The sequence below is a fragment of the Sulfurivermis sp. genome, assembly GCF_059410345.1.
The window spans coordinates 1-110,666 of record NZ_JBLJDO010000004.1; the positions used below are offsets into that span (position 1 = coordinate 1).

117 protein-coding genes, 1 tRNA gene and 1 pseudogene (1 of these 119 running past the window's edge) are annotated in these 110,666 nt (G+C 64.1%); 37 read left to right on the forward strand and 82 right to left on the reverse strand.

The features are described from left to right. Window positions 1-233 precede the first annotated feature (233 nt). Both ACMV8A_RS04465 and ACMV8A_RS04470 read right to left on the reverse strand, forming a co-directional pair. Window positions 234-1,091 carry a DUF6920 family protein gene (locus ACMV8A_RS04465; protein ID WP_495324548.1) on the reverse strand — a complete coding sequence of 286 codons (858 nt, stop codon included), beginning with the start codon at window positions 1,089-1,091 and terminating at the stop codon, window positions 234-236. Window positions 1,092-1,260: 169 nt separating this feature from the next. Next, window positions 1,261-1,665: a c-type cytochrome gene (locus ACMV8A_RS04470; protein ID WP_495324767.1), complete on the reverse strand. Its 405-nt coding sequence runs from the start codon at window positions 1,663-1,665 to the stop codon at window positions 1,261-1,263. Between the two features lie 261 nt (window positions 1,666-1,926). Here ACMV8A_RS04470 and ACMV8A_RS04475 point away from each other — a divergent pair. After that, window positions 1,927-2,003: transfer RNA gene (locus ACMV8A_RS04475), tRNA-Arg, on the forward strand. 43 nt (window positions 2,004-2,046) lie between these two features. Here the strand turns inward: ACMV8A_RS04475 and ACMV8A_RS04480 are convergent. Beyond that, window positions 2,047-2,934 carry a dienelactone hydrolase family protein gene (locus ACMV8A_RS04480; RefSeq protein ID WP_495324549.1) on the reverse strand — a complete coding sequence of 296 codons (888 nt, stop codon included), beginning with the start codon at window positions 2,932-2,934 and terminating at the stop codon, window positions 2,047-2,049. 167 nt (window positions 2,935-3,101) lie between these two features. Here ACMV8A_RS04480 and ACMV8A_RS04485 point away from each other — a divergent pair, with 167 nt between their 5' ends. Further along, window positions 3,102-4,724 carry a mucoidy inhibitor MuiA family protein gene (locus tag ACMV8A_RS04485; RefSeq protein ID WP_495324550.1) on the forward strand — a complete coding sequence of 541 codons (1,623 nt, stop codon included), beginning with the start codon at window positions 3,102-3,104 and terminating at the stop codon, window positions 4,722-4,724. A gap of 68 nt (window positions 4,725-4,792) precedes the next feature. On the opposite strand, the gene ACMV8A_RS04490 is transcribed toward ACMV8A_RS04485, so the two are convergent. Beyond that, a complete protein-coding gene (locus ACMV8A_RS04490) occupies window positions 4,793-5,092 on the reverse strand; it encodes a DUF4156 domain-containing protein (RefSeq protein WP_495324551.1) in 300 nt (99 codons plus the stop codon). A gap of 88 nt (window positions 5,093-5,180) precedes the next feature. Between ACMV8A_RS04490 and ACMV8A_RS04495 the strand changes: the two genes are divergently transcribed. After that, window positions 5,181-5,621 carry a VOC family protein gene (locus ACMV8A_RS04495; protein ID WP_495324552.1) on the forward strand — a complete coding sequence of 147 codons (441 nt, stop codon included), beginning with the start codon at window positions 5,181-5,183 and terminating at the stop codon, window positions 5,619-5,621. A 51-nt stretch (window positions 5,622-5,672) separates the two neighbouring features. On the opposite strand, the gene ACMV8A_RS04500 is transcribed toward ACMV8A_RS04495, so the two are convergent. Next, the gene (locus ACMV8A_RS04500) at window positions 5,673-5,981 is read right to left on the reverse strand and encodes a hypothetical protein (RefSeq protein WP_495324553.1); all 309 of its coding nucleotides are present in this window, start codon (window positions 5,979-5,981) and stop codon (window positions 5,673-5,675) included. A gap of 24 nt (window positions 5,982-6,005) precedes the next feature. Beyond that, complete coding sequence (locus tag ACMV8A_RS04505) at window positions 6,006-6,320, reverse strand: DUF2288 domain-containing protein (RefSeq protein ID WP_495324554.1); 315 nt, start codon at window positions 6,318-6,320, stop codon at window positions 6,006-6,008. Window positions 6,321-6,463: 143 nt separating this feature from the next. Between ACMV8A_RS04505 and ACMV8A_RS04510 the strand changes: the two genes are divergently transcribed. After that, the gene (locus ACMV8A_RS04510; RefSeq protein WP_495324555.1) at window positions 6,464-6,844 is read left to right on the forward strand and encodes a YkgJ family cysteine cluster protein; all 381 of its coding nucleotides are present in this window, start codon (window positions 6,464-6,466) and stop codon (window positions 6,842-6,844) included. 73 nt (window positions 6,845-6,917) lie between these two features. Then, window positions 6,918-8,117, forward strand: a complete 1,200-nt coding sequence (locus tag ACMV8A_RS04515) for an SUMF1/EgtB/PvdO family nonheme iron enzyme (RefSeq protein WP_495324556.1) — start codon at window positions 6,918-6,920, stop codon at window positions 8,115-8,117. A gap of 39 nt (window positions 8,118-8,156) precedes the next feature. Here ACMV8A_RS04515 and ACMV8A_RS04520 read toward each other — a convergent pair whose 3' ends face one another. After that, window positions 8,157-9,320 (reverse strand): hypothetical protein, encoded by a 1,164-nt coding sequence (locus tag ACMV8A_RS04520; protein ID WP_495324557.1) that lies wholly within the window; start codon window positions 9,318-9,320, stop codon window positions 8,157-8,159. Window positions 9,321-9,455: 135 nt separating this feature from the next. On the opposite strand from ACMV8A_RS04520, the gene ACMV8A_RS04525 reads away from it, so the two are divergent. After that, the gene (locus ACMV8A_RS04525) at window positions 9,456-10,337 is read left to right on the forward strand and encodes a radical SAM protein (protein WP_495324768.1); all 882 of its coding nucleotides are present in this window, start codon (window positions 9,456-9,458) and stop codon (window positions 10,335-10,337) included. 1 nt (window position 10,338) lies between these two features. On the opposite strand, the gene ACMV8A_RS04530 is transcribed toward ACMV8A_RS04525, so the two are convergent. Next, window positions 10,339-10,758 carry a hypothetical protein gene (locus ACMV8A_RS04530; protein ID WP_495324558.1) on the reverse strand — a complete coding sequence of 140 codons (420 nt, stop codon included), beginning with the start codon at window positions 10,756-10,758 and terminating at the stop codon, window positions 10,339-10,341. A gap of 202 nt (window positions 10,759-10,960) precedes the next feature. Between ACMV8A_RS04530 and ACMV8A_RS04535 the strand changes: the two genes are divergently transcribed. Further along, complete coding sequence (locus tag ACMV8A_RS04535) at window positions 10,961-12,472, forward strand: B12-binding domain-containing radical SAM protein (RefSeq protein WP_495324559.1); 1,512 nt, start codon at window positions 10,961-10,963, stop codon at window positions 12,470-12,472. A 65-nt stretch (window positions 12,473-12,537) separates the two neighbouring features. On the opposite strand, the gene ACMV8A_RS04540 is transcribed toward ACMV8A_RS04535, so the two are convergent. The 7 genes from ACMV8A_RS04540 to ACMV8A_RS04570 form a co-directional block, all read right to left on the reverse strand. Then, the gene (locus tag ACMV8A_RS04540; protein ID WP_495324560.1) at window positions 12,538-12,831 is read right to left on the reverse strand and encodes a TusE/DsrC/DsvC family sulfur relay protein; all 294 of its coding nucleotides are present in this window, start codon (window positions 12,829-12,831) and stop codon (window positions 12,538-12,540) included. 125 nt (window positions 12,832-12,956) lie between these two features. Continuing rightward, complete coding sequence (locus ACMV8A_RS04545; RefSeq protein ID WP_495324561.1) at window positions 12,957-13,862, reverse strand: aldo/keto reductase; 906 nt, start codon at window positions 13,860-13,862, stop codon at window positions 12,957-12,959. Window positions 13,863-13,868: 6 nt separating this feature from the next. Continuing rightward, a complete protein-coding gene (locus ACMV8A_RS04550; protein WP_495324562.1) occupies window positions 13,869-14,657 on the reverse strand; it encodes a dienelactone hydrolase family protein in 789 nt (262 codons plus the stop codon). Window positions 14,658-14,866: 209 nt separating this feature from the next. Beyond that, the gene (locus ACMV8A_RS04555; RefSeq protein ID WP_495324563.1) at window positions 14,867-16,705 is read right to left on the reverse strand and encodes a diguanylate cyclase; all 1,839 of its coding nucleotides are present in this window, start codon (window positions 16,703-16,705) and stop codon (window positions 14,867-14,869) included. 49 nt (window positions 16,706-16,754) lie between these two features. Further along, window positions 16,755-17,552, reverse strand: a complete 798-nt coding sequence (locus tag ACMV8A_RS04560) for an endonuclease/exonuclease/phosphatase family protein (protein ID WP_495324564.1) — start codon at window positions 17,550-17,552, stop codon at window positions 16,755-16,757. Window positions 17,553-17,559: 7 nt separating this feature from the next. Next, window positions 17,560-19,194, reverse strand: a complete 1,635-nt coding sequence (locus tag ACMV8A_RS04565; RefSeq protein WP_495324565.1) for an acetolactate synthase large subunit — start codon at window positions 19,192-19,194, stop codon at window positions 17,560-17,562. A 5-nt stretch (window positions 19,195-19,199) separates the two neighbouring features. Further along, entirely contained in the window at window positions 19,200-19,865 is a 666-nt protein-coding gene (locus tag ACMV8A_RS04570) for a thiol:disulfide interchange protein DsbA/DsbL (protein WP_495324566.1), read from the reverse strand. A gap of 148 nt (window positions 19,866-20,013) precedes the next feature. On the opposite strand from ACMV8A_RS04570, the gene ACMV8A_RS04575 reads away from it, so the two are divergent. Beyond that, entirely contained in the window at window positions 20,014-20,502 is a 489-nt protein-coding gene (locus ACMV8A_RS04575) for a Crp/Fnr family transcriptional regulator (protein WP_495324567.1), read from the forward strand. A gap of 81 nt (window positions 20,503-20,583) precedes the next feature. On the opposite strand, the gene ccsB is transcribed toward ACMV8A_RS04575, so the two are convergent. From ccsB to ACMV8A_RS04595, 4 genes are all read right to left on the reverse strand, one after another. Further along, complete coding sequence (ccsB, locus tag ACMV8A_RS04580; RefSeq protein ID WP_495324568.1) at window positions 20,584-21,750, reverse strand: c-type cytochrome biogenesis protein CcsB; 1,167 nt, start codon at window positions 21,748-21,750, stop codon at window positions 20,584-20,586. A 17-nt stretch (window positions 21,751-21,767) separates the two neighbouring features. Further along, complete coding sequence (locus tag ACMV8A_RS04585; RefSeq protein ID WP_495324569.1) at window positions 21,768-23,786, reverse strand: cytochrome c biogenesis protein ResB; 2,019 nt, start codon at window positions 23,784-23,786, stop codon at window positions 21,768-21,770. A gap of 158 nt (window positions 23,787-23,944) precedes the next feature. Next, window positions 23,945-24,544 carry a c-type cytochrome gene (locus ACMV8A_RS04590; RefSeq protein WP_495324570.1) on the reverse strand — a complete coding sequence of 200 codons (600 nt, stop codon included), beginning with the start codon at window positions 24,542-24,544 and terminating at the stop codon, window positions 23,945-23,947. A 23-nt stretch (window positions 24,545-24,567) separates the two neighbouring features. Next, window positions 24,568-24,876, reverse strand: a complete 309-nt coding sequence (locus ACMV8A_RS04595; RefSeq protein ID WP_495324571.1) for a c-type cytochrome — start codon at window positions 24,874-24,876, stop codon at window positions 24,568-24,570. A gap of 200 nt (window positions 24,877-25,076) precedes the next feature. Between ACMV8A_RS04595 and yihA the strand changes: the two genes are divergently transcribed. Beyond that, entirely contained in the window at window positions 25,077-25,715 is a 639-nt protein-coding gene (gene yihA, locus ACMV8A_RS04600; RefSeq protein ID WP_495324572.1) for a ribosome biogenesis GTP-binding protein YihA/YsxC, read from the forward strand. Window positions 25,716-25,970: 255 nt separating this feature from the next. On the opposite strand, the gene polA is transcribed toward yihA, so the two are convergent. Further along, a complete protein-coding gene (polA, locus tag ACMV8A_RS04605) occupies window positions 25,971-28,688 on the reverse strand; it encodes a DNA polymerase I (protein WP_495324573.1) in 2,718 nt (905 codons plus the stop codon). Between the two features lie 75 nt (window positions 28,689-28,763). Here polA and ACMV8A_RS04610 point away from each other — a divergent pair, with 75 nt between their 5' ends. The 6 genes from ACMV8A_RS04610 (at window position 28,764) to ACMV8A_RS04635 (ending at window position 33,015) form a co-directional block, all read left to right on the forward strand. Next, the gene (locus tag ACMV8A_RS04610; RefSeq protein ID WP_495324574.1) at window positions 28,764-29,489 is read left to right on the forward strand and encodes an LOG family protein; all 726 of its coding nucleotides are present in this window, start codon (window positions 28,764-28,766) and stop codon (window positions 29,487-29,489) included. 8 nt (window positions 29,490-29,497) lie between these two features. Beyond that, on the forward strand, window positions 29,498-29,827 hold the full coding sequence (locus ACMV8A_RS04615) for a DUF2782 domain-containing protein (protein ID WP_495324575.1): 330 nt from the start codon (window positions 29,498-29,500) through the stop codon (window positions 29,825-29,827). 426 nt (window positions 29,828-30,253) lie between these two features. Then, window positions 30,254-30,799 carry a TRAP transporter small permease subunit gene (locus ACMV8A_RS04620; RefSeq protein WP_495324576.1) on the forward strand — a complete coding sequence of 182 codons (546 nt, stop codon included), beginning with the start codon at window positions 30,254-30,256 and terminating at the stop codon, window positions 30,797-30,799. Between the two features lie 2 nt (window positions 30,800-30,801). After that, on the forward strand, window positions 30,802-32,184 hold the full coding sequence (locus tag ACMV8A_RS04625; protein ID WP_495324577.1) for a TRAP transporter large permease: 1,383 nt from the start codon (window positions 30,802-30,804) through the stop codon (window positions 32,182-32,184). A 1-nt stretch (window position 32,185) separates the two neighbouring features. After that, window positions 32,186-32,683 carry a transcription elongation factor GreB gene (gene greB / locus ACMV8A_RS04630; RefSeq protein ID WP_495324578.1) on the forward strand — a complete coding sequence of 166 codons (498 nt, stop codon included), beginning with the start codon at window positions 32,186-32,188 and terminating at the stop codon, window positions 32,681-32,683. Then, a complete protein-coding gene (locus tag ACMV8A_RS04635; protein ID WP_495324579.1) occupies window positions 32,680-33,015 on the forward strand; it encodes a YqcC family protein in 336 nt (111 codons plus the stop codon). Before greB ends, ACMV8A_RS04635 begins: the two co-directional genes overlap by 4 nt. Before the next feature lie 40 nt (window positions 33,016-33,055). On the opposite strand, the gene ACMV8A_RS04640 is transcribed toward ACMV8A_RS04635, so the two are convergent. The 4 genes from ACMV8A_RS04640 to ACMV8A_RS04655 all read right to left on the reverse strand — a co-directional run bounded on the left by ACMV8A_RS04640 (window position 33,056) and on the right by ACMV8A_RS04655 (window position 39,464). Continuing rightward, window positions 33,056-33,556 carry a DsrE family protein gene (locus tag ACMV8A_RS04640; protein ID WP_495324580.1) on the reverse strand — a complete coding sequence of 167 codons (501 nt, stop codon included), beginning with the start codon at window positions 33,554-33,556 and terminating at the stop codon, window positions 33,056-33,058. Between the two features lie 159 nt (window positions 33,557-33,715). Then, window positions 33,716-34,795, reverse strand: coding sequence for a TRAP transporter substrate-binding protein (locus ACMV8A_RS04645; protein WP_495324581.1), 1,080 nt, complete (start codon window positions 34,793-34,795; stop codon window positions 33,716-33,718). A gap of 20 nt (window positions 34,796-34,815) precedes the next feature. Further along, entirely contained in the window at window positions 34,816-36,975 is a 2,160-nt protein-coding gene (gene uvrD / locus ACMV8A_RS04650) for a DNA helicase II (protein WP_495324582.1), read from the reverse strand. Window positions 36,976-37,010: 35 nt separating this feature from the next. Then, a complete protein-coding gene (locus ACMV8A_RS04655) occupies window positions 37,011-39,464 on the reverse strand; it encodes a sensor domain-containing protein (RefSeq protein ID WP_495324583.1) in 2,454 nt (817 codons plus the stop codon). Between the two features lie 194 nt (window positions 39,465-39,658). Between ACMV8A_RS04655 and ACMV8A_RS04660 the strand changes: the two genes are divergently transcribed. Next, complete coding sequence (locus ACMV8A_RS04660) at window positions 39,659-40,039, forward strand: group II truncated hemoglobin (RefSeq protein WP_495324584.1); 381 nt, start codon at window positions 39,659-39,661, stop codon at window positions 40,037-40,039. Between the two features lie 53 nt (window positions 40,040-40,092). Here ACMV8A_RS04660 and hemF read toward each other — a convergent pair whose 3' ends face one another. Then, window positions 40,093-41,004, reverse strand: a complete 912-nt coding sequence (gene hemF, locus ACMV8A_RS04665; RefSeq protein WP_495324585.1) for an oxygen-dependent coproporphyrinogen oxidase — start codon at window positions 41,002-41,004, stop codon at window positions 40,093-40,095. A 127-nt stretch (window positions 41,005-41,131) separates the two neighbouring features. Between hemF and purE the strand changes: the two genes are divergently transcribed. Beyond that, a complete protein-coding gene (purE, locus tag ACMV8A_RS04670; protein ID WP_495324586.1) occupies window positions 41,132-41,626 on the forward strand; it encodes a 5-(carboxyamino)imidazole ribonucleotide mutase in 495 nt (164 codons plus the stop codon). After that, the gene (locus tag ACMV8A_RS04675) at window positions 41,623-42,708 is read left to right on the forward strand and encodes a 5-(carboxyamino)imidazole ribonucleotide synthase (protein WP_495324587.1); all 1,086 of its coding nucleotides are present in this window, start codon (window positions 41,623-41,625) and stop codon (window positions 42,706-42,708) included. The genes purE and ACMV8A_RS04675 overlap by 4 nt, the downstream gene beginning before the upstream one ends. A gap of 8 nt (window positions 42,709-42,716) precedes the next feature. On the opposite strand, the gene tsaC is transcribed toward ACMV8A_RS04675, so the two are convergent. From tsaC to ACMV8A_RS04700, 5 genes are all read right to left on the reverse strand, one after another. Next, window positions 42,717-43,277 (reverse strand): L-threonylcarbamoyladenylate synthase type 1 TsaC, encoded by a 561-nt coding sequence (tsaC, locus tag ACMV8A_RS04680; protein WP_495324588.1) that lies wholly within the window; start codon window positions 43,275-43,277, stop codon window positions 42,717-42,719. 46 nt (window positions 43,278-43,323) lie between these two features. After that, the gene (gene topA / locus ACMV8A_RS04685) at window positions 43,324-45,639 is read right to left on the reverse strand and encodes a type I DNA topoisomerase (protein WP_495324589.1); all 2,316 of its coding nucleotides are present in this window, start codon (window positions 45,637-45,639) and stop codon (window positions 43,324-43,326) included. Window positions 45,640-45,707: 68 nt separating this feature from the next. Next, complete coding sequence (locus tag ACMV8A_RS04690) at window positions 45,708-46,184, reverse strand: DUF494 family protein (RefSeq protein ID WP_495324590.1); 477 nt, start codon at window positions 46,182-46,184, stop codon at window positions 45,708-45,710. Beyond that, window positions 46,185-47,288, reverse strand: coding sequence for a DNA-processing protein DprA (dprA, locus tag ACMV8A_RS04695; RefSeq protein ID WP_495324591.1), 1,104 nt, complete (start codon window positions 47,286-47,288; stop codon window positions 46,185-46,187). 108 nt (window positions 47,289-47,396) lie between these two features. Then, window positions 47,397-48,542 (reverse strand): LysM peptidoglycan-binding domain-containing protein, encoded by a 1,146-nt coding sequence (locus ACMV8A_RS04700; RefSeq protein ID WP_495324592.1) that lies wholly within the window; start codon window positions 48,540-48,542, stop codon window positions 47,397-47,399. 181 nt (window positions 48,543-48,723) lie between these two features. Here ACMV8A_RS04700 and def point away from each other — a divergent pair, with 181 nt between their 5' ends. The 10 genes from def (at window position 48,724) to ACMV8A_RS04750 (ending at window position 59,570) form a co-directional block, all read left to right on the forward strand. Beyond that, entirely contained in the window at window positions 48,724-49,227 is a 504-nt protein-coding gene (def, locus tag ACMV8A_RS04705) for a peptide deformylase (protein ID WP_495324593.1), read from the forward strand. A 48-nt stretch (window positions 49,228-49,275) separates the two neighbouring features. Next, the gene (gene fmt, locus ACMV8A_RS04710; protein ID WP_495324594.1) at window positions 49,276-50,217 is read left to right on the forward strand and encodes a methionyl-tRNA formyltransferase; all 942 of its coding nucleotides are present in this window, start codon (window positions 49,276-49,278) and stop codon (window positions 50,215-50,217) included. Further along, a complete protein-coding gene (gene rsmB / locus ACMV8A_RS04715) occupies window positions 50,210-51,520 on the forward strand; it encodes a 16S rRNA (cytosine(967)-C(5))-methyltransferase RsmB (RefSeq protein ID WP_495324595.1) in 1,311 nt (436 codons plus the stop codon). Before fmt ends, rsmB begins: the two co-directional genes overlap by 8 nt. A gap of 4 nt (window positions 51,521-51,524) precedes the next feature. Next, the gene (locus ACMV8A_RS04720; RefSeq protein WP_495324596.1) at window positions 51,525-52,082 is read left to right on the forward strand and encodes a DUF4390 domain-containing protein; all 558 of its coding nucleotides are present in this window, start codon (window positions 51,525-51,527) and stop codon (window positions 52,080-52,082) included. Beyond that, the gene (locus ACMV8A_RS04725) at window positions 52,064-54,247 is read left to right on the forward strand and encodes a sensor histidine kinase (RefSeq protein WP_495324597.1); all 2,184 of its coding nucleotides are present in this window, start codon (window positions 52,064-52,066) and stop codon (window positions 54,245-54,247) included. Before ACMV8A_RS04720 ends, ACMV8A_RS04725 begins: the two co-directional genes overlap by 19 nt. 23 nt (window positions 54,248-54,270) lie before the next feature. Continuing rightward, window positions 54,271-55,635 (forward strand): sigma-54-dependent transcriptional regulator, encoded by a 1,365-nt coding sequence (locus tag ACMV8A_RS04730; RefSeq protein WP_495324598.1) that lies wholly within the window; start codon window positions 54,271-54,273, stop codon window positions 55,633-55,635. 138 nt (window positions 55,636-55,773) lie between these two features. After that, window positions 55,774-57,156, forward strand: coding sequence for a Trk system potassium transporter TrkA (gene trkA / locus ACMV8A_RS04735; RefSeq protein ID WP_495324769.1), 1,383 nt, complete (start codon window positions 55,774-55,776; stop codon window positions 57,154-57,156). A 5-nt stretch (window positions 57,157-57,161) separates the two neighbouring features. Further along, window positions 57,162-58,616 (forward strand): TrkH family potassium uptake protein, encoded by a 1,455-nt coding sequence (locus ACMV8A_RS04740; protein ID WP_495324599.1) that lies wholly within the window; start codon window positions 57,162-57,164, stop codon window positions 58,614-58,616. A gap of 2 nt (window positions 58,617-58,618) precedes the next feature. Further along, window positions 58,619-59,194: a class I SAM-dependent methyltransferase gene (locus ACMV8A_RS04745; RefSeq protein ID WP_495324600.1), complete on the forward strand. Its 576-nt coding sequence runs from the start codon at window positions 58,619-58,621 to the stop codon at window positions 59,192-59,194. Window positions 59,195-59,231: 37 nt separating this feature from the next. Next, window positions 59,232-59,570 carry a tetratricopeptide repeat protein gene (locus tag ACMV8A_RS04750; RefSeq protein WP_495324601.1) on the forward strand — a complete coding sequence of 113 codons (339 nt, stop codon included), beginning with the start codon at window positions 59,232-59,234 and terminating at the stop codon, window positions 59,568-59,570. Window positions 59,571-59,588: 18 nt separating this feature from the next. Here the strand turns inward: ACMV8A_RS04750 and ACMV8A_RS04755 are convergent, their stop codons facing one another. Beyond that, window positions 59,589-60,269 (reverse strand): zinc metallopeptidase, encoded by a 681-nt coding sequence (locus ACMV8A_RS04755; protein ID WP_495324602.1) that lies wholly within the window; start codon window positions 60,267-60,269, stop codon window positions 59,589-59,591. 125 nt (window positions 60,270-60,394) lie between these two features. On the opposite strand from ACMV8A_RS04755, the gene ACMV8A_RS04760 reads away from it, so the two are divergent. Then, window positions 60,395-61,609, forward strand: a complete 1,215-nt coding sequence (locus tag ACMV8A_RS04760; protein ID WP_495324603.1) for a TraB/GumN family protein — start codon at window positions 60,395-60,397, stop codon at window positions 61,607-61,609. A gap of 2 nt (window positions 61,610-61,611) precedes the next feature. Here the strand turns inward: ACMV8A_RS04760 and ACMV8A_RS04765 are convergent, their stop codons facing one another. Then, window positions 61,612-62,118 carry a 3'-5' exonuclease gene (locus tag ACMV8A_RS04765; RefSeq protein WP_495324604.1) on the reverse strand — a complete coding sequence of 169 codons (507 nt, stop codon included), beginning with the start codon at window positions 62,116-62,118 and terminating at the stop codon, window positions 61,612-61,614. Then, a complete protein-coding gene (locus tag ACMV8A_RS04770) occupies window positions 62,115-62,657 on the reverse strand; it encodes a YaeQ family protein (protein ID WP_495324605.1) in 543 nt (180 codons plus the stop codon). The genes ACMV8A_RS04765 and ACMV8A_RS04770 overlap by 4 nt, the downstream gene beginning before the upstream one ends. 145 nt (window positions 62,658-62,802) lie before the next feature. On the opposite strand from ACMV8A_RS04770, the gene ACMV8A_RS04775 reads away from it, so the two are divergent. Both ACMV8A_RS04775 and ACMV8A_RS04780 read left to right on the forward strand, forming a co-directional pair. Then, window positions 62,803-64,110 (forward strand): NAD(P)/FAD-dependent oxidoreductase, encoded by a 1,308-nt coding sequence (locus tag ACMV8A_RS04775; protein ID WP_495324606.1) that lies wholly within the window; start codon window positions 62,803-62,805, stop codon window positions 64,108-64,110. A gap of 282 nt (window positions 64,111-64,392) precedes the next feature. Further along, entirely contained in the window at window positions 64,393-65,361 is a 969-nt protein-coding gene (locus ACMV8A_RS04780) for a phosphatase domain-containing protein (RefSeq protein ID WP_495324607.1), read from the forward strand. Between the two features lie 4 nt (window positions 65,362-65,365). Here the strand turns inward: ACMV8A_RS04780 and ACMV8A_RS04785 are convergent, their stop codons facing one another. The 34 genes and pseudogenes from ACMV8A_RS04785 to ACMV8A_RS04950 all read right to left on the reverse strand — a co-directional run bounded on the left by ACMV8A_RS04785 (window position 65,366) and on the right by ACMV8A_RS04950 (window position 95,507). Beyond that, entirely contained in the window at window positions 65,366-66,304 is a 939-nt protein-coding gene (locus ACMV8A_RS04785; protein WP_495324608.1) for a hypothetical protein, read from the reverse strand. Between the two features lie 4 nt (window positions 66,305-66,308). Continuing rightward, window positions 66,309-67,226, reverse strand: a complete 918-nt coding sequence (locus ACMV8A_RS04790) for a hypothetical protein (RefSeq protein WP_495324609.1) — start codon at window positions 67,224-67,226, stop codon at window positions 66,309-66,311. A gap of 163 nt (window positions 67,227-67,389) precedes the next feature. Then, window positions 67,390-68,727, reverse strand: a complete 1,338-nt coding sequence (locus tag ACMV8A_RS04795) for an ArsB/NhaD family transporter (protein ID WP_495324610.1) — start codon at window positions 68,725-68,727, stop codon at window positions 67,390-67,392. Beyond that, on the reverse strand, window positions 68,727-69,227 hold the full coding sequence (locus ACMV8A_RS04800) for a CBS domain-containing protein (RefSeq protein ID WP_495324611.1): 501 nt from the start codon (window positions 69,225-69,227) through the stop codon (window positions 68,727-68,729). The genes ACMV8A_RS04795 and ACMV8A_RS04800 overlap by 1 nt, the downstream gene beginning before the upstream one ends. Before the next feature lie 104 nt (window positions 69,228-69,331). Beyond that, window positions 69,332-69,589, reverse strand: coding sequence for a type II toxin-antitoxin system HicA family toxin (locus tag ACMV8A_RS04805; RefSeq protein WP_495324612.1), 258 nt, complete (start codon window positions 69,587-69,589; stop codon window positions 69,332-69,334). Window positions 69,590-69,654: 65 nt separating this feature from the next. Continuing rightward, entirely contained in the window at window positions 69,655-70,797 is a 1,143-nt protein-coding gene (gene rlmC, locus ACMV8A_RS04810) for a 23S rRNA (uracil(747)-C(5))-methyltransferase RlmC (protein WP_495324613.1), read from the reverse strand. Between the two features lie 229 nt (window positions 70,798-71,026). Next, window positions 71,027-71,584 (reverse strand): hypothetical protein, encoded by a 558-nt coding sequence (locus ACMV8A_RS04815; protein ID WP_495324614.1) that lies wholly within the window; start codon window positions 71,582-71,584, stop codon window positions 71,027-71,029. A gap of 101 nt (window positions 71,585-71,685) precedes the next feature. Continuing rightward, window positions 71,686-72,222: a hypothetical protein gene (locus tag ACMV8A_RS04820; protein WP_495324615.1), complete on the reverse strand. Its 537-nt coding sequence runs from the start codon at window positions 72,220-72,222 to the stop codon at window positions 71,686-71,688. 129 nt (window positions 72,223-72,351) lie between these two features. Further along, entirely contained in the window at window positions 72,352-73,992 is a 1,641-nt protein-coding gene (locus ACMV8A_RS04825) for a DEAD/DEAH box helicase (protein WP_495324616.1), read from the reverse strand. 241 nt (window positions 73,993-74,233) lie between these two features. Further along, window positions 74,234-74,938 (reverse strand): UPF0149 family protein, encoded by a 705-nt coding sequence (locus ACMV8A_RS04830; RefSeq protein WP_495324617.1) that lies wholly within the window; start codon window positions 74,936-74,938, stop codon window positions 74,234-74,236. 138 nt (window positions 74,939-75,076) lie between these two features. Further along, window positions 75,077-75,418, reverse strand: coding sequence for a hypothetical protein (locus ACMV8A_RS04835; RefSeq protein ID WP_495324618.1), 342 nt, complete (start codon window positions 75,416-75,418; stop codon window positions 75,077-75,079). 104 nt (window positions 75,419-75,522) lie between these two features. Further along, window positions 75,523-75,915 (reverse strand): annotated as a pseudogene (locus tag ACMV8A_RS04840) (N-6 DNA methylase); the annotation flags it as partial. Window positions 75,916-76,213: 298 nt separating this feature from the next. Beyond that, window positions 76,214-76,966 (reverse strand): RES family NAD+ phosphorylase, encoded by a 753-nt coding sequence (locus ACMV8A_RS04845; protein ID WP_495324619.1) that lies wholly within the window; start codon window positions 76,964-76,966, stop codon window positions 76,214-76,216. A gap of 178 nt (window positions 76,967-77,144) precedes the next feature. Further along, window positions 77,145-77,504: an MbcA/ParS/Xre antitoxin family protein gene (locus ACMV8A_RS04850; RefSeq protein WP_495324620.1), complete on the reverse strand. Its 360-nt coding sequence runs from the start codon at window positions 77,502-77,504 to the stop codon at window positions 77,145-77,147. A 190-nt stretch (window positions 77,505-77,694) separates the two neighbouring features. After that, entirely contained in the window at window positions 77,695-79,527 is a 1,833-nt protein-coding gene (gene glmS, locus ACMV8A_RS04855) for a glutamine--fructose-6-phosphate transaminase (isomerizing) (protein WP_495324621.1), read from the reverse strand. Between the two features lie 10 nt (window positions 79,528-79,537). Continuing rightward, window positions 79,538-80,893, reverse strand: a complete 1,356-nt coding sequence (gene glmU, locus ACMV8A_RS04860) for a bifunctional UDP-N-acetylglucosamine diphosphorylase/glucosamine-1-phosphate N-acetyltransferase GlmU (RefSeq protein ID WP_495324770.1) — start codon at window positions 80,891-80,893, stop codon at window positions 79,538-79,540. A gap of 38 nt (window positions 80,894-80,931) precedes the next feature. After that, entirely contained in the window at window positions 80,932-81,420 is a 489-nt protein-coding gene (locus ACMV8A_RS04865; RefSeq protein ID WP_495324622.1) for an FKBP-type peptidyl-prolyl cis-trans isomerase, read from the reverse strand. 70 nt (window positions 81,421-81,490) lie between these two features. Continuing rightward, the gene (locus tag ACMV8A_RS04870) at window positions 81,491-81,916 is read right to left on the reverse strand and encodes a F0F1 ATP synthase subunit epsilon (protein ID WP_495324623.1); all 426 of its coding nucleotides are present in this window, start codon (window positions 81,914-81,916) and stop codon (window positions 81,491-81,493) included. Window positions 81,917-81,941: 25 nt separating this feature from the next. Next, window positions 81,942-83,318, reverse strand: coding sequence for a F0F1 ATP synthase subunit beta (gene atpD, locus ACMV8A_RS04875; RefSeq protein ID WP_495324624.1), 1,377 nt, complete (start codon window positions 83,316-83,318; stop codon window positions 81,942-81,944). A 37-nt stretch (window positions 83,319-83,355) separates the two neighbouring features. Next, on the reverse strand, window positions 83,356-84,219 hold the full coding sequence (atpG, locus tag ACMV8A_RS04880) for a F0F1 ATP synthase subunit gamma (RefSeq protein ID WP_495324625.1): 864 nt from the start codon (window positions 84,217-84,219) through the stop codon (window positions 83,356-83,358). Between the two features lie 14 nt (window positions 84,220-84,233). After that, the gene (gene atpA / locus ACMV8A_RS04885; protein WP_495324626.1) at window positions 84,234-85,778 is read right to left on the reverse strand and encodes a F0F1 ATP synthase subunit alpha; all 1,545 of its coding nucleotides are present in this window, start codon (window positions 85,776-85,778) and stop codon (window positions 84,234-84,236) included. 24 nt (window positions 85,779-85,802) lie between these two features. Continuing rightward, window positions 85,803-86,339, reverse strand: a complete 537-nt coding sequence (locus ACMV8A_RS04890) for a F0F1 ATP synthase subunit delta (RefSeq protein ID WP_495324628.1) — start codon at window positions 86,337-86,339, stop codon at window positions 85,803-85,805. A 12-nt stretch (window positions 86,340-86,351) separates the two neighbouring features. Next, window positions 86,352-86,822 carry a F0F1 ATP synthase subunit B gene (locus ACMV8A_RS04895; RefSeq protein WP_495324629.1) on the reverse strand — a complete coding sequence of 157 codons (471 nt, stop codon included), beginning with the start codon at window positions 86,820-86,822 and terminating at the stop codon, window positions 86,352-86,354. Between the two features lie 61 nt (window positions 86,823-86,883). Next, complete coding sequence (atpE, locus tag ACMV8A_RS04900; protein WP_127478752.1) at window positions 86,884-87,126, reverse strand: F0F1 ATP synthase subunit C; 243 nt, start codon at window positions 87,124-87,126, stop codon at window positions 86,884-86,886. A 52-nt stretch (window positions 87,127-87,178) separates the two neighbouring features. Continuing rightward, window positions 87,179-88,042 carry a F0F1 ATP synthase subunit A gene (gene atpB, locus ACMV8A_RS04905; RefSeq protein WP_495324630.1) on the reverse strand — a complete coding sequence of 288 codons (864 nt, stop codon included), beginning with the start codon at window positions 88,040-88,042 and terminating at the stop codon, window positions 87,179-87,181. Beyond that, on the reverse strand, window positions 88,024-88,428 hold the full coding sequence (locus ACMV8A_RS04910; protein WP_495324631.1) for an ATP synthase subunit I: 405 nt from the start codon (window positions 88,426-88,428) through the stop codon (window positions 88,024-88,026). Before ACMV8A_RS04910 ends, atpB begins: the two co-directional genes overlap by 19 nt. Window positions 88,429-88,671: 243 nt before the next feature. Then, window positions 88,672-89,562 (reverse strand): ParB/RepB/Spo0J family partition protein, encoded by an 891-nt coding sequence (locus tag ACMV8A_RS04915; protein WP_495324632.1) that lies wholly within the window; start codon window positions 89,560-89,562, stop codon window positions 88,672-88,674. Between the two features lie 44 nt (window positions 89,563-89,606). Further along, entirely contained in the window at window positions 89,607-90,407 is an 801-nt protein-coding gene (locus ACMV8A_RS04920) for a ParA family protein (RefSeq protein WP_495324633.1), read from the reverse strand. Between the two features lie 19 nt (window positions 90,408-90,426). Then, on the reverse strand, window positions 90,427-91,068 hold the full coding sequence (rsmG, locus tag ACMV8A_RS04925; RefSeq protein ID WP_495324634.1) for a 16S rRNA (guanine(527)-N(7))-methyltransferase RsmG: 642 nt from the start codon (window positions 91,066-91,068) through the stop codon (window positions 90,427-90,429). 1 nt (window position 91,069) lies between these two features. Continuing rightward, complete coding sequence (locus ACMV8A_RS04930) at window positions 91,070-92,323, reverse strand: OmpP1/FadL family transporter (protein ID WP_495324635.1); 1,254 nt, start codon at window positions 92,321-92,323, stop codon at window positions 91,070-91,072. Next, a complete protein-coding gene (gene mnmG, locus ACMV8A_RS04935) occupies window positions 92,320-94,209 on the reverse strand; it encodes a tRNA uridine-5-carboxymethylaminomethyl(34) synthesis enzyme MnmG (RefSeq protein ID WP_495324636.1) in 1,890 nt (629 codons plus the stop codon). Before mnmG ends, ACMV8A_RS04930 begins: the two co-directional genes overlap by 4 nt. 95 nt (window positions 94,210-94,304) lie before the next feature. After that, window positions 94,305-94,661, reverse strand: a complete 357-nt coding sequence (locus tag ACMV8A_RS04940) for a hypothetical protein (protein ID WP_495324637.1) — start codon at window positions 94,659-94,661, stop codon at window positions 94,305-94,307. 90 nt (window positions 94,662-94,751) lie between these two features. Next, window positions 94,752-95,090, reverse strand: a complete 339-nt coding sequence (locus ACMV8A_RS04945) for a hypothetical protein (RefSeq protein WP_495324638.1) — start codon at window positions 95,088-95,090, stop codon at window positions 94,752-94,754. A gap of 69 nt (window positions 95,091-95,159) precedes the next feature. Beyond that, window positions 95,160-95,507, reverse strand: coding sequence for a PilZ domain-containing protein (locus ACMV8A_RS04950; protein WP_495324639.1), 348 nt, complete (start codon window positions 95,505-95,507; stop codon window positions 95,160-95,162). A gap of 109 nt (window positions 95,508-95,616) precedes the next feature. Here ACMV8A_RS04950 and ACMV8A_RS04955 point away from each other — a divergent pair, with 109 nt between their 5' ends. Beyond that, a complete protein-coding gene (locus ACMV8A_RS04955) occupies window positions 95,617-96,027 on the forward strand; it encodes a type II toxin-antitoxin system VapC family toxin (RefSeq protein ID WP_495324640.1) in 411 nt (136 codons plus the stop codon). Window positions 96,028-96,032: 5 nt separating this feature from the next. Here ACMV8A_RS04955 and ACMV8A_RS04960 read toward each other — a convergent pair whose 3' ends face one another. From ACMV8A_RS04960 to ACMV8A_RS04970, 3 genes are all read right to left on the reverse strand, one after another. After that, window positions 96,033-96,365: a conjugal transfer protein TraG N-terminal domain-containing protein gene (locus tag ACMV8A_RS04960; RefSeq protein ID WP_495324771.1), complete on the reverse strand. Its 333-nt coding sequence runs from the start codon at window positions 96,363-96,365 to the stop codon at window positions 96,033-96,035. 205 nt (window positions 96,366-96,570) lie between these two features. Continuing rightward, window positions 96,571-97,095: a putative outer membrane beta-barrel protein gene (locus tag ACMV8A_RS04965; RefSeq protein WP_495324641.1), complete on the reverse strand. Its 525-nt coding sequence runs from the start codon at window positions 97,093-97,095 to the stop codon at window positions 96,571-96,573. A gap of 60 nt (window positions 97,096-97,155) precedes the next feature. Then, window positions 97,156-97,584: a type II toxin-antitoxin system RatA family toxin gene (locus ACMV8A_RS04970; protein WP_495324642.1), complete on the reverse strand. Its 429-nt coding sequence runs from the start codon at window positions 97,582-97,584 to the stop codon at window positions 97,156-97,158. A 112-nt stretch (window positions 97,585-97,696) separates the two neighbouring features. Between ACMV8A_RS04970 and ACMV8A_RS04975 the strand changes: the two genes are divergently transcribed. Then, window positions 97,697-97,948, forward strand: a complete 252-nt coding sequence (locus tag ACMV8A_RS04975; RefSeq protein ID WP_495324643.1) for a DUF504 domain-containing protein — start codon at window positions 97,697-97,699, stop codon at window positions 97,946-97,948. A gap of 21 nt (window positions 97,949-97,969) precedes the next feature. Here the strand turns inward: ACMV8A_RS04975 and ACMV8A_RS04980 are convergent, their stop codons facing one another. Then, on the reverse strand, window positions 97,970-99,178 hold the full coding sequence (locus tag ACMV8A_RS04980) for a type III PLP-dependent enzyme (protein ID WP_495324772.1): 1,209 nt from the start codon (window positions 99,176-99,178) through the stop codon (window positions 97,970-97,972). A gap of 314 nt (window positions 99,179-99,492) precedes the next feature. After that, window positions 99,493-100,452, reverse strand: a complete 960-nt coding sequence (locus ACMV8A_RS04985) for a phosphoribulokinase (RefSeq protein WP_495324644.1) — start codon at window positions 100,450-100,452, stop codon at window positions 99,493-99,495. Between the two features lie 108 nt (window positions 100,453-100,560). Here ACMV8A_RS04985 and ACMV8A_RS04990 point away from each other — a divergent pair, with 108 nt between their 5' ends. After that, window positions 100,561-101,388 carry an ion transporter gene (locus ACMV8A_RS04990; RefSeq protein WP_495324645.1) on the forward strand — a complete coding sequence of 276 codons (828 nt, stop codon included), beginning with the start codon at window positions 100,561-100,563 and terminating at the stop codon, window positions 101,386-101,388. A gap of 7 nt (window positions 101,389-101,395) precedes the next feature. Here ACMV8A_RS04990 and ACMV8A_RS04995 read toward each other — a convergent pair whose 3' ends face one another. After that, the gene (locus ACMV8A_RS04995; protein WP_495324646.1) at window positions 101,396-101,671 is read right to left on the reverse strand and encodes a hypothetical protein; all 276 of its coding nucleotides are present in this window, start codon (window positions 101,669-101,671) and stop codon (window positions 101,396-101,398) included. A gap of 281 nt (window positions 101,672-101,952) precedes the next feature. Here ACMV8A_RS04995 and ACMV8A_RS05000 point away from each other — a divergent pair, with 281 nt between their 5' ends. The 3 genes from ACMV8A_RS05000 to ACMV8A_RS05010 are packed head-to-tail and all read left to right on the forward strand — an operon-like array spanning window position 101,953 to window position 105,810. After that, window positions 101,953-102,867 carry an AAA family ATPase gene (locus ACMV8A_RS05000; protein ID WP_495324647.1) on the forward strand — a complete coding sequence of 305 codons (915 nt, stop codon included), beginning with the start codon at window positions 101,953-101,955 and terminating at the stop codon, window positions 102,865-102,867. 4 nt (window positions 102,868-102,871) lie between these two features. Further along, window positions 102,872-103,834, forward strand: a complete 963-nt coding sequence (locus ACMV8A_RS05005) for a DUF58 domain-containing protein (protein ID WP_495324648.1) — start codon at window positions 102,872-102,874, stop codon at window positions 103,832-103,834. Beyond that, the gene (locus tag ACMV8A_RS05010) at window positions 103,831-105,810 is read left to right on the forward strand and encodes a transglutaminase TgpA family protein (protein WP_495324649.1); all 1,980 of its coding nucleotides are present in this window, start codon (window positions 103,831-103,833) and stop codon (window positions 105,808-105,810) included. The genes ACMV8A_RS05005 and ACMV8A_RS05010 overlap by 4 nt, the downstream gene beginning before the upstream one ends. An 816-nt stretch (window positions 105,811-106,626) precedes the next feature. On the opposite strand, the gene ACMV8A_RS05015 is transcribed toward ACMV8A_RS05010, so the two are convergent. The 9 genes from ACMV8A_RS05015 to ACMV8A_RS05055 form a co-directional block, all read right to left on the reverse strand. Then, window positions 106,627-107,457 carry an FkbM family methyltransferase gene (locus tag ACMV8A_RS05015; protein ID WP_495324650.1) on the reverse strand — a complete coding sequence of 277 codons (831 nt, stop codon included), beginning with the start codon at window positions 107,455-107,457 and terminating at the stop codon, window positions 106,627-106,629. Between the two features lie 165 nt (window positions 107,458-107,622). Beyond that, the gene (locus tag ACMV8A_RS05020) at window positions 107,623-107,979 is read right to left on the reverse strand and encodes a hypothetical protein (RefSeq protein ID WP_495324651.1); all 357 of its coding nucleotides are present in this window, start codon (window positions 107,977-107,979) and stop codon (window positions 107,623-107,625) included. A 70-nt stretch (window positions 107,980-108,049) separates the two neighbouring features. Continuing rightward, window positions 108,050-108,376, reverse strand: coding sequence for a hypothetical protein (locus ACMV8A_RS05025; protein WP_495324652.1), 327 nt, complete (start codon window positions 108,374-108,376; stop codon window positions 108,050-108,052). After that, the gene (locus tag ACMV8A_RS05030) at window positions 108,363-108,785 is read right to left on the reverse strand and encodes a DUF5681 domain-containing protein (protein ID WP_495324654.1); all 423 of its coding nucleotides are present in this window, start codon (window positions 108,783-108,785) and stop codon (window positions 108,363-108,365) included. Before ACMV8A_RS05030 ends, ACMV8A_RS05025 begins: the two co-directional genes overlap by 14 nt. A gap of 20 nt (window positions 108,786-108,805) precedes the next feature. Further along, the gene (locus ACMV8A_RS05035; protein ID WP_495324655.1) at window positions 108,806-109,522 is read right to left on the reverse strand and encodes a helix-turn-helix domain-containing protein; all 717 of its coding nucleotides are present in this window, start codon (window positions 109,520-109,522) and stop codon (window positions 108,806-108,808) included. Continuing rightward, a complete protein-coding gene (locus tag ACMV8A_RS05040; protein WP_495324656.1) occupies window positions 109,519-109,821 on the reverse strand; it encodes a helix-turn-helix domain-containing protein in 303 nt (100 codons plus the stop codon). Before ACMV8A_RS05040 ends, ACMV8A_RS05035 begins: the two co-directional genes overlap by 4 nt. Before the next feature lie 18 nt (window positions 109,822-109,839). Next, complete coding sequence (locus tag ACMV8A_RS05045; RefSeq protein ID WP_495324657.1) at window positions 109,840-110,049, reverse strand: helix-turn-helix transcriptional regulator; 210 nt, start codon at window positions 110,047-110,049, stop codon at window positions 109,840-109,842. 80 nt (window positions 110,050-110,129) lie between these two features. Further along, window positions 110,130-110,621: a hypothetical protein gene (locus tag ACMV8A_RS05050; protein ID WP_495324659.1), complete on the reverse strand. Its 492-nt coding sequence runs from the start codon at window positions 110,619-110,621 to the stop codon at window positions 110,130-110,132. Beyond that, window positions 110,618-110,666, reverse strand: partial view of a tyrosine-type recombinase/integrase gene (locus ACMV8A_RS05055; protein ID WP_495324660.1) — the end only. Its footprint extends 1,271 nt past the window's final position; 49 of the gene's 1,320 nt are visible here — the last part of the coding sequence; the start codon falls outside the window, past its right edge; its stop codon occupies window positions 110,618-110,620. Before ACMV8A_RS05055 ends, ACMV8A_RS05050 begins: the two co-directional genes overlap by 4 nt.

A 110,666-nucleotide genomic window follows, 5' to 3' on the forward strand; every position in this document is an offset into this window, starting at 1 on the left:
ACGCCCACAGGCGGTATGCGTCCTCACCTGGGAGCAGGCCTTCGACAAGACCGAGGAAGAGGCGCGCAAGCTGTGCGCCGGCCGCGGCGCCTCGACGGCACACGCCGGCATCGACCTGGCTGCGCTGGAGCGCACCTTGCAGTAACGGCTTGTCGCCCGCACACGGAGGAGGCCACCATGCAACGATTGTGGGGCGCCCGTCCCACGGAAAGCAGGCTAGCCGTTTCGGTTATTTAGCGGGCCGGTACCTGCTCGTAGGCTAGCCCCACCACCCGCCCGCGCCAGTACAACTGTGGCCCCTGCGGCAGCAGCCACGCCACCTCGCCCTGCAACGGCACCCGCATACCATCGCGCTCCGCATAGTCCCACCAGCGTCCCTGCCACGGTGTCGGTATCACCGCGCCGCCCACGCTACGGCCACGCGCCTCGGCACGCACCGTGTCTATCAGACCGTCTTCGCCGAAACGGAACAGCAGGGTCACCACCGTCTCACCGTCCGTCAAGGTCGCCCGCGCCGCCCCCTCGTCCACCGCCTCCCAGCGCACGCCCTGGCTGGGCAACAGCGCCGTGGGATACCACGCCGCCTCGGCTAGGAAACGCATCAACTCCCCCTGCGCCAGCTCCGGCGTGCCGCGCATCTTCGCCAAAGGGATGCAACCGAACAGCGCCGCGTGCAGCATCCCCTCGCCCGCCACATAGGCATCGTGCACATGCACCGGCAGGCCGGGCAGCATGTGGATGCGCGCATCCCACACAAACCCCGGCCGCTGCATAACCGCGCGCTGCCGCGATGTGAATGGTTTCCACGCGGCGCCACTCTCACTCATATTGAAGCTGCCGGCATGCTGCAGCGTAACCGCCGTCACCAGCGGCTGACCCGGTGTCAGCGCGGCGCGGAAGTAACGCTGTACGGGGGCGGGCAAGGAGTCCAGCTCCTGCATGTGAAACGAGCGGGGATTGCGAGGGAGGGCCGCGGCGTCCAGCCGCTTGAATAAAGCCTCTGTGCGGGTACGCCAGCGCGCGCCGCCGCGGAACACCAGCACCACCCCAATCATCACCAGCAGGAAAATCAGCAGCAAGGGTATCCACATCACCAGCCTCCCTGCACAAGGGGTCAATCAGAACGTCTCGCGGCGTCTGCGCGCATTCTCCCACCGCATCGGCTCAGCGTGTAGGGGCGTGATAGAGCGTCTGCCGTAAAGCCCAATAAAAAAGGCCGGGTTGCCCCGGCCTTTTTCACTCCATGAGTGCACAGTCCGCTTACTTGGACTTGGACACCATGTATTCGACAGCGGCCTTCAGCTCGCTGTCGGAGCAGGTGCCACAGGTGCCGCGCGGCGGCATCACGCCGGTCTTGCCCTGAAAGCCGGCGATGGCGTGCTTGACCATGGTGTCCATGCCCTGACCGATGCGATCAGCCCAGGCGGCCTTGTCGCCCAGCTTGGGGGCGCCGGCCGCGCCGGTGCCGTGGCAGGCCACGCAGGAGGCGTTGTATACGGCGTCGCCGGAACGGGCAGCCGCGGCAGGAGCGGCGGCCGGGGCCGGGGCAGCGGCCACGGCGATGGGGGCGCCGGTGTTCAGCTTGCCCACCGGGGCGAGACGGGCCTCCACGGCGGCCGGGCTCATGTCGGCCGCGGCCGTGCCGCCGCCGAGCACGGAGTTCATGATGTTCAGGATCAGGGCCACCAGGCCACCGACCACCACTAGAGTCACCACGGAAGTACCGAAATAGGTATTGGTTTTCTGGCTCACGCCTGTTCCCTCGCTCTCTTGAAGTATTAACGCCGCCTGGGCGCCTGATTACTGAATAATTGGTTATTCCGGCCACTGGCCGTAGATTGGCCGCGTAGTATAGCCGCAAGGGGCCGGGGCCGAAACCCCGCCATGGACGCGCCCGGGCCTGCCATGTAAGCTATGCCGTCCCGCGCGCCCGTAGCTCAGCTGGATAGAGCGCTGCCCTCCGGAGGCAGAGGTCAGGGGTTCGAATCCCTTCGGGCGCGCCATCATTCCCAACCCGCCGACCGGCGGGTTTTTCGTTTCTGTTCCCTATTTTTTGACCGGCGCCAGGTGGTGATTGATGAACGTCGCCGCACGTTGCAAGGCGTCCTTGCTGGCGAGGTCGTCGGCGAAGGTGCGTACATTGGGCGGGCGGAAGTCGAAGCCGCGGCCGACGCCGGGATAGACGATGAGGCGGGCCGGGCGGCCGGTCTTTTCCATGTTGGCCACCGCAGTCTCGATGCCGCGCCGGCGCTGGTACTGCTCCTCCTCGCCGATGAAGATCAGCGTCGGGATGCGCAGCTCGTCGGCCTCGCGGCCATAGCCGTAGACCTGCAGGGCCTCGGGCGCGTTGGGGTCCTGCATATGGGGATACCAGGCCACGTAGCAGGCGAGATCCCTGTCCTGGCGCTGGAAGCTGACGGCCAGCTTGAGGGCGAAATAGCCGCCGCGGGTATGCGAGGCGATGCAGGCTTGTTTGCTGCTGACATCGGGCAGGGCCAGCAGGGCGTCGATGCCTTTGTCCGCGTCGGCCTCCAGGGCGTAATCGTGCTCCACCGGCATGGGCGGGATGAAATGGGCGCGGTAGATATCCGGCGCCAGCACCACGAAACCGCGCGCCGCCAGACGCTTGACCTGTAGCTGGATGAAGTCATCGAGGCCGCGGCGACCGTGGATGTAGAGCACGGCGGGATATTTGCCCTTGCCCGCCGGCCGTGCCACCAGGGCGGGGATACTGCCGCTGGCGCCGGCATAGTCTATCCAGCGGGTGTCCACGGCGTGGTTTGCCGGCGCCGCGATCTGACCGCGCGACCAGAAATCGTCGTCCCACCACCAGGACTGGCCGCCGACGGGCATGGGATTCTTTTCCGCCGCCAGTACGGGGGCGAGGAACAGGGTGGCCACGAGCAGCAGCAGGGGGCGCAGGGCATCAGGCATGGATGAGTCTCCGGGCAGACGGTAACAAGGGACCAGTGTAACGTGCGGGCGCGCTGCGCTGATGTAGTAGTGTGTACAGTACCACGCAGTATTCCCCCGCCCGGCGCATTGACCATACCGGGCCGGGGCGCTAGCTTGAACCCTTCCCTCTCATTCAGGAGCCTGTCATGGCAAGGACACCGCTGTTGCTCATTCCCCTGTTGGCCCTGTCGCTGCCGCTCGCCGCACGCGACATCACCCCTGCCGGCGGTACCATTGCGGCGGTGACGGTGTTTCCCGATCGGGCGCAGGTGACGCGGCTGGTGAAGGTGGAGCTACCAGCAGGCAGCCATACCGTACTGATTGCCAATCTGCCACCGCGCCTCATCGAGCAGTCCTTGCAGGTGCGCGGCCAGGGCAGCGGCAGGCTGCTCATCGGCGCGGTGGAGGCGCGGCGCGTATTCAGCACCCAGCTGACGCAGGAGCGTGAACAGAAACTGGCCGACACCCTGCGCGGCTTGCAGGACGACAAGGCCGTGCTGGACGGGCGCCGGCAGGCACTGGACACCCAGGCGGCCTTCATCGAGAAACTGGCGCAGCTGCCCGCCACGCCGGGCAAGGACCACAGCAGCACCTTCGCGCCGGACACGTGGCCGGCGGCCTGGCAGGCCATCGGCAACGGCATGACCGAGACCAACAAGGCGCGCGTCGCGCTGCAACGGGAACAGCGGCTGCTCGACGAACAGATCAAGAAGGTGGAGCAGGAGCTGAACCAGATGCGCAGCGGGCGCAAGGACAGCATCACCGCCGCCATCCATGTGGAGGCCAGCCAGGCCGGCAGCGCCAGCTTCGAGCTGAGTTATCAGGTGCCGGGGGCGTCGTGGACACCGGTGTACGACGCGCGACTGAGCACCGAGTCACGGGCGCTGCAACTGACCCAGGCCGCCTGGGTGCGTCAGGCCAGCGGCGAGGACTGGAATGAGGTCGTGCTCACCCTGTCCACCGCACGCCCCGCCGCCGGCGCGGCGATACCGGAGTTGCAGCCCTGGTGGATTGATTTTCCGCGCCCCATGCCGACGGCGCCGCGCGCCATGCGCGAAATGAAGTCCGATGAAATGCTGGCCGGGGTGATGTCCGCTGCGCCGGCGCTGGAGGCGCAGGAGCAGGTGGCCGAGGCGGCGGTGGGCGACTTCGCCGTCAGCTACCGCGTGCCGGGCAAGGTGTCGGTCTCCGCCGACAACGCACGCCAGCGCTTCGTGCTGGACAAGCAGGATGTGTCCGTGCAACTGGCGGCGCGCAGCGTGCCGCGCCTGGATGCGCGCGCCTTCCTCTATGCGGAGTTCGATTACGCCGGCGCGGCGCCGCTGCTGCCCGGCGCCTGGCGCCTGACACGCGACGACACCTACGTCGGCGAGGTGATGCAGCCCATGCTGCGCCCCGGCGCCCGCCTCGCCCTCGCCTTCGGCAGCGACGATGCGGTGGAGGTGAAGTATCTGGTGGTGAAGGACGAGCGCGGCGAGAAGGGCGTGTTTAGCAAGGACAACCGCGTGGAGCGGCGCTATCGCATCGAGCTGCACAATCGCCACCGCATCGCGCTGCCGGTGAGCATTTACGATCAAATCCCGGTGCCGCGTGATCAGCAGATCAAGGTCGCCCTCAGCGACGACACCACTCCACCCAGCGAGCGCGACGTGGACGGCCGCGTCGGCGTGCTGCTGTGGAAACAGGAACTGAAACCGCAGGCCAAACAGGTGATCCAGTTCGGCTACGGCGTGAGCTTCCCACAGGGGCGCGAAGTGCCGGGATTCTGAGTTGCGTCGAGCAATGTAGGTTGGGTTAGGCACGGGGGTTTGCGCCGTAACCCAACCTACATGGGAGTTTAACGCGGCACGCAGCGATAGACGGCGAAGGTCTGCTTGCCGTCTTCCACCGGCGAGATCGGTACCACGGTGTCGCCGTCCAGTTCCACCGCGCTGTTGCGCGCCAGGATGTTCAGCTCCTCCTGCACCTTCTGCGCATTGCGTTCGATGCCGGCCAGCTTGGCGAGCAGCGACACGGTGGTCTGCCCCACCTTCTTGCACTTGGTCACTTCCTCGGCGCTCAGCACGCGCACCTTCTCGCCCTGCGCCGTCGGCTCCACCCAGGTACAGGCCGACAACACCAGAACCACGGCCGCCATCAACCCTGCTCGTCTTGCCACATTCATTGCCTTGTCTCCCACGCTGCGAACTACACTGTGAATACTCTAGCTGCAAAGGCCCGCCGCCATGACTGAACTCGGTCACATCGTGCTCTACGTGCGCAATCTCGCACAGTCGCTCAACTTTTACCGCGACGCCGTCGGCCTGCAACAGGTCGGCAGCGTGTTCAACGGCCGCGCCGCCGTGCTCAGCGGCGGACGCAGCCACCATGAACTGCTGCTCATCGAACTGGGCGATGCCCCCGGGCCGCTGGCCGGCCGCCGTCTCGGCCTGTATCACGTCGGCTGGAAGGTGGGCAATTCGCTGGACGAACTGCGCGCCGTCCTGGCGCGGCTGGCGGCATTGGACATCGAAATCGAGGGAATGTCCGATCACACCGTCAGCCAGAGCCTCTATCTCAGCGACCCCGACGGCAACGAGGTGGAGCTGTTCGTGGATGATCCGGCCGTGGACTGGCGCCACGATGCCTCCTGGCTGGAGGCGCCGGTAAAGCCGTTGGACATTTGATCTGTAGACGCCGCATTTGCCCACGGCGTGGACTCCTGCAACAGCACTTTTTTACGCCCGGCCCACATTGCTGTCCGTGGGCGAGTGAAAGTACTCGCTGCCGGCAGCCAGTTCTTCCGTCAGTTGCAACAACTCCGCCAGCCTTGCCTCGGCGGTGCTGAGCGGGGCACAGTCCTCGCAGCGCGGGTCGCCGCAGGGCTGGCGCGAGAACAACCAATACTGGATGGCGCCGGCCAGCAGGCCGTCGGCCACATCCCACAGATCGGCCTCGGCATCGTCGTTGGCGATACGGTTACCCAGTTCCACCGCCTCACGCGCCGCCTCGTCGTAAGCCGTACCCTCACCTTGCATGGAATCCATCGTCGCCTCCCGTGTTGCCTACTGTCAGGAATCCAGCCGCGGCTGCGCTTCCTGGATCACCACCCAGGGCGCCACTACCACCGCCCAGAACACCGCCTGGCGCGCATGCCAGTCGCGCGCCTGCTCCGCCTCGGCACGCGCCACCTGGCCGGACTGCATCCACGCCGCCAGCGCCGCGCTGTCGTCGCGCGCCATGGCGTGGGCCACTTCGATCAGGTCCATCCCCGGCATCACCACCACCACTACGCCGCGGGCGAAATGGCGCTCCAGCTCCGGCCAGGCAATCTTGGCCGTCTCGCTGTTGAGTTTGGCCCGCAAATCCGGTTCCTGCTCAGTCATGGCACCTTACCGATACAAATAGGGGTGTGCATTCTAGCGCATAAATTTGCCCGTTCCGCCCCTGCCACCCCTCGCCGCCACCATCGCCGCCCGCTATAATCCGCGCGCCCTACCCACCGGGTCTTCTTTTCAGGAGGCTAGCCGTGGACAATCCCTGTCTGCGGTGCGGCGCATGTTGCGCCCATTATCGCGTGTCGTTCTACTGGACCGAGGCGGATCCCTTCCTCGGCGGCAGCGTGCCACCTGAGCTCACCGTCCCGCTCAACCACACCCGCGCCGCCATGCAGGGCACGCTGCACAGCCCGGTACGCTGCATCGCCCTGGAAGGCCACATCGGCGATACGGTGAGCTGTACCATCTATGCGCGCCGCTCCTCACCCTGCCGCGAGCTGGAACCCTGGGAGGAAGATGGCACACCCAACGAGCGCTGCAATCGCGCCCGCGCCGCCCACGGCCTGCCGCCGCTCGACCCGCGCACCGATCAGCCAGGACCGGGACATACGCCGCTGCCACTCAGTGCGTAAAATGGCAATTTCCTGATTCGGACGATTTTTCGGCTACCATGGCGCCTTTGTTGATTGCCGTGGAAACCGCCGCATGAATAACCACGAATTGCTGGGCCAACTGAGCGTGCTGCACCAGATGATGAGCCATCTCATCGAAGCGGTGCCCGAAACTGATTGCTACACACGCCACCACCCCGATCTGCCGCCGCTCGCCTGGCTGTTGGGCCGCGCCGTCTATCTGGAGACCTACTGGCTGCGCGAGGTGGTACAGCAGGATGCCGATCTGACGGCACGCGTGCGGCCGCTGTTCGGTGCCGGCGTACAGCCCAGCGCAGCGCTGGTGCAGCAATTACCGCCGCGCGAGCACCTGCTCAACTGGACGCTGGAGGCGCAGGATCACAACACCATGCTGCTGGCCAATCCGGCCCTGCTGCCGCCCCACTCACTGGTGCAGCAGCAGCACCTGCTGCCCTTGCTGCTGCAACAGCAGGCGCAGTTGTGCGAACAGATGCTGGCGCAACTGGCGGAGCGGCGCCTGCAACAAGGGGAACAGTATCGCGTCGCGCAGCCGCTGCGCGCCGCGGCACCCTCCACGGCACACGCCGACGTGCAACAGGGCCATTACCGCGTCGGCGCCAAGGACGACCCGGCGGCGCTGGACAACGAATTGCCGCCGCAGATGGTGCATCTGCATGCCTTCCGCATCGACACCCACCCGGTGAGCAACGGCGCCTGGCTGTCCTTCATCGAGGCCGGCGGCTATGACGCACAGGAGCTGTGGAGCGCCGCGGGCTGGCAGTGGCGCCAGCAGCATGCGCCGCACCCCCATCACTGGCGCCGCGACACGCAGGGACAGTGGTATGGCGTCGGTCTCAATGGCCCGTTCGATCTGCTGGCGGAGGATGCAGTGAACGGCATCAGCCTGCACGAGGCCGAGGCCTACGCGCAGTGGGTGTCATCGCTGGGCGGCACACTGGCCGGCGCCGTGGTGCAGCACGAATATCAATGGGAGGTGGCCGCGCGCACCCAGGCGATCAGCGACTACGGCCGGGTGTGGGAATGGTGCGCCAACCCGTTTCACCGCTATACCGGCTATCAGGCACCGGGCGATGCGGAAGAGGCAACGCAGGACTTCGATGCCGGCCATCACAGCCTGCGCGGCGGCTGTCTGCACAGTCAGCGCATCCAGCGCCGGCGCAGCTACCGCCATCACGCCGCACCGGCGCAGCGCCACCTGTTCAGCGGCACGCGCCTGGTGTTCCCGCCGTCGAAGATGCCGTGGCATAAATAGCCAGCCGCCTCAACGCGAAAAATATTTCCATTGGCTGATTCACGCCGGCCAATACTCCGTGGCGATGCCCTCGCCCAGGTCCGCCTCGATGAGACGGCGACGCACCTCCAGCAATCGTGCGATCAACTGCGGCTCGCGCTGTTCGTAGGCCGCCGCGTCGGGCACGCGGCTGACCACCACGCCGAGCAGTTCGGTGATGGCGTTGCCGATGGAATTCTGCGAGATGGTGACGATCAGCTTGCCCTGCTCATTACGGTAGACGAGCTGCTTGAAGGCCGGCTGCCAGCGGATGGCGTTGGCGTAGGCCGGGTCCTTGATGCAGCGGTCGCGCACCATCTTCGCGGTCTTGAGGAAGTCGTTGTCGAACAGCAGCACGCTCTCCACCTGCGCCGGGAAGTACAGATCGGGCAGCATGGGCGCGTTGCGGCTGGACACCTGGGAGAAGAAGGTGCGGTAGAAATCCAGGAAGCCCTTCAGCACCAGATCGTACTCATGCCAGAAGCGTACGTCCTGTAGTGCGGCAGCACCGCCCGGCACCTCCCAGCTGGGCAGGCCCTGCGGATAACCGGTGAGGTCGATGCGCGCCGAGTCATCGCTCACCGGGCGCAACACCTCCAGATGCAGCGCCTTGCAGATGAATTCGCGGTACACGCCGTGCATGTGTTTCTCGAACAGCGAGTGCTGACCGCCGTCGGTGAGATTGGGGTTGTTGGGATCGGCCAGTTTGGCGTTACGCAACTCGTCCATGGGGAACACGATGAAGTGATTGTGCAACATGCGGATGCTGGGTACGCCGGGCGAGGTGAGCGGCCAGGTGGCATCGAGACTGGCCTCGCCCGCCAGCACCAGATGCTTGCCGGGGTCCGGATACTGCTCCAGCATGTAGTCGATGATGATCTGGTTCATGCGGTTCCACACATGGCGCACGTTCTCCGGCACCTGGGTGCGGCGCACCGGACGGCCAAGGGGATTCAGGATGGTCTGCGAGGTGTTGTAGATGATGGAGGTGTCGAACTCGGTGCTGTGGCCCAGCGCCTTGCGATACAGCAGCAGGTTTTCCGGATTGAGCAGCAGGCCGTTGTTGTGCACCAGGTCGTTGAGATTTTCGGTGCTGTTGAAAAACTCATTGGGCTTCATCCCCGCCGGCACCTCCAGCGGAATGGGACGAAACGGAGTGACGATCTCGCGCGGGCCGCACTGCATGACTACACCTCAGACATTCTTTATGGGCGCATAAGCCGTTGAAATGGTGTGATAATCGGGGGCTGCGCGCACCATAGCACCTTGCACGCCGCAACGGTATACGCCGCAAGGGCAACAACACGCTACGCTAGGATGATGTTTACGGATTACCACCTGCCCCTGTACCGCCCGCCGGGCGAGCGCGACAACCTGATCATCCAGGCGACGCTAGGCTGCAGCTACAACCAGTGCAGCTTCTGCGCCATGTATCGCAGCAAACGCTATCAGGCGCGGGCGCTGGATCAGGTGTATGCGGACACCGACGCGGCGGCACGCGACTGGCCGGATGCGCGCCGGGTGTTTCTCGCCGACGGCGATGCCCTCGCGCTGCCCACACCCCACCTGCTGCAACTACTGGATTATCTGGCGGCGCGGCTGCCGCGCCTGACGCGGGTCTCCTGCTATGCCACACCGGCCAACATCCGTCGCAAGACCGCAGACGAGCTAGCGCAGTTGCGCGCGCACAAGCTCAGCCTGTTGTATGTGGGCATCGAATCCGGCTCGGCGCTGCTCCTGAAGAAGATCACCAAGGGCGCCACGCCACACGGCATCGGCGCTGCGCTGCACCTGGCACGGGCAGCCGGCATCAAGGTCTCGGCCACGGTGATCCTCGGCCTCGGCGGCGTACACTACAGTCAGGAACACATCGCCGGCACGGTCGCGCTGCTGAATAGCGCGCCGGTGACACAACTATCCACGCTGCAACTGTATCTGGACGACAGCATTCGGACGGAGTTCGAACGCAAATACGCTACGCCATTCGAATTGGCGGATGATCATGCCCTGCTGGAAGAACAGCGCCAACTCATTGCCAGCCTGACACCACCACGGCCCATCATCTTCCGCTCCGATCACGCCTCCAATGCGCTGGCATTGGAAGGCACCCTGCCTAAAGACCGTGGCCGTTTGCTCACGCAGATCGATCAGGCCCTGGCCGGGCAGCGGCCCTTGCGGCCGCTGCACCTGCGCGGTCTTTAGCTCAGGCCATCCACAGACCGCAGTCGCAGTCGGCCCGGGTGGCGTCGGGGATGGCGCGTTGCAGCCCGGCCTCCAGGCCGCTCTTCCAGTCGGCGACAAACTGCTGCAGGGATTCGACGAAATCGGCCTCATGCATGGGCCGGTTGCTGGTGCAATGCACGGTGACGCCGCCGTTGCCTTCGGCGGTAATGGTCCACTGCACGGCGTTGAGGCAGGCCGGCAGCATGAAACGCACGCCATCGCGGATCACGTCGCGGCGCACGCGCATCTCGCCCCAGACACAATAGATGTCGCCGCGATCGCCTTCGTGCGACAACACCTTGTCGATGGACGCGCACCATTGCGGCAGGTTGTCGATGCGCAGGTGGCGTTGCAGGTCTTCGGCGCGCAGGCGCACCGGGGTGGTGGCAAAAAACTCCATCTACTCCTCCTCACTGGGTGTGGATCTTGTTTTTTCAGTGGCTCCCGATACGTATGATTTTTGTGGTCTTTTCCGCAGCGGGCCTGGCGAATGTAGCACGATCCGGCCCGGACACGCCCCCTCCCCTGCGCACGGCGGAGGGAGATGACGGCGTGGTGGCGCAACGTAGCGTAGAATGCGCCAGACCACATTGATCCCGATCATGACCGACATCGTTCTCGCCACCCTCAACGCCAAGTATCTGCATGCCTCCCTCGGCCTGCGCTATCTACTCGCCAACATGGGCGAGCTGCGCCCGCACACCCGGCTCATGGAGTTCGTGTGGGATCAGCGCAGTACGGAGATCGCCGAGCGCCTGCTGGCAGAGGGGCCGCGCATCATCGGCCTCGGGGTCTACATCTGGAATGCACGCGAGACCCTGCAACTGGTGCAGGTATTGAAGGCGGTGGCGCCGGAAGTCATCATCGTGCTGGGCGGGCCGGAGGTGAGTTACGAACAGGACGAGCAGGCCATCGTCGCGCTGGCCGATTACGTCATTGCCGGCCAGGGCGATCTGGCCTTCGCCGCCCTGTGCCGTGCGCTATTGGCCGGCACACGGCCAGCGCAGAAGATCATCCACGCCGCACCACCACCGCTGGAACAGCTCACCCTGCCCTACGACGAATATACGGACACCGACATCGCCCAGCGCCTGGTGTATGTGGAGGCGTCGCGTGGCTGTCCGTTCAAGTGCGAGTTCTGCCTTTCCGCCCTGGACAAGACCGCCTCGCCCTTCGTCCTCGACCAGTTCCTCGTGGCGATGGAGCGGCTGCACGCACGCGGTGTGCGCCACTTCAAGTTTGTCGACCGCACCTTCAATCTCAACGTCAAGGCCAGCCGCCGCGTGCTGCAATTCTTTCTCGATCGCCTGAGCGACGATCTGTTCCTGCATTTCGAGGTGATCCCCGATCACCTGCCCGACGGCCTGAAGGAACTGCTGGTGCAGTTTCCGCCCGGCACGCTGCAACTGGAGGTGGGCGTGCAGAGCTTCAATGCGGCGGTGCAGCAACGCATCAGCCGCAAGCAGGACAACGTAGCGACGGAACAGAACCTGCGCTGGCTGCGCGAGCATACCCACGCCCACCTGCACGCCGACCTCATCATCGGCCTGCCGGGCGAGGGCCTGACCAGCTTCGCCGCCGGCTTCAACCGGCTGTGGGCGCTACGCCCGCACGAAATCCAGGTGGGCCTGTTGAAGCGCCTGCGCGGCGCGCCCATCGCGCGCCACACCGCCGAGTTCGCCATGCGCTACGACCCGCAGCCGCCCTACACCCTGCTCGCCAACCGCGACCTCGACTTCGCCGTCATGCAGCGCCTGACGCGCTTTGCCCGCTACTGGGACCTGGTGGCCAACTCCGGCCGCTACGCCCACACCCTGCCCCTGCTGCTGGGCAGCGACGCCTTTGGCCGCTTCCTGCGCTTCTCCGACTGGCTCTATTCCATCACCGGCCAGACCCACAAGATCGCCCTGCCGCGTCTGTTCCAGCTGCTGCATCAGGCCCTGGTCGAGGTGTTTGCCGTGCCGGAGCAGGACAGCCTCACCGCCCTGGCCCAGGATTGCGCCGCCTTCGGCGCCAAGGGCTGTCCCGACTTCCTGCACGGCCACCTGCAACAGGTGCAGCAGGCCGCCCGCCGCAACGCCCCGGCGCGGCAGGCGCGGCATCTGCAAAACTGACCGGCCCCAAAAGCATCAGGCCCGCGGAGGAGACTCCGCGGGCCTGATGGTATCGAGCGCAGCGCTTACACGCAGCCGGTGGGCTTGGGCAGGCCGCCGTACTTGGTGATCGGCTTCATCGGACCGGTCAGCCACAGCTTGAACATCTCCTTCTGGTCCGCCTCCAGGTACTTGGAGAACTTGCGGATCGGCGGCACCGAACCGAATTCCTCGTAGTATTCGCGGGCCTTCATGATCTGATGCCACTTCTCGTCGGTCAGCTCGACACCGTCGGCCTCGGCCATGGCGCGGCCGATTTCCGGGGTCCAGATGTTCATATTGGTGAGGTAACCGTCACCGTCACGATCTGGCAATTGCATGGGATTTCCCTCCATATATGGTTTAAGCCTTACAGGGCACCGCAGGGCGGCGCCGCATACCTGAGTAATGTTGTTGGGTATTAAAGCAAATACCTTGCTGGTGGGTCAAGTATTATTTTGCGAAATCACAAGAACCGGAACTGCTGTTCCATACGGCGCCGCAACGCGGTGTCGGGCAGGGGGGCAAGACCGGCGTCCATGTTTTCCCGCATGTGTGCCACCTGGGAGGTGGCCGGGATGGCGCAGGTGACGGCCGGATGGGAAACGACGAAGCGCAGGAAGAACTGCGCCCAGTTGGCGCAGCCGGCCTCGGCGGCCGAGGGCGGCAAGGGCTGACCACGCACCCGGCGGAACAACTCACCGCCGCGGAAGGGGCGGTTGGCGATGACCGCGATACCGCGGTCCTGCGCCAGGGGCAACAGGCGCTGTTCCACCTCGCGATCCTGCAGGTTGTAGGTGAGCTGGACGAAATCCAGGGGCTGGGTACGCATGATCTCCTCCAGCTCCGCGTGGCGCCGGCCGTGGGAGGTGGTCACCCCCAGATAGCGGATACGCCCCGCCGCCCTCCATTCGCGCAAGGTCTCCAGATGCACCTCCCAGTCCAGCAGGTTGTGTACCTGCATCAGGTCGAAGCGGGCGACGCCCCACAGGCGCTGCGAGGCCTCCATCTGCTGCACCCCCAGCCAGCGGCCGGGGGTCCACACCTTGCTGGCGGCAAACAGCTGCGCGGGGCGCCCCAGGCGCGCCAGGCTCTCGCCCAGCACATCCTCCGCCTGGCCGTACATGGGCGACGAATCCACCAGGCGGCCGCCGGCGGCAAAAAAGGCCTCCAGCACCCGCAACCGCTGCGCCCGCTCGCCGGGCAGATGGCCGACATCGAAGGTGATCCAGCTGCCCATGCCAATCACCGGCAGCTGCTCGCCGCTGGACGGAATGGGCTTGCTCACCAGGGCGCGGGCCTGCGCCAGGGGCAGCGCCGCCAGGCCGGCCAGGCCGCCGCACAGGCGCAAAAATCCGCGGCGTGATGTCACCGGCGATCAGCGCCCGAAGGTGGCGCGCAGGAAGGTTTCCAGTTCCGCCCAGGACTGGGCGTCGGCCTCGGCGTGGTAGGCCAGCGGCATGCCGAAGCGCTGACCGTAGGTATCCGCGTCGGGGTTGGTGAAGGCGTGCTTGGCGCCGGGATAATTCACGAAGCGGTAATCCACACCGGCGGCCGACATCTCCTGATGGAACACCTCGATCTGCTGCTCCGTCACCATCGGATCAGCGGCGCCGTTCAACACCAGCACGCGGGCCTTGACCTTGCCCGGCTGGGCCAGCTGCTTGGTGGCGATGGCGCCGTGAAAGCTCGCCACGCCCTTGAGGTCGACGCCGTCGCGCGCCATGGCCAGCACCACGCCGCCACCGAAGCAGTAACCGATGGCGGCGGTGGCATTCGCGGCCACCGTGGGATGCTGCTCCAGCAGCGCCTTGGCGGCGAGGAAGCGGGCGCGGCGCTGCTCCATGTCGCTGTTCACCGCCGTGGCGAACTTGCCGGCGTCCTCGGGATGCTCGGCGGTCTTGCCGTCGCCGTACATATCCACCGCCAGCGCGGTATACCCCATCGCCGCCAGCATGCGTGCCCGCTTGCGCGCATAGTCGTTGTGCCCCCACCACTCGTGCACCACGAGCACAGCGGGGCGCTTACCCTTGACCGCATCGTCATAGGCCAGATAACCCTTCATCACCGTATCGCCGGCGCGATAGCTCACCTCTTCGCCCACCACGGCGGCGTGAGCCTGCATTCCGAACAATGCCAACAACAAGCAACCGAGCATCCGTTTCATGATGGTTTTCCTCCAGGGGATTATTGGTATGGCACAAGGATAGGCGGCGTGAGGGTGCAATTCCATGGCCTTGAAATGCCCTTCACCGCAAAGGCGCAAAGAGCACAAGGGCAATGAAAACCGAACCATCAGCGCAGACAACGAAGAGCACCAAGATGGCGGACGCGCATCCTTTGCCATCTTGGCGCCGCTGCGGTGAATATAGTTATTCAGGCGTCGCCGTCGGCGCGGCAGCAATTGCGACCGGCGGCCTTGGCACGGTACATGGCGGCATCGGCACGAGCGAAAACCGCATCGGCCTCGTCCTGTTCGCGGAACTGCGCCATGCCGCAGGAGATGGTGATCAACACACGCTCGCCGCGATAGTGGAATTCGCAGGCCTCCACCGCAGCGCGGATCTTCTCCGTCACCACACGCGCCTGTGTCAGATCGGTCTCTGGCAGCAGAATGACAAACTCTTCACCGCCATAACGGGCGACGAAGTCCGCCTCACGCACCTGGCTGGACAACACCTTGGCCACCACCTTGAGCACCTTATCGCCGGCCTGGTGACCGTAGGTGTCGTTGATGCGTTTGAAATTGTCTACGTCCCATACGGTGAACACCAGGGGCGAGCGGTAGCGTTTCCAACGCGCATATTCCTGCGCAATGCGCTCGTTATAGGCCAAACGGTTGGGCACTTCGGTCAACGGGTCGAGCAGCGCCTGGTTACGTTCATCACGGATGCGCTCCCGCAGGGCGGCAGACTCCTCCTCCAGATTGCGCAGCCGTGCATTCAGCTTGCGTACCTCCGCCTCCGCGCGCTCGATGCGCTCATCCTCGTTGCTGCGGAACACCTCCATGTGCCGGCGAATGGTGTCAACGCGTTCCTGCACCGTCTGCTTGAGATGATCCAGGTTCTGTGCCCAGCGCACCGAATCCTCGATGCCCTGCACCTGCACCTGTACCTCGGCATCCAGCGCCCGCCCATCCTCCACCGTCTCACGATGGGCCGCGACGGCGCCCTGCAGGCTCATGTCCAGCTCGCGCAGATTCTGCGTGAGTTGCTTGAGAAAGGTTTCGACCTCTGCGCGCTCGGTCTGCGCCCGCGTGCGCATGGTGGTGACCAGATCGGCAATTTGCCCCAGGATCTGTTCCAACTCCTCCTCGTCCGCCGCCAGGGCAAGGGCCGCCTTGATCGCCTCTGCCTGACCATGCAACTCCGCCGGCACAGCGAGGCGCTCCAACAATTGCAGCAATACCTCCTGCGGAGACAAGGTGACTGCTGAAGCAATCGTGGCGGCAGATTGCGGTAACAACGCGGCCAGCTCTGCGGTCACCCGCTGCAACTCATCCCGGCGACTGGCGGCGCCGGCGCGCGCGCGCAGTTCGGCAGGGGCTGCTGCCGCCACCAGCAACTGGGTCAGCACCGTCTTGGCCAGGGCCAACCCATCCGCTGCTTCTCGCTGTGGCGGGAGCGGCGGCACCGATACGGCAGGTGCGGCGGCCGCAGGCGGGGCTTCCTCGCGGCTGAACAGGCGCCCCAGCAGGCCCTTGCCCGTAGTCGTCTCTCCTTCCGCATGCTGTTCTGCGACCCAATCGAAGGCCTCGCCGATGAGCGTGATCAGGCCCTGCAAGTGGGGTTGATAGTCGGCCTCATCGCTCAAACTACTGAGCGATTTGCTATAGGCCTTGGCCTTGTGACCCAGTCCGCGCGGAAAGTTGATGCCGTCAGCAAGACGGCGCAGCACCTCCAGCGGCGCCGGCGGCTTGGCGTGGCTGCGCCGTTGCTGGTCCAGGCGCATCAGGTGCTCCGACAGGGACTGGATCAATGCCTCCAGTTCGGCGCTGCCGGTGTTCTTGCGAATGGCCGTGCGCAACGTGTCGAGCTGCTGGTTCAGTTCCCGATCGCTGCTGTCGGCTGCCAGGGTCAGGCGCGAGATGCACTGGCGCAGCACGTTTTCCGTCTGTCGCCACGCCTTCTCCTTGCGCTCAAGCTGCGTCAGCCCGTCGTAGTATTTGCTGCGCCACTGTTCGAGTTCACGTGCGAGGCGCTCGTCCTGCGTCATGCTGTTCTCCCTAACGTCGAGGCGGGTGGAACCCCCTCTCGATAATTTTCTATGCCGGCAGGTGTATGTCTTGGGGCAGTATCAGCTCCATCGCCACCGGCAGATGATCGGAGCAGGCGTGATTGACCACATGGCAACTGGCCACGCTCAGCTCCGGCGTCACCAGGATGTGATCGATGCTGCGGTTGGGGCGCCAGCTGGGGAAGGTATGCCGTTCCTCGACCGGCTCGCACAGGCGCGTGCGCCGGAACAGGTGCCTCATCTCCGGGCTGCCCGGCGCACAGTTCATGTCCCCCATCAGCACCGCGTGGCGGTAATCGGCCAGCAGTTCACTGACGAAATCCAGCTGCATCAGGCGCGAACGCCTTCCCAGTGCGAGGTGGATCAGCACCACCGCCAGGGAATTTTCCCCATGACCATAACGCACCAGCAGCGCGCCACGCCCCGGCATCATGCCGGGCAGACGGTGTTCGGTCACTTCGCTGGGCATCGTACGCGACAATAGGCCGTTGCCGTGCTGGGCCAGCTGACCGAGGTCACGGTTGAGCTGGTGATGCCAAAAGGGAAAACCGGCCTTCTGCGCCAGGTATTCGGTCAGATGTACGTAACCGGTGCGGTGCGAGCCTGCATCCAGTTCCTGCAAGGCCACGATATCAAAATCGGTGATCAGCTGCGCCACGCGATCCAGATTGCGGAAACGGCAACTGGCAGGCAGCACATGCTTCCACAGATTGGTGACGTAGTGATGCGGGCGCGAGCTGCTGATGCCCATCTGCACGTTGTAGCTGAGCAGCCGCAGCCGGTGACCCGGCGGCTGCACTGAACTAGGCAGGGCGGCGTCGTTCATGGCCGCCTCAGATGGGACAGACCATTTCGCCGAGCTTGGCGGTAAGCTTGAGGTTTTCACCATAGTCCACCGGACAGTCGATGATACTCACGGTATCGTCGGCCAGCGCCTTCTGCAACGTCGGCAGCAGATCGGCGACGCGCTCGATGCGATAGCCCTTGGCGCCGAACGATTCGGCGTATTTGATGAAATCGGGGTTGGTGAAATCCACATAGGAGGCGCGGCCGAACTGGTTCAACTGCTTCCACTTGATCAGGCCGTAGCCGTTGTCATTCCAGATCAGGATCACCATCGGCAACTTGAGGCGCATCGCCGTCTCGATCTCCTGGCTGTTCATCAGGAAGCCGGCATCGCCGGTCACTGCCACCACCTTGCGTTCAGGATAGGCCAGTTTGGCGGCAATGGCGCCGGGCACGGCGATACCCATGCTGGCAAAGCCGTTGGAGATGATGCAGGTATTGGGATATTCACAGCGGAACATGCGCGCCATCCACATCTTGTGCGCGCCCACATCGCAGATCACGATGTCTTCCATGTCCAACGCCGTGCGCAGGTCCCAAATCACCTTCTGCGGCTTGACCGGAAAACTGTCGTCGTTCTTGTGTGACGACATTTCCTCCACCAGCGCGTCGCGCAGCGGGCGCATGCGATGGCCCTGGTGCGGCGTAGCCAATTCACCGATGCGCACCAGCGAATGCTTGATGTCGCCCACCACCCCCACCGCCACCGGATAGTAGGCGTCCACCTCCGCCGGTGTGCTGTCGACATGGACAATGATGCGATCGCGCGTCGGATGCCATAGATAGGGGTGATACTCCACCAGATCGTAGCCGACACAGATAATCACGTCGGCGGTGTCGAAGCCGCAGTTGACGTAATCGCGCGCCTGCAGGCCGACGCTGCCCAGTGCCTGTGCATTGCGCGCGAAGGGCACCACGCCCTTGGCCATGAAGGTATTGGCCACCGGGATATTGAGCCGCTCGGCAAAATCGGTGAGCTGTTGCCAGGCCTTGGCGCGCACCACCCCGTTGCCGGCCAGGATCAACGGCGCCTTGGCATTGGAAATCAGCTCGGCGGCACGATTGACGCGATCGGCGGACGGCTCCGGCTGGGACGGATTCTTTACCGGCAGGGGAAGTTCGTCGACCTCGTATTTGGCGATGTTCTCGGGAAACTCGATGAAGGCGGCACCGGTCTTCTCCGTCTGCGCCAGCTTGAAGGCCTTGCGCACCACCTCGGGGATGACATTGGGGGTGAGCAGGCGCGAGGAATACTTGGTGATGGGATGGAACATCAGCTCCAGGTCCAGCACCTGGTGCGATTCCTTGTGCAGGCGCGTGGTAGCGGCCTGGCCGGCGATGGCCACCAGTGGCGCGTGATCCATGTTGGCATCGGCCACACCAGTAATCAGATTGGTAGCGCCGGGGCCGAGGGTGGCGAGACATACACCGGCGCGGCCGGTGAGACGGCCGTAGACATCGGCCATGAAGGCGGCGCCCTGTTCATGGCGCGTGGTGATGAACTGGATGGGCGAGTCCTGCAAGGCATCCATCAGGTCGAGGTTTTCCTCGCCGGGGATGCCGAAGATGTACTCGATACCCTCGTTCTCCAGGCACCGGACGAACAGTTGCGCCGCCTTCATGGCATTTACTGCTTGCTGGTCGCCGTAGAGGTGGTCTTCCGCTCCTGCGCCACCAGATGGTCCACTACATTGAGCATGCCCTGGTAGCTCTGTGCCATCGGGCCATCGGTGCGGAACTTACCGGCCACCACCATGGCAGGAACACCGCTGATGCCGTAGCGCTGGGTCAAACGCTCGGCGCGGTTCACCTTCACGTCCACAGCGAAGGACTTGAAGGTATCAAGGAATTTTTTCTCCTCGACACCGAACTCGCCGAAGAAAGCGGCCAGCTGCTGCTCGGTGTTGAGCAGGCGCTTCTGCTGGTGCAGTGCATTGAACATGGGCGTATGAATCTTGTCGACGATGCCTAGCACCTCGGCGGTGTAATAGGCACGCGCATGCAGGCGCCACTGGTTGCTGTTGAAGATGGCGGGGATGCGGATGAACTCGACGTGCTCCGGCTTGCGCTTGAGCCAGTCGTGCAGGAACGGTTCGAAGTTGTAGCAATGACCACAGCCATACCAGAACAGCTCCACCACCTCCACCTTGCCGGCGGCGCTAGGCGCCGTCTCGACCGGGGTCTCCAGGCGGGCGTATTGGAAGCCCTCGTAGATATCGTCGGCGGCATGGGCCGACAGGGCCGCCAGCGGCAGCAACAGCGCCAGGAGGGTCCGGGCGACATATTTTTTCATGGGTGTGACTCCTAACGTCGGAAGGGCGGCCGGACCGCCGGATGAATGTTGCAACTATACCACCGGTTCGCCATCGGGGAGAGGCGCGGTCTTTCCCGCTCCACAGGGGCGTTCTATGCTATGACAGACATCGAACAGGGGAGTTGCCATGGCCACGGACAATACCATAAACCTGACGGAGTTCCTGAGCCAGCAGTACCTGTGCGAATCGCTGACCCTGCGCGAGGTGCAAACCCTGCTGGAGTTCACCGAGCTGGTCACCTTCAAGAAGAACGCCATCATCGCCGACATCGGTGAGGTGGGCGAAGCGCTGTACTTCATGCTCAAGGGCGAGGTGGCGCTGATCTACGAGGCCGACGGCCAAATGGTGGAGATCGGTGGCATCAAGGAAGGCGAGCTGGTGGGCGAGATGTCCTTCTTCGACCGCGAACCGCGCTCGGTGCGCCTGTTGGCCAAGTCCACCGACACCCGCCTGCTGCGGCTGTCCCGCACCATGTACCAGCGGCTGCGGGTGGAGCACCCGTTCATCGCCGTCAACCTGCTCGAACACGCCATCATCAACCTGGACCACCTGTTCCGCCGGGTGAGTCAGGATGTGGCGACCTTCTCGCGTTATGTCTACGGCGGGAAGAAATAGAAACGCGGCACAGATAGAAGGTGCCTGCCGCGCAGGCAGCGCGCGCAGGCACCCGTATCTTTATTGCTGCTGTACCTGGAGTTACAGCGTGCCGTAGGAATGCAGGCCGGACAGGAACATGTTCACGCCGAGGAAGGCGAACAGAGTGATGAACAGGCCAACGACGGACCACCAGGCCAGCGGCCCGCCGCGCCAGCCCTTGGTCAGACGCAGGTGCAGCCAAGCGGCATAGTTCAGCCACACGATCAGCGCCCAAGTCTCCTTCGGATCCCACGACCAGTAACCACCCCAGGCCTCCGCCGCCCACATGGCACCGAGCACGGTTGCCACGGTGAAGAAGGCAAAACCAAGGGCGATGGCCTTGTACATCACGTCGTCCATCTGTTCCAGACTGGGCAGACGGGCAGCCAGCCAGCCATTGGGGCGGCGTTCCACCAGCAGGTAGGCGATGGCCACCATCGCCGCCAAAGCGAAGCCGCCGTAACCGATGAAATTGGTGGGGACGTGGAGCTTCATCCAGTAGCTTTGCAGCGCCGGCACCAGCGGCTGGATCTCGTGGGCACCGCGGGCAAAGGCATACCACAGCAGAAAGGCCACCGCCGCAGAGATCACGGTGAGGACAAAACCACCCAGTTGGCGATTCTTGTAGCGCTCTTCATAGAACAGGTACATCAGCGCGGTAATCACCGCAAACAGGATGAACACCTCGTACAGATTGCTCACCGGGATGTGACCGACATCGTGGCTGATCAGATAGGACTCGCGCCAGCGCACCATCAGACCGGTGAAGCCCATGGCTGTCGCGCTCCAGGTCAGCGCGCTGCCGACGCGGTTGGAGAAATCGGAGCGGGCGAACATACCGAAGAAATAGGCAAAGGTGGCCATCACGTAGAGGGCGCTCATCCACATGATCGCCGACTGGCTGCTTACCAGATACTTGAGGAAGAAACTGGTCTCACCGCGCGCCAAGTCTTCACCGTACAGCCAGATGGCGAACAGGCTGAGCAGGGCGATGGCCAGGCTCAACTGCCGTGTCGGCTTCCATGCCCAGCCCAGCCAGATCAGGGTGGCGGCCGTGCCGTAGAGAATGCCGATTTCATAGTTATCCATAAACTCGGCGTAATGCACATGGGAATAGATGGTGCCGGCCACGGTGAGCAGCGCCCACAGCCAGTCAAACCACCCCAGCCGCTTGAGCAGCGGCTGTTGCTTGAATTCCTGTTCCAGATAATCGCTCGATACGGACATCACTACCACCTCATCATTCAACTTGCATCGACACGCTGCGGAAGCGTCTTTTCCAGTTCGGCCTGCAACGCGCGGAACTCATGCTCGAACTCCGTGCGGTTGCGGTGACCGCTACCGGCGAACAGCACCGCGCTGCCGGCGGTGCGCGGTGCCAGATAAACCCACACACGGCGCTGGTGCATGTAGAACATCATGAATACACCGACCATCAGCATAGCGCATCCGAGGTAGACGATATCCTTGCCCGGTGAACGGGCAATTTGCAGACCGCTGGCCTCGATATGGTCAAAGGCACTCAACTGCAGATAGAACGGCGAGCCATAAGCCCCCAGCATCGACAGGGTATTAAGGGCATCATCAAAGAACTGGCCATCCTCTTCCGAGATCCCCTGCGCCACATCAACACCCTCTGCACGCAGCACCTCGATGTACAACGCGCCCAACACGCCCTGTAATACGTTGACGTAGGAGTTGATAGCCTCCTGGCGCTGCTCGGCGGCGATGTTGGCCTCCGCGTGTTTGACCAGACCTTCAATGCCTTGCTCGGCGAACAACAGTACCAGGCGACCGATGGATTCGATCATCGTGGCACGCACCTGCTGGCTGGCCGCGTCGCTGTTCATCATATCGCCCAGCTGCGCCTCGACGATGCGGCGCACCCGGGCACCATCATGGGCCGCGGCCAGCAGCGCCATGAAGCGCTGCGGTGTGCCGGCGCCGTCGGCGGGGATGTAGAGATAACGGTATTCTTCGCTCGGCGTGGCGCGCATGCCGCTCATGAAGAAGCGCCGCCCCTGCAATTCCACCGGCAGCATGTAGTTGACATACTCCAGCGCCTCACCGGCCGGGTTGCGCAGGCGGAACACGAAGCTCGGGCCGTAGTTGCGGTGTTTCTTGCCGCTGGCATCGTCCTCATCAACGGGGAATATGTTGTACAGCTTGAAGTCGCTGAACTCCAGGGTGCGTTCGCCACGCGTGGTGGTCAGCCGCAGAAAGCGGTTCACGTTGCTGGTCAATTCCAGCGGTTCCTGATGCGGCAGATCCAGCGACCAGGCGCGCATGGTCAGGCCGGAACCGCCGTCGCCAAAGCTCGATTGATAGATGGCATAGCCCTTATAGATCAGTGGGTGATTCACTGCGATGGTCTGGCGCAACGGCTCGGCCAGGTCATCGTCGTGGATCACCAAATCGCTCTCGAATGACTTGGGCATGCCGGTGGGGTAGTGCTCGACACGGAACTGTTCCAGTTCGATGGTGAATGGCAATTCCTGCACCAGATAGCCGTCGCGCAGCTGGAGGAACACCACGCTGCTGGCGCCACCCTCGGGAATGCTGATGCTGCCACGGAAGGAGAGATTATCGGTCCCCAGCGTGCTCTCCGCCGGCACTTCGCTGGCGGGCAGGTCGCGCGTTTCCGCACGCAATTCGCCGCGCAATTCCTTCCACTTCAGCGGCAGGTTGCCGTCGATGAGGCCGCCGAGGCAGATCACCACGATGGAGACATGGGACAGGATGTAACCGAGGCGTCCGAGCGCGCCCTTCATGGCGGCCACGGTGGTCTGTTCGCCCTTGGCGTTCCTGCGCACACGGTAGCCGCGCGCATTCAGCAACGCTTCTGCACGTGCCGCCGCATCACCGCTACTGTAGGCGGTGTCCCACTCCGCCTTGAGGTGGAAGCTGCGCAACGACTTTTCCTGTACATCGACGCGGTAATGGCGCATGTCGCGCAGGATGTGCGGTGTATTGCGCCATACACACACCGAGGTGGAAATCAGGAGGATGCCCAGCAATACCAGGAACCACATCGCGCCATAGATATCGAACAGACCCAGCGCCCTGAACACCTCGAACCAGAACGGCCCGAATTTCATTACGTAATTGGTGTAGGGCTCGTTCTGCTGCAGTACCGTGCCGATGATGGAGGCAATGGCGATCACCACCAGCAGGGTGATGGCCAGATTCATCGAGCCGAGGAATTCGAGTGCAATGGCGCCCGTGCTGCGCCGCGGGCGCACGGGAGGTATCTTGTCGTTCAACTAAAACCCTGCCCTGAGTGATGTCGCGTGTGGTGTTTGAGCCGCGCAGCGCGCAGAAGTTGCGTGCTGCCGCTTTGGAGTTGCCGATGATAGCACGCAAAATGCAGAAGGGCGGCCATGGGCCGCCCTTCCAGGGGTGCTGCCGTACTGCGTGGATTTCAGTGCAGACCGGCGATGTACTCAGCCACCGCTTCGATCTGTGCATCGGTCATCTTGCTGGCGACGTCCCGCATCATGTTGGCCGGGTCGTTGCTGCGCTTGCCATCGCGGAAGTCCTTCAGCGCCTTGACGGTATAGGTCACGTGCTGACCGGCCAGGGCGGGGAACTTGGCGGCCGGGTTGCCGCTGCCGTTGGGGCCGTGGCAAGCCATGCAGGCCGCCAGGCCCTTGCTGGCATCCCCGGCACGGTACAAGGTCTCGCCGGGGGCGGCCTTCTCGGCATTGGCAGAACCGATGGTGTGCTTCTGGCTGGCGTACCAAGCGGCCAGGTCGGCCACATCCTGTTCGCTCAGCGGGGCGGCCATACCGGTCATGGTGTCATCCTTGCGTGCACCGGACTTGAAGTCCATCAGCTGCTTGCTGATGTACTGCGCGTGCTGACCGGCCAGGCTCGGCCACATCGGCACCATGCTGTTACCGTCCATGCCGTGGCAGGCGGCGCACACCGCGGCCTTGCCCTGGCCCGCGCTGGCGCTGCCGGCCGCATGGGCCGACCCGAGGGCGCCCAGCAGCAGGGCTGCAATCGCTAGTCTGTTCATTAAATTACCCAACTATTTGCTTGTTACTTGCTCTGGGAAACCATGTAGTCCGTGGCGGCCTTCAGGTCAGCTTCGGTGCAGGCGGCGCAGGTGCCCTTGGGCAGCATGGCGGTGCCCGGCTTGCCGTTGAGGGCCACGCCGTACAGCTTGTCCATGCCCTGGGCAATACGCGGGGCCCAGGCAGCCTTGTCGCCCAGACGGGGGGCGTTGGCGGCGCCAGAGGCGTGGCAGGCCACACAGGACTTGTCGTATACGGCCTTGCCGTCTGCGGCCTGGGCGGAAACGGAGATCATCATTGCGCCAGCAGCGCAGGCAACCAGGAACTTGTTCATTTAGCGGGCTCCTACTTCAAAAAGAAATCAATTCAGGAAAGCGTTTGATTATGCGGGTTGGCGTACGATAATGCCAAGCTTCGTATGCCCCCTCCAAAAAGACAGGGCTATATACCAACAATGGGATACGCCGGTCAACAACAGGGGCTGGGATACCGGCATTTTTCCCCTGAACTCCCGCCTAACCGGTGCAATTACTGATGAATGCCGTCAATCATTACCGCCAGGCCCAGTTCCTGCTCGGCGCCCAGCATCTGCACCAGCTGCCCGCCGATACGGGCATTGAGGTCGCCTTTGCCGGCCGCTCCAACGCCGGCAAATCCAGCGCCCTCAACACCATCACCGCCATCAAGGGGCTGGCGCGCACCAGCAAGACGCCGGGGCGCACCCAACAGATCAACCTGTTCGGCCTCGACGGGCAACGCCGCCTCGCCGACCTCCCGGGTTATGGCTACGCCAAGGTGCCGCCGGCCATCAAGGAGCACTGGCGCAAGACCCTGGAACAGTACTTCAACACCCGCAACTGCCTGCGCGGCCTGATCCTGCTCATGGACGTGCGCCACCCGCTCACCGAGTTCGATCAGATCATGCTGAACTGGTGCCGCCACCGGAACATGGCGGTGCATATCCTGCTGACCAAGGCGGACAAACTCAAGCGCGGGCCGGCCTCCGCCGCCCTGCAGCAGGTGCGCCGTTTCCTCGCCGCCTACCCGGAGGCCTCGGTACAGTTGTTTTCCGCCCATGACGGCCAGGGCGTGGATGAGGCGCGGGCATTGCTGGATCGCTGGTTTGGCTACGGCGCCGACGCGGCGGAAGAAATGACGCCGGCCGAGGGTTAGGCAAAAAAAAGCCCCGGTGCCGAAAGGGGGGGGGAAGGCAGCCGGGGCGTATCTAAATTGCCCGGCTTAGGGGGAGGAAGCCGGGCAGTTGTTCCCACCAGGGAGAGAAGAGTGGGAAAGCGCAGAGCGCTTGACCAATACGACTGACCCCGACCCAAAAAGTTCTGCGATTCCCCAATCGCATCATTAATTATTTTAATGTCGTCAATTAATTTACCCAATGAACCCGGCGTGCCGCGCTCGCCAGAGCACGGCTCAATGCGCCTCATCCCAGTTGCCGCCCACCCCGACATCCACCACTAGCGGCACCTTGAGTTCCGCAGCACCGGCCATCAGGCGGGGGATCTCGGCCTTGGCGGTATCCAGATAGTCTTCCGCCACCTCGAACACCAGTTCGTCGTGGACCTGCATGATCATGCGCACCTTGCCGCCGCTGCCCTGCTGCCACGGCTCGACGGCAATCATGGCGCGCTTGATGATGTCGGCGGCGGTGCCCTGCATCGGGGCGTTGATGGCCGTGCGCTCGGCGTACTGGCGGCGCTGGGCATTGCTGGCCTTGATGTCGGACACGTACAGGCGGCGGCCGAACACGGTTTCCACGTAGCCTTGCGCGCGCGCGCTCGCGCGCGTCTCATCCATGTAGCGGCGCACGCCGGGGTAACGCTCGAAGTAGCGGTCCACATAGGTCTGCGCGGCGGCGCGATCGATGCCGAGCTGGCGCGCCAGGCCGAAGGCGGACATGCCGTAGATGAGGCCGAAGTTGATGGCCTTGGCACTGCGGCGCATGTCGGCGCTCACCTCGGCCGGCGTCACGCCGAACACCTCGGCGGCGGTGGCGCGGTGGATGTCCTCGCCGGCGGCAAAGGCCGTGAGCAACCCCTCGTCGCCGGACAGGTGCGCCATGATGCGCAGCTCGATCTGTGAGTAGTCAGCCGCCAGTAGCTTGCAGCCCTTGGGGGCGATGAAGGCCTGGCGGATGCGGCGGCCCTCGGTGGTGCGCACCGGGATGTTCTGCAGATTGGGATCGGACGATGAGAGACGCCCGGTGGCGGCCACCGCCTGATGATAGGAGGTGTGCACGCGGCCGCTGCGGCGGCTCACCTGCTCGGGGAGGCGATCGGTGTAGGTGGACTTGAGCTTGGCCATGCCGCGGTGCTCCAGGATCAGGCGCGGCAGGTCGTAACCGTCCAGGGCCAGCTCCTGCAACACCTCCTCCGCCGTGGAGGGCTGACCGGTGGGGGTCTTCTTCAGCACCGGCAGTTGCAGGCGCTCGAACAGGATTTCCTGGATCTGCTTGGGCGAACCCAGATTGAACGGCCCTCCGGCGGCGCTGTAGGCCGCCTGTTCGATTTCATTCATGCGCAGCGCCAGTTCAACGCTCTGCCGCCTCAGCATCGCCACGTCCACCAGCACCCCAGCGCGCTCCATGCGCGACAGGATCGGCACCAGGGGCAGCTCGATCTCCTCATAGACCCGCTTCAGCGCCGGCTCGGCGGCGACGCGGGGCCACAGGGTCTGGTGCAGTTGCAGGGTGATGTCGGCATCCTCGGCGGCGTACTCCGCCGCCGGTTCGATGGGCACCTGGTTGAAGCTGAGCTGCTTGGCGCCCTTGCCGGCCACCTCTTCGAAGCTGATGGTCTTGCGCCCCAGGTACTTGAGGGCCAGGGAGTCCATGTCGTGGCGGGTGGCGGTGGAATCCAATACATAGGATTGCAGCATGGTGTCGTGGGCGATGCCGCGCAGGGTGATACCGTGATTGGCCAGCACACTCATGTCGTACTTGAGGTTCTGCCCCAATTTCGGCCGGTGCGGGTCTTCCAGCAGCGGCTGGAGCCGCTCCAGCACCTCGTCCCGGCCGAGCTGGTCGGGTGCGCCCGGATAGTCGTGGGCCATGGGCACATAGGCGGCCCGCTCCGGCTCCACCGCGAAGGACACGCCGACGATCTCGGCGTCCATGTAGTCCAGGCTGGTGGTCTCGGTGTCGAAGGCAAACAGTTCCGCCCCCCTCAGCCGTACCAGCCAGTTGTCCAGCTGCGCCATCGTCAGCACCGTGTCGTAGTGTCGACGGGCGACAGCCGCCGGTGTTTCCGGCTCCGCCGTCACGACCTCACCGCTACCCAGCAGCTCGGCCAGCCAGCCCTTGAACTCCATGCGCCCATACCACTCACGCAGTGCATCCGTATCCGGCGCCGTGCGGCGCAGTTCCTGTGGCCCCTGCGCCAGCGGCACGTCACACTTGATGGTCACCAGCTGGCGCGACAGCGGCAGGAAACCGAGACTTTCCCGCAGGTTGTCGCCAATCTTCCCCTTGATCGCCTCCGCATGGGCGATGATCGCATCCAGGGAACCGTATTCCTGCAACCATTTCACCGCTGTCTTCGGTCCCACCTTGGGCACGCCGGGCACGTTATCGCTGGTATCGCCGATGAGGGCCAGGTAGTCGATGATGCGCTCCGGCGGCACACCGAACTTTTCCACCACCCCAGCCGGGTCCAGCACCGTGTCGGTCATGGTGTTGACCAGGGTGACGTGGCCGTCCACCAGCTGGGCCATGTCCTTGTCGCCGGTGGAGATCAGCACCGGCATCCCGGCGGCGGCGGCCTGCCGCGCCAGAGTGCCGATGACGTCGTCTGCCTCCACGCCCTCCACCATCAACAGCGGCAGGCCCATGGCGCGCACGATGGCGTGCAGCGGTGCGATCTGGGAGGCCAGTTCCGGTGGCATGGGGGGACGATGCGCCTTGTACTCGGCGTAGAGCTCATCGCGGAAGGTCTTGCCCTTGGCGTCGAATACCACCGCCATGTGTTCCGGGTCGTAGTCATTGAGCAGCCGGCGCAGCATGTTGACCACGCCGTACACGGCGCCGGTGGGTTCGCCGCGGGAGTTGGTCAGGGCCGGCAGGGCATGGAAGGCGCGATATAAGTAGGAGGAGCCGTCCACCAGGACCAGCGGCTTTGCGTTCGGGTCGGACATGGGTGTGATTTGTTGTCTGCGTGGCGAAAATTACGACTACAATAGCCGCTTTGCCGTTACCCGCGCGACCCTTCCATGAGCGACGACCACAAATCACACCACCCGGGCATGACGCCCATCGACGATTCCGCCCTGAGCCGCGAGTCGTGGAAGATCTTCCAAATCATGGCGGAGTTCGTCGAGGGCTTCGAACGCCTGGCGCGCATCAGCCCGTCGGTATCCATCTTCGGCTCGGCGCGTTTCGCCCCCGATCACCCCTACTACAAACTCACCGAGGACATCGCCCGCGCCCTGTCCGATGCCGGCTTCTCGGTGGTGAGCGGTGGCGGCCCCGGCATCATGGAGGCGGCCAACAAGGGCGCCTTTGCCGGCAAGTCACCGTCGGTGGGCCTCAACATCCAGCTGCCCCACGAACAACTGGGCAACCCCTACCAGGACATCCGCCTGTCCTTCCGCCACTTCTTCTCGCGCAAGGTGATGTTCGTGAAATACGCCGCCGCCTACGTGGTGATGCCCGGCGGCTTCGGCACCCTGGACGAGCTGGCGGAGATCCTCACCCTGGTGCAGACCGGCAAGACCCGCCGCATCCCCATCATCCTGGTGCACAGCCCGTTCTGGAATGGCCTCATCGACTGGTTCCGCAACACCCTGGTGGCGGAAAAGACCATCAGCCCGGAAGACATGGACCTGTTCCAGGTGCTGGACCAGCCCCAGGACGTGGTCAATGCTATCTTCAACCACTACGAACACCGCGGCTTCGAACCCTCCGCCGAAGAGCGGGAAATCCTCCTCGACCTGTGACCCGACCCATGCGCACTCTCCTGTTCACCGCCGCCTTCCTGCTCGCCGGTTCCGTCTCTGCCGCAGAGCAGCCGGATCCCCTGCCGCCGCCGCCACTGCCGGACGCAGCCGCCATCCAGGAGGCCGAGGAGCTGCAACCCGAGGTCACCATCCGTACCCGCGACGACGCCACCGTGGAGGAATACCTCGTCAACGGCCGCCTCTACATGGTCAAGATCACCCCCGCCCGCGGCTATCCCTATTACCTCATCGACAGCGATGGCGACGGCCGTTTCGACACCCGCCGCAACGAACTGGACCCGCCCAGTATCAACCAGTGGATCCTGTTCCGCTGGTAAGTGCCTGATTCGCCTGTGGCGCGCCATTTGAGGGCAGATCGTTATCCACAAAACCTGTGGATAACTCTGTGGACGAAGTGGTGACACCCCGGTCCAGGGCGCACCGCCACTGGCCCGGTCTTAAAACGGTCACACTTTGACCACTCAGAAATATTCGTTATTATTCAATAAGTTAACAAATATTATGCGCCTTGCGACGCAAGCGGACACTTACTTGCGGCGAGGGGCGTTGTCCTTGGCCACTGTGTGCATAAAGCTCAGGGACACTGTAGGAAAACGCCTACGAATTGTAAGCCATTGGGGAGGGTACGTCAGACCATCGCCGCTGGCCGCAAGCGTGCCTTCCGTCACGCCACGTCCCACGGTTTGCCCCTGTCACAAGCCCTTCCGTACAATGGCCCACTCTTTCACCAACCCGATACTCCAATGACGCCGCTGGAACGGATCGCCGTCTTCATCGATGCCCTGAGTGAATGGACCGGACGGGCCGTCGCCTGGCTGACCCTGGCCATGGTGCTGGTGACCTGCGTGGTGGTAGTGTTGCGCTATGCCTTCAATCTGGGCTGGATCGCCGTGCAGGAAGCCATCACCTACCTGCACGCCGTGGTGTTCATGCTCGGTGCTGCCTACACCCTGCGCCACGACGGCCATGTGCGCGTCGACATCTTCTACCGCCGTTTTTCGCCCCGCGGCCAGGCCTGGGTGGATCTGCTCGGCACCCTGCTACTGCTCGTCCCGGTATGTGTGTTCATCCTGTGGGTGAGCTGGGACTATGTGGCCGCCTCCTGGTCGCTGCGCGAGGGTTCGCGTGACACCGGTGGCCTGCCCCTGGTGTATCTGCTGAAGAGCGTCATCCCGCTGATGGCCCTGCTGCTGCTGGTGCAGGGGTTCGCCCAGGCGCTGCGCAGCCTGCTGGTGCTGCAGGGCCATCCCGAGGACGCGCCGGCCCACGACGCCAAGGTGGAGTTGTAGCCATGGAATGGCTGGCGCTGCTGCTGTTCCTCGCCGTCTGCCTGGTGCTGCTGGCCGGCTACCCGGTGGCCCTCAGCCTGGCCGGCACCGCCCTGCTGTTCGCCTTCGGCGGCGCCGCCTTCGGCGCGTTCGACATCACGCTGTTGCAGGCCCTGCCCAACCGCCTGTACGGCATCATGACCAACGAAACCCTCATCGCCGTGCCACTGTTCGTATTCATGGGCGTAATGCTGGAGCGCTCCAGGGTGGCGGAAAACCTGCTCGACACCATGGCGGCGCTGTTCGGCCCGCTGCGCGGCGGTCTCGGCATTTCGGTGGTGGTGGTGGGCATGCTGCTCGCCGCCAGCACCGGCATCGTCGGCGCCACCGTGGTGACCATGGGCCTGCTGTCCCTGCCCACCATGCTCAAGCGCGGCTACAGCCCGCAGCTTGCCGCCGGCACCATCTGCGCCTCCGGCACCCTGGGCCAGATCATCCCGCCCTCCATCATCCTGATCCTGCTCGGCGACGTGCTGTCCTCCGCCTACCAGCAGGCGCAGCTGGACATGGGCATCTTCGCGCCGGAAACGGTGTCCGTGGGCGACCTGTTCGCCGGCGCACTGATTCCGGGCCTGGTGCTGGTGCTGCTCTACGTCGTTTACCTGATCGGCGTCGCGGTGCTGAAACCGACAGCCATGCCGGCCCTGCCGCCGGAAGATCGGGCGCTGCGCGGCACCGCCCTGCTACGGAGGCTGTTCACCGTGCTGCTGCCGCCGCTGCTTTTGATCCTGGCCGTGCTCGGCTCGATCATGGGCGGCATCGCCACCCCCACCGAGGCTGCTGCCGTCGGCGCCATCGGCGCCATGCTGCTTGCCGCCAGTCAGCGCCAGTTCAACCTCGCCATGCTCAATCAGGTGATGCGCAGCACCACCCAGATCACCGCCATGGTGTTCCTCATCTTCATCGGCGCCTCGCTGTTCGCCCTGGTGTTCCGCGGCTACGGCGGCGACGAGCTGATCAAGGAGCTGCTGTCCGACCTGCCTGGCGGTGTCATCGGCGCCATGCTCATCGTCATGCTGGTGATGTTCCTGCTCGGCTTCATCCTCGATTTCATCGAGATCACCTTCGTGGTGGTGCCCATCGTGGCACCGATCCTGCTCGCCATGGGCCTCGACCCCATCTGGCTCGGCGTGATGATCGCCATCAACCTGCAAACCTCGTTCCTCACCCCACCCTTCGGCTTCGCCCTGTTCTACCTGCGCGGCGTGGCACCGCCGCAGATCAGCACGGCGCAGATCTACCGCGGCGCGATCCCCTTCATCCTCATTCAGTTGCTGATGCTCGGTCTGCTGGCCCTGTGGCCGGAACTGGCCACCTGGCTGCCCGGTGTACTGTACGGCCGCTGACATGTCGCGCTACCGCCCGCCGCAACCGCGCAGCTCGCTGTACATCACCGCAGCCGGTTATCAACGCCTGCAAGCGGAGCTGCACGACCTGTGGCAACGCCGCCACGAGGTGGTCAAGGCGCTGTCCGCCGCCGCCGCCGAAGGCGACCGTTCGGAAAACGCCGAGTACATCTACCGCAAGAAGGAGCTGCGCGAGATCGACCGGCGCATCCGCTACCTGCAGAAGCGTCTGCCGGAACTCACTGTGGTGAGTGCGGCGCCAAGCGACCCGTCGCGGGTATATTTCGGCGCCTGGGTGAGCGCGGAGGATGAGGAGGGTGCAGAACACACTTGGCGCATCGTCGGCCCGGACGAATTCGACCCCGAGCAGGGCTGGATCAGCATGGATGCGCCGCTGGCGCGCGCATTGATGAAGAAGCAGCTGGACGATGAAGTGGAGATTGAGCTGCCCAGGGGCAGGACACGCTACTGGATCACCGCCATACGCTATACGCCATGACCACCGCCCGCCACCACCACATCGCCGATCTGCTGCTCGCCATCGAACAGGAGATGCGCCGCATCGGGCTGTGGGAAGACGTGGCCCCTTCAGCCGCCGCTCTGGCCAGCCCCCTGCCCTTCTGCCATGACACCCTGGAGTTCCACCAGTGGCTGCAATGGGTATTCCTGGCGCGCATGCGTACCCTGCTGCAAAGCGGCGCGCCCCTGCCTACGGCCTGCGACATCCATCCCCTGGCCGAGCACAGCTTCCTGGAGTTGCCGCAGGACACGGCACGGCTGCTGAAACTGATCGGCGAAATCGATCGAACGATCAGCCGTAGGCCAGGTTAATGCAGCGCAAGCCGAACGGTGAGAGTCATGTCGCTCGACCTCACCGAATATCTTCAATGGTGTGGTTGCGCTCCGGCACCTGCGGCGTGATCAGTGCATGGCCCTGCATCTGCCAGTGCACCAGCTCGGTAAACGCTGAAGGCACCAACTCAATGAAGTCGTAGAAATCTTCTGGGCCGTAGTGATAGTCCTCGGCGGCCATGGCACAGACCTTGAACTCTACGCCCAGGCTGGCGTAGTAGCGCATGCGCTCCACCTCATCGCGGTATTTGTCGTAGTTCTTGCGCGCCACCGTCACCAGCTCGGTGCCGTGCAGCACCACCTTGATGGACATCATCTCCGGCGCAAAGTCGTAAGGCTCCTGTGACAGTGGATTGATCAGAGCGCGTATCCAGAACAGGGCCGGCCCCATCTTGGCGGGGTGGTCCAGGTAGAAGTCGTACACCACTTGCGGCGGCTGGTAGGGCGGCGTGGTGATGCGCGCCTCGGCTATGGCGTGGGATGACAACAGCAACAACAGGGGAATGAGTGCAGCACGCATGATGGCCTCCAGTGAGGTGGGCCGACAATACTGCAACTATAGCCTGCGGATCAGGCTTCAACCCGATAATCGCGGCGGGTGAGAGAGTGTCAAATGGTTACGGTGTAGCCCGGACGCCACTATGCTGCATCCGGGCTACCCTCCCTGCTTGACGCCTGACTATGTCCCTGCCCGCGCATTGAGGAAGGCGCGCTCCGACACGTCGTGCCAGGCCACCACCTGATCGCGGAACTTGACGAACGACTCGTAGACCTTCCTGGATATCGGATCCTTGGCGGCGATATCCGCCACCACGGCATCCGAAGTCGCCTTCAGTTCGCGCAGCACATCGTCGGGGAACTTCTTCAACTGCACCTTGTGCCGCGTCACCAGGGTGTGCAGCGCCTCATTGTTGCGCGCGGTGAACTCGGACAGGCCATCCATGTTGGCAGCCTTGCAGGCGGTGAGCACGATGGTCTGCAAGTCCTTGGGCAATGCCTTGAAGGCCTTCTCGTTGATGAAGCACTCCAGCACGGTTCCTGGCTCGTGCCAGCCCGGGTAATAGTAGAACTTGGCCGCCTTGTGCAGACCGAAGGCGAGGTCGTTGTAGGGACCGACCCACTCCACCGCGTCGATGTTGCCCGATTGCAGGGCCTGGTAGATCTCGCCACCGGGCAGGTTCACCGGCGTACCACCCAGACGCTGCAATACCTCGCCGCCGAGGCCGGGGATGCGCATCTTCAGGCCCTTAAGGTCGGCGACGCTCTTGATCTCCTTGTTGAACCAGCCGCCCATCTGCACGCCCGTGTTGATGGCGGCGGTCGGAATCAGACCGAAGGGTTTGTACACCTCCTCCCACAGCGCCATGCCGCCGCCGTGATACAGCCAGGCATTCATCTCCTGCGCCGTCATACCGAACGGCACCGCGGCGAAGAACTGCGCCGCCTCGCTCTTGCCCTTCCAGTAATAGGAGGCACCGTGGCCCATCTCCGCCGTGCCACGCGACACCGCATCGAAGATCTCGAAAGCCGGCACCAGCTCGCCCGCGCCGAACACCTTTACCTCGATGCGCCCGCCACTCATTTCCTCGATCAATTTGGCCAGATGATTGGCCCCGGTACCCATGCCGGGAAAGTTCTTTGGCCAAGTAGTGACCATCTTCCACTTGAACTGCGGCGCCGCCTGGACCAACGGCGTGGCCGCTGCGCCCGCCAGCACCGCACCGGCACCAGCACCCTTGATGAAGTCACGACGTTTCATGGTTAGCTCCCTTGCTTTGGTTATACCGCTGCCAGATTGGCATAGGCCAGCACCAGCCACTTGCTGCCCACGTGATCGAAATTGACCTGCACCCGCGCCTGCGCCCCCTGGCCTTCGTAGGTGAGCAGCACGCCTTCGCCGAACTTGGGATGCACCACGCGCTGGCCGAGGCGCAGACCTTCCGGCGCGGCTGTTGCCGTGGCACCGCCGTGGAAGGCCGGCTGGCTGACGCCGCCGCGCAGGCGGATCTCCTCGATGAACTCCGCCGGCACCTCGCGGACGAAGCGCGAGGGGCGGGTGTATTTTTCCTCGCCGTAGAGGCGACGCACCTCGGCGTAGGTGAGAAACAGCCGCCGCATGGCGCGGGTCATGCCGACATAGGCCAGGCGCCGCTCCTCTTCCAGCCGCCCCGGCTCGTCCATGGACATCTGGTGCGGAAACAGCCCCTCCTCCATGCCGCAGAGAAACACCAGCGGAAACTCCAACCCCTTGGCCGAGTGCAGTGTCATCAACTGCACCGCATCGTCCCATTCGTCGGCCTGGCCCTCGCCGGCCTCCAGGGCCGCATGGGCGAGGAAGGCGTCCAGTGGACGCATGTCACCGTGGGTCTCCGCGTCGAACTCGAATTCGCGCGCGGCATTGACCAACTCCTCCAAGTTCTCGATGCGGGCTTGGCCCTTCTCGCCCTTTTCCTTGCGGTAGTGCTCGATGAGACCACTCATTTGCACCACATGCTGGGCCTGTTCGTGCAGATCTAGACCCACGGTATCGGCGCTCAAGGCGTCGATCAAATCGGCGAAGCCCTTGAGGGCATTGGCGGCGCGTGCCGCCAGCAGGTTGCGGGCGAGGATATCGTTGGCGGCCTGCCACAGGGACAGGCCGTGCTCACGGGCGTGATCGCGCACCGCCTGTACGGTGCGCTCGCCGATGCCGCGTGTCGGCGTGTTCACCGCGCGCTCGAACGAGGCGTCGTCGTGACGATTGGCCACCAGGCGCAGGTAGGCTAGGGCATCCTTGATCTCCTGCCGCTCGAAGAAGCGCAGGCCGCCATAAATGCGATAGGGCATCTGCGCCTGCATCAACGCCTCTTCCAGCACGCGCGACTGGGCATTGGAACGGTACAGCACCGCGGCCTCATCGCGGCGATGGCCTTCGTTCACCCACTGGCGGATCTGCTCCACCACGAAGCGCGCCTCTTCCAGTTCGTTGAAGGCGCCGTACAGGCGGATCGGCTCACCCTGCGCCCCCTCAGTCCACAGCTCCTTGCCCAAACGATCGGTGTTGTGATCGATGAGGGCATTGGCGGCCTTGAGGATGGTGGCGGTGGAGCGGTAGTTCTGCTCCAGGCGGATGAGCTGCACATCGCTCAGGTCCTTGCGGAACTGGTGAATGTTTTCCACCTTGGCGCCGCGCCAGCCATAGATGGACTGATCATCATCGCCCACCGCGAACACCTTGCCGCTGTCGCCGGCCAGCAGGCGCAGCCAGGCGTACTGAATGGCGTTGGTGTCCTGGAATTCGTCCACCAGGATGTGGCGGAAACGCTGGCGGTAGTGCGCCAGCACATCGGGGCGCTTGAGAAACAGTTCATGGGCGCGCAGCAGCAGCTCGGCGAAGTCCACCTGGCCGCTGCGCTGACAAGCCTCCTCATAGCTCTGGTAGAGCTGCACCATCATCTTCAGGTAGGGGTCACCGTAATGCTCCACCGCTGGCGGGCGCACGCCCTCGTCCTTGCGCGCATTGATGAAACCCACCACCTGCCGCGGCGGCCAGCGCGCGTCGTCGACGCTGGCCTCACGCATCAGGCGCTTGACCAGACGCTGCTGATCCTCGCTGTCCATGATCTGGAACGACTGCGGTAGACCGGCCTCCTGCCAGTGGGCACGCAGCAGGCGGTGGGCCAGGCCGTGGAAGGTGCCGACCCACATGCCGCCTATCGGCGCCTGTAACAGCGCCTCGATGCGGCCGCGCATCTCGTGCGCCGCCTTGTTGGTGAAGGTGACCGCCAGGATCGACCAGGGCGAGACATGTTCAGCGCGGATCAACCAGGCGATGCGGTGGGTGAGGACACGGGTCTTGCCGCAGCCGGCGCCGGCGAGGATCAGCAAATTGCCCGGGGGGGCGCATACGGCCTCGCGCTGGGCCGGGTTGAGGTGTTCTAACAAGTCGGAGACATCCATGCGCCGATTGTAACAAATCAGCCGCGGGGCGTTTCTTATCGCATATATTCGCTGAAGGCTTCCGCCGGCATCGGCCGGGCGTAGTAAAAACCCTGCATCATGTCGCACTCTGCCCGGCGCAGGAATGCCTCCTGCTCGATGGTTTCCACACCCTCGGCGACCACCCGCAGGTCCAGGCTATGTGCCATGGCGATGATCGCCTCCACCAGGGCCACATTGTCCGGATTGTCCGGCAACCCCTCGATGAACTCGCGGTCGATCTTCAACAGGTCTACCGGGAAGCGCTTGAGATAGCTGAGCGAGGAATAACCTGTGCCGAAGTCGTCCACCGCCAAATGTACGCCGGCGGCACGCAGACGGTTGAGCATCGCCACCACTTCATCGGTATGCTCCATCATGAGCCGTTCGGTAATTTCCAGCTTGAGCGCCTCGGGAGGCAACCCCCATTGTTGCAGGGCCTGCTGTACGTTTTCCCAACACCCATCCAACTTGCACTGCTCGGCGGAGACATTGACGGCCACCACCAGCTCGCGGCCCTGTTCCCGCCAGGCCGCGCATTGGCGAATGGCCTGTAGCAATACCCACTTACCCAGGGGAGCGATCACCCCGATCTCCTCGGCCAGGGGAATGAACTCGTCCGGCGACACCATACCCAATTCCGGGTGATGCCAGCGCAGCAGGGCCTCGGCACCGAGCAGCACCGCATCACTGCCGTTGACGATGGGCTGGTAATACAACTCGAACTCACCGCGATCCAGGGCGCGGCGCAGATCATGCTCCAGGCGCAGGCGGCGTACCGCCGCCTCATTCATTTCCTGGGTAAAGTAACGATAGGTGTTGCGGCCGGCCTGTTTGGCACGGTACATGGCGCTGTCGGCATTGCGCATCAAATCTTCAATACTGGCGGCATCACGGGGATAGAACGTGATGCCGATACTGCCGGAAACAAAGGTCTCATGACCGTCGAGCAGAATCGGCTCCGCCAACCGGCGCAGGATATAGTCAGCCGTCTGCTCTGCATCATGGGGCGAGCCGATATCGGGCAGGACTACGGTGAATTCATCGCCACCGAGTCGGGCCACCGTAGCCATTTCATTGACGCAGCTCTTGAGGCGGTGCGCCACTTCCTGCAACAAGTGATCACCGGCATTGTGGCCGAGCGTGTCATTGACCCACTTGAAACGGTCCAGGTCGATGAACATCAAGGCGACCTGCCAGCCCTCGTGATGGGCGGCCTGCAAAGCCTGGGCAAGGCGGTCGGTGAACAAGGTTCGGTTCGGCAATCCGGTGAGCGCATCAAAATTGGCCTGGCGCCAGATCTTCTGCTCGTCGCGCTTGCGTCGCGTGATGTCGGAAAAGATCGCCATGTACTGCTGCACCTGGCCATCCGCATCCTTGATGGCGACGATGGACAACCACTCCGGAAATACCTCGCCGCTCTTGCGCCGGTTCCATACTTCGCCCTGCCAACGCCCCATGCGCTGCAACGTCGTCCACATCTGGGCGTAAAACGCCTCGGTGTGGCGACCCGAGCGCAGCAGCTTGGGATCCTGGCCGATGACCTCATCGGCGCTGTAGCCGGTGATATGGGTAAAGGCCGGATTGACGGCGATGATGCGGTTGGCGGCATCGGTGATAAGGATCGCTTCGGAGGTATTGGCGAAAAAGGTCGCGGCGCGACGCAACTGCTCTTCGGTGCGTTTCTGTTCCGTGATATCGGTATAGAAACCGAATGCGTAGCGCGGCACGCCATCGGCATCGCGCAAGGTGGTGGCATTGACACGCACCTCCACCGGCTGGCCGTCCTTGCGCACCAGCGCCAGCTCATAGCGGCGGTGTTCCAGGCTGGCAATGCGCGCCAGCTGCGCGGCCAGGCGCGCCCGGTTTTCACCCTCGGTAAACTCCGGCAATGCCCGCCCAAGCAATTCGCCGGACGGATAGCCCAGCATGGCGCAGGCCGCCTCGTTGACTTCAACGATACGAAACTCCCGGGCGTCGATGAGGATGTAGCCCTCGGCGGTGTTGCGCACGATGGCACGATACTTTTCCTCGCTGGCGCGTAGCGCGGCCTCGGCGGCAACACGCTCCGTAATGTCATGGACAATGGAATACAACAGGGTGCGGCCATCGATGAGCACCGGGCCGGAGTGCACCTCCACATGACGTACCTCGCCGCTGGCAAGGCGATGGCGGAAGAAGAAATGACTGCGTCGCTCTGCCTGAGCGGCCGCCATTTCCGCGGCCAGTTCCTCCGGTGACAGGATGTTTATGTCGCTGATGCGGCGCGCCAGCAGTTCCTCGCGCCGGTAACCGTAGTAAGCCACGGCCGCCTGATTGGCGTCGACGATGGCCCCACCCTGCGGATCGATGAGCAGTTCCACCGCCTTGTTGCTGTCGAACAGAATGCGGTAACGCTCACTGGCATCCTGCGGGCAATGCAGCCCCAGGGCCGCGCGCAGACGTCGCGACCAAGCCTGAATCAGGGACACAGGCGCAACCCTCTGGCAGGCAGCCACAACAGGGGGGAATTAATGGCGGGCATGGTCTCCGAATCTGATACGTGGGGCAGTTCCCCTGGAGGCCTTCCGCTGGCGGCGTTGCCGAGTACGGGTGCTACACTTCCGTCGCGGCATTTATCGCGGCTACATTAAACACCATTTCGCAAATCACTGTCACGAAGACCATGGAAAACTCCCATTACCAACGCATCGGCGGCGAACCGGCGGTACGTGCCCTGGTGCAGCGTTTCTACCAATTAATGGATGGCCTGCCGGAGGCCGCCGGGATCCGCGCCATGCACGCGCGCAATCTCAAGGGTTCAGAGGAGAAACTGTTTCTGTTCCTCAGCGGCTGGCTCGGTGGCCCGGCGTTATATGTGGAGAAATACGGCCATCCGCGCCTGCGCCAACGCCACATGCCCTTCCCCATCGACGACTGCGCGCGGGATCAGTGGATGGCCTGCATGCGCCAGGCCATGGTGGATGTGGGTATCGAGGAAGGATTGCGTCATGAGCTGGAGGCGGCCTTTTACAAAGTGGCCGATTTCATGCGCAACCGGGAATGACCGGGCGGAGACACCGCAAAGACGCCAACCAGTTTTGGTGCAGAACGGTTTTGTCAACGCAGCCAATCGCGCGGCGGCAGGAAGCGCTCATACAATTCTGCTTCGGGGCTACCAGGTACCGGATGCCAGTCATAACGCCACTTCACCAGTGGCGGCAGGGACATCAGAATCGATTCGGTGCGGCCGCCCGATTGCAGACCAAACAACGTACCGCGATCCCACACCAGATTGAACTCCACGTAGCGGCCGCGGCGATAGAGCTGGAAGTCGCGCTCGCGCTCACCGTAGGGGGTATCACGGCGGCGCCGGGCAATGGGCAAGTAGGCACCGAGATAGCTGTCGCCAACGCTTTGCAGGAAGGCGAAGCATGGCTCGAAACCCCAGGCGTTGAGGTCGTCAAAGAAGATGCCGCCGACACCACGCGCCTCATTGCGGTGCTTGAGAAAAAAGTATTCGTCGCACCACTGCTTGTAGCGCGGATAGACGTCCGCGCCAAACGGTGCGCAGGCATCGCGTGCCGCCCGATGCCACTGCGCCACATCCTCTTCAAAGCCGTAATACGGCGTCAGGTCATAGCCGCCGCCGAACCACCACAAGGGCTGCTCGCCCGGTTTCTCCGCCACAAAGAAGCGCACATTCATGTGGGAGGTGGGCACATAGGGATTGCGCGGGTGCAGCACCAGCGACACCCCCATCGCCTGCCAGGAACGGCCGGCCAGCTCGGGCCGCGCCGCCGTCGCCGATGGCGGCAGGCTGTCGCCCATCACATGGGAGAAATTCACACCACCCTGCTCGAACAAGGCGCCCCCGGCAAGCACACGCGTGTGGCCACCACCACCTGTCGGTCGTTGCCAGGCATCCTCCTGAAACACCGCGCCACCGTCTTCCTGCGCCAGGGCCGTGCACAAACGGTCCTGCAGGGCACGGAGATACTGTTCGACACGAGTGGAATCCGGTGGGGTCATGGGCTGGGCTCACGGAGGACACGGGAAGGGCTGATTCTAGCAAAGCCCGGCGGCGCAGCGGCGGGGGCAAAAGCGGTGTAAAATCGCGCCTTTCCGGCCCGTGGGCCGCAAGCCAAGGAGACTACACATGCAGCCGTTGGTCGGCCTCATCATGGGTTCGAAGTCGGACTGGGACACCATGAGCCATGCCGCGGGCATGCTCGACAAGCTGGGCGTGCCCTATGAAACCCGCGTGGTCTCGGCCCACCGTACCCCGGACCTGCTGTTCGACTATGCCACCTCGGCCGAGGGCCGCGGCCTGGAGGTGATCATCGCCGGTGCCGGCGGTGCCGCCCACCTGCCGGGCATGGTCGCCGCCAAAACCGTGTTGCCGGTACTGGGCGTGCCGGTGCAGTCCAAGGCCCTCAACGGCATGGACTCGCTGCTGTCCATCGTGCAGATGCCCGCCGGCATCCCGGTGGCCACCCTCGCCATCGGCACCGCCGGCGCCGCCAATGCCGGCCTGCTCGCCGCCGCCATCCTCGGCGCCAAGCATCCGCAATTCCGCCAGGCCTTGGCCGCGTTCCGCCAGAACCAGACCGACACCGTGCTGGCCAACCCCGATCCGCGGGAGGGCGCATGAGGGTAGGAATCCTCGGCGCCGGGCAACTGGCGCGCATGCTGGCGCTGGCCGGCCATCCCTTGGGGATGCGTTTCGCCTTTCTCGATCCGACAGGGGACAGTTGCGCCGCCGTGCTGGGCGAACATCATTGCGGCGCTTATGACGATACCGCGTTGCTCGATCGTTTCGCCGCCGCAGTGGACGTGGTCACCTACGAATTCGAGAACGTGCCGGTGGCCTGCGTGGAGTATCTGGCGCGCCAGCGCCCGGTCTGGCCGTCGGCCCAGGCCCTGCACACCGCACAGGACCGGCTGCACGAGAAGACCCTGTTCCGCGAACTGGGTATCGCCACGCCGCCGTTCCAGGCCGTGAACAGCCTGGAGGAACTGCAACAGGCTGTGACTGCCATCGGCCTGCCTGCCGTGCTCAAGACGCGCCGCCTTGGTTACGACGGCAAGGGCCAGGCGGTGCTGCGCCGGCCGGAGGACATCGCTGCCGCTTGGCAGCGTATCGGCGGCGTACCCCTGATCCTCGAAGGCTTCATCGCTTTCCAGCGCGAGGTGTCGATCATCGCAGTGCGCGGCCACGACGGTGAGATCCGCTACTACCCGCTGGCAGAGAACGTTCACCGCAACGGCATCCTCCACCTCTCGCGCAGCTGCGCGGGCGACACGATGCAGGGCCAGGCCGAGGCGTACATTCGGCGGCTGCTGGAAAAACTGGACTATGTGGGTGTGCTGGCGCTGGAGCTGTTTCAAGACGGTGCGCGCCTCATCGCCAACGAGATCGCGCCACGGGTACACAACTCCGGTCACTGGACTATCGAAGGTGCCCAGACCAGCCAGTTCGAGAACCACCTGCGTGCCGTGTGCGGCCTGCCGCTGGGCAGCACTGCGGCGCTCGGCCATGCTGCCATGCTCAACTTCATCGGCACCCTGCCGCCACGGCAGACAGTGCTCGCTCTGGAAGACACGCACCTGCATTACTACGGCAAGGAAGAGCGCGCCGGCCGCAAGGTGGGTCATGCCACGGTGCGTGCGGCCGACGCCACCACACTGGATACGCGGCTACAGCGCCTGCTCGACGTCACCGGGCTGAGGTAGCGCCCGCCTCAACCGGCCCGCACCACGCGATCGCTGCGACCGTCGCGGATCTCGGTGGGCTTGTCCAGACCGCCCAGCGGACCGTGCAGGATGAAGTCGAGGCGGTCGCCGAACACCCGTTGCACGGTGAGGGGATTGCGCGCCGGCGGCCGCGCGCTGATGTTGGCGCTGGTGGAGACGATGGCGCCACCGAACTGGCGGCACAACGCCGCCGCCAATGGGTGCGCCGTGACGCGCACCGCGAGGGAATCATGGCTGCCGCGCAGCCACACCGGCACGCTGTCCGGCACCGGCAACAACCAGGTCACGGGGCCGGGCCAGGTGGCCAGCACCTTACGCCGCAGCGTCTCGGACAACGGGCCGACATAGGGTTCGAGCTGGGCGAAATCGGCAGCGATGAGGATCACGCCCTTTTCCAGCGGCCGCCGTTTCAACTCCAGCAGGCGCAGCACGGCGCGTGCATCCAGGGGATTGCAGCCGACACCGTAGACGGCCTCCGTGGGATAGGCGATGACCCCGCCCGCGCGCAACGCCCGCGCAGCCTCATGTACCTGCCAGGGACTGCTCATCACCGTTTTCCGTGTTCAGATCGAACCATCAGCCGCCTGGATGGGATCACTCTTCGGCATCACTGCCGCCCGGCGGCGCCACCTGTTCGGCGTAGCCGCACTCCTTCTGTGGGCAGACCTTTTCGGTGCCGCGGCGCTTGGTGGTCTTGAGGGTGAGGATAGGCCAGCCGCACTGCGGGCACGGCTCATTGATCGGCGGATTCCATACGGCGTACTTGCAGTCCGGATAGGTGTTGCAGGAATAGAACAACTTGCCGTAACGCGACTTGCGCTGCACCAGGGTGCCCTTCTTGCATTCGGGGCAGGTGACGCCGGTATCGGCCGGTTTTTCCAGCGGCTCGATGAACTTGCACTTGGGGTAGGCCGAGCAGCCGATGAACTTGCCATAACGGCCCTGGCGGATGATCAGCGGCGAATCACACTTGGGGCAGGTGCGACCTTCCACGATCTCCGGTGGCGCCTCTTCCTTCTGTTCGGCGGTTTCGTTCAGGTTGCGCGTGTAGTCACACTCGGGATATCCGCTGCAACCAATGAAACGGCCGCGGCGGCCTAAACGGATGGACAACGGCTTGCCGCACTTGGGGCAGGACTCGTCCATCGCCTCCTGGGTGACGTCCTTGCGGCTGACGTCCTTCTCCTTGGTTTCTACCAGCTCCTGGAACGGCCCCCAGAACTCCTCCATCACCGGCACCCAGTCCTTCTCGCCGCGCGACACCTCATCCAGCTCGTCTTCCAGGTGCGCGGTGAAGTCGTAGTCCACGTACTTGGTGAAATGCTCGGTGAGGAACTTGTTGACGATGCGGCCGACATCGGTGGGAATGAAGCGCTTCTTGTCCATCTCCACGTACTCGCGCTGCTGCAGCGTCGAGATGATCGAGGCATAGGTGGAGGGACGGCCGATACCGTACTCTTCCAGTGCCTTCACCAGCGAGGCCTCCGAGTAGCGCGGCGGCGGCTCGGTGAAATGCTGTTCGGTGCGGATCGCCTTGAGGCCGATGCTCTCGCCTTCCTTGAGGGGCGGCAACAGACGATTGTCCTCGTCTTCATCCTTCTTGGCGTCATCGACACTCTCTTCGTACACCGCCATGAAGCCCGGGTGCACCACGGTGGAGCCGTTGGCGCGGAAGATGTTGCCTTCCCCGGCCCCAAGGTCCACCGCCACGGTGTCGATGGTGGCGTGGATCATCTGGCAGGCCAGGGTGCGCTTCCAGATCAGCTCGTACAACTTGTGCTGCTCTTTGGTCAGATGATCCCTGAGCGCGTCCGGCTCGCGCAACACGGAGGTCGGGCGTACCGCCTCGTGCGCCTCCTGGGCATTCTTCGATTTGGTCTTGTAGGTCCGCACCTCTTTCGGCACGTTGTCAGCACCGAAACGCTGGGCGATGTAGGCACGGATCTCGTCCAGCGCCTCCTGGGCCAGGTTTACCGAGTCGGTACGCATGTAGGTGATGAGGCCGACAGTCTCGCCGCCGATGTCGATGCCTTCGTACAACTGCTGCGCCGTGCGCATGGTGCGCTGCGCCGTGAAGCCCAGCTTGCGCGAGGCCTCCTGTTGCAGGGTGGAGGTGGTGAATGGCGCCGCCGGATTGCGCTTGCGCTGCTTCTTTTCCACCTTGCTCACCACCAGCGTGCCGCCGGCGGCCTTGGTCAGCGCCTTTTCCGCCGCCTTGGCCTGCTTGCTGTCGGTAATGGAAAACTGCGTGATCTTCTCGCCGGCGAGTTGGATCAGCTTGGCGGAAAAGACCTGCTTGGCGGCCAGGGCGTCGGCCTCGATGGTCCAGTATTCACGCGCCTTGAAGGCCTCGATCTCCAGTTCGCGTTCGACGATCAGGCGTAGCGCCGGACTCTGCACACGGCCGGCGGACAGGCCGCGGCGGATCTTCTTCCACAGCAGCGGCGACAGGTTGAAACCGACCAGATAATCGAGGGCGCGGCGCGCCTGCTGGGCATTGACCAGATCCATGGCCAGTTCGCGCGGATGCTCGGTGGCCTCCTGGATCGCCTTCTTGGTGATTTCGTGAAACACCACACGGGCCACCTGTTTGCCCTTGAGCAGACCGCGTTCCTTCAGGATTTCCAGCAGATGCCAGGAGATGGCCTCGCCTTCGCGGTCCGGGTCAGTGGCCAGGTACAGGCTGTCGGCCTTGGCCAGCGCCTTGGCAATGGCATCGACGTGTTTTTCGTTCTTGTCGATGAGCTGATACTTCATGGCAAAACGATGCGCCGTATCGACGGCCCCTTCCTTGGGCAGCAGGTCGCGCACGTGACCATAGGAGGCCAGCACCTCGAAATCCTTGCCCAGGTATTTCTTGATGGTCTTGGCCTTGGCCGGCGATTCAACGATGACGAGATGCTTGCTCATACTGCTTCCTTAAAAAAACAATGCCCGCGTAACGCGGGCATACCTTGTGGCGGAGAGGGGTGGCGTGCTCAGTGCAGTACACCCGCTGTCTCGTCCAGGACCAGGTCTTCCATCCACGCAAACGCCGCCTCGCGGCCAGGCTGGTTGAACAGGACCATCAGGATCACCCATTTGAGCTGCTCCAGGTCCACCTCTTCCTCCTCCAGCGCCATCACCCGGTCGATGACCATTTCGCGCGTGGCGGAGTCGAGCACGCCCATCTGTTCCATGAACAGGATAAAACCGCGGCACTCGGTGTTGATCTTCTCCAGCTCCGGCTCGGAATAGAGACGGAAGGAGCCGGACGGCACGACCGCCGGCGGCGCATCGTCCTGCAACTCGGCCAGGCCTTCCAGCCAGTCGAAGGCCTTGCGGATCTCGTTTTGCCTGAAGCCCGCCTCCAGCAACACCTCTTGCAACGCGTCCTGATCCTCGTCGAAACCTATCTCATCTTCCATATAGTTTTCAAACAGGTACATCAGGACGTCAAACACGTTTTGCTTCATTCAGAGGCTCTCTTTGCTGGTCCGGGCATAACCCCCGCCCGCCGCGGAGGCTACATAACCCTCCAGTTCCAGTAATAACAGCATGGAGGAAACGGCATCGGCCGTCAATCCGCTGCGTTCCACCAGAATGTCCACGGCAGTGGGCGCGAAATCGAGGCAATCGAGCAGGTGCCGGTAGTCTGCATCGAGATCAAATTCACTTACTAATGGCGCGGACTCTTGCGTCAGTATGGCACGCAGCTGGGGCGCCAACTCCTCCAACACGTCCTGCGCCGTCTCCACCAATTTGGCGCCATCGCGGATCAGACGATGGCAACCACGCGCCAGTGGATTGTGTATCGAGCCGGGGATGGCGAACACCTCGCGCCCCTGTTCCGCAGCACTGCGCGCGGTGAGCAGCGAACCGCTGCGCAGCGCCGCCTCCACTACCAGCGTACCGAGAGACAGGCCACTGATGATGCGGTTGCGCCGTGGGAAATGGCCGGGCAGTGGCGGTGTCCCGGGCGGATATTCACTCACCAGGGCACCGCCGCCATCGACGATGGCATGGGCCAGGTCGCGGTGACGCGCCGGATAGATGCGATCGGGGCCGGTGCCGAACACGGCGATGGTCTGCCCCCGCGCCGCGAGGGCACCACGGTGGGCGGCACCGTCGATGCCCAGGGCCAGACCACTGGTGATGGTGAGGCCGGCACCGGCCAGCACACAGGCAAACTGCTGCGCGGTCTCTTCGCCCAGGGACGTCGGGTTGCGGCTGCCCACCATCGCCAGCTGCGGCTGTATCAACGCATGCACATTGCCGTGCACATACAGCACGGGCGGCGCATCATGCACCTGCGCCAGCAGGGGCGGATAACGCGGGTCATCCCGCGTGATGATGGCGCGCCCGTCACCGGCCCAGGCAAGGTCGCGCTCCACCGCGTCCCAGGCGGGCACGCGCAGCGCGTCGCGCAGTTCGCCTTCCAGGGTGGTATCGCGCCCACCTTGTTCGAACAGTTGACGTGGCGAGCCGTGGCGAGCCAGCAGTTCGTGCAGGCGCACCGGCCCGACACCGGGCAGATGCAGCAGGGCCAGCCAGTAGTGGAGGTCGTCGCGGGTGGTCATCGTGGTCAGCCATGTCCCTATAGCCAGGCGGCAGTATAGCGGTAATCACCCGGCACAAAAATGCAAACGGCGCCCGCAGGCGCCGTTGCAGAGTGAAGCGATAAAAACTCAGGGATTGGTGACAATGTCCTTCACGTGCATGGTACGCGTGGCCTTCATCACCAGGCCATAGCTGACGCGCTCGAAGGTGCGGAACACCATCAGGGTACCGGCGTGCTCATCGGGCATCTTCACCAGTTCGCCGCCCCGCATGCGATCGCGGACCATTTCACCGGCCTGATAGATGGCCAGGACGTGGCCCGGCTCCATACCCTCACGCTGCCCCAGGTTGAGCGCCACTACCTGATACTGGCCGATGAGGGACACGCCACCGGGCACGGCGATGATCTGACCGCGTACCTTGCTCTTGGGCGCGCGCGGCAGGAAGCTCACATCCGCCGCCGTATCATTGGCCGGCAGCAGGCGATCGCCGTTCAGCACCTCGCGGGTGGCGCTGGTGATCTGCAGCGTGGAAACGTCAGCGAACTCCTTCAGCCGCACGTCACCCACATGGATCGCCTCGTAGCCGAGGATGTCATCGGGATTGTTGGGATTGCGATAGACGGCACCGGGGCGCACCACCACGTAATCCGTCAGGTCCGCATCGGTCAGGCCGCGCACGTAAACGCGATGGCCGGGGCCGGCGATGAGATGCTTGTCGACGCTGGAGATGATATAGGGCGCAGCCTCCAGTTCCTTCTCGGTCACCACACGCGGCCGGGTCAGGAACGGGCGGATGGCGTCGATGGGGATGGTGGGAATGGCGCGCTCCAGACCTTCCACGCGCACTTGCGGTGACAGGCGCACCTCAGGAATGCCGCGCGGCGTGGTGCTGCTGATAACGCCGCCGCGATGCACCTGGATCACCGGGCGCCCGTCCTTGTAGGCCAGGATCAGGATGTCACCCGGGTAGATCAGGTGAGGATTTTCGATCTGCGGATTGCTGTCCCATACCTCCGGCCACAGCCAGGGGTCGCGCAGGAAGCGTGCGGAGATGTCCCACAGGGTATCGCCCTTTACGACGATATATTGTTGCGGATGATCCTCCCGCAGGACCACCGGCGGCGGCGGAGCCACCGGTTCCGGCACAACCACCGGCTCGGGTTGCGGCGCGGGTGCCTCGGGCTGTTGCGGCGCACTGGCACAACCAACGACAATGGCGGCGGCTGCCAAGGAAGTCAGCAGTCGGGAGATACGGAGCGGATTCTTTTCCATGGGCGTCCCGTAGATGTTTGTGTCTGATTCGGCGTCCATCCCGTGCGGGATGATTCCCCCCGGTCTGACCCCATCCCGCAGCATCGATTGGCGGGTCGTCCTGAGAGTCAGAACCTAGTATCATCATTACTTTAGCAGCAAGTCTTGCGCAATTACTATAGGTTTGTCACGGAAAACCGCCATGGCCATCCTCCATATCCTGCATTTCCCCGATCCGCGCCTGCGCACCCGCGCTGCGCCAGTGACCCAGGTGGATGCCACCATCCGCCGCCTGGTGGACGATATGTTCGACACCATGTACGACGCCCCGGGCATCGGCCTGGCCGCCACCCAGGTGAACGTGCACCAGCGCGTCATCGTCATCGATGTGTCGGAAGAGAAGAACGAACCGCGGGTGTTCATCAACCCCGAGATCATCAGCCGCGACGGCGTGGAGCAGATGGACGAGGGCTGCCTGTCGGTGCCCGGCGTGTATGAGACCGTGGAGCGGGCGGAGAAAGTGAAGGTGCGCGCCCTCAACCGCGACGGCCAGCCCTTCGAGCTGGAGGCCGACGGCCTGCTGGCGGTGTGCATCCAGCATGAGATGGATCACCTGGAGGGCAAGCTGTTCGTCGACTACCTGTCCAGCCTCAAGCGCGAGCGCATCCGCAAAAAGCTGGAAAAACTGCGCCGCCAGACACTGTAAGCGCTCACCAATTACGCGCCGCCCGGCCCACCTCCTTTCGGTATCTACATGACTCCGCTGAAGATCGTCTTTGCCGGCACCCCCGAGTTCGCCGCTGTGGCCCTCCAGGCCCTGCTCGCCTCACCTCACCAGGTCATCGCCGCCTATACCCAGCCCGACCGACCGGCCGGACGCGGCCGCAAGCTCACCCCCAGCCCGGTGAAGGCGCTGGCGCTGGAGCATGGCGTGCCGGTGTATCAACCGCTGTCGCTGAAGGACGCGGCCGCCCAGCAGGAGCTGGCGGCGCTGGGCGCCGACGTGATGATCGTCGCCGCCTACGGTCTGCTGCTGCCCAAGGCGGTGTTGGAGATGCCGCGCCACGGTTGCCTCAACATCCACGCCTCGCTGCTGCCACGCTGGCGCGGCGCCGCGCCGATCCAGCGCGCCATCCTCGCCGGCGATACGGAGACCGGCATCACCATCATGCAGATGGACGTGGGCCTCGATACCGGTGCCATGCTGCACAAGGTCAGTACCCCGATCAGCGACACCGATACGGCCGCCACCCTGCACGACCGCCTCGCCGCCCTCGGGGCCGAGGCGATCCTCACGGCGCTGGACCAGCTCCAGGCCGGCACTCTGCACGGCGCGGCGCAGGATGACGCCCTGGCCAATTACGCCAAAAAGCTGGACAAGGCCGAGGCCGCGATGGACTGGTCGCGCAGTGCCGTGGCACTGTCGCGTCAGGTGCGCGCCTTCAATCCCTGGCCGGTGGCGCAGGCCCGGCTGGGCGAGGAGGTGCTGCGTGTGTGGGAGGCCGTGGCCTTGCGGGAGGCCGGCAACGCCGCCCCCGGCCGCGTGGTACGCACCGGCCGCGACGGTATCGACGTCGCCACCGGTGACGGCCTGCTGCGCCTGTTGAAGGTGCAATTGCCCGGCGGCAAGCCGCTGGCCGCCGCCGATTTCCTCAACGCCCACCCACTCGACGGCGTGACCCTCGGCCATGGCTAAGGGCAAAAAGGACGACGCCCGCAGCGCGGCGGCCAAGGCCATCCACCAGGTGCTGGCGGAAGGCCGTTCCGTGGCGGCGGTCCTGCCGCCGGCCCTGGCCAGCGTCCCGCCGGCGGAGCGCGGCCTGACCCAGGAGCTGTGCTACGGCACCCTGCGCTGGGCGCCGCGGCTGGAGGCCCTGGCCGGCAAGCTGCTGGACAAGCCGCTGCGCGCCCGCGACGGCGACGTGCATGCCCTGCTGCTCGCCGGCCTGTATCAGCTGCTCTATCTCCATGTGCCGCCCCATGCCGCCGTGTCGCTCACCGTGGAGGCGACAGCGAAACTGAAAAAAGAATGGGCGCGCGGCCTGCTCAACGGTGTGCTGCGCCGCCTGCAACGGGAACAGGAAACCCTGCTCACTGCCGTCGACGCCAGCGATTCCGCAGCACTGGCCCATCCCGTGTGGCTGCTCGCCCGCCTGGAGCAGGACTGGCCCGAGCAGTGGCGCGCCATCGCCGCCGCCAACAACGAGCGCCCGCCCATGACCCTGCGCGTCAATCGCCTGCGTGGCACCCGTGAACAGTATCTGGAGCGGCTGCAGCAGGCCGGCATCGAGGCCAGCGCCGCCGCCCATGCGCCGGATGCCATCACGCTCGCCACCCCCGTGGCGGTGGAACAACTGCCCGGCTTTGCGGAGGGTGCGGTGTCGGTGCAGGACGCCGCCGCCCAGCTTGCCGCCGGCCTGCTGCAACTGGCGCCCGGCCAGCGCGTGCTGGACGCCTGCGCCGCCCCCGGCGGCAAGACCGGCCACATCCTGGAAACCTGCCCCGAGGTCGCTCTGCTGGCCCTGGACAGCGAGGCGGAACGCCTGCAGCGAGTGGCGGAAAACCTGGCACGGCTCCAGCTCACCGCCGAACTGCGCACCGGCGATGCCGGCGACCCGTCCGCCTGGTGGGACGGCAAACCCTTCGATCGCATCCTGCTCGATGCGCCCTGCTCCGGCTGCGGCGTGATCCGGCGCCATCCCGACATCAAGACCCTGCGCCGGGCCGAGGACATCACCACGCTGGCCGCGCAGCAGGCACGGCTGCTGCGCGCGCTGTGGCCCTTGCTGACACCGGGCGGTATTCTTGTCTACGCCACCTGCTCCATACTCACGGCGGAGAACGCCGGGCAGGTGACGGCCTTCCTGCGTGAGAAGACGCAGGCACAAGAACTCCCCATCACCGCCGCCTGGGGACAGGCCGTGGCGGCGGGGCGGCAGATCCTGCCCGGCGAGAATGGAATGGATGGCTTTTATTACGCAGTCCTGCGCAAGGCGTAACCCGTTGCTGGCTGGCTGGCGCCGGCTATTGGGTGCGCTCGCCCTCGGCCTGTGCGCGGTCGGCGCCCAGGCCGGCGGTTTCGAGGTGCGCAGTGCCGCCACCAAGCTGCAGGATGACGGCTACCAGCTCACCGCCCGCATTGATTACGACTTCAGCGCCGAGGTACTCGATGCCCTGGCCAACGGCGTCCCTCTCACCCTGCGGCTGGAGATCGAAGTGCAGCGCCTGCGCCGCTGGTGGGCCAACCAGACGGTGGCCAAACTGGAGCAGCGGCACCAGCTCACCTACCACGCCTTTTCCGATCAATACCTGCTGCGCAACCTGGGCAGCGGCACGCTGACCATCCATCCCACCCTCAACCAGGCGCTGGCCGCGCTGGGGGCGCTGGATGAGCTGCCGCTGCTGGACGCGGCGCACATCGAGGCGGAGGAGGAATACCAGGTGCGGCTGCGCACCTCCCTGGACATCGAGGCCCTGCCGGCGCCGCTGCGCCCGGTGGCCTACGTCACCCCGGCCTGGCGCCTGTCGAGCGCGTGGTTCACATGCTCCTTGACGCCTTAAAACGCCTCACCTCCGGGCCGCGACCGGTGGTACTGCTGCTGGTGCTGCTGCTGGCCTCGTTCTACCTGATGAGCGGCGCCATCCAGAATACCGCCCTGTTCGGCCGTCTCTACTCGCTGCTGCTGGGGGTGAACATCCTCGCCCTGCTGCTGCTCATCGCCCTCATCGGCCGCAACCTGATCCACCTGTTGCAACAGTACCGCGAACACGCCCCCGGCTCGCGCCTCACCCTGCGCCTGGTGGTGATGTTCGTGCTGCTGGCGCTGGCGCCGGTGTCGGTGGTGTATTACTTCTCGCTGCAATTCCTCCACCGCGGCATCGACAGCTGGTTCGATCTGCGGGTGGAAAAGTCGCTGGAAGATGCCCTGGAACTGGGCCGCGCCTCCCTCGATGGCCGCCTGCGCGAGCTGCTGCGCCAGACCCGCCAGGCCGCGGGCGAGCTGGCAAGCGTGCCGGACAGCGCCGCAGCGCTGCGACTGAACGAGCTGCGCCAGCACGGTGAGGCGGCGGAGATGACCCTGCTCACCCTGCGCGGCCGCGTCATTGCCGGCGCCAGCATGGATCCCAGCTCCATCGTCCCGGCCATGCCGAGCGATGCGGTGCTGCAGCAGCTGCGCCAGGGCCTGGACTATGCCCGCCTGGAACCCCTGGGCGAGGCTGGCATGCATGTGCGCGTCGCCATCACCCTGCCGGCACTGGAGCCGGGGGCCGAGCCGCGCGTGCTGCACGCCCTGTACCCGGTGGCCGAGCGCCTCAGCCGCCTGGCCGACAGCGTGCAGGAGGCGTTTGCCCAGTACAAGGAACTGGCCTTCCTGCGCCAGCCGCTGAAATACAGCTTCACGCTCACCCTGTCGCTGATCCTGCTGCTGTCCCTGCTCACCGCGGTGTGGGCCGCCTTTTTCTCTGCGCGGCGGCTGGTGGCGCCGATCCGCGACCTGGCCGAGGGTACCCGCGCAGTGGCGGCCGGCGACTACCACAAACGCCTGCCCCTGCCCGGCCGCGACGAACTGGGCTTTCTGGTGCGCTCCTTCAACGAGATGACTTACAAGATCGCCCAGAGCCAGCAGGCGGCGCAGCACAGCCAGCGTCAGGCGGAGGAGCAGCGCACCTATCTGGAGGCGGTGCTGGGCCGTTTGTCCTCCGGCGTGCTCACCCTGGACAGCGACGGCGTACTGCACACGGTCAACGCCGCCGCCGGCCAGATCCTGGGGGCCGAACTGACCGAGGTGCTCGGCCAGCCCTTGCAGGAACTGCCGGGGCGCCACCCCGCCCTGGACCAGTTTGTCGGGGCCTTACTGTCGCACCTCAACCTGGCCGAGCCGGAATGGCGCGCCGAACTGGTGCTGTTCGGCCAGAAGGGCCGCCAGGTACTGATGTGCCGCGGCGCCCTGCTGCCCGGCGGCGAGGGCCACGTCATCGTGTTCGACGACATCACCGCCCTGATTCAGGCCCAGCGCGACGCCGCCTGGGGCGAAGTAGCGCGGCGCCTGGCCCACGAGATAAAAAACCCGCTCACGCCCATCCAGCTCTCCGCCGAGCGCTTGCGCCACAAATACCTCGCCACCATGCCCGCGGCCGACGCCGAGGTGCTGGACCGCGCCACCCACACCATCGTGCAGCAGGTGGAGACGATGAAGGAGATGGTGAAGGCCTTTTCCGACTATGCCCGTCCGCCGCAGATCCGCCTGGAGCAGGTGGGCATCAACCGCATCGTCAACGAGGTGGTGGAGCTGTACCAGACTGAGCAACGGCCCATCAGCTTCGACCTGCAACTGGACCCGCGCACCCCCACCATCGAGGCCGACGCCGGCCGCCTGCGCCAAGTGCTGCACAACCTGATCAAGAACGCCCTGGAGGCCTGCGGCCGCGACGGCGCCTATATCCGCATCACCACCCACTGCGCCGAGCAGACCGGTTGCCGCTACGTGGAACTGTCCGTGTGCGACGACGGTCCCGGCATTCCCGAAGAAATGCTGGCCAACCTGTTCGAGCCCTACGTCACCAGCAAGCCCAAGGGCACCGGCTTAGGGCTGGCCATCGTCAAAAAGATCGTGGAGGAGCATGGCGGCATGATTTGGGTGGAAAACATGCCCGAGGGCGGCGCCTGCATTATGATTCGCTTACCGGTCAAGGCGAAGGGCGAGGGGCCAGGGGCCGGCTTCTGAGTCACCCAGAGGATTCGATAACCATGGCGCACGGCTACATCCTGGTAGTGGACGACGAACCGGACATCCGGTCGCTGCTGCAGGACATCTTGCGCGACGAAGGCTACGAGGTGGACACGGCGGAAAATGCCGCCACCGCGCGGCGGGCGCGCCGTACGCGCCGCCCCGACCTGGTGCTGCTCGACATCTGGATGCCGGATACCGACGGCATCTCCCTGCTCAAGGAGTGGACCGAGGAAGGCCCGCTCACTTCGCCGGTGATCATGATGTCGGGCCACGGCACGGTGGAGACCGCGGTGGAGGCCACCCGCCTCGGCGCCTATGACTTCATTGAAAAACCACTGTCGCTGGCCAAGCTGCTGGTCACGGTGGAGCGCGCGCTGGAGGCCTACAATCTGCACCGCGAGAACGTCGGCCTCAAGCGCCTGGCGCAACCGGTGGGCGAGCCGGTGGGCCGCAGCGCCGCCATGCAACAGCTGCGCGAACAGGTCCGCCGCGTCGCCCAACATGGCACCACCGTGTTGATCAGCGGTGAACCGGGCGCCGGCAAAGGGGTGATGGCACGCTATCTCCACGCCTGTAGCCCACGCCGCGACGGCCCCTTCATCAGCGTCGGCGTGGCCTCGCTGCTGGGTGACAACGCCACCGTGGAACTGTTCGGTAGTGAAGAGGACGACAAGGTGCACTACGGCCTGCTGGAACAGGCCAACGGCGGCACCCTGTTCCTGGACGATATCGGCGACATGGACAGCGCCACCCAGGCGCGCCTGCTCGGCGCGCTGGAAACACGCAGCTACCACCGCGTCGGCGGCACCGACCCGGTCAAAGTGGACGTGCGCGTCATCGCCGCCACCCACTACGACCTCGGCCAGCGCGTGCGCGACGGCCTGTTCCGCAACGACCTCTACTACCACCTCAACGTGGTACCGCTCACCGTACCGCCGCTGCGCGAGCACAGCGAGGATGTCAGCGACCTGATCCGTTTCTACGTCGATCATTTCGTCAGCCAGGAAAAACTGCCCTACCGCAGCTTCACGGTGGCGGCGCAAAACCGCCTGCGCAACCATCCCTGGCCGGGTAACGTGCGTGAGTTGCGCAACCTGGTGCAGCGCCTGCTCATCGTCGGCGGCAGCGGCGATGTGGATGCCGCCGAGGTGGAGGCTGCGCTGGGGGCGCTGAACGTCACGTCGGCGGCGACTGTCGCCGCCGCCGACGTCGACCTGCCACTGCGCGAGGCGCGCGAGAACTTCGAACGCCGCTATTTCACCGAACTGCTCGCCCGCCTCGACGGCAATATCAATCAGGTGGCGCAGCACTCCGGCATCGAGCGCACCCATCTGTATCGCAAGCTCAAGTCGCTCGGCATCGAAACAAAGAAAAAGGAGTAGCAGCAGGCGAATCCTGACACTGGCGTGCCACGAGGTACTTGAGTGAATTGCTTGTGCAGCGAGCCATTCTTTCCTCGTATCTTGTCGCTTTCCTCTCGTATCCGCCTCCACTACAATGCGCGCCCAACGCACAGCGGAATCACGGCCATGAAGATCATCATCCTCGGCGCCGGCCAGGTGGGTTCCTCCCTCGCCAACAATCTCGCCAGTGAAGCCAACGACATCACCGTCGTCGACACCGAGCCGCAACGCCTGCAAGCCCTGCAGGATCGCCTCGACCTGCGCACCGTGACCGGCCAGGCCTCGCACCCGGAAGTACTGATGCGCGCCGGCGCCGAAGATGCCGACATGCTGATCGCCGTCACCAACTCCGACGAGACCAATATGGTGGCCTGCCAGATTGCCTACTCGCTGTTCCGCACGCCGACCAAGATCGCCCGCGTGCGCGCCCTGGAATATCTGATGCACCCCCAGCTGTTCGCGCCCGAGTCGATTCCGGTCGATGTGCTGATCAGCCCGGAACAATTGGTCACCGACTATATTCACCGCCTGATCGAATACCCCGGCGCACTGCAGGTATTGAGCTTCGCCGAGGGCAAGGTGCAGTTGGTAGCGGTAAAGGCCTATTACGGCGGGCCGCTGGTGGGCCACGAGTTGCAGACCCTGCGCCAGCACATGCCCGGCGTGGACACCCGTGTCGCCGCCATCTACCGTCGCAATCGCCCTATCATTCCGGAAGGTACCACTGTCATCGAGGCCGACGACGAAATCTTCTTCATCGCCGCCAAAAAGGACATCCGTGCCGTGATGAGCGAGCTGCGTCGGCAGGAAAAGCCGGCGCGGCGCGTGATCATCGCCGGCGGCGGCAACATCGGCAAACGCCTAGCCGCGGCGCTGGAGGCCGACTATCAGGTCAAGCTGATCGATCACAATACCGCACGCACCAAGGCCTTGTCGGAAGAGTTGAGTCGCACCATCGTCCTACAAGGTGATGCCGCCGACGGCGACCTGCTGCTGGAAGAAAATATCGAAGAGACCGACGTGTTCTGCGCGCTCACCAACGACGACGAGGCCAACATCCTGTCATCGATGCTGGCCAAGCGCCTCGGTGCGCGCAAGGTGATGACACTGATCAACCGTGCCGCTTACGTCGACCTGGTGGAGAGCAGCGAGATCGATGTGGCCATCTCGCCGCAGCAGGCCACCATCGGCTCGTTGCTCACCCACGTGCGCCGCGGCGACGTGGCGGCGGTGCATTCCTTGCGCCGCGGTGCCGCCGAGGCCATCGAGGCCATCGCCCACGGCGACAGAAACTCCTCCAAGGTCGTTGGCCGTGCCATCGAGGAGATCAAGCTGCCGCACGGCACCACCATCGGCGCCATCGTGCGCGGCAGCGAGGTGCTCATCGCTCACCACGACACGGTGATAGAGGCCGAGGATCACGTGATCCTGTTCGTGGTCGACAAAAAGCGCATCTCCGAAGTGGAACGCCTGTTCCAGGTCGGCATCACCTTTCTGTAACGCCGATGCAATTTGCCGTCATCCAACGCGTGGTCGGCCTGCTGCTGATGATCTTCAGCAGCACCCTGCTGCCGCCCTTGCTGGTGTCCTATGGTTACGGCGACGGTGCCCACGACACCTTCCTGCTCGCCTTTGCCGTCACCCTGATTACCGGGCTAGTGCTATGGCTGCCGGTGTGCAAACTGCGCCGCGAGTTGCGCCTGCGTGATGGCTTTGCGGTGGTGGTGCTGTTCTGGACGGTACTGGGGGTGTTCGGTGCCCTGCCGTTGGCGCTGTCGGAACAACCCGGGCTGTCCATCACCGATGCCGTGTTCGAGTCCATGTCGGGCCTCACCACCACCGGTGCCACGGTGATCACCGGTCTCGACACCTTGCCGCGCTCCATTCTCTACTACCGCCAGCAACTACAGTGGCTGGGGGGCATGGGCATCATCGTGCTGGCAGTGGCGATCCTGCCCATGCTCGGCATCGGTGGCATGCAGCTCTATCGTGCCGAGATGCCGGGGCCGATGAAGGACAGCAAGCTAACACCGCGCATCACCGAAACGGCCAAGACCTTGTGGTACATCTACCTCAGCCTCACCATCGCCTGCGCCCTGGCCTATTGGAGTGCCGGCATGGCACCGTTCGACGCCATCGGCCACAGCTTCTCCACCGTGGCCATCGGCGGCTTTTCCACCCACGACGCCAGCATGGGCTACTACCACGGCAATGCGCTGATCGAACTGAGCGCCGTGGTGTTCATGTTCCTTGCCGGCATCAATTTCACTCTGCATTTCTACGCCTGGCGCGGCCGCAGCCCGCGCCCCTATCTGCGCGACACCGAATCGCGCACCTATGCCATCATCCTCGGTGCGACGGCACTGATCACCAGCGCCTATCTGTATATCAGCGGCACCTACCGCGATCCGACCGACGCGCTGCTGCACGGCATGTTCCAGGCGGTATCCATCGGCACCACTACCGGCTTCACCACCGCCGAATACCACGCCTGGCCCGGCTTCCTGCCGGTGATGCTGCTGTTCATCAGCTTCATCGGCGGCTGCGCCAATTCCACCGCGGGCGGCATGAAGGTGATCCGTTTCGTGCTGCTGGTGAAGCAGGGCTTGCGCGAGATCGGCCGTCTGATCCACCCCAATGCCGTGATCCCCATCAAGGTGGGCAACAAGTGCCTGCCCGATCGGGTCATCGACGCGGTGTGGGGCTTTTTTGCCGCCTACGTTGGCGTGTTCGCGGTGATGCTGTTGCTGCTGATGATGTTTGGCCTCGATCAGGTCACCGCCTTTTCCGCCGTTGCCGCCTGCCTCAACAACCTCGGTCCCGGTCTCGGCGATGTCGGCGCCAACTATGCCGACATTCCGGCCGCCGCCAAGTGGGTGCTGATGGTGGCCATGCTGCTCGGCCGTCTGGAAATCTTCACCCTGCTGGTGCTGTTCACGCCGACCTTCTGGCGCAAATAGACATGTCCGACGCCGCCAAATGGAACGAGCGCTATCGTGACACCCAGGTGGGCGGGGGCCGCCCGGCGCAGGTATTGAGCGACTACGCCCACCTGCTGCCGTCCCACGGCACGGCGCTGGACCTTGCCTGCGGCCTCGGCTCCAATGCCCTGTTGCTCGCCGCGCGCGGTCTCGACACCTTCGCCTGGGACATCTCCGCCGTCGCCATCGACAAGCTCAACGCCCATGCCCGCGGCCACGACCTGCCGCTGCACGCCGAAATGCGCGACCTGACCCTGCACGGCCTGCCGGAGCATCACTTCGATGTCATCGTCGTCGGCCGCTATCTGGAGCGCCGCCTGTGCCCCGCCATACAGGCCGCCCTCAAGCCCGGGGGACTGCTTTACTACCAGACCTGGACGCGTGCCCAGGTGAGCGAACACGGCCCCAGCAATCCGGCCTTCCGCCTGGCGCGCAACGAACTGCTGCATCTGTTCAGCGCGCTGGACGTCATCGCCTATCGCGAGGAAGACACCGTGGGCGACACCGCACGCGGCCTGCGCGATGAAGCGTATCTGGTGGCGCAGCGGCCCGTCTGACCTTGCCCGGCCCGCGCCGCGGCCCCATGTCACTGGCATGGACCCGACCCCCCTCGAAAAACTCCTCGCCACCGGCCAGGACAACCTGATGCTGCGCTTTGGCCTCGGCAGCGCCTGGCTCAAGCAAGGCGACCACGAGCGCGCCATCGAGCACCTGCGCGCCGCCCTGCGCCATGACCCGGCGCATTCTGCCAGCCACAAGCTGCTGGGCAAGGCGCTCGCCGCCGCCGGCCGCAACGACGAGGCCATCGCCGCCTATGAGGCCGGCATCGGCATTGCGGAGGAAAAGGGCGATATCCAGGCAGCGAAGGAGATGCGGGTGTTTCTCAAGCGGTTGCAGAAATCCGACCCGCCTCCTTCCGACCATCCCCACTGACGTAGGGGAAGAGACGGTTCAGCGCCGCAGGATCGCCAGCCAGCGCCACAGATTCAGCACGCTGAACAACGAGGCGGCGACGTAGGTGAAGGCGCAGGCGGTGAGGATCTGCCGCGCCGGGCGCAGGTCGTTGCGTGGCAGATAACCGCTGGCCAGCAGCGGCAGGGCGCGGCGGTAACTGGCGTCCAGTTCCACCGGCAGGGTGATGAGGTGCACCAGGATGGCGGTGCCGAAGGAGGCCAGGCCGGCGAGCAACATCACCAGCCCGGCGGAGGGTGCGCGCGTCAGCACGGTGAGCACCGGCAGCGCCAGCATCAGCGCCGCGCCGGCCTTCTCCGCGCCCTGGGCGATACGCACCAGGCGCGTGCGCCAGGCCAGCGGAGCGTAACCGCTGTGATCCTGCAAGGCGTGGCCGACTTCGTGGGCCGCCACCGTCACGGCGGTGAGCGAGCGGCCGTCGTAATGCTCCGGCGCCAGGCGCACCACCTTGGCCAGCGGGTCGTAGTGATCGCCCTGCGCAGTGGTTTCCACCGTCACCTGTTGCAGGCCGTGGCGATCGAGCAGATGGCGTGCCAACTCGCCGCCGCTGCCGGGATAGTCGCCGCGCACCCCGCTGTAACGGCGCAGCACCGCCTTGGCCCACAAGGCGGGCAGCAGGGTCAGGGCGAGGATCAGAAGGCCGATGATGGCAAGTAACATGGCTGCACTCAGCTGCAACAGTTCACTGCAAGCATGCGTGTGACCCCGCCGGTTTTCAATCCTGCTTTTGAATCTCCCCGCGCTTGCGCGGATAATCACCGCTCCGCGACCAACGAACGCCATACATGTCCGAAGATACGATCCGCACCAGCGGCCCATTGCGCCGCATAGCCCGCGACGGCACCACCTACACCCTGCTCGGCACCGCCCACGTCTCGCGCGCCAGCGCCGACGACGTGGCGGCGCTGCTGGAAACCGGCGCCTTTGACGCGGTGGCGGTGGAGCTGTGCCCGGCGCGCCACCAGGCCCTGGTCAATCCCGACGTGTGGGGCCAGACCGATCTGTACCAGGTATTCCGCCAGGGCCGCGCCTCCATGATGGCGGCGAGCCTGGCCCTCGGCGCCTATCAGCAGCGCCTGGCTGAACAGTTCAACGTGCGGCCCGGCGAGGAGATGCAGGCGGCGCTGGAGGGCGCCCTGGCGCGCGGCCTGCCGGTGCTGCTCATCGACCGCGACGTCGGCACCACCCTGCGCCGTGTCTACCGCAACGTGCCCTGGTGGCAGCGCCTCGGCATCCTCGGCGGCCTGCTCGGCAGCGTGCTGTCGCGGGAACAGGTGAGCGCGCAGGAGATCGAGCGGCTGAAGGAAGGCGACCTGCTGGAGACCACCTTCGCCGAATTCGCCGATCGCAACACCGTGCTGTATCGGCCGCTCATCGCCGAGCGCGACGAATACATGGCGGCGCGGCTGTGCGAGGAGGCGCAGGCCAGCGGCCACAAGAACATCCTGGCGGTGATCGGCGCCGGCCATCTCAAAGGCATCGCCACGCACCTGGACGACGCGACGACCTGTACCAACCCCAAGGCCACGGTGCAGCGGCTGGAGGCGCGGCCACCGGCATCACGCTGGCCCAAGGCCATCCCCTGGCTGATCGTTGCCGTTATCCTCGCCGGCTTCGTCATCGGCTTTTCCCGCAGCCCGGAGCTGGGCTGGGCCATGGTGTGGGACTGGCTGCTGATCAACGGCACACTGTCGGCGCTGGGCGCGCTCATCGCCACCGGGCATCCCGTCACCGTGCTCACCGCCTTTCTCGCCGCGCCGTGGACCTCGCTCAACCCGATGATCGGCGCCGGCATGGTGGCGGGCGCGGTGGAGTTGTACTTCCGGAAACCGCGCGTGGCCGACTTCAACAACCTGCGCCACGACGTCACCCACTGGCGCGGCTGGTGGCGCAACCGCGTATCGCGCACCCTGCTGGTGTTCTTCCTCGCCAGCCTCGGCTCCGCCATCGGCACTTACGTCGCCGGCTTCCTCATCTACGACCGCCTCATCGGCGCCTGATCTCAAGGCCGGCGGCGCCACCCCTCCTGTTCCGCGGCGATGACGATGCGCGCGCAGGCGGCGGCGTCGGAGTCGGCCTGGTGATGAGTGAGTTCGATACCGAGGTGGCGGCACACATCGGGCAATTTGGTGGGGCGGATGTCCCACTGCGCGCGCGCCAGCTGCACGGTGCAGACAAAGGGCTGCGGCGGCACGGCCAGCCCGTAGCGGGCGCAACAGGCATGAAGCACGCCCTTGTCGAAGGGCGCGTTGTGGGCGGCGAGAAACTCCACCTCGCGCAACGCCGGCGCGAAGATCTCCCACACCGCGGCAAAATCCGGCGCATCCTGCACATCGCTCCAGCGCAGGCCGTGGATATGGGTGAAGGAAAACAGCCGTGTCGGCGGCCGGATCAGCTCATACAACTGCTGCACGATGACGCCATCCTCGACAATGGTCGCCGCCAGCGCGCAGGCGCTGTCGCCGCTGTAGGTGGCGGTCTCGAAGTCGATGGCGGCGAAGCGGCTCACGCGCCCTGCCAGCACTGCGGCTCGATGAGCACGCTGGTTGTGCCGTCACCCAGCCACACCTGCCCTTCCTGGATGGTGCATTGCAGGCGCATGGTGCGGCTGACCAGTCCGGCCAGGGCCCGCGTCGCCTCCTGCGGCAGGCTGAATACCCGCAGCTTGTCGAAGCGGCGCAGCTCCGGCGCGGTGCGCTCCCACCACTGTTCGGCGGTACGGCCGCCATAGGCATACAGCACCACCTCGCGCGCACGGTTGCTCGCCTTGCGCAGGCGCCGCTCGTCGGGCAGACCCACATCGATCCACAACAGGATCTCGTCGGTCAGGCTGCGCTCCCACAGCTCCGGCTCATCCTCGGCGCACAGGCCCTTGGTGAAGTGCAGCCCCTCGCTGGCGTGCAGCGCAAAGGCCAGCAGACGCACCATCATGCGCTCATCGGTCTCCGAGGGATGACGGGCCAGGGTCAGGCTGTGGTCGGCGTAGTAGCCGCGGTCCATATCCGCGATCTGCAGGTCGGCCTTGAAGACGGTGGCGGTGATGGCCATGGGTGTAACCTGTATGGGAAAGGTGCACAGTGTAGCGCGCCGGGCGCAAAATAATGTCGTGCCGGATACCCGGCCCGTTGCCAGCCGGCCGCTTTTCATCCTAAGTTTTGCTGGCGGCCCCACCCCCGCAACCACCCCGACCATCATGGGCATCCTCGACAAAGAAGCCGTTCTCACTCGCAACTCCTACTACGAGGCCAGCCTCACGCGCCCGGCTGCCACCGCGCCGCTGCAGGGGAGCACCGAGGCGGATGTCTGCGTGGTGGGAGGTGGCTATGCCGGCCTGGCGGCCGCACTGGAGCTGGCACAGCGCGGCTACCGCGTCACCCTGCTGGAGGCGCGCCGGCTCGGCTGGGGCGCCTCGGGACGCAACGGCGGCCAGGTGCTAACGGGTTATGGGGTTGCCGGGCTGGAGGCCATCGAGGTGCAACTGTCGCGCGACGAGGCCCGGCATGCCTGGGACATCTCCGTCGAGGGCCTGCACTGGCTGCGCGACACCATTGCCAGAAACGACATCGACTGCGAATACACCGCCGGCCACCTCAGTCTCGCCATCGGCCGGCGCAAGGCCCGCGGGCTGGAGCGCTGGGTGCAGCACATGGCGCAGCGCTACGACTATCAACTGCAAGCCATCCCCCGCGCCGAACTGGACGCCTGGATCGCCAGCGACCACTTCCACGCCGGCGCCTTCGATACCCTGTCCGGCCACCTGCACCCGCTCAAATACTGCCTCGGCCTGGCCGCCGCGGCACAACGGGCCGGCGTGCGGATATATGAACACTCCGCCGCCACTACCCTCGTGCGCGGCGCACAGCCGCGAGTGAAAACCGCACAGGGCGAAGTGGCCTGCCGCTACGTGGTGCTGGCCGGCAATGTGTACCTGTCCGAATTCGCCGCACATATCGCGCCGGAGTTGTCGGCGCGCATCATGCCGGTGGGCACCTACATCATCACCACCGCCCCCATGCCGGCGGAGCAGGCGCAAAACCTCATCCGCCACCGCTCGGCTGCCTTCGACACCAACCTGGTGCTGGACTATTTCCGCGTCACCGCCGACAACCGCCTGTTGTTCGGCGGCGGTGAAAGCTACACCACGGCAACACCGCTCAACCTGAAGGAAAAGATGCGCCGGCGCATGGTGAAGGTATTCCCGCAACTGGCTGGACTGGAGGTGCCCTACGTCTGGGGCGGCTTCTGCGACATCACCATGAACCAGGCCCCCGACTTCGGCCGCCTCGGTGACAACGTCTACTACCTGCAAGGCTTCTCCGGCCACGGCGTGGCCCTCGCCGGCATGGCCGGCAAACTGGTGGCCGAGGCCGTCGCCGGCCAGGCCGAACGCTACGACCTGTTCGGCCGCCTGCGCCATCACCGCTTCCCCGGCGGCGAACTACTGCGCACCCCGGCGCTGGTATTGGGCATGCTGTATTACCGGCTGCGCGATCTGCTGTAGCGTTACCCGCTTTTCTTCTTTCCCGCGGTAGCACATGGCCTCCTTTGTGCCCCTCGCATGCGAGAAGAGCCCTTTCAGGTTTCCTCTTGTCCCCAATGTGCAGAAATTCCATCTCAGATTTTCTCCTCCCCCCGCGCGCGGGGGGAGGCCGGGAGGGGGGATAAGGGTCGGCACCCTTCTTAACACCCCCTCCCCACCTCCCCCACATGCGTGGGGGAGGTGTAATACACTTCGTGCCCACGACACAGCTCTCTGCCGTGCTTCTGCGGCACAATACGCCCCATGCCGGAACCCAACGAAATCGTCATCTGCGGCCTCGACGGCGTGCTCGCCCTCATCGAGCACCGCCTGCACCACCTCTACAACGAGGACGGCGTGAAACACTGGGATCGTTTCCTGGCGGCCTGCGGCGACGACATGCCCAACCTGCCGCTCATCGATCGCCTCAATCAGGCGCGCGCCGAAGGCATCCCGGTGATCCTGCTCACCGGCCGCAGCGCCGCGGTGCGCGAACAGACCCTGGCCTGGCTGCGCCGCTGGCAGATCGGCTACGACGGCCTGTGGATGCGCCCGGCCAATGATTTCAAACCGGCGGCGGACTTCAAGTCAGCAGTTATCACGCAACACTACCCGGACGCAACGATCCGCCGCATCTACGAATCCGACACCCATCTCGACTTTGCCCGCTGGTGCACCGAACAGAACATTCCCTGCACCCTCATCGGCCACAACCAGGGCAACGGCGAGACGCGCGAGCTGTTCGAGCTGAAGATCGTTCACCACGCCTGCGGCCACACCGTGCTGTATCCATTTTACGGTGACGACGATTTCACCTGGACCGATCGCATCCAGCAACTCGGCGAAGGCAGTTGCCGCCTGTGCCAGGTGGAGGAACAGCGCAAGGAACAGCGGCACAAGAGCGAGCAGGCACGCTACCAGGCGCAGCAGCGCGGCTTGCCGCCGCTGGAGGGTTCCGACAAACAGGTGGCCTGGGCCGAGACCGTGCGCCTCAACGCCTTCGGCGCCATCGACAAGGTGGTGAAATGGATGGAACAGGTCAGCGCGCAGGCCGAGGAGGAAGACCCGGACCACTGGCACATGATGCAGCAGGGCATCCACAAGGCCATCGACTACCTGGAGAACCAGGTCGACGCCAAGTGGTGGATCGACCATCGCCATGGCATGTACAACAGTCTCGACGGCGGCCGCGCCCTGCTGTCATCCATCGCGCAGGAGCTGGGGTTTTATTGAAGCACTACGCCACCACGAGCCAGGCGGCCGCACCGAGTCCGACCAGCACAAAGGCCAAGTGGACCCAGGACATAATCCGGTAGTGCGACTCAACAGTACTGGGGCTGTGATTGGCTATGACATAGGGGCGGCCGCTTTCTGGCGCGCTCATGGTGTGCACTTCGACCAGGTTGACGCGGCGCTCCCGCTCGAAGGCCGTGCGCGCCTCGCGCAGGGCGGCCTCTTCCATACGTTTCTGCGCCGCCTCGTCGAGCGTGCCGTCTCCGCCACCGCCAAATCTTGCGCGCACCGTCTCCGGGTCGGCCTGCCACTGCCGCAGGATCTCGTCGGCCCGTTGCCGGACCGCACGCACGGCCGCGCCCGCGTCGCTTGATGTGGCGGCGTCACGCGGCCGGGTCTTGGTCTGGAACTCTCCGACCACATACAGCCTGTCGCCCGCGCGGATACGCCTGACGCGGTGTTCGATATCCTTGCCGTCCGCTACGCGCACCGGCGCACCGACCAAAAATTCCGCCTCCTGCGGAAGCACCTGACAGCTGCCCGTTTCGTCGCGCAACAGAAACGGACGCGAGCTCTCGGCCGATTTGATGGATATCCATCCGACACCGGAGCTGCTGCCCCGCTCCACCGGGAAGGTTTCGACCCGAAACCATACACAGGGCTGGCGCTGAATCGGGTCCAGCAACGGTTCGCTATCAACCGGCTCCACCGTGCCCACCAGTTCCACATAGCCCTGGGCAGCGCTGCGGATCTTTGACGTCGGCGTGTCGCGCGCCAGCCGCCAGCGCTGCAAGGCGGCCAGCCACAGGAACAGGCTGAAAAAGCCGACTGCGGCAAACCCCCACAGGCGCAGCGTCGGGCTTTCCATCAGCAGAAGGGCAGGCACCGCCACATAGGGCGCCGCCCCGGCGTACGGTTGTCGGCCAAACTTGCGTGACGCCATGATGTCAGTCCTCTGCCCCGTGCTCCAACTGATAGGCCGGTAACGGCACGGCCAGCGCAGAGTCCGACCACCAGCCGTCGTTGTCGGCATACACGCCGACACGATATTCAATTGCTGCGTCCGCATAGTCCGCAGCGCAGTCGGGATGCAGTTCGAACAGCATCATCGTGCCCGGCTCGACACGATAGGACATACGCCGCTGACCGGCCCAGTTCTCGAGAAAATGTCGGTCCGGCGCCACCAGCACCATACGACAACCCTCCCAGACTTCGGCAACGGCGTCCGACGGCCGTACCCTGGCCAAGGCCACATGCAGCGGGCGCGTCTCGTTGTGGCCGATCAACACCGTGGCGCCCTCATCCTTCACGGTCAGCATCGGCGGCTCGACCCCGGGCGCACCGTGCGCCCCTTTGCGGTGCAGGCGCCCCTGCCATTGCTGATGCCGGTGCGCCACCCCGCCGTCGACAGGCGGACGGGCCTGGCGCAGGCGCTCCATCGCCAGCCGTTTCTTCTCCGCATTGGCCGCCATGCCTTGCTGGATGGGCACACCGAGCCCCACCCAGATGGCGAGCAGCGCCACACCGTAGATCGCCGCCAGCGTCTTCCAGCGCGGCAGACGGCGCAGAATCATCCCCGTGGCGAAATGGAATACCATGGCGCAGATCAGCCCCAGGAACATAACCGCCAGCAACACGCCCACACCGGCAAAACCCAACTCCCCCCGCACATTTTTGCCGATCCAGACCAGAGCGCGGTAGAAAGAGAGCACGCCCACGCCCAAGGCAATGAGCAGTTGCAGCTTGGACACGAGCGTCCAGGCGATTTGCGGGAGGTGTAGATTGTCTTCTACCAGGGGCGCAGCAGCGCCGGCCGCGACCTCCTTGCGCGCTATCTCGGCGTAGTTGTCGTGACCGTCATACATGGTGAGGATATCCGTTCCTGAAAGAGAAAGAAGCGAGTGCAGGTGCAGCGGGAGCACCGCCCATTCACGCAGTTTAAGCAGGTGAATAGAGTACCCAAGGCGGCGCCGAAACAGAAGCGCAAAGGAGCTAAGGAAACTCTGAATAAGTTCAGAGCTTCCCTAATCAATAGAAGTGGCGCAGATAGATGTACACATTGGCCAGCGCCACGCTGGCGAGCATCAGCGGCATGCCGATGAGCAGAAAGCGCATGAAACTGATCGGCGTGCCGGAGCGCTCCGCCAGACCCGCCACCATCACATTCGCCGCCGCACCGATCAGCGTGCCGTTGCCGCCCAGGCAGGCGCCCAGGGCCAGCGACCACCACACCGGTTCCGCCGCCGCCATGCCGCCCAGTCCCGCCTCCATGCTGTGCACCAGGGGAATCATCGTGGCGACAAAGGGTATGTTGTCGATCACCGCCGACACCAGTGCCGACAACCACAGGGTGGTGAATGCCGTGATCATCGGATCGCCGCCCGTTGCTTCCATCAACGCCCCCGCGAGATATGCCAGCAGGCCGGTGCTCTGTACGCCGTGCACGATGACGAACAGGCCAATGAAGAAGAACAGCGCGCTCCACTCCACTTCCTCCAGCGCCTCGCGCACCTGCTCGGCCTGGCCACGGCGGTCCTCGCCGATACCCGTCAGCAGCAACAGCAGGGCGGCGCCGGAAATCGCCGTGGTCCCCGGCGCGATGGCGAACTGCTCGCCGACGACGAAGCCGAAGATCACCAGTCCGAGTACAATCAGCGACTGCCGCAGCAGCTTCATGTCACGCAGGCTGCCACGCTCGTCGAAGCGCATCACGCGCGCCTTCAGCTCCGGCGTGGTCTGCAGGGAACGGCCCCAGATGCCGTAGAACACCAGCAGCACCAGACCGAGCAGGAACAAGGCGATGGGGCCGAGCTGCAACAGAAAGTCGTTGAAGCTGAGATGGGTGGCGGAGCCGATGAGGATGTTGGGCGGATCGCCGATCAACGTCGCCGTGCCACCGATGTTGGCGGCAAGGATCTGGCTGAACAGAAACGGATAGGGCGATACCTTCAGCTTATCGACGATGAGCAGCGCCACCGGTACCACCAGCAACACGGTGGTCAGATTGTCGAGAAAGGCGGAAAACACCGCCGTGACCAGCGCCAGCAGGATCAGGATACCGATGGGTTCGGCGCGCGCCCGTTTCGCGGCCCAGATGGCAATGAACTCGAACACACCGGTGCGGCGCGTGATGGCGATGATCACCATCATGCCGGCGAGCAGCGCAATGGTGTTGAAGTCGATGCCGGCAATGGCCTGGTCCTGGTTCAACACGCCGCTGATCACCATCGCCGCCGCGCCCAACAGCGCCACCACCGTACGATGGATGCGTTCGGAGAGCAGGAAAGCGTAGGCCATGACGAAGATCCCCGCCGACGCCCCCAACGGGTCGAGGCCGAACAGTACCGTTCCCTCCACCGCCTGCATCAGTGGCCCTTCCCTGTCGTCTGCTCCAGACGGTCGCTCCAACAGGGCTCACCACGCAGCAACGACAGGATGGTGAAGAAGGAGATCGCGCCGAGCAGACGGCCGTTGTCCGGGTCCACCACCGGCACCACGAACTGCGTGCCGGACAGGATGGTATGCGCCTCGATGAGTGGCGTGTCGGGATGCACCACCTCGGCGCGCGGCTCCATCACTGCGCTGATGGGATGCTGCGCCAGCTCATCCAGCCGCTCGCGCAGCTCCTCCTGCGACTCGCGCAGATACCCCATGCGATCCAGGCCACGCACCATGGTCAGGTGCTTGGGCAGCAAGGCGCGCATTAAACGATCACCGGACAACACGCCGACGAAGCGCTCCTGCCGATCCACCACCGGCACCAGACCCATGTGGTGCTCCATGATGAAATCAATGGCCTTGCCCAGGGGCTCGTCCGCATACAACGACGTGGTCGTCGGATGCATCACCTCACGGCATGTCAGCATGTTCTTTCCCCGTCCCGCTGTTTATGGGTAGTAGTCCACATCATGGGCGAACGCATCACTTGGGCGCTGTTCGCCGGGAGGGTGCGGCGTCTACTCATCAGCCATCAGCCGTCGGCGATCCCCGCCGCGATCAAGAAATCACGCAGATGGCGGATCTCGCTCTTCTCGCAGGTGCCGCTATGGTGCGGCTTGCTCAGGAATCCCTCTACCCCGTTCAACACCACGCGCATGCGCGCCCCATGCGCCGGCTCGACGGTGGCGCCCAGATGATGCAGCATGGACTCCACCTCGCGCCAGTGGATATTACCCCCCACCGGCCCATGCATGATCGACTGCAACAGATGGTCGTGTTTATGGCTCATGATCGCTTACTCCCCCGGCAACTTACCCCTTGCACAAGGTTAGTTCACGCTGGCGAGCACAACCATCAGTGCCGGAGAGGTTGCGACCGCTCCAGCAGGCTAATCACCTCGTAATGGGCGGTGTGCGGAAACATGTCCAGCAGCCGCGCCCGGCGCAGGCGCAGGCTCGGCATCAGCGCCAGGTCGCGCGCCAGGGTCTCGGCATTGCAACTGGAATAGATCACCCAGCGCACCGCCGACTGTTCCAGAAAGCGGCACAGCTGCGCACCGATGCCGCGCCGCGGCGGGTTGACGATCACCAGCTCGGGCGCCTGCGCATGGCCTGCGGCAAAATCGGCGGCATCCAATGTGCGAAAGTGCACCCGCGTCAGCCCCAGTGCGTCGCGGCTTTGCTCGGCGCTGGCGATCGCCTCGGCGCTGATCTCGATGCCGCTCACCACGCGCCGGCCGTCGGCCACATGCAGGGCAAAGCCGCCGACGCCACAGAACAGATCCCACACGCTCGCAGGGCCGGCCTCTTCCACCCACGCCCGCCCCTGGCGGTACAGCGCCTCCGCCAACGCGGTATTGGTCTGGAAGAAACTCTTCGGCCGCAGGTGCAACGGGATGCCGTTGAGACGCATGGTCAGGCTGCCTTGTTCGGTGAGCAGGATCTCCTGCTCCCCCTCCAGCACCGCCTTGTGCTCCGGCTGCAGATTCACCGACGCCACGCGCAAGCCCGGCAGCGCCGTCTGCAACTCGGGCAGATACTTGCGCATGCGCCCCAACGCCTCCTGCGAGCGCAGCACGAAGCGCACCATCAGCTCGCCCGAGTGCTCCGCCAGCGTCACCAGCACATACTTCAACTCGCCGCGCCGCGCCGCGATGTCGTACGGCTCGATGCGCGCCCGCCGGATGAACGCCGCCAGCGGCGCGAAGCTCGCCTGCAACACCGGCGGATACAGCGGACAGTCCGCCAGCGACACCCCACGGCCCTCGGCATCGACGATCCCCAACACCGGCTCCTGGGAGGTACCACTTACCACCATCTTCGCCTTGTTGCGAAATCCCGCCTCCGCACTCGCCACTGGCGGTAGCCACTCCACATCCACGTGGACCGCCAGCAACGCACGGCAACGCGCATCCTTCGCCGCCAACTGCTCGGCATAGTGCTGCTCCAGCAACGAGCAGGAGCGGCAGCGATTGGCGGAATAATGGGAACAGTGCATGGATGAGGGATGGATATTGAACGCGAAGCAGTTTAGCAAAACCGCAAGAGAGCATCGTCTACCGGCTGGGCATTGTCTTGAGAATTAAACGTCCGAATCCCGTTGCACGGAAAAACTGAGCAAATTGCGAGAGACCATGACGCCTGGTTGCCTCCGCTTTCGGTTATCAGGCCATTTCTATACCGTCATCCATTATTCAGCTCACCCAGCCGACGCAATCGTGCGACGATTAGCGCCACTCGCGCCCCAGCGATTCATCGGCGACGATCATCCCTGGCAGATAATCCATAAAGCCCGGTGTAGACAGGGGTTGTCGACAACGGCTTGCAAGGTAGTGCCGCAGCTCAGGCGCGGCGGTGGCAGCCTCTCCCACCAGTTCCGTGCGGCCGTCGATCACGCTGATGATGTCTTCCAGGTCGTGACTGGCCAGAATATCTCCCCGTCCGCGATCATCGAATGCCTCAAATTTGGTGGCGATGAAGGCCGGGCCGGTGATCACCCGTATGTTTATACCGCTCGGCAACGCCATCCACTGAGCTGATTCCATCGCCACCGGATACCAGCGATTGGCAAAGCCCAGGATTTCCGGATCAGTGGGCATCAGATCGACTTCGAGATCGTTGTAGCGCCAGCGGCAAATGGGTGCATCCTGCGCCAGATCGCGAGCAAATCCCCGCTGTGCAAGCTGTGCCTCCATGCGGTGATAACCGGCCAACGCCGCAACCTGAACCACCAGATCCACATCGTAAGTGACACGTACCGGGGACGCCGTGGGATCGGTCAGCAACAGCCCCGCAGCACAGCCACCAACAAAAACCACCTCCTCCCGCTAAGTTCCGAGCGCTGCGGCGACCAACTCCACCATGGCAACGTTCGGATCTTTTGCGCTCATTGGAAATAGTCGTCCAGTAGCTTCACGGCTGCGTTCCGCTCGCGGGCCTGACCGGAACGCAAGGCATCGAACAGGGCCAACAGGGCATAGAGGCGCGCGTCACGCATGGCCGCCTCAGGCACCGACGGATAAAGGGGCGCAAGACTTATCCCGCGCACCGCCCCCCCGGCATAGGGCCACACCGGCACCGGATCGGCAGAAGGCGCGATCACGCCATCGATGGGAGCCGTCGCATAACTGGTCGGTACACCCCGCGTCAGCGTCCCCCATACCGGAGGGAAGGCATATTTCGCTCCATGCAGCAAGAACTCACGCAACTGGGCCTTCAGCACCACCGGGCGGCGTTCCTGAAACATCAGCAGACCCGCGGAGGCTGCACGCTTCAGGGCAGCATGCACCGCCGAGGCCGCCAGGCCTGTCTGCGCGGCCAACTCCGGGTAACTGCCCCCCCGTTCGCCCCGGCTCAACAAGGCCAGCAATAGGTACAGGTCCTGGGGCTTGAGGGCGAGCTGACGATTACTGACTTTGGCCATATTCGCTATTCTTGAAATAAGAATGAATAACTCGACATTAGACCAGTTCATGCGTCAACGTCAATATTCTTATTTCGAGAATAGAGAAACGCGTGCCGTTTCGGCCTTTGAAGGCCGATCTCTTGACTCTCAGGGGGCCAGAAGAAGCTCCACCAGGGGCGACCGATGGGAATAAGTCAGAAATGCCTCATGGGTGGCCCTGGTGATGGCAACATAGGTAAGCCGCACATCGTCTTCGATATCCTCCGATGCCAACGCTCCCAGTCCACCGATAGCCACGCAGGGAAACTCCAGACCCTTGGCGGTGTGCATCGAAAGCAGGCGCACGGCATCCCGGCTGACGTCAACCCGGTTGCGGTTGTGCTTGGCGAAGTCCACCGGAATATCCTGCTTCGTCAGGAGCCTCTCGAAACGATGGCCGATATGGTGTTCCGGATAGAGCACCGCCATATGACTCCACAGATAACCCGCCTTCTTTCGTGCCAGCAGCCATTCAGCGATGGCATGGCCTTCTTCTTCAAAACTCACGCATTGCCGCACCTCCGGCTCCACCCCCTCGCGCCCACCGTCCTCGGGCAGGAGAATGGCGTTCTCGTCATCGGCACATATCCCCGGTGCACCCAGCACATCGGCGGCAAACTTGCGGGCGAAACGTAAGATTTGCACGGTATTGCGGTAATTTACCTTGAGCACGGTGGTGCGTCCCGATGCCTCGATACCCAGCTGCTTCCATACCGGTCGACTGCGCCCCTTGTAGATGGCCTGGGCGTCGTCATACACGATCATGAGCGACTTGGTGTTGGGATTGACCATTCGGGCGGCCAGCGCCAGCCACTGAGGTTCAAAGTCGTGTGCCTCGTCGATCAGCACGGCGTCATATTGACCGGCCGGTATTTGGCCACGGTCGACGGCATCCACCACCGTCTGAACACCTGCCGCGAGGCGCGCGTCGTACTCAGGTATGTCGCGTTCACTGGGCATGGGAATGTCATAGGTACGCAGCATTTTCCAGCACCAGGAATGAAATGTGGAAACATGCACCCGATCCTCCACGCCGCGGTCCTGCATGGCGTTTTCGAGCCGCCCCGCGATGCCGTTGGCGTAACACAGCACCAAGACTGGTCGAGTCGTGGCACGCGCCATGTACTCGGCACGAAAGGCCAGAATCAGGGTCTTTCCCGATCCGGCGACGCCGCGCACGATGCGGTGGCCTTCACCCAGGCTGCGGGCAATCAGCTCCTGCTGCAAATCCATCACCGCCAGGGCGCGGTCGTCGGCGGGGGATATATCTGCAGCCGGCTCACCGAAGGGCAAGGCAATTTGCCGGACGCGCACCTCCGGAAACAATAGCGCCCGCACTCGATCGAACTGAGGCAAACTCAGCCCGGCGCCCAGCGGAGGGGAAACCATTTTCCACACCCGCTCGCGGAAATTATCCGGCGCGACACCCTCTGCCATTTCATCACGGAAGATGATGCGATCCGGCGGAAACACCTCGTGCAGATCGGTCTCGGCGAACTGCCTGCGGGTAATGTTGGTAAACACCACACCATGACCAAAGGGCAGCACCAGCTGACCCTTGAAACGCCCCTGGTCGATCATCAGGAGCGGGTCGCGCTTCAACATGTTCACCACATTGAACATGTAGCCACGCACCTGCTCAAATGGGCTCTCCACAGGAACCGTGCCACGATCGGTCAGGAGCTCGACCTGCTTCTTGTCCGCCCGAACGATGGTCTCCAGGCGCCAGTCCTTGACCTCCAGCACCACGATGCCCTGCTGCGGATGGAGCACAACGAAGTCGGGTGCCGGCCCAGAGGCCCGACCGGCAGGTTATGCCACACCCAGGTGTTGTCCTCCAGAAACTCCTTCAGCCGTTCGGCCAGGCGTAACTCGCCGCGAGTATCGAAGCGCGCAGCACCAAGGGAGGGGATGAGGGTAGCCATTTGTTTAATCCTTTATCATCACGAACAGCTATTCCTGGAGAAATCTGCTGCCATCGTCTGCACCTTCAATGCAGACAACACTGCTTGTACTTCTTGCCGCTACCGCAGGGACAGGGATCATTACGTCCTATCTTGGGCTCACCCCTCACCACCGGCCGCTCACGGTATGCGTCGCGCCGCTCCAGCCAGTAGGTGTGGATGGCACGTACTGCCGCCGGGATCTCCTGTTGCAATGCGGTCACCTCGTCTACCGACAGCGTCTTCAACGTCTCCCACCCCTTTTCATCGGCAAAAAGGAGGATCGGCGCAAGGTACTCCGCCAGCTCATCCTCGCCCTCGCGCCACTGCGCCTGCGCCAACCCAATCCCGCGCAGGTAACCGACGCACCATTCATCGACGATGGTGTACAGCCGCCCTTCCACCTCCCGCTCCAGGAACAGCGGCTCGAACTCGAATGCCGAGTCCATCAGCGAATTGGCGATGCCGTTCAGGTGGCGCATCACCAGGCCGATGATGTGTTCAAACGCCTGTTCCGTTTTCCACTGCGGCGGCACGTCACCCCACAGGGCGGGCAACCATTGCGACGGCATTACCGGCAGCGGGCCGCTGATGATGGCGGTCAGAAAGCCGTCGAGTTCGGAGATGTTGATCACCCCCTCGTTGAGCTCGTCCCGGAACGCTTCCTCCGGCGCGTCGTAACCGCGGTTGAGCAGGAAACGGTCCAGCTCATCCAGTTCGGCCTCATCGAGGGAGTGCATCAGATCGTGCATGGCGTTCTCCTGGGTGCGACGGCGCTGCGGTATTGGGCCTCGATGCGGCTGGGAGTTTGTAGGATGGGTGAAGCGATAGCGTAACCCATCGGATGGTTGGTTGGGTGTGTTGATGGGTTGCGCATGGCTCCACCCATCCTACGATTTGCGGCGGCCGCGTTTGGTGGCGGGGCTGCGCTGCGTTGGGTGCGCAGGCGTGCGAGCAGGGCGGCGGCGGGTTCGTCGTTGAGGGTCTTGGGGGACGAGTGCGCCGCGGAAGGCCTTGGCGAGCAGGCTTTGGGTGAGGCGGTCGACGCGGGCGCGGGCGGCGCGGTATTGGGCCTTGATGCGCACGGCGATGGCGAACAGCTCCGCGACGCGGCGGACGATTTCTTTTTGTTCTTCTATCGGAGGAACGGCAATCATCGTGTCTCTACACTGACTAAGTGAGATGTTTACTTGGCCAACCATGCCCTTGGTTTCAGGCATGACATCACGCACTACCTTACCTTCACACAGATAGTAGTAAAGGTACTCAGGTAGTAACTCTGACTTTATTGTCCTGAATAACGGGTGTTCCTATGACTTCGGACCAGCAATCCGAGTCATAACAAAGGTGCCAATCCCAGTTCCTTGAGGAAGGCATTGTGCCTGTCCCTGGCCGCCCCGATCTTAGCCTCCAGCGCGACCAGCTCCGCATTGACCGCCTGCAAGTCGATCTCTTCCTCCGCCTCTGCCGTGCTGATGTAGCGCGAGATGTTCAGGTTGTAGCCGATGGCCTCGATCTCCTCCATCGTCACGCGGCGGGCGTAGCGCTCTTCCTCCTTGCGGAACTGGTAGGTGTCGATGATCTTTTCGATGTGCTCGGGCAGCAGCTTATTCTGGCGCTTTCCTTTTTCGGAATTCTCGGCGGCATTGATGAACAGCACATCATCCGGCTTCTTGCATTTCTTCAGCACCGGGATGCCGGTGGAAAAAAACAGATTGGCGGGCAGGCCAGTCCTGCCAATCAATTCCAGAAACATTTTTTCGCGTGAAGGTTGACGTTCTGCTTAGTGGAGGCGAACAGTTCGGCGATATACCCCTGGGTCAGCCAGGCGCTGCCGCCCTCCGCACGCAGTCGCACCTCGGCCTGGCCGTCTTCCGTGCGGTATAAGGGTCAGCTCGCTCACGCTGGTTCAATCCTGTTTGGTCGTCAGGACGCGGCCCTTGGGCAGTACTGACATCCATGTGCCCTTAGGGCCGGTTGTTCTCGTTATCGCGGATAGTTCGGGCACCGGCGAATCGTACCAAATTCTACCCGGCCGGCCACGGAAGCTTTCCCTCTACGGTAAATGTCTCGATGGGAAACCGATGCAGCGCCCTGCTTTGGGGTTGGGCGAAGGTGACGACCGCTGCATCGGTTTCGCACAGCCAGGGCTGCATTTCCAACGGGCGCGACTCGGCGAAGGCGCTGGGAGTGAACAACGCAACGTTGGTGCCACCTTCGGGGCAGCGGGCAGAGGGGTATTCGAAGGCCTCGATGCTCGCTTCACGCATGGCGCTGCCGAGGGTCTGGGTTGCGCTGTAGTCGGCCGGGTGGGTCAGGGTGGCGCGGTGGGCAGCGCACGGGTCGGCCTGGAGCCGCAGGCCGCGCGGTGTGGCATAGGGGACGCTGAACAGGGTGTGTTCGCTGCGGATGGGCGCGGGCGGCGGGGTTTGCATGCCGTGCCAGAACACGAAGCGGTAGTAGGCGGATTCAGCGAGGACGGTGGCCGGGGTCAGGGCGCCATAGAACAGGGCGGGTTCGTGGCGGCGGCCGTAGCGCGAGCCGTAAGGCAGCGGCGGGTAGCGGAACGGGGTGTAGAGCAGATAGTGCAGGTGGGCACTGTCGGGCGGGGGCGGCGGTTTCACCGCGTCGAGCATTTCTTCCAGCAGGCTTTGCGCCTCCAGGCTGTCGACCAGTTGCCTGGTGGCGACCTGTTCCTGGCTTTCCACCAGGCGCCAGAGGTCGCCGGCTATCGGGCGGATGGCGGTGGCGAGGTGGCAGGTTTCCCAGAGTGGTTGCATGGTTCTACGAGGTTTTATCGGTGCCTGTCCCGGGCGATGACGGCTTCGGTTAGGCCGACATCGCCCGGCGGAGCCGGGCTCCCACAACAAGGGTGGGAGCCCAATTCATTGGGCGATAGCGGCGTCGGACAGGCCCATATCGCCCGGTGAACCGGGCTCCTACGAGTTCCGCTCCCTATCAGACCTTGCCGCGGATCGCGTCGAGATATTCCATCACCCGCACCAGCCCCTGCACGCTCTGCACTTGTTCGGCGGGGACGCCGCCGGTGTGGCGGTTGGCGGTGTGCATCCAGTGGCGCATCTGGTCGCGGTCGCCGCCGACCAGGGCATAGAGGCTGCGATAGCAGCGGATCAGCATCAGGGCGAGTTCGCCGGCCTTGGTGTTGGGGGCTACCTTGCCGCGGGTGAACACGGTGCGCTCCTTGCCGATGGCCGCGCCGAGGGCGTCGCGGGTCAGGCCGAGAAAATCGCCGGCGGTGAGCAGTGCCTGGGTGAGGACGGCAGCGGGTTCGGATTTTTGGAGGGTGGCGGTGGGCATGGGTTTGGCCCTCTTGATGGTGCGTTACCTGATTTATAGTAGTTATTTGTTGCAAATGCAACGTCCGGGGGATTGGACAACGAATTGCGCACCCCTCCCCGCCTCCCCCGCAAGCGGGGGAGGCGCTAGGAATGCCTCTGCGATGATGGGCACGCTGCGCTTTGCCCATCCTACGAGAATGGCGGGGTAGTTACTCAACCGTGACGCTCTTGGCCAGGTTGCGCGGCTGGTCGACATCGGTGCCCTTGAGCACGGCGACGTGGTAGGCGAGGAGTTGCAGGGGGATGGTGAAGATGATGGGTGCGACATGGCCGCCGGCGGCGGGCACGGTGATGACGTGGATGCGCTCGGAGCCGTTCATGCCGGCGGCGTGGTCGGCGAAGACGTAGAGTTCGCCGCCGCGGGCGCGTACTTCTTCCAGGTTGGACTTGAGCTTTTCCAGCAGGGCGTCGTTGGGGGCGACGGCGATGACGGGCATCTCTTCGTCCACCAGGGCCAGCGGGCCGTGCTTGAGTTCGCCGGCGGGATAGGCCTCGGCGTGGATGTAGGAGATCTCCTTGAGCTTGAGCGCGCCCTCCATCGCCACCGGGTATTGCACGCCGCGGCCGAGGAACAGGGCGTGGTGTTTGTCGGTGAAGCGTTCGGCCAGCAGGTGGATGGTTTCATCCAGGGCGAGCACGTCTTCCACCTGGCGCGGCAGGGCGGCGAGCTGTTCGACGATGGCGGCCTCGCGTTCGGCATCGATGCGGTGACGGCGGCCGAGGACGGTGACCAACAACAGCAGGGCGACGAGTTGGGTGGTGAAGGCCTTGGTGGAGGCGACACCGATTTCGGGGCCGGCACGGGTCATCAGCGACAGATCGGCCTCGCGCACCAGCGAGCTTTCCGGCACATTGCAGATGGCGACGGAGGGACCGAAGCCCCACTCCTTCGCGGCGCGCAGCGCGGCCAGGGTGTCGGCGGTTTCGCCGGACTGGGAGATGGCGACCACCAGGGCATCCGGGTCCGGCACCGGGTGGCGATAGCGGAATTCGCTCGCCACCTCGACGCGGCACGGCACGCCGGCGACACCCTCGAACCAGTTGCGCGCCACCATGCCGGCGTGGAAGCTGGTGCCGCAGGCGATGATCTGCACCGACTTGACGCGATCGAGGATGTCCTTGGCCTCGGGGCCGAAGGCGGCCTCCAGCACGCGGTTGCCGGCGATGCGCCCTTCCAGGGTTTCGGCGATGGCGTGCGGCTGTTCGTGGATTTCCTTCAGCATGTAATGGCGGAAGCGGCCGCGCTCGACGGCGTCGAGGGACAGCTCGCTGTCCTTCACCGGGCGCTGCACCACCTGGCCGTTGGCGTCGTAGATGGTGAGGCTGTCGCGGCGGATATCGGCCACGTCGCCTTCCTGCAGGAAGATGAAGCGGCGCGTCACCGGCAGCAGCGGCGCCACATCGGAGGCGATGAAGTGTTCGCCGATGCCGAGGCCGATGACCAGCGGGCTGCCGCGGCGGGTGGCGATGAGGCGGCCCGGTTCGTGGATGCTGATCACACCGAGGGCGTAGGCGCCGTGCAGTTCGTTGAGGGTGGCGCGCACCGCGGCGAGCAGGTCGAGGCCGGCACTGGCGTGGGCATGCACCTGATGGACGATGACCTCGGTATCGGTCTGCGAGGTGAATTCGTAGCCCTGCGCGGCTTGTAGCGCGCGCAGCGCTTCATGGTTCTCGATGATGCCGTTGTGCACCACCGCGAACTCCTTGCGGCAGATGTGCGGGTGGGCATTCTTTTCGCTCGGCACACCGTGGGTGGCCCAGCGGGTGTGGGCAATGCCGGTGTTGCCGCGAATGGGATTTTTCTCCAGCAGGTCCGCCAGGGCCTGCACCTTGCCCGGCATGCGCGCACGCGCGATCTGGCCGCTGTCGTCCAGCACCGCCACACCGGCCGAGTCATAGCCGCGGTATTCCAGCCGGCGCAGACCCTCGATGAGGATCGCCACCACATCACGCTCCGCTACACCGCCGACGATTCCACACATGATTTGATCCCTATTTCTTTTTCACCGGCCGCTTCCAGCCGTTGATGGTCACCTGTTTCGCGCGGCTCAGGGTCAGTTCGTCCGCCGGCGCATCCTTGGTGATGGTGGAGCCGGCGCCGATGGTGGCGTTGTCGGCCACCGTCACCGGGGCCACCAGTTGCGTGTCGGAGCCGATGAACACGCCGTCGCCGATGATCGTTTGATGCTTGTTGGCGCCATCGTAGTTGCAGGTGATGGTGCCGGCGCCGATGTTCACCCTGGCGCCCATGGTGGTGTCACCGATGTAGCTCAGGTGGTTCACCTTGGAACCGGGACCGATCTCGCTCTTCTTCACCTCGACGAAGTTGCCGATGTGGGCGCCGTCGGCGATGCGCGTGTCGGGGCGGATGCGCGCAAACGGGCCGATGTGCGCGCCGCTGCCGATCACCGCGCTGTCGATGAGGCTCATCGGTTTCACTTCCGTGCCGGCGCCGATCTCCACATCCTTCAGCACGCAATTGGCGCCGATGGTCACGTTGTCCCCCAGCACCACACGGCCTTCGATGATCACGTTGACGTCGATAACCACATCGCGCCCTACGCTCAGTTCGCCGCGCAGATCGAAGCGCGCCGGGTCGAGCAGGGTGACACCGGCGAGCATCAACTGCCGGGCCTGGCGTTGTTGCAGCGCGCGTTCGAGCGTGGCGAGCTGCTGACGATCGTTGATGCCGGACACCTGTTCGATGTCAGGCGCACTGACGGTATTGATCAGCACGCCGTCCTCCACTGCCATGGCGATGATGTCGGTGAGGTAGTACTCACCCTGCGCATTGTGGTTGTCCAGCCGCGCAAGCCAGCCGCGCAGGCGGGCGGCGTCGACGGCGAGCAGGCCGGTGTTGATCTCGCGGATGGCGCGCTCGTCTTCGCTCGCGTCCTTCTGTTCGACGATGCGCACCACATGGCCGTTGCCATCGCGCACGATGCGTCCGTATCCGGTGGGGTTGTCCAGTTCGATGGTGAGCACGGCCAGGGCATCGGCCGCAGCGTCCACCAGCTTATCCAGGGTTTCCGGCTCGATGAGCGGCACATCACCGTAGAGGATCAGCACGCGGCTGTCATCGCTCACGCCCGGCATGGCCTGCGCCACGGCGTGGCCGGTGCCGAGCTGCCGATCCTGCAGCACCCAGGTTGCGGCCAGATGACCGAGCCGCTCGCGCACGCGATCGGCGCCGTGGCCATAGACGATGTGGATGTGTTTCGGTTCGAGCAGATGGGCGGTGCGGTAGACCCGCCCCAGCATGGGTTCGCCGCCGATGGTGTGCAGCACCTTGGGCAGGGCCGACTTCATCCGTGTGCCCTGACCGGCGGCCAGGATGATCACTTCCAGTGGGGGGGTGGCTGACACGATGTGTATCTCGCTTCCGTTCAGTGCAGTCCTTGTGCCTGCGCCACCTCGCCCGCCATCAGTTCCTGCGGCGTGGCATCGCGGATGGCAGCGACGCGCACGGAGAATATCAAATTCTTGCCTGCCAGGGGATGGTTGCCGTCGAGGGTGATGGTGCCGGCATCGATGTGGGTGACCGTCATGGTGACGGTTTCCCCTGCATCGTTCTGGAATTCGGCCTGGGCGCCGAGACGGCGGAAATCAGGCGGCACGTTTTCGATGATTTCGGTGAAGGTCAGGCTGGGGTCGCTCGGGCCGAAGGCGTCATCGGGGGTGAGCAACACCTCGACGCCCTCGCCCACCGCCTTGCCTTCCAGCGCCGCCTCGATCTTTTCGTACAGACCGGCGCGGCCGCCATGCAGGTAGTCGACGGGGATCTCCACCGCCTCGAGCAGGTTGTCGTCGGCCTGGTCGCGGATGGTGTAGGTGACGGAGACCACCTTGCCGCGGCTGACTTTCGCTTCTGCCATTATTCTTTTCCCCTAATAAAAAAGGGCAGTGTAACACTGCCCTTTTTCGTTCTCATCTGCCGCAACGGACTTAGCGGCGGGTCTTGTCCCGCATGCGCTGAATCATCTGCAGCTGGGCGATGGCCTGGGCCAGTTCGGCCTGGGCCTCGGCCCACTCCATCGCGCCGGTGCGGTCGCGCATGGCCTGCTCGGCGCGCTCCTTGGCCTGGAGCGCGGCGGCCTCGTCCATGTCGCGGGCGCGCAGTGCGGTGTCGGCGAGCACGGTGACGGTGTGCGGCTGCACTTCGAGCATGCCGCCGGAGACATAGAAGAAGTCTTCCTCACCGCCCTGCTTGACGACACGCACCTGACCCGGCTTGAGCTGGGCAAGGAAGGGGCTGTGGCGCGGCATGATGCCGACCTCACCTTCCTTCGCCGGAGCGAACACAGCTTCAACGGTACCGCTGAAGATGGACGTCTCGGCGCTTACTACGTCTACATGCATGGTCATCGCCATAGCATAAACCCCCTGTCAGGCCGTGTTAAACCTTCTTGGCCTTTTCGACGACTTCGTCGATGGTGCCGACCATGTAGAAGGCCTGCTCCGGCAGGTGATCGAACTCGCCCTCGACGATACCCTTGAAGCCACGGATGGTGTCCTTCAGGCCCACGTACTTGCCGGGGGCACCGGTGAACACTTCAGCGACGAAGAAGGGCTGCGACAGGAAGCGCTGGATCTTACGCGCACGGGATACGGACAGCTTGTCCTCTTCGGACAGCTCGTCCATGCCCAGGATGGCGATGATATCGCGCAGTTCCTTGTAGCGCTGCAGGGTTCCCTGCACCGCGCGGGCGGTGTCGTAGTGCTCCTGGCCGACGACCAGCGGGTCCAGCTGGCGCGAGGTGGAGTCCAGCGGGTCCACGGCGGGGTAGATACCCAGCTCGGCGACCTGACGGGACAGCACCAGGGTGGCGTCCAGGTGGGCGAAGGTGGTGGCCGGGGACGGATCGGTCAAGTCGTCCGCAGGCACATACACGGCCTGGAAGGAGGTGATGGAACCGGTCTTGGTGGAAGTGATGCGCTCCTGCAGGGCGCCCATCTCGGAGGCCAGGGTCGGCTGGTAACCTACCGCGGACGGCATACGGCCCAGCAGCGCGGATACTTCGGTACCGGCCAGGGTGTAACGGTAGATGTTGTCGATGAACAGCAGCACATCACGGCCTTCGTCACGGAAATACTCGGCCATGGTCAGGCCGGTCAGGGCGACGCGCAGACGGTTGCCGGGCGGCTCGTTCATCTGGCCATACACCAGGGCCACCTTGTCGAGTACGCCGCCTTCCTTCATTTCGTGGTAGAAGTCGTTACCTTCACGGGTACGCTCGCCCACGCCGGCGAACACGGAGAAGCCCGAGTGCTCCACGGCGATGTTGCGGATCAGCTCCATCAGGGTAACGGTCTTACCGACGCCGGCACCACCGAACAGGCCGACCTTACCACCCTTGGCGATGGGCATGACCAGGTCGATTACCTTGATGCCCGTTTCCAGGATCTCCACCGCCGCAGCCTGGTCAGCATAGGCCGGGGCCTTGCGGTGGATCGGCATCTTCTGCTCGGCGTTGACCGGGCCAGCCTCGTCCACGGGGTTGCCCAGCACGTCCATGATACGGCCCAGGGTGGCCTTGCCGACGGGCACGGAGATGGCGGCGCCGGTGTCGGCGACGCTCATGCCGCGCTTCAGGCCGTCGGTGGAACCCATGGCGATGCCGCGCACCACGCCGTCGCCCAGCTGCTGCTGGACTTCGAGGGTGAGGCCCGCGTCGGTGACGGTGAGGGCGTTATAGACCTTGGGCATGGCGTCACGGGGAAATTCAACGTCCACCACGGCGCCGATGATTTGCACAATCTTTCCAGAACTCATTGCCAGTTCCTCTTAAATTTAAATCCGATTAGCGCGCTTAGACGGCGGATGCGCCGGCGACGATTTCCGACAGCTCTTGGGTAATCGCTGCCTGGCGTGCCTTGTTGTAAGCGAGCTTCAATTCACTGATCAGGTTGCCGGCATTGTCGGAGGCGGCCTTCATCGCCACCATACGCGCCGCCATTTCGCAGGCTATGTTCTCGACCACGCCCTGATAGACCAGCGACTCGACGTAACGCATCAGCAGCTGATCCAGCACCGTCTCGGCATTGGGCTCGTACAGATAGTCCCAATGATGCTTCAGTGCCTCATCCCGCTCTTCCGCCTTGATCGGCAGCAACTGCTCGACGCGCGGCTGCTGCGTCATGGTGCTGACGAAGCGGTTGTAGATCAGGTAAATGCGATCAATCTCACCGTTGTCGTAGGCATCCAGCATCACCTTGACCGTGCCGATCACATCCATCAGCTTGGGCGCGTCGCCCAACTGGGTGGCCTGCGCCAGGACACGGCCGCCAACGCGACTGAAAAAGCCCTGCGCCTTCTGGCCGATGGTGCACAGCTCCACGTCGACGTTCTTGTCGCGCCACTCCTTCATGGTGCCGAGGGCGGCCTTGAACATGTTGATGTTCAGGCCACCGCACAGACCGCGATCGGTGGAGATGGCAATGATGCCGACGCGCTTGACCTCGCGTTCCACCATGTACGGATGCTTGTACTCGGCATGGGCATGGGCCAGATGCTGAATCACGCTACGCATACGGTCCGCATAGGGGCGGGTGGCCGCCATGCGATCCTGCGCGCGACGCATCTTGCTGGCAGCCACCATCTCCATGGCGCGGGTGATCTTCTGAGTGTTCTGCACACTCTTGATCTTGCTGCGTATCTCTTTACCGCTGGCCATTGCTCAACCCTCGCTTACCAGGTGCCGTTCGCCTTGAACTTCTCGATGGCGTCGCGCAGGGCGTTCTCGATGTCGTTGTTGTAGTCGCCGGTCTCGTTGATCTTGGCCATCAGCTCGCTCTGCTCAGCCTTCATGTAGCTCTGCAAGGCGGCCTCGAAAGCCACCACCTTGTTCACAGCCACGTCATCCAGGTAACCCTGGTTGGCGGCGTACAGGGAGACGGCCATCTGAGCCACGGTCATCGGCGAGTACTGGAACTGCTTCATCAGCTCGGTGACGCGCTGACCACGATCGATCTGCTTGCGGGTGGCCTCGTCCAGGTCGGAGGCGAACTGTGCGAAGGCCGCCAGCTCACGGTACTGGGCCAGGGCCAGACGGATACCGCCGCCGAGCTTCTTGATGATCTTGGTCTGAGCCGCACCACCGACGCGGGACACCGACAGACCGGCGTTGATGGCCGGACGGATGCCTGCGTTGAACAGGTCGGATTCCAGGAAGATCTGACCGTCGGTGATGGAGATCACGTTGGTCGGAACGAAGGCGGACACGTCACCGGCCTGGGTCTCGATGATCGGCAGCGCGGTGAGCGAGCCGGTCTTGCCCTTGACGGCGCCATTGGTGTGCTTCTCCACCCAGTCGGCGTTGACGCGCGCGGCGCGCTCCAGCAGACGGGAGTGCAGGTAGAACACGTCGCCGGGGTAGGCTTCACGGCCGGGCGGACGACGCAGCAGCAGGGAAACCTGACGGTAGGCCCAGGCCTGCTTGGTCAGATCGTCGTACACGATCAGGGCATCTTCGCCCTTGTCGCGGAAGTACTCGCCCATGGCGCAGCCGGCGTACGGCGCGATGTACTGCATCGCGGCGGAGTCGGAGGCGGTGGCGGCGACGATAATGGTGTGCTCCAGGGCGCCGTGCTCTTCCAGCTTGCGCACCACATTGGCGATGGAGGAGGCCTTCTGGCCCACCGCCACGTAGATGCACTTAACGCCGGTGCCCTTCTGGTTGATGATGGCGTCGACAGCAACCGCAGTCTTGCCGGTCTGACGGTCACCGATGATCAGCTCGCGCTGGCCACGACCGACTGGCACCATGGCGTCGATCGCCTTGAGACCGCTCTGCAGCGGCTGGTCAACGGACTTGCGCCACAGCACGCCCGGGGCGATCTTCTCGATGGGAGAAGAGCCTTCGGCGTTGATCGGGCCCTTGCCGTCGATGGGCAGGCCCAGCGCGTCGACCACGCGGCCCAGCATCGCTTCGCCGACGGGCACTTCCATGATGCGACCGGTGCACTTGACCTTGTCGCCTTCGGAGATGTGCTCGTAGTTGCCCAGGATAACGGCACCGACGGAATCACGCTCCAGGTTGAGCGCCAGGCCGTAGGTGTCGCCAGGGAATTCCAGCATTTCGCCCGACATGACGTCGGCCAGGCCGTGGATACGCACGATACCGTCGGTCAGGCTGACCACGGTACCTTCGTTGCGCGCCTCGACCTCGGCCTTGAAGCCGGCGATGCGCTGTTTGATCAGTTCACTGATTTCAGAAGGATTAAGCTGTTGCATTCATTTGTCCTCTAGCAGTCCGGGTCAGCGCAGCAGAGCGGCGCTCAGCTTGTTCAGCTTGCCCGTAACCGAACCATCGATGACCATATCGCCGGCCCGAACGACCGCGCCGCCAAGCAGCGCCTCGTCCACCTTGCACTCCAGGGCTACATCGCGACCCAGACGCTTCTTCAGCGCGGCGGCGATGGCCTGCTTCTGACTGTCGGACAGCGCCGTGGCCGAGGTGACCTCGGCGACGATGCGGCTCTCCGCTGCGGCGCGCTGGACTTCGTACAGCGCGGCGATTTCCGGCAACAGTGCGAGACGGCCATTTTCGGCCAGTACCCGCAGCAGATTCCTGCCGGCATCGTTGAGCTTGTCGCCGCAGATGTCGATGATCAGCTGACCGCGCTGCGCCTTGTCCAGGCTCGGGCTGTCCACGGCAACGGCCACCTCGGGGTGACTCACCACGGCGGCGGCCAGTTGCAGCATCTCCGACCAGTCTTTCAGCTTGCCCTGCTCTTGGGCCGTGTCGAATACGGCCTGGGCGTAGGGGCGAGCGATCGTTGTGATTTCAGCCATGCTTATATGCCCTTAGAGCTGGGCAACGAGATCTTGCAGCAGATCGTCGTGTGCCTTGGCATCCAGCTCGCGCTTGATCACCTTGCCCGCGCCGACCACCGCCAGGCTCACCACCTGACCGCGCAACTGCTCGCGGGCACGGCTGACTTCCTGCTGCAGTTCGGCATTGGCGGCAGCCTTGATGCGGTCGCCCTCGGTACGGGCGGCACCCTTGGCTTCTTCAACGATTTCGCTGGCACGCTTCTCGGCCTTGGCCAGAATCTCTGCGGCACGCTGCTTCGCTTCGTGTATCACCTCGGCGGCGTGCTGCTCGGCCAGAACCTGCTGGTTCTTGCCGCGCTCGGCAGCTGCCAGACCATCGGCGATTGTCTTTTTACGTTCGTTCAGTACGTTGATCAGCGGCGGCCAAACGTACTTCATCACGAACCAGACAAACACGAAGAATGCGATGAACTGACCAATCAGGGTCGCATTGATATTCATGTTCGCACCTCGTGTGGTGTGGGTTGGTTACAGGATTGCTGTTAAGCGGACTGCGTATCCCTTAACCACCAACAACCGCGAACAGGACGTAGAACGCGATACCCACGGCGATCATCGGCACAGCGTCGACCAGACCCATGATGATGAAGAACTGGGTGCGCAGCAGCGGGATCAGTTCCGGCTGACGGGCAGCGCCGTCCAGGAAGCGGGCACCGAGGATGGCGATGCCGATGGCGGCGCCCAGGGCACCGAAGGACAGCATCAGGGCGCCGGCGATGTAAACGAGGGCGGTAGACATTTCCATGGTTCTCTCCTAAAGAAGTTAAAAGTTAAAGGTTGAAGGTTTGAAGCAAAAATCAGTGGTGTTCCTGGTGCGCCATGTCCATGTACACGATGGTCAGCGTCATGAAGATGAACGCCTGCAGCGTGATGATCAGGATGTGGAAGATGGCCCAGCCGAGCTGCAACACACCAGCGAAGGCACCGAGAGCCCAGCCGGCGCCGTACATGATGGCGATGAGGATGAAGATCATTTCGCCAGCATACATGTTGCCGAACAGTCGCAGGGCCAGCGAAACCGGCTTGGCGATCAGCGACACACCTTCCAGCAGCAGATTGACGGGAATGAACAGAACCTGCACGACCTTGTTCTTGGCCTGGAACGGCATCAGCGACAGTTCGCCGACGAAGCCGCCGATACCCTTGCGCTTCACGCTGTAGTAGAGGATCAGCCAGAACACGGCGATGGACATACCGAAGGTGATGTTGGGGTCAGTGGTCGGCACCACCTTCATGAAGTGCACACCGAACAGGGCGAACAGTTCCGGCAGCAGGTCGACGGCGATGAGGTCCATGAAGTTCATCAGCCAGATCCACATGAACACGGTCAGCGCCAGGGGGCCGATCAGCGGGTTGTTGCCAGTGAAGGAGCCGCGCACCGAGGTGTCGATGAATTCGATGATCCATTCGACGAAGTTCTGCATGCCGCCCGGCACGCCGGCGGTGACCTTCTTGGCCACGCCGCGGAACAGCAGGAAGAAGAAGAGGCCGAGGACGATGGACCAGGCCATAGTGTCGACGTTAATCGCCCAGAAGCCCATCGCCTTGGCTTCCGCGGCGGAATGGGCAAAGCCCCATTCACCACTCGGAAGCTTGCCGTAGGTAAGGTTGGTCAGGTGATGCTGAATGTAACTAGTCGAAGTCAGTTCTTCGCTCGCCATTTTCTCGTCTCTGGAACCAATGCCGTTAGAACCGTTTGTGCCGCCAGGCCCGCGCTGAACCCTAGCAGCAACCACAGGGGTTGCAGGCGTAGGGACGCGATGCCCACTGCCAGCAGCACCAGCGTCGTCGCAAAACGGACGATGGCACTGCCGTAAATCAGACTGGCGTTACGCGCCAGATTCGCGCCGGCGTTTTCTGCGCGGCGGCCATACCACAGGATCACCAGGGTACCGGCCATGGCGACGGCGCCGCCGTACAGCACCGCCCGCAGCGCCGGAACGCCTTGCCAGGCCAAAGCCGCCAGGGCCAGCAACACCGTCAGCAGGAGCTGGAGGACCAGCAATCTGCGCAGGGTGTGCCGCAACTGCAGGTCGGCTGTGCTCATGCGTAAAAAGGTCTCTTCGGCGCCCGTGGCAGCCGGTAAAAGACGCTGAAACTAAGGGGGAGAGTTAGTGCCGTCAGCGGCGCGGAAGTATATAGACCGCGGCCCCTAGGGTCAATGATATATCAATAAATCGCTTCTATATAAGAAAACTCACATAGAGATCATCAGCGTAATTTATTGATAAATGTTGAGTATTTTCCTGGAAGCGGCCATGTCCGTCGGCCCCACAGGGCCCCGGCGAGGCTAGCGGATGTGGGCAAGGATGCCGTCCAGCTCGTCCAAGCTGTTGTACTGAATCACCAGTTTGCCCTTGCCCTTGCCAGCCTGCTGGATCACCACCTGGGCGCCCAGCCTCTGCCCCAGGTCCTGCTCCAGACGACGCACATCCGGGTCGACGGCCTTAGCCGCGGGCTTGGCGGCCGGCCCTTCCAGCAGGTGCTTGACCAGACGCTCGGTCTCGCGCACCGACAGGCCCTTGGCGGTGACGCTGCGTGCCGCCTCGCTCTGCTGCGCGCCCTCCAGGGCCAGGATGGCGCGGGCATGGCCCATCTCCAGGTCACCATTTTCCAGCAGGCGCTTGACGTCGTCGTTGAGCGACAGCAGGCGCAGCAGGTTGGACACGGCGACGCGGGAGCGGCCCACCGCCTCGGCGGCCTGCTGGTGGGTGAGCTCGAATTCGTCGATGAGGCGCTGCAGGGCGCGGGCCTCTTCCATCGGGTTGAGCTGTTCGCGCTGGATGTTCTCGATCAGCGCCATGGCGATGGCGGCGTTGTCGGGCACCTCGCGGATCACCGCGGGGATTTCGTGCAGCCCGGCCATCTGTGAGGCGCGCCAGCGGCGCTCGCCGGCAATGATTTCATAACGGTTCGGGCCGATGGGGCGCACCACGATGGGCTGCACCACACCCTGGGCGCGGATGGAGTCGGCCAGCTCTTCCAGGGTGTCCGGGTGCATGTCGATGCGCGGCTGGTACTTGCCGCGCTGGATGATGTCCACCGGCAGATTGCGCAGGTCGCCGTCGTGGGCGCTGCCGCTCTTGTCCGTCGTCGTGCCACTGGCAGCCGCCGGTACCGCAGCGCTACCCAGCAGGGCCTCCAGCCCGCGCCCCAAACCACCTTTTTTCTTCACTGCCATTTATTCAGTTCCGAGTTTCGTGTTCCGAGTTTCGAGTCCGAGGTTCATGCGGAACCCGAAACCCGCAACTCGGAACTGTTGTTTTCATCGCGGCGCAGGATCTCGCCGGCCAGGGCCAGATACGCCACGGCGCCGCGCGAGGCGCGGTCGTGGGCCAGGGCCGGCAGGCCGTAACTGGGCGCCTCGGCCAGGCGGATGTTGCGCGGGATCGAGGTGCGATACACCTTGTTGCCGAAGTGCAGGATCAGCTGGCCGGAGACATCGTTGGACAGGTTGCTGCGCGGGTCGAACATGGTGCGCAACAGGCCCTCCAGTTGCAGCTGCGGATTCACCGTGCTGCGGATCTGTTCGATGGTGTTGAGCAGGGAGGACAGACCCTCCATGGCGTAGTACTCGCACTGCATGGGGATCATCACCGAGTCGGCGGCCACCAGCGCGTTCAGCGTCAACATGTTGAGCGAGGGCGGGCAGTCCACCAGGATGAATTCGTAACGCTCGCGCACCGGCGCCAGGGCCTCGCGCAGGCGACGCTCGCGCTGCGGGCTGTTCATCAGCTCCACCTCGGCGGCGGTGAGGTCACCGTTGGTGGGCACCAGATCGTAGCCCGCCTGTTCGGCGCGCACGATCACCTGCTCCGCCGGCGCGTGGCCCAACAGCATGTCGTAGCTGCTCTGCTCGAAGCTGTTCTTGTCCACGCCGCTGCCGACGGTGGCGTTGCCCTGCGGGTCGAGATCGATGACCAGCACACGGCGCTTGGTCGCCGCCAGCGAGGCGCCCAGGTTGATGCAGGTGGTGGTCTTGCCGACCCCGCCCTTCTGGTTGGCGATTGCGATGATCCTGCCCATTTCGTTTCCCCCTTTCGCCTCAGGCAGCGGGTGCGATACGCACCAGGTGACGTTGTGCTTCCAGTCCCGGCACCGTCAACGCAATGATCTCCCGCACCACAAAACCCGGCGGCAGCGCGTCCAGCTCTTCCTGCGGATACTCGCCCTTCATCGCCAGCAGCGCACCACCGGGCGCAAGCAGATGGGCGGTGCCCGCGGTCATATCGGCCAGAGACGCAAAGGCCCGGGCGGTGACGGTGTCGAACAGCTGCCCGGGCCGATATTGTTCAAGGCGCGAATGTACCACAGAGAGGTTGGAAAGCCCCAATTCCCCCTTGGCCTGGAGCAGAAAACGGGTCTTCTTGCCGTTGCTGTCGAGCAGGGTGAACTGCCGCGCCGGGTCGTATATGGCCAGGGGAATGCCGGGCAGGCCGGCGCCGCTACCCACGTCCAGCACCTGCGCCCCGTGCAGATGCGGCAGCACGGCGAGGGAATCCAGCAGGTGCTTGGTGACCATCTCCTGCGGGTCGCGGATCGCCGTCAGGTTGTAGGCCTTGTTCCATTTGACGAGGAGCGCCAGGTAAGCGAGCAGTCGCTCCTGCCGGGCAGTGTCCAGCGGGAGCCCCAGGGCGGCGATGCCCTGCGCCAGCGTCTTGCCCAGATGGGAAGAAGGGTTCGCCATGTCAGTAACGCCAGCTGGCCTGCACGCTGAGGAAGCCACCGCCCAGGCGGTAGCGGCCGGTGAGGCGGTGACCCTGGCTGTCGGTGTTGTCGATGACCGCGTCGTTCATGTCGATGTAGGCCAGGGCTGCATCGATGGAGAAGGCGCTCCCCGGCGCGTAGGTGACGCCCAGGGCATACCAGCGCCGGTCGTTGTCCGGGCCGATGGGGGTGCGGTGGGCGGCGTCGGGCACCGGCGATTCGTCGTAGGCCACGCCGGCGCGCAACAGCCACTGCGGACCGAGGCGGTAGTTGAGACCCAGGGCGTAAAAGCCGGTGTCGCGCCAGTTGTAGGTACACACGCTGTCGGGCAGGCTGTTGGCGAAGTCGACGCGGAACTCCTTGTGTCGGCTCCAGGCAGTCCAGGTGTAGTCGGCCAGCAGGGTCAGGCGCTCGCTCGCCGCCCAGGCGGCGCTGAGGCTGAGGGACTCGGGCAGGTGGACCCGGGTGGAGCCACCACTGTCGGTGAACGTCCCGGCGAGCACGCCCGCATTTTCAAAATCCGACGTGCCGCTGATGTTCTGCCGCGTGTCGCTGTGGTAGGTCAGCCCCAGTTGCACGCGCTCGGTGGGCGCGTAGTGCAGACCGAGGCTGAAACCCAGATCCCAGTTGTCGCCCTTGAGGGTCTGCTTGCCGTCCATCGCCTCCGGAAAACCAAGCATTGCCCCGAAATCCACCGCCTGACTCAGCTCCGCCGTGAGGTACTGAACGTCGAGGCTGCCGCCCACCGCCAGGCTCGGAGTGAGCTGCCAGGACAGGGCCGGGCTGAGGTTGAGGGTGGTCATCTCCGATTTGATGGAGTGGTAGCGGCCGGACCACTGATCGTCGTACTCCAAGCCGAGGGCGAAAGGCACGTAAAGGCCGAAGCCGAAGCGCGCCTCCGGCGACAACTCCGTGACGTAATACAGGTTGGGCGCCAGCTTGGCGCGGCCGGCATCGCCCGGGTTGGGGCCGCTGGTGCTGGAGCCCTGGTCCGTGAAGGTGGCGTGCGGGGTGATGTAGTGCGCCGCCAGGCTGAGGGTGGAGCCGGACAGCCGCTGCATCGCCGCCGGGTTGGTGTACACCACGCTGGCGTCCGCGGCCTGCGCCGCCACGCCGGCAAAGGCGCTGCCCAGACTGCTCACGCTCTTGTCGCTGACGGCGAAACCGGAGGCCCAGACGCCGCTGCCGGCTGCACACAGTATCAGCGCAGCGCCCCCCCTGATGGCTGCCCTCATGCCGTTTTTCTCCCCAGCTCGCGTTTTTTCAGGTGGATCAGCAGCAGCGATACCGCCGCCGGGGTAATGCCGGGGATGCGCGCCGCCTGGCCCAGGGTGTCGGGGCGCTGGCGCGAGAGTTTGTCGCGCACTTCGCTGGACAGGCCGCTCACCTCGCGGTAGTCCAGATCCGCCGGCAGCCGGGTGTCTTCGTTGCGGCGCTGGCGTTCGATCTCCGCGCGCTGGCGCTCGATATAGCCGGCGTACTTGGCCTGGATCTCCACCTGTTCGGCCACCGCCGGGTCGTCCACGCCCTCGCCCGCTGCCGCCAGGCTCATCAGCGCGTCGTAACTCACGTCGGGCCGGCGCAACAGATCGGCGAGGCGGTATTCGCGCGTGATCGCTTGGCCGAGGACGCGGCTGGCCTCCGCGTCGGGCACGGTCTGCGGCCGCACCCAGGTATCGTGCAGGCGCTGCTGTTCGCGGGCTATGGCCTCGCGCTTGGCATCAAAAGCAGCCCAGCGCACGTCATCCACCAGACCCAGGTCACGGCCGATGGCGGTAAGACGCAGGTCGGCATTGTCCTCGCGCAGCAGCAGACGGTGCTCGGCGCGGGAGGTGAACATGCGATAGGGCTCGGAGGTGCCGCAGGTGATGAGGTCGTCCACCAGTACGCCCAGATAGGCTTCGTCGCGGTGCGGCCACCAGCCCTCGCGGCCGAGGGCTTGGCGCCCGGCGTTGAGCCCGGCGAGCAGGCCCTGTGCCGCGGCCTCCTCGTAGCCGGTGGTGCCGTTGATCTGGCCGGCGAAGAACAGACCGGGGATGTGCTTGGTCTCCAGGGTCGGGTGCAGGTCGCGCGGGTCGAAGAAGTCGTATTCGATGGCGTAGCCGGGGCGCACGATGTGGGCATTTTCCAGGCCGCGGATCGAGCGTACCAGGGCGTACTGCACGTCGAAGGGCAGCGAGGTGGAGATGCCGTTGGGATACACCTCGTGGGTGGTCAGTCCCTCCGGCTCGAGGAAGATCTGGTGTTGGTCCTTGTCGGCGAAGCGCACCACCTTGTCCTCGATGGACGGGCAGTAGCGCGGCCCCACCCCCTCGATCACCCCGGTGTACATGGGCGAACGATCCAGGCCGCCACGGATGATCTCGTGGGTGCGCTCGGAGGTGTGGGTGATGTAACAGGCGATCTGGCGCGGATGTTCTTCAGCGCTGCCAAGAAAGGAAAACACCGGCACCGGGTCGTCGCCCGGCTGCGACTGCAGGATGGACCAGTCGATGCTGCGGCCATCGAGGCGCGGCGGCGTGCCGGTCTTGAGGCGGGCGACATTCACCGGCAGCTCGCGCAGGCGGCGCGACAACCCATTGGCCGGGGGGTCACCGGCGCGGCCACCTTCATAATTGGCCAGGCCGATGTGGATACGGCCGGCGAGGAAGGTGCCGACGGTGAGCACGATGGCGGCGGCAGCAAAGCGCAGGCCCATCTGGGTCACCACACCCACGGCGCGGTCGCCCTCGACGATGAGGTCTTCCACCGCCTGCTGGAACAGGGTGAGGTTGGGCTGGTTTTCCAGCGCACTGCGCACCGCCGCCTTGTATAGCTGACGGTCGGCCTGGGCGCGGGTGGCGCGCACCGCAGGACCCTTGCTGGCGTTGAGGATGCGGAACTGGATGCCGGCCTGGTCGATGGCACGGGCCATCAAGCCGCCGAGGGCATCGATCTCCTTGACCAGGTGGCCCTTGCCGATGCCGCCGATGGCCGGGTTGCAGCTCATCTGGCCCAGGGTTTCGATGTTGTGGGTCAGCAGCAGGGTGCGCGCGCCGAGGCGCGCGGCGGCCAGGGCCGCCTCGGTTCCGGCATGGCCGCCGCCGACTACGATGACATCGAACTTGTCCTGATACTGCATGCGCCCGCACCGGCTGTGTGGCAAAGGGCGCCTATTCTACGGCGGGACGGGCGCGCGGGCCAAGGACGCGGCAAGAAAAGCCGCGGGCAGTCAGGTTAGGCTGGCGCCGCCACCCAGAGCGTGCACCAGCCATTGGGGCTGATGTCGCCCTCCACCACCCGGCAGGCGTTGGGCGCAATGAAGTGCGCGCATATTGCGCAGTGCTGCTCACCCTTGGGCTCGGTCTGGTACTGGGCAATCGCCTTGCTCAGTTTGGCGCTCGGTGCGCTCTCCGCCGCGGGCGCCGTGGCGGGCTGTGGGCTGGGCGGCGTTGCGGGCGGGACGGCTGCCGCGGGGCTGGTGCGCGGCGCGGGACTTTCCTGCCTGGAGTCACAGGCACCGAGCACCAGCGTGATGCCGGTGGCGAGGGTGCCGCGCAGGACGGTTCTACGGAGGGGGTCGTACTTGTCCATAGTGCATACTCCTGTGCCTTTCGCGCTTGACGCGTAGGCAACAAGTAAAGCACTGAATGCCGCAAATACCAGCGTGATACGGCGACTGCATTACATCAGGCGGTGCGGCATTTCATCGCTCAGGTTGAGCATGGTAGAGATGACTTGCAGCGCCTCTTTCACAAACAGATCGAGGTCGCAGAAGGCCGGCGAGGTTTCCAGCACCTGGGAGCCGTCGGCCAGGGAGACGCGCAGGTCGCAGGCACCGTCGGCGGCCCGCTCCGAGGACAGATACAGGCCGGGGCGCGGATTGCCCTCCTGGGCCACGGCGATGATGTAACGGTAGTTCACCGTATCGGGGCTTTCGATGTCGCCCAGCACGGTAACGACGAACTCGCCGTATTGATAACGGCGCAGGGGGATGGCGGTGTGTATGGTGGGAAAGCTCATGGTCCGTCTCGCTCTGGTTCGGCCGGCTTCTGCCGAAATGGGGGCGGCCGACGGAATCAACAACCATCCCTAGAACAGGCTGTTCCAGCGCTCCGTCTCGAAGTCGTCGCCTTCCAGCAGGTGGACGCCGATGAGATAGATGCCAGCGGCCTCGGTCTCCCGCGACCACATCACCTCGGCGCCCAGGAAATAGCGCTGGCCCTGCTCTGCCACATCCACCTCCAACTCCAGCTGGCTGCCCGCCGCCACAGCCGTTTCCAGCAACAGGCGCAGGCCGGTGGCGGACACATCCACGGTGGCACATTCGACCACGGTACCCACCAGCTCCGGGCGCTCCGGTGCGGCAAGGATCTTCACTACCACGTTCTCGTCACGCAGCAGACGCGGGGCGTTGCGGCGCTCTTCCGGCATGGGCATGGCACATTCCTTTCTGCAAGACAGCGCACGAATGTAACCACTGGCGCGGTCCGGCTCAAGGGCAAGGGGTATAATCCGGCGAAGTTCGCCCTTCCCCACCCGAACGCAGATGGCCCAACTCCCCGTCCAGCCCTGCCGCGGCCACGGCGCCACCTGGGCGGAAAGTGTCGATGCCGCTGACCTCTTCCTGTCGGCCATCACCATCATGGAGCTGGAAATGGGTGTCCTGCAGATCGAGCGACGGGACGCCACCCAAGACGCGATGATGCGCGCCTGGCTGGAGCATCATGTGCTGCCGGAGTTCTCCGGGCGCGTACTGCCAGTCGATACGGCCGTCGCGCAACGGTTCGCCCGGCTGCGCGTGCCGGACCGCCGCTCCGAGCTCGACGCGCTCATTGCCGCCACAGCACTCACGCACGGGATGGTCGTGGTCACGCGCAACCTGGTGGACTTCGAGCCAACGGGTGTTCAGTTGCTCAACCCGTGGGACGACGCTTTGACCGAGGCCGCGCCGGCATAACACGGTCAATATACCCCCGCCATGAAGGCGTAGAGAGGCGCCCACAGCTGCAACCAGATGATGTTCTTGAGGTAGGCGAGGAATATCTTGACGCCGATGGGCAGCATGAAGATCAGGAACAGGAATGGGAACATCCCGAACAGAATGCCCTCGTAGATGTTCTTGAGCAGCGGCAGGAACTTCGCGGCCAGTTGCCCCATGACGGCGTAGGTGGAGCGCTGCTGCTGCTCGGCCTGGGCGAGGGCGAAATCTTGGGCCGCGGCATTGGCGTCGGTCGCCGAGGCGGCGTTGCCGAAGGCGCGTCGGAACGAATCGGCCATCATGTTGACCCGGATGATATCGCCGCCGGACCGGGACGGGCGGTGCCGTTAGGGAATATCTGAATAAGTCCGTCCCGGACTTCTCAGACCTCGCGAATCGAACCGTGTGATTTTCGATGCGCTTCGTGTTCCAACGACTCATGGTCGTTGGAACATGGCGGCACATCCCTGTGCCGCGGAAGCTCTGAACTTATTCAGAGCTTCCTTAGGGCTGTTTTGATCGTCAGAAGCGTACGCCCAGGCTGAGGAACGCGATGTCCTTCTCCACCTGGGTGTACTCCAGCTCCAGCTGGGCCACACCCAGGCTGAAACCGACGCCGAGGCCGACGGAGCTGCCGCTGTCGGTGCGGGAGACACCACCGATCTTAACGTCCTCGCGCAACATACCGGCCTTGGCGATGAGATACAGGGCGCCGGCGGTGCGGAACACGCCGTAAACGGCCTGGGTGTCGACGCTCACATCGTTGCCCGCGTACTTGCCCTTGCTGGTGCTGGTGGTGAATTCGCCTTGCACGCCCACATCACCGATCACCACGCCCCACTCCTTACCGATCATCACACCCGCGTTGGTGGGGTCGCCGATACCGGCGGTGTCGATGAGCATCGGGCCGGCCTTGGCGCCGAAATACCAGTCGGCGGCAGCGATGGGTGTGAACCCAACGGCCAGTGCACCCGCCAGGGCCAGGGCCGCCGCCCTGCTGCGCAGCCGCAGCGTGGTCATGTTTGACTGCGTCAGGTGTTTTTCCATAGCGTCGCTCCTTGAGTGAATAGTGTGTTGGGTGCCCAATGTTTCATGGGTGTGCATGATTTACCTGCCATACAACTGCGCCGCGCGGCGGGCAAAGGCGTCGAGCAGGCGCGGGGCAAACAGCCCCATGCCGCCGTGCAGCAACGGCGCCAGCAGGCCGCCCAGTTCGTATTGGGTATCGGCACTGACGCGGCAGCCGCCTACTTGCGGCGTGAACTGCCAGGTAACCTCCAGCCGGTGGAAGGGGCCGTCGCTGGCGTGGATATGGATGTGCGCGGGCGCGGTGAATTTGGCGCGGGATCGAAACGTGAGCATCAATGGCCCGAAGCCGGCGCGTTGCTCCACCTCCAGTGCCTGCGCCTCACGGTGCAGGATACGGGCGGCGCGGTAGCCGGGGACGAATTCGGGATAGCGTTCGATATCGAGCACCAGTGCAAACAACTGGTCGCAAGTATAGGGCAGCAGGCGGGAAACGTGGTGTCGGGACATGGCGGCGCGCGTATTTCATCGCAGTATGCGCGCAACGGATAGGGGGACGCCAGCCTCAGCGCTGTCATGCGTCCTGGGGTCTATGTTTACGGTGACCAGCGGAGGGTTGCCGATGATCCCGATTCAGGAATTGCTCAACCGCATGCGCTGGGATGAACACTTCCGTGGTGACTTCGTCCTCGGCTATTACGATCGCATCCGCGGGGAGATCGTGCGGATACCTTTCGCCGCGGTCACCTTTCCGCCGGATGATCATTTCGCCTTGGTGATCGTCGACGGCGAGGGTGCCGCACACAGCGTGCCCTATCACCGCGTGCGGGAAGTGTGGCGGAACGGGGAGTTGATCTGGCGGCGCGCACCCTGAGGCACGCGCCACCAGCAAGGGTTAGCCGACCAGCGGCACCACTTCGCAGGCCTCACCCACATACTCGTTGATCACCACGATCTGCGCCTTGCGGAAGAAGTTGAACTCGGTGGCGCTGGCCCAGGTGTAGGCACCCATCATGCGGCCGACGATGAGGTCGCCCTCGTTCAGTTCCGGCAGCGAGATGTTCTCATCGATGACGTCGATGCTGTCGCAGGTGGGACCGGCCAGCACGCTGGGGAAGCGCTCACCCTGCCAGTCCAGGCAGTCCACCGGATACTTGGCGTGGTCGAACATCTGGCCGCTGTAGGAACCGTACACACCGTCGTCCAGGTAATACCACCAGCGGCCGTCACGCAGGGCCTTGCCCATCACGGACGACACGGCGGTGATGGCCGGTGCGCAGATGAAGCGGCCCGGCTCGGCGATGAGGCGCACATCGCTCGGGATCTGCGCCAGCGCCTCGCGGATCGGGCGGCAGAATTCGTTGATCGGCGGCACGTCCTCGTTGTACTCCACCGGGAAACCGCCACCGATGTCGAGCACGGTGAGCGGCGGCAGGCCGGCCTGCTTGTTCCAGGCGATGATCGCGCCGCAGGCGTTGACCGCCTCCACATGCTTGCGCGGATCGGCGGCCTGGGAGCCGACGTGGAAGGACAGGCCCTTGATGCGGATGCCGAGCGCGTGCGCCAGCACCAGCAGGTCGCGCGCGGCCTCGGGGGTGCAGCCGAACTTCTTCGACAGGTCGACCTTGGCGTCGGGGCTGCGGAAGGACACGCGCAGCAGCAGCTCCACCTGGTCGGCGTATTTCTCGAACTTGCGCAGCTCGTCCGGGTTATCCACCACGAAGGTGGTGACACCGAAGTCGAGGGCGTCACGGATGTCGCGGTCGCGCTTGATGGGATGGGTGTGGATGCAGCGCTCGGGGGCGACACCGAGGCCCCGCACCAGGTCCACTTCGCCGCTGGTGGCGAGGTCGAACCAGGCATCTTCCTGCATCAGGGTGCTGACCACCGCCGGGTGCGGCAGCGGCTTCAGGGCATAGTGCAAATCGACGCCGGGAAGCGCCGCAGCGAGGGCACGGTACTGTCGTCGTACCGCCTCGCAGTCGAGGATCAGCAGGGGGGCGCCGTGGATGGCGACGAGACGACGGATGCGTTCCGTTTCGGGGGGTTCGTCGGCCTTGTCGCCGGCAACGATGGACGCGGTTTCACAACGGGCATCGACCATGGTCATACCTCCAGGCCGAGCCTCCGCCCCACTTCTCAAGGGTGGACGAGACACGACCGACTTTGAGCTACAAGAGATCTGAATTTGAGCGGCGCCATATACCCATTCAGGTAAGCGCTCTCTGAATCAGGACAAATTCATTCTCTTTGGATAGATTCTCAAGCCGTATTGGTCGTGCCGTGAGCGGGCTACCCTCAAGAAGTGGCCCGTATTCTAGAACAATCGTTGCGCTGATCAAGTGTTTTTTTGCCCTCGGCCGACCGGCCGAACCCCTTGCCGGCAAAGGAAATTATGCCACTGCTGCCGGGGTGCGCTCACCCTGCGGCGGCGCGCTGGCGCGCCACCAGTTCCTGGATCAGCGGCGCACAGATCACGCCGATGGCATGGCCCATGTGGCCACCGGGCACCACCAGGGTGTTGGGACGGGACATGAAGCTGTTGGGCAGGCGGCGTTGCAGGTCGGGAAAGTCGAAACGCTTCGGTTCGCGGAAGCGAATCACCACCATGCTCTCCGCCGGCGTCGGGATGTCGCGGGCGATGAAGGGGTTGGAGGTGTCCACCAGCGGCACGCGCTGGAAGTTGATGTCGGTGAGGGAGAATTGCGGCGTGATGTAGCGCAGGTAATCGGGCAGACGGCGCAGGATGGTGGCTGTGACCGCCTCGGCGGAGCTGCCCTTCACGGCGCAGTCGCGGTGGATCTTCTGGATCCACTCCAGGTTGACGCTGGGGACTACACCGATGAGCAGGTCTACCCAGCGCGCCACATCCACCCCGCGGTCGCCGCGCTCACGCTGCTGATCACGCAGCTTCATCACCAAGGGGTTGTGCGAGGGGCTCATTTCACGCCGGCTCCAGGTGGATTCGATGCAGGCGCCATGCAACCCTTCGTAAAACAGCAGGTCTGACCCGGGGGGAATTTCCTGCCAGGCCGTGAAGGTACCTTCCACGCCGCCATGGTGCTCGGCGGCGTCGCGGCTGCCGAGATAGTGGCGGTAGAGGCCGCCGCCGCTGCGGGAGTATTCCTGAAACAGGCCTTCGAGCCGCTCGAACAGGTTGGCTTCGGGTCCGAAATGACTGATGGGGCGGTCGGCGGCCCGGGCGGCGGCCACCGCCTGTTTCATGCCGGCACGGTCGTAGCGGCGGAAGCTGTCGCCGTCGACGAAAAAGGCGTTGATACCCTCGCGCCGGAAGACTTCGGCAAAGGCTTGCTTGACCGTGGTGGTACCGGCGCCAGACGAACCGGTCACCGCAATAATGGGATGACGCACCGACATGGGTTGCCCTCGCGTCTCTTGCGTAGGGCCAACTTTAGCCCCACTTTACCGCCGTGCCTATCCCCCGATGGGCTATGCTGTGCGGCCCCGAAAGACAGAGGAAGCAGTATGGAGCAAGTGCTGAACCGCGCACACCTTGGCGCCTGGATCGAGTCGCCGCGGGTGCAGAAGATCATCATCGCGCTGATTCTGATCAATGCCGTGACCCTGGGCATGGAAACCTCGCCGACGCTGATGGCCCAGTTCGGCGGCGTGTTGCACCTGCTGGACCGGCTGATTCTGTCGGTGTTCGTGGTGGAGATTGCCATCAAGCTGGCTGCCTTCGGCTGGCGCTTCTTCCGCAATCCCTGGAATGTGTTCGACTTCATCATCGTCGGCATCGCCCTGGTGCCGGCCAGCGGGCCGCTGGCGGTACTGCGCGCCCTGCGCGTACTGCGTGTGCTGCGCCTGATCTCCATGATGCCGCGCCTGCGCCTGGTGGTAGAGGCCTTGCTGCTGGCGGTACCGGGCATCCTGTCCATTGCCGGTTTGATGCTGCTGCTGTTCTATGTGGCGGCGGTGATGGCCACCGGCCTGTTCGGCGCGCAATTCCCCGAATGGTTCGGCAGCATCGGCGCCTCCATGTATACCCTGTTCCAGGTGATGACGCTGGAGAGCTGGTCCATGGGCATCGTGCGCCCGGTGATGGAGGCCTATCCCTATGCCTGGGTCTTCTTCATCCCCTTCATCCTCATCGCCACCTTCACCATGCTCAACCTGTTTATCGCCATCATCGTCAATACCATGCAGACCATGCACGACGCGGAGTTCAAACAGGAGCAGGCGGCCATCGAAGAGGCCGTGCACGAAGAAAGCGCCCAGGTCAGTACCGAGCTGCGCGCCCTGCGCGAGGAGATCCGCGCCCTGAAGGAGGCGCTGGCGGTGAAACAGGGTTGAGGAACGCTCAGGCGTAGACGTCGAGCAGGGTGCCGCTGGTGCTGTCGGGGCTGACGGCACGATCACTGCGGGTGATCTCCTGCTGCAGCTCGCCCACTTCCCGCTGCAGATCGCTGTTTTCGCTCGCCAGGCGACGCTGTTCGGCACGCAGGTCCCGGTTCTCACCCTGCAACTGGGCGTTCTGCTGTGCCAGGGCGCTATTTTCCGTGTGCAGTTGACGCTCGCGCAGTGAGGGACCGGTTGCGACGGCGCTGACGGTACTGGAGATGGTGGTGTCGATCATCGTAGATACCCCCGGAAACGTCCCGGTTACAAACCAAGTCTAGTCAGCCATTCGCACCGGCGCCAACGGCAGAATAGGGCCGGCACGGTATAGTTAGGGAAGGTCTGAATAAGTCCATCCTGGACTTCTCAGCCCACGCGCATCGAAAAGTGTGATTTTCGATGCGCTTCATGTTCCAACGACTTATCGTCGTTGGAACATGGCGGCACATCCCTGTGCCGCGGAAGCTCTGAACTTATTCAGAGCTTCCTTAACGCAATCCAGCCAGAGAAAACTTACGCATGCACACCCTACTCACCCAGGTCATTACCCAAGCCGGCAGTATCATCCTCGGCAAGGAGCGGCCCATCCGCCTCGCCCTCGCCTGCCTGCTGGCGCGCGGCCATCTGCTCATCGAAGACCTGCCCGGGGTGGGCAAGACCACCCTGGCCCATGTGCTCGCCGCCACCCTGGGACTGCGCTTCAACCGTATTCAGTTCACCTCCGACCTGCTGCCGGCCGATATCCTCGGCGTGGCCGTATACGAGCGTGAATCGGGCGAGTTCCGCTTTCACCCCGGCCCCATCTTCGCCCAGTTGATCCTGGCCGACGAGGTCAACCGCGCCACTCCCAAGACCCAGAGTGCGCTGCTGGAGGCCATGGAGGAACATCAGGTCACCAGCGAGGGTGAAACCCGTCCGCTGCCCGAACCCTTCTTCGTCATCGCCACGCAGAACCCGGCCAACCAGATTGGCACCTTCCCGCTGCCGGAGTCGCAACTGGACCGTTTCCTGATGCGCATCGAGCTGGGTTATCCCGATGCCCAGGCGGAGCGCGCGCTGCTGGCCGGGCGCGACCGGCGCGAGCTGCTCACCGAGCTGCAACCGGTGATGAGCCCGGAGCAGCTGGTGCAGGCGCAGGCCTCGGTACGCGCGGTGAAGGTCAGTCCCGCACTGCTCGATTACGTGCAGGCCCTGCTGGAGTATTCGCGCCGCTCACCCCACTTCCTCACCGGCCTGTCCCCGCGCGCCGGCCTGGCGCTGTTATCCGGCGCCCGGGCCTGGGCACTGCTGGAGGGACGCGATTACGCCCTGCCCGAAGACGTGCAGGCCGTGCTCCCCCATGTGGTAGGCCATCGTTTGCAGCAGGTGCAGACCGACGGGGCGCTGGGTACCGCGGCGCTGGCGGCCTGGTTCAACGAGGTTGCCATCCCCTAACACCGTGTCCACTCCACTCACCCTGCGCCAGCGCTTCAACCCGGCCCGCTTCCTGCGCGGCCTGGGTATCGAGACCGGCCCGATCCTGCTGGATCGACGCCGGGTCTACATCCTGCCGACGCGACAGGGGCTGCTGCTCGGCGCCGTGCTCATCGCCATCCTGCTCGGCGCTATCAACTACGACAACGGTCTCGCCTTTGCGTTGGTGTTTCTGCTCTGCGGACTGGGCGTGGTGTCCATCCTGCATACCTGGCGCAACCTGCTCGGATTGCGACTGGAGGCTGGCCGTTGCCAGGCGGTATTCGCCGGCGAACAGGCGCGCTTTCCCATCGGCCTCAGCAACCCCAGCAGCGAATCCCGGCTGGCGATTACCCTGGCCCTGGTCGACGGCAGTGAAATCCGCCTCGACGTCGCACCGGGCATGCAGTGGACCGAACTGACCCGACCCGCCCAGCGGCGCGGACGCCTGCCACTGGGGCGTCTTACCATCGCGACACGGTTCCCGCTCGGCCTGTTCCGCGCCTGGTCACCGCTGGAGCTGGCCATGGACTGTCTGGTCTACCCCGCGCCGGCACCCCAGCGCGGTCTGCCGGCGGGGCTGCCCGGCGCCGCCGGCAGTGGCGGCGAACGGGGCCAGGGACACGATGACTTCGCGGCCCTGCGCCCTTATCACGCCGGTGACTCGCTGCGTCACGTGCACTGGAAGGCGGTGGCACGGGAACAGGGTATGCACACCAAACAGTTCGCCGGCGAGGCAGCACAGGAACTGTGGCTGGCCTGGGAGCTGCTGCCCGGACTGGCCGCGGAAGCGCGGCTGTCGCGCCTGTGTCGCTGGGTGCTGGAGGCCGATGCCGCGGGTCTGGCCTATGGCCTGCGCCTGCCGGATCGGGTCATCGCCCCCGACTTCGGCCCGGGCCAGCGCCGCCGTTGCCTGGAGGCGCTGGCGCTGTACGGAGAACGGCCATGATCCCCCTGCACGGCCGGCTGTGGTTGCTGGGCGCGCTGACCGCCGTATTGCTGCCGCAATTGTTGCGCCTGCCGCTGTGGTTCAGCCCCTACTGCCTGGCCTTGCTGGGCTGGCGGTTGGCCATCGACCTGCGCGGCTGGCCGCTGCCGAAGCGCTGGCTACGCCTGGCGCTGACTTTTATTGGCGTGGGGGCCGTGCTGCTCGGCTACCGCACCCTGTTCGGCCCCGACGCCGGGCTTGCCCTGCTCAGCGTTATGCTGTGTCTCAAGCTGCTGGAACTGCGCACCCTGCGCGACGCCATGCTGGTGATTTTCCTCGGCTGGTTTCTGGTTGCCGGCGGCTTCCTGGTGGACCAGTCGATCTTCATCGGCGCCTATCTGCTGCTCACCGTGCTGCTGCTCACCGCCGCCCTCATCGCCCTCAACCACCCTGCCGGACCCGCACACCGGTTTTATCTGCGCCGGGCCGGCCTGCTGCTGGTACAGGCGCTGCCAATCATGCTGCTGTTGTTCCTGCTGTTCCCGCGCCTGCCCGGGCCGCTGTGGGGTGTGCCCAAGGACAGCATCAGCGCACGCACTGGCATTTCCGATCACATGACCCTGGGCACCATCAGCGAGTTGGCCGATTCAGAAGCTGTGGCCTTTCGCGTGCAGTTCGCTGGTCCCATCCCGCCGGCCGATCAACTGTACTGGCGTGGTCCGGTGTTGTGGACCACCGACGGCCGGCGCTGGGATCCGATACCGCGCGACTTCGCGCCACCCTGGTTTCGCCAGCCTCCCGTCTACAAGGCTGCCGGCGAACCGCTGCGTTACGCGCTAACCCTAGAACCACACAATGAGCGTTGGCTGTTTGCACTGGAACTGCCGGCGGGCGCCCCACAGGGCAGCCAGCTCAGTGCTGACTTCCAGCTGCTCCTGCCGCGTAGGGCCAATACCCGCCAGCACTTCGAGCTGGCCGCGCACACGACCTATAACACCGGTCTACTGACGGACGAGCAGCGGCGCTTCAGCCTGCAGCTTCCCACTACACGCAATCCGCACAGTCGTGCGTTGGCCCAACAGTGGTCCGATTTGCCACCCGCAGAAATCGTGCGCGCAGCACTGGGGCAATTCCGCGACCAACCCTTTTGGTATACACGCCGCCCCCCACTGCTGGGGGATGACGCCATTGATGAATTTCTGTTCGACAGCCGCCGCGGTTTTTGCGAACACTACGCCGCCGCCTTCGTCACCCTGATGCGGGGTGCCGGCGTGCCGGCGCGCATCGTCACCGGCTATCAGGGCGGCGAGAGCAACCCGCTGGCTGACTACCTCATCGTGCGCCAGTCGCACGCCCATGCCTGGGCCGAGGTATGGCTGGAAGAAACCGGCTGGACACGGGTTGACCCAACGGCGGTAATCCCGCCGCAGCGTGTGGAGAACGATACAGATCTGCGGCGCTTCCGCACCACGGCCGCCCCGCTGATCGATATGAATCTGTCCTGGCTTACGCGCAACCTGTCGCAGCTGCGTTATGGCTGGGATGCACTCAACAATGCGTGGAACCTGTGGGTGCTGGGCTATAACCACGAGCGGCAAAAAGAATTGCTGCAGCGCTTGGGCTTGTTGCACTTCGGCTGGCAGGGCGTGATGGCTCTCCTGTTCAGCGCCATGGGTGTCGTGCTCGGAACGGTTGCCCTGTACTTGCTGCGCCGCGGGCACGGGCAGTCTGATGTCGTGGTCCGACTGTATGAGCGCTACTGTCGCAAGCTGGCGCGGCTGGGGCTACAGCGCGCACCCCACGAAGGGCCCGCCGCCTTTGCATCCCGTGTCGCCACAGCCCGCCCGGACCTCGCAACCGCCAGCAATGAAATCAGCGCTCTGTATATCGCGCTGCGTTACGGTGGCGCCCCTGCGGCCGACTGCCTCGCGCAGTTGCGCCTAGCAATAGATCGGTTCCGGCCAGCTGCTGCGACTACCATGCGTCGGATAGGGTGATGCTTCAGCGGTAGATTATCGATGCAGAATCTAGCGAAGCCCCGCAAGGCCTTGCCGTTGCTGGGTTTTCGACTTCCAAGCCTTAAAGGTGGGAACAAATGTGGGAACACTTTTCACGGACTTCCCCGGAATTCATCGCACCTAAGAGCCTACCGCAATTCACCATCAACGACAGCGGAAAGGGTGGGATGATGGGCGGGTGACGTTGCGGGGGATGGTGCAATGAAGGGCGTTTTCTTGCTGGCCGGGTTACTCGGGGTCGCCAGTGCTCAGGCGACAACATGCCAGACGATTGATGATGCAGACCAGCGGGCCTATTGCCGGGCCATGCAGACAGGCAGCCGGGGCCAGTGCGGGGCCAGTGCGCGGCCATCGGCAGCTATGACTTGCGCCAGCGTTGCCATGTGGCCATCAGCGGCAATGCCTCCCTATGCAATCCGATTGCGAATGCTTGGGAGCGTGAGCAATGCAAGGCAGCGGCAAAGGGCCGGAAATGAAAACCCCGCCACGCGGGCAGGGAAAGTCACGACGGGCACGTGCAAGCCTCGCAGACGCCTATTTGTCATTGCTGCAGCGAAGCTTCCTCACTTTTCCGCTTCATGGCTGTTGGCGCCTTCATTTAGTTGCTTATCTATGTCGCCGCTTCCTCTTTGTCGATCTTGTGCATTTTTGCAGACTAGCGTCAACCTTCCGTATGACATTGGTCAGAAGATATGCACATTGAAAACTGAAAACAGCGTCCAGCTACTTTGAAAAGTTTATCTTTTGCTTCTTAGGCGATTTTGTAGGAAAAAATAACACTCAAGCCGAGACGGGTTAGCTCCACGTAACATCTGGTCTAACAAACACAAAGTTAGAGTAGTGATAGATGTTGGATTCCGGCAAATCCACATCTCTCAAAACAAGTCCTTCACCGTAAGGAAGCAACTGATACGCCTTATATCCAGGCATCAAACTTGAGAGTGATTTAAGCGATTGGGTGCGGAATAGTTGGTGCCAGTTGTATTCAATGTGTATAAACTTGGGTTTGAGCTTTTCTATTGCTTTTTGAGCTCCTGATAAAACCTCATACTCAAATCCCTCTGTGTCAATTTTCAGCAAGTCGATGCATTCAAAATTATCAGGGATCTTATTCAAATAAGAATCTAGCGTGATAACTGGCACACTCATTTTATTGGTGTTTGACGCTGCAACATAAGGTATCTGATTTACATCAGGGCTAAAGCTGGCCAATTCTGAATCTGCCTCGCCATAAAACAAATCAAGCGTTGCATTTTCTTTTCCGACCCCGAAATTTTCTGGCGCAAATCTATCCGGATATGTGTCTGATAATTTTTTTAAGATACTAAAAGCTTTTGGCAGGGGCTCAAACGCAATCACATGAGCCCCAGTCGCCTTGAGAAGCTCGCCCGAATATTCTCCCTTGTTTGCCCCAACATCAATACAGAGTCTCGGCTTCATTGAGGCGAGGAGTTCTATAAAAATTTTCTCTCCAGTGGAGCTTAAGTTTCCGTGATTATTGTAACCTCTTGCTCGAAAAGCAAGATTCAAAACCAGATTATTAAATTTTTGGGCGGATGGTCGCGCAAAGATTAATAAATAAATCCTAGAAAATGCACCATAAAAGAGATGAAAGAGTTTTTTCATAAACACCAAATTGATTCTATTGCAAAAAAGCATGTGAAGATTCGAACTATACACGTTTATAGATTTGCAAAAAACCCCGCCACACAGGCGGGGAAGTCGGGGTGGGGGTGCGCCCGCCTCGCTGCCGTCTTTTGACCACGGCGGCGGCGAAGCTCCCGAACTTTTTTACTTCATCGCGGCCAGTGCTCGGGCAAGCATCCCCTTGATGCCGCTCTGTGCGTTCGCCTCGTTGATTGCGCGGGCGCGTTGGTCATCTGCCCGTTGCTTAGCGGCCAGCGTCGCAAGCTGGTTGCTCTCGTCTGCCGTGCGCGGTGCCTTGCCGGTCAGGTGCAGGCGTGAAGCGTCAAGGGCTTTGGCGTCCGCCGTCCGCGTGTCACGGGTCAGGGCGTCAAGGGTAGTGGCAGGCTTGCGGCAAAGTTGCCGCGTCAGTTCCTCGGCACGGGTCAGGCGATCATCAAAAGCCTTGATGCGGGCGCGTTGCCCGGCTTGGCGGGCGTTATGGGTTGCGGTCAATCTATCCATTTTGGATTTCCTTTCGGTAGTGGTTGAAAATTCGGTGGCGCATCAGATCGTCATTACATAAGCCCTCCCCTCAGTACATTGCCTGTGCGGCCAGCATGGCGGCCTCATACTCGGCCAGTTCGCCGGGGGTGGCGTCTCGCCATCCGTCCGGGGTGGGGTAGCGCATGGCGACAACATGCAGCAGGCCGTCCGCGTCCGGGGTCGATAGGGTGGTGATCGGTTCCCCGCGTTGTCTTGCCCTCGCCATCCGTTGCAAATCGGCATAGGAAAGCGTCTGGGCCTCTCTCGGGTCTGGCTTGGCCTCGCGTATCAGTCGGGCCAATTCGGCGCGTCTGGGGGCGTTTCTGTACGCTTTGGGGGCTTCCAGTTGGGTGATGCGTTGCTCAAGGGTTGGCATGGTGGGCTTCCTCCAGTTTTTCGATGCGGTCGGTCAGTTCGTCGATTTCGGCCACGCGGGCCAGTGCGCCGATTGCCGACAGCAAGCGGGCGGCCTGTTCGGGTGCAAGGTCGCCACTACTGACGGCGGCCAGCACGGCGCGGCCTTGCTCAGTGAGTGAGCCATCGGGCAGGGCCAGCGGTACGGCAAGCTCAGTCGGCTTCATGGGCGGCAATACGCGTTCAAGCAACAGGCGGGCGGCCTGTACGTCGCCATCCTTGGCGGCCTGTACCAGTTGCCCGATGATTTCCGGGACATGCACGGCGATGGATGCCCGCAGCTTGGCGACATGCCCCGTACCCGGTGGGCGTCCGTTCGGGTTGCCGGATTGGCCGGGTTTCCATCGGCCCCGTTTTTTCGGTTCGGTCATGTTGTTGTTTCCCTGCTTTTTCAAATCAGCCCCCCGGTGCCGTAGTCCTTGGCAGCGAAGTTTTCAGCGGCAGGGACACGGCGGGCGCTGGGTCTGGTCGGTGTTGCCCATTCGGCCTTGAAGCTCTGCCATCCCCTTTCGCAACAGGTGGCGAGTGCGTCGGCAATGGATATGCCCGCCTTGTCGGCTTCGCGGTGGATGCTCTGCAAGGCGGTTGCCGTCATGGGGGCGCGTTTCGCCTTCCTGAGTGTGAGGAAGTCAGCCCATACCGATTTGGGTACGCCGTCAGGACAGACAAGTGCAGACGTGCGCTTATATGTTTTGGTCTGTTCCTTGGTCTGTTCCTTGGTCTGTTCTTTGCGTGTAGCCGAATGGGCTACCGTTGAAGTAGCCGAATCGGCTACGGTATTGGTAGCCGAACGGGCTACCGTTGCCGAATCGACTACCGTAGCCTGATCGGCTACCGTTGTTGGCAGCTTGAGCGTGTAACAGGCGGACTTACTGAAACCTCCCTTGCCCACCTTTTCGAGCCATCCGAGTTTGACCAGCGCACTCGTTGCCGCGCTGATATTGGCCGGGTGCATGCCCGTGCGCTCGGCAATCAAGGCGCGTTTCGGCCATACGCTCCCCCCGTCCTTGTTCCCGAAAGTCAGCAGCGCAATCAGGACGCGCAGTTGCTCAAGGGTCAGGCGGCTGTCCTGAATCACTTGGATGGGGACTTGGGCAAAGGCACTCATACCGGCCTCTTGACCAGCGCGTACAGCGCCACGCGGTGCTTTTGCCCGCAGGCGGTGACGCGTTCCACCATGCGGGTGAGAATCACGAAACCCCGGTCACGAAGCTCTTTCACTCTGCCCGCAGGGTGCAAAATGTCCAGATCGCGGCGGGCAAGGATCGTATCGACAGGGCGGCGGGACAGGGCGGCCAGCAGCCTTTGGCGTTGGGCCTCGGTACTGTTATGCTGTTGGCGTAGTTTGGATTGATTGGGGGCCGTGCCGGTGGCAGCCGGGCGGCCTTCGTTGCGTCTGACGGTCATGGATCAATCCTCCCGGCCTCAAGCCTTGCGGCTCTTGGCTATCTGAGAATCAAGCCATTGCTGGATTTCGGACTCGATCCAGCCCACAGCCCTCGCGCCAATGGACACGGGCTTGGGGAATGCCGGATCATTGCGGAGCCGGTCATAAATGGTGGATCGGGCTAGGCCGGTGCGGGCCTCTACCTGCTTACGGCGCAGGATTGTGAGTGCGGTACTTGATGCAGACATGCTAGTGACTCCTAAGCTGTTACCGGATCAAACCGGCATGTCCGCCATTTCAGCGACAGGGCTTTACCCCGTCATTCACGCTAACCGTTGGCGTGATTCTTTTTTGCTGTGTGCAGTCTGCCCCTTAGCGCGGTGCGCTCCAATGTGTCGCCACTAAGGGAAATCCACTCGGTTTCGCTATCTTCAGTCCGTTCGTGGCGCTCTACGCCATCCTGATTCTTTAGCCACCGCCAAAGCCGGTTTTCATCAATGTTGGGATCGGCCTCAACAGCCTCCCTGATTAGCGCCGTCAGCGGCTTGGCAGCTTTGGTGCTACCGTTTAGTGCAGCGAACGCGCTCTTGAGCCTGTCCGGCAATTCGTTCTGAAACGCCAGCCACTCGGCAGCATCATCCGCACGTTGTTGCGCTTGCGCTGCGGTTTCTTCCATCGCCTCGCGATAGTCAGCATAAAAGCGGGCGTCCTCTGCCGTCCATGTAGCCGGGTGGCTATCCAGTAGGTCGCAGAGTCTTTCGGCTCTGGCCTTGAACGTCTCGCGATTGATCGCGTTGATTTCCTCAGGGGTCTTCATCATGCCGCCCGGTAGGCTTTGCCGAATGGGCCGATGATTACCTTGCCC

Bases quoted from the DNA above. Each gene is read 5' to 3' on its own strand.
- ACMV8A_RS04465 (WP_495324548.1), bottom strand. From the start codon at position 1,091: ATGTGGATACCCTTGCTGCTGATTTTCCTGCTGGTGATGATTGGGGTG.
- ACMV8A_RS04470 (WP_495324767.1), bottom strand. From the start codon at position 1,665: ATGAACTCCGTGCTCGGCGGCGGCACGGCCGCGGCCGACATGAGCCCG.
- ACMV8A_RS04480 (WP_495324549.1), bottom strand. From the start codon at position 2,934: ATGCCTGATGCCCTGCGCCCCCTGCTGCTGCTCGTGGCCACCCTGTTC.
- ACMV8A_RS04485 (WP_495324550.1), top strand. From the start codon at position 3,102: ATGGCAAGGACACCGCTGTTGCTCATTCCCCTGTTGGCCCTGTCGCTG.
- ACMV8A_RS04490 (WP_495324551.1), bottom strand. From the start codon at position 5,092: ATGGCGGCCGTGGTTCTGGTGTTGTCGGCCTGTACCTGGGTGGAGCCG.
- ACMV8A_RS04495 (WP_495324552.1), top strand. From the start codon at position 5,181: ATGACTGAACTCGGTCACATCGTGCTCTACGTGCGCAATCTCGCACAG.
- ACMV8A_RS04500 (WP_495324553.1), bottom strand. From the start codon at position 5,981: ATGGATTCCATGCAAGGTGAGGGTACGGCTTACGACGAGGCGGCGCGT.
- ACMV8A_RS04505 (WP_495324554.1), bottom strand. From the start codon at position 6,320: ATGACTGAGCAGGAACCGGATTTGCGGGCCAAACTCAACAGCGAGACG.
- ACMV8A_RS04515 (WP_495324556.1), top strand. From the start codon at position 6,918: ATGAATAACCACGAATTGCTGGGCCAACTGAGCGTGCTGCACCAGATG.
- ACMV8A_RS04520 (WP_495324557.1), bottom strand. From the start codon at position 9,320: ATGCAGTGCGGCCCGCGCGAGATCGTCACTCCGTTTCGTCCCATTCCG.
- ACMV8A_RS04525 (WP_495324768.1), top strand. From the start codon at position 9,456: ATGTTTACGGATTACCACCTGCCCCTGTACCGCCCGCCGGGCGAGCGC.
- ACMV8A_RS04530 (WP_495324558.1), bottom strand. From the start codon at position 10,758: ATGGAGTTTTTTGCCACCACCCCGGTGCGCCTGCGCGCCGAAGACCTG.
- ACMV8A_RS04535 (WP_495324559.1), top strand. From the start codon at position 10,961: ATGACCGACATCGTTCTCGCCACCCTCAACGCCAAGTATCTGCATGCC.
- ACMV8A_RS04540 (WP_495324560.1), bottom strand. From the start codon at position 12,831: ATGCAATTGCCAGATCGTGACGGTGACGGTTACCTCACCAATATGAAC.
- ACMV8A_RS04550 (WP_495324562.1), bottom strand. From the start codon at position 14,657: ATGAAACGGATGCTCGGTTGCTTGTTGTTGGCATTGTTCGGAATGCAG.
- ACMV8A_RS04555 (WP_495324563.1), bottom strand. From the start codon at position 16,705: ATGACGCAGGACGAGCGCCTCGCACGTGAACTCGAACAGTGGCGCAGC.
- ACMV8A_RS04560 (WP_495324564.1), bottom strand. From the start codon at position 17,552: ATGAACGACGCCGCCCTGCCTAGTTCAGTGCAGCCGCCGGGTCACCGG.
- ACMV8A_RS04565 (WP_495324565.1), bottom strand. From the start codon at position 19,194: ATGAAGGCGGCGCAACTGTTCGTCCGGTGCCTGGAGAACGAGGGTATC.
- ACMV8A_RS04570 (WP_495324566.1), bottom strand. From the start codon at position 19,865: ATGAAAAAATATGTCGCCCGGACCCTCCTGGCGCTGTTGCTGCCGCTG.
- ACMV8A_RS04575 (WP_495324567.1), top strand. From the start codon at position 20,014: ATGGCCACGGACAATACCATAAACCTGACGGAGTTCCTGAGCCAGCAG.
- ccsB (WP_495324568.1), bottom strand. From the start codon at position 21,750: ATGTCCGTATCGAGCGATTATCTGGAACAGGAATTCAAGCAACAGCCG.
- ACMV8A_RS04590 (WP_495324570.1), bottom strand. From the start codon at position 24,544: ATGAACAGACTAGCGATTGCAGCCCTGCTGCTGGGCGCCCTCGGGTCG.
- ACMV8A_RS04595 (WP_495324571.1), bottom strand. From the start codon at position 24,876: ATGAACAAGTTCCTGGTTGCCTGCGCTGCTGGCGCAATGATGATCTCC.
- yihA (WP_495324572.1), top strand. From the start codon at position 25,077: ATGAATGCCGTCAATCATTACCGCCAGGCCCAGTTCCTGCTCGGCGCC.
- polA (WP_495324573.1), bottom strand. From the start codon at position 28,688: ATGTCCGACCCGAACGCAAAGCCGCTGGTCCTGGTGGACGGCTCCTCC.
- ACMV8A_RS04610 (WP_495324574.1), top strand. From the start codon at position 28,764: ATGAGCGACGACCACAAATCACACCACCCGGGCATGACGCCCATCGAC.
- ACMV8A_RS04615 (WP_495324575.1), top strand. From the start codon at position 29,498: ATGCGCACTCTCCTGTTCACCGCCGCCTTCCTGCTCGCCGGTTCCGTC.
- ACMV8A_RS04620 (WP_495324576.1), top strand. From the start codon at position 30,254: ATGACGCCGCTGGAACGGATCGCCGTCTTCATCGATGCCCTGAGTGAA.
- ACMV8A_RS04625 (WP_495324577.1), top strand. From the start codon at position 30,802: ATGGAATGGCTGGCGCTGCTGCTGTTCCTCGCCGTCTGCCTGGTGCTG.
- greB (WP_495324578.1), top strand. From the start codon at position 32,186: ATGTCGCGCTACCGCCCGCCGCAACCGCGCAGCTCGCTGTACATCACC.
- ACMV8A_RS04635 (WP_495324579.1), top strand. From the start codon at position 32,680: ATGACCACCGCCCGCCACCACCACATCGCCGATCTGCTGCTCGCCATC.
- ACMV8A_RS04640 (WP_495324580.1), bottom strand. From the start codon at position 33,556: ATGCGTGCTGCACTCATTCCCCTGTTGTTGCTGTTGTCATCCCACGCC.
- ACMV8A_RS04645 (WP_495324581.1), bottom strand. From the start codon at position 34,795: ATGAAACGTCGTGACTTCATCAAGGGTGCTGGTGCCGGTGCGGTGCTG.
- uvrD (WP_495324582.1), bottom strand. From the start codon at position 36,975: ATGGATGTCTCCGACTTGTTAGAACACCTCAACCCGGCCCAGCGCGAG.
- ACMV8A_RS04660 (WP_495324584.1), top strand. From the start codon at position 39,659: ATGGAAAACTCCCATTACCAACGCATCGGCGGCGAACCGGCGGTACGT.
- hemF (WP_495324585.1), bottom strand. From the start codon at position 41,004: ATGACCCCACCGGATTCCACTCGTGTCGAACAGTATCTCCGTGCCCTG.
- purE (WP_495324586.1), top strand. From the start codon at position 41,132: ATGCAGCCGTTGGTCGGCCTCATCATGGGTTCGAAGTCGGACTGGGAC.
- ACMV8A_RS04675 (WP_495324587.1), top strand. From the start codon at position 41,623: ATGAGGGTAGGAATCCTCGGCGCCGGGCAACTGGCGCGCATGCTGGCG.
- tsaC (WP_495324588.1), bottom strand. From the start codon at position 43,277: ATGAGCAGTCCCTGGCAGGTACATGAGGCTGCGCGGGCGTTGCGCGCG.
- topA (WP_495324589.1), bottom strand. From the start codon at position 45,639: ATGAGCAAGCATCTCGTCATCGTTGAATCGCCGGCCAAGGCCAAGACC.
- ACMV8A_RS04690 (WP_495324590.1), bottom strand. From the start codon at position 46,184: ATGAAGCAAAACGTGTTTGACGTCCTGATGTACCTGTTTGAAAACTAT.
- dprA (WP_495324591.1), bottom strand. From the start codon at position 47,288: ATGACCACCCGCGACGACCTCCACTACTGGCTGGCCCTGCTGCATCTG.
- ACMV8A_RS04700 (WP_495324592.1), bottom strand. From the start codon at position 48,542: ATGGAAAAGAATCCGCTCCGTATCTCCCGACTGCTGACTTCCTTGGCA.
- def (WP_495324593.1), top strand. From the start codon at position 48,724: ATGGCCATCCTCCATATCCTGCATTTCCCCGATCCGCGCCTGCGCACC.
- fmt (WP_495324594.1), top strand. From the start codon at position 49,276: ATGACTCCGCTGAAGATCGTCTTTGCCGGCACCCCCGAGTTCGCCGCT.
- rsmB (WP_495324595.1), top strand. From the start codon at position 50,210: ATGGCTAAGGGCAAAAAGGACGACGCCCGCAGCGCGGCGGCCAAGGCC.
- ACMV8A_RS04725 (WP_495324597.1), top strand. From the start codon at position 52,064: ATGCTCCTTGACGCCTTAAAACGCCTCACCTCCGGGCCGCGACCGGTG.
- ACMV8A_RS04730 (WP_495324598.1), top strand. From the start codon at position 54,271: ATGGCGCACGGCTACATCCTGGTAGTGGACGACGAACCGGACATCCGG.
- ACMV8A_RS04740 (WP_495324599.1), top strand. From the start codon at position 57,162: ATGCAATTTGCCGTCATCCAACGCGTGGTCGGCCTGCTGCTGATGATC.
- ACMV8A_RS04745 (WP_495324600.1), top strand. From the start codon at position 58,619: ATGTCCGACGCCGCCAAATGGAACGAGCGCTATCGTGACACCCAGGTG.
- ACMV8A_RS04750 (WP_495324601.1), top strand. From the start codon at position 59,232: ATGGACCCGACCCCCCTCGAAAAACTCCTCGCCACCGGCCAGGACAAC.
- ACMV8A_RS04755 (WP_495324602.1), bottom strand. From the start codon at position 60,269: ATGTTACTTGCCATCATCGGCCTTCTGATCCTCGCCCTGACCCTGCTG.
- ACMV8A_RS04760 (WP_495324603.1), top strand. From the start codon at position 60,395: ATGTCCGAAGATACGATCCGCACCAGCGGCCCATTGCGCCGCATAGCC.
- ACMV8A_RS04770 (WP_495324605.1), bottom strand. From the start codon at position 62,657: ATGGCCATCACCGCCACCGTCTTCAAGGCCGACCTGCAGATCGCGGAT.
- ACMV8A_RS04775 (WP_495324606.1), top strand. From the start codon at position 62,803: ATGGGCATCCTCGACAAAGAAGCCGTTCTCACTCGCAACTCCTACTAC.
- ACMV8A_RS04780 (WP_495324607.1), top strand. From the start codon at position 64,393: ATGCCGGAACCCAACGAAATCGTCATCTGCGGCCTCGACGGCGTGCTC.
- ACMV8A_RS04785 (WP_495324608.1), bottom strand. From the start codon at position 66,304: ATGGCGTCACGCAAGTTTGGCCGACAACCGTACGCCGGGGCGGCGCCC.
- ACMV8A_RS04790 (WP_495324609.1), bottom strand. From the start codon at position 67,226: ATGTATGACGGTCACGACAACTACGCCGAGATAGCGCGCAAGGAGGTC.
- ACMV8A_RS04795 (WP_495324610.1), bottom strand. From the start codon at position 68,727: ATGCAGGCGGTGGAGGGAACGGTACTGTTCGGCCTCGACCCGTTGGGG.
- ACMV8A_RS04800 (WP_495324611.1), bottom strand. From the start codon at position 69,227: ATGCTGACATGCCGTGAGGTGATGCATCCGACGACCACGTCGTTGTAT.
- ACMV8A_RS04805 (WP_495324612.1), bottom strand. From the start codon at position 69,589: ATGAGCCATAAACACGACCATCTGTTGCAGTCGATCATGCATGGGCCG.
- rlmC (WP_495324613.1), bottom strand. From the start codon at position 70,797: ATGCACTGTTCCCATTATTCCGCCAATCGCTGCCGCTCCTGCTCGTTG.
- ACMV8A_RS04820 (WP_495324615.1), bottom strand. From the start codon at position 72,222: ATGGCCAAAGTCAGTAATCGTCAGCTCGCCCTCAAGCCCCAGGACCTG.
- ACMV8A_RS04830 (WP_495324617.1), bottom strand. From the start codon at position 74,938: ATGCACGATCTGATGCACTCCCTCGATGAGGCCGAACTGGATGAGCTG.
- ACMV8A_RS04845 (WP_495324619.1), bottom strand. From the start codon at position 76,966: ATGCAACCACTCTGGGAAACCTGCCACCTCGCCACCGCCATCCGCCCG.
- ACMV8A_RS04850 (WP_495324620.1), bottom strand. From the start codon at position 77,504: ATGCCCACCGCCACCCTCCAAAAATCCGAACCCGCTGCCGTCCTCACC.
- glmS (WP_495324621.1), bottom strand. From the start codon at position 79,527: ATGTGTGGAATCGTCGGCGGTGTAGCGGAGCGTGATGTGGTGGCGATC.
- ACMV8A_RS04865 (WP_495324622.1), bottom strand. From the start codon at position 81,420: ATGGCAGAAGCGAAAGTCAGCCGCGGCAAGGTGGTCTCCGTCACCTAC.
- ACMV8A_RS04870 (WP_495324623.1), bottom strand. From the start codon at position 81,916: ATGGCGATGACCATGCATGTAGACGTAGTAAGCGCCGAGACGTCCATC.
- atpD (WP_495324624.1), bottom strand. From the start codon at position 83,318: ATGAGTTCTGGAAAGATTGTGCAAATCATCGGCGCCGTGGTGGACGTT.
- atpG (WP_495324625.1), bottom strand. From the start codon at position 84,219: ATGGCCAGCGGTAAAGAGATACGCAGCAAGATCAAGAGTGTGCAGAAC.
- atpA (WP_495324626.1), bottom strand. From the start codon at position 85,778: ATGCAACAGCTTAATCCTTCTGAAATCAGTGAACTGATCAAACAGCGC.
- ACMV8A_RS04890 (WP_495324628.1), bottom strand. From the start codon at position 86,339: ATGGCTGAAATCACAACGATCGCTCGCCCCTACGCCCAGGCCGTATTC.
- ACMV8A_RS04895 (WP_495324629.1), bottom strand. From the start codon at position 86,822: ATGAATATCAATGCGACCCTGATTGGTCAGTTCATCGCATTCTTCGTG.
- atpE (WP_127478752.1), bottom strand. From the start codon at position 87,126: ATGGAAATGTCTACCGCCCTCGTTTACATCGCCGGCGCCCTGATGCTG.
- atpB (WP_495324630.1), bottom strand. From the start codon at position 88,042: ATGGCGAGCGAAGAACTGACTTCGACTAGTTACATTCAGCATCACCTG.
- ACMV8A_RS04910 (WP_495324631.1), bottom strand. From the start codon at position 88,428: ATGAGCACAGCCGACCTGCAGTTGCGGCACACCCTGCGCAGATTGCTG.
- ACMV8A_RS04915 (WP_495324632.1), bottom strand. From the start codon at position 89,562: ATGGCAGTGAAGAAAAAAGGTGGTTTGGGGCGCGGGCTGGAGGCCCTG.
- ACMV8A_RS04920 (WP_495324633.1), bottom strand. From the start codon at position 90,407: ATGGGCAGGATCATCGCAATCGCCAACCAGAAGGGCGGGGTCGGCAAG.
- rsmG (WP_495324634.1), bottom strand. From the start codon at position 91,068: ATGGCGAACCCTTCTTCCCATCTGGGCAAGACGCTGGCGCAGGGCATC.
- ACMV8A_RS04930 (WP_495324635.1), bottom strand. From the start codon at position 92,323: ATGAGGGCAGCCATCAGGGGGGGCGCTGCGCTGATACTGTGTGCAGCC.
- mnmG (WP_495324636.1), bottom strand. From the start codon at position 94,209: ATGCAGTATCAGGACAAGTTCGATGTCATCGTAGTCGGCGGCGGCCAT.
- ACMV8A_RS04940 (WP_495324637.1), bottom strand. From the start codon at position 94,661: ATGGACAAGTACGACCCCCTCCGTAGAACCGTCCTGCGCGGCACCCTC.
- ACMV8A_RS04945 (WP_495324638.1), bottom strand. From the start codon at position 95,090: ATGAGCTTTCCCACCATACACACCGCCATCCCCCTGCGCCGTTATCAA.
- ACMV8A_RS04950 (WP_495324639.1), bottom strand. From the start codon at position 95,507: ATGCCCATGCCGGAAGAGCGCCGCAACGCCCCGCGTCTGCTGCGTGAC.
- ACMV8A_RS04955 (WP_495324640.1), top strand. From the start codon at position 95,617: ATGGCCCAACTCCCCGTCCAGCCCTGCCGCGGCCACGGCGCCACCTGG.
- ACMV8A_RS04965 (WP_495324641.1), bottom strand. From the start codon at position 97,095: ATGGAAAAACACCTGACGCAGTCAAACATGACCACGCTGCGGCTGCGC.
- ACMV8A_RS04970 (WP_495324642.1), bottom strand. From the start codon at position 97,584: ATGTCCCGACACCACGTTTCCCGCCTGCTGCCCTATACTTGCGACCAG.
- ACMV8A_RS04975 (WP_495324643.1), top strand. From the start codon at position 97,697: ATGATCCCGATTCAGGAATTGCTCAACCGCATGCGCTGGGATGAACAC.
- ACMV8A_RS04980 (WP_495324772.1), bottom strand. From the start codon at position 99,178: ATGGTCGATGCCCGTTGTGAAACCGCGTCCATCGTTGCCGGCGACAAG.
- ACMV8A_RS04985 (WP_495324644.1), bottom strand. From the start codon at position 100,452: ATGTCGGTGCGTCATCCCATTATTGCGGTGACCGGTTCGTCTGGCGCC.
- ACMV8A_RS04990 (WP_495324645.1), top strand. From the start codon at position 100,561: ATGGAGCAAGTGCTGAACCGCGCACACCTTGGCGCCTGGATCGAGTCG.
- ACMV8A_RS04995 (WP_495324646.1), bottom strand. From the start codon at position 101,671: ATGATCGACACCACCATCTCCAGTACCGTCAGCGCCGTCGCAACCGGT.
- ACMV8A_RS05000 (WP_495324647.1), top strand. From the start codon at position 101,953: ATGCACACCCTACTCACCCAGGTCATTACCCAAGCCGGCAGTATCATC.
- ACMV8A_RS05010 (WP_495324649.1), top strand. From the start codon at position 103,831: ATGATCCCCCTGCACGGCCGGCTGTGGTTGCTGGGCGCGCTGACCGCC.
- ACMV8A_RS05015 (WP_495324650.1), bottom strand. From the start codon at position 107,457: ATGAAAAAACTCTTTCATCTCTTTTATGGTGCATTTTCTAGGATTTAT.
- ACMV8A_RS05020 (WP_495324651.1), bottom strand. From the start codon at position 107,979: ATGGATAGATTGACCGCAACCCATAACGCCCGCCAAGCCGGGCAACGC.
- ACMV8A_RS05025 (WP_495324652.1), bottom strand. From the start codon at position 108,376: ATGCCAACCCTTGAGCAACGCATCACCCAACTGGAAGCCCCCAAAGCG.
- ACMV8A_RS05030 (WP_495324654.1), bottom strand. From the start codon at position 108,785: ATGACCGAACCGAAAAAACGGGGCCGATGGAAACCCGGCCAATCCGGC.
- ACMV8A_RS05035 (WP_495324655.1), bottom strand. From the start codon at position 109,522: ATGAGTGCCTTTGCCCAAGTCCCCATCCAAGTGATTCAGGACAGCCGC.
- ACMV8A_RS05040 (WP_495324656.1), bottom strand. From the start codon at position 109,821: ATGACCGTCAGACGCAACGAAGGCCGCCCGGCTGCCACCGGCACGGCC.
- ACMV8A_RS05045 (WP_495324657.1), bottom strand. From the start codon at position 110,049: ATGTCTGCATCAAGTACCGCACTCACAATCCTGCGCCGTAAGCAGGTA.
- ACMV8A_RS05050 (WP_495324659.1), bottom strand. From the start codon at position 110,621: ATGATGAAGACCCCTGAGGAAATCAACGCGATCAATCGCGAGACGTTC.